87 protein-coding genes, 2 tRNA genes and 1 pseudogene (1 of these 90 cut by a window edge) are annotated in these 109,239 nt (G+C 62.5%); 51 read left to right on the plus strand and 39 right to left on the minus strand.

The window, feature by feature from the left end:
• The 4 genes from purM to HMPREF2630_RS04080 form a co-directional block, all read right to left on the minus strand.
• Nucleotides 1-479, minus strand: partial view of a phosphoribosylformylglycinamidine cyclo-ligase gene (purM, locus tag HMPREF2630_RS04065; RefSeq protein WP_070483521.1) — the beginning only. 667 nt of this gene lie to the left of the window's left edge; 479 of the gene's 1,146 nt are visible here — the first part of the coding sequence; its start codon is at nt 477-479; its stop codon lies off the left edge, out of view.
• A complete protein-coding gene (gene purF, locus HMPREF2630_RS04070) occupies nt 479-2,230 on the minus strand; it encodes an amidophosphoribosyltransferase (RefSeq protein WP_070483522.1) in 1,752 nt (583 codons plus the stop codon). The genes purM and purF overlap by 1 nt, the downstream gene beginning before the upstream one ends.
• Before the next feature lie 235 nt (nt 2,231-2,465).
• Nucleotides 2,466-2,891, minus strand: a complete 426-nt coding sequence (locus tag HMPREF2630_RS04075; protein WP_143131591.1) for a sterol carrier family protein — start codon at nt 2,889-2,891, stop codon at nt 2,466-2,468.
• A gap of 2 nt (nt 2,892-2,893) precedes the next feature.
• On the minus strand, nt 2,894-4,003 hold the full coding sequence (locus tag HMPREF2630_RS04080) for an asparaginase (RefSeq protein WP_070483524.1): 1,110 nt from the start codon (nt 4,001-4,003) through the stop codon (nt 2,894-2,896).
• A 581-nt stretch (nt 4,004-4,584) separates the two neighbouring features.
• Between HMPREF2630_RS04080 and HMPREF2630_RS09310 the strand changes: the two genes are divergently transcribed.
• From HMPREF2630_RS09310 to HMPREF2630_RS04095, 3 genes are all read left to right on the plus strand, one after another.
• Nucleotides 4,585-4,920: a hypothetical protein gene (locus tag HMPREF2630_RS09310; protein WP_070483526.1), complete on the plus strand. Its 336-nt coding sequence runs from the start codon at nt 4,585-4,587 to the stop codon at nt 4,918-4,920.
• Between the two features lie 125 nt (nt 4,921-5,045).
• Nucleotides 5,046-6,329 (plus strand): phosphoribosylamine--glycine ligase, encoded by a 1,284-nt coding sequence (purD, locus tag HMPREF2630_RS04090; protein WP_070483528.1) that lies wholly within the window; start codon nt 5,046-5,048, stop codon nt 6,327-6,329.
• A 267-nt stretch (nt 6,330-6,596) separates the two neighbouring features.
• Nucleotides 6,597-7,523, plus strand: a complete 927-nt coding sequence (locus HMPREF2630_RS04095; RefSeq protein WP_070483529.1) for a phosphoribosylaminoimidazolesuccinocarboxamide synthase — start codon at nt 6,597-6,599, stop codon at nt 7,521-7,523.
• Nucleotides 7,524-7,642: 119 nt separating this feature from the next.
• Here the strand turns inward: HMPREF2630_RS04095 and HMPREF2630_RS04100 are convergent, their stop codons facing one another.
• Both HMPREF2630_RS04100 and HMPREF2630_RS04105 read right to left on the minus strand, forming a co-directional pair.
• The gene (locus tag HMPREF2630_RS04100; RefSeq protein WP_049343180.1) at nt 7,643-8,545 is read right to left on the minus strand and encodes a FadR/GntR family transcriptional regulator; all 903 of its coding nucleotides are present in this window, start codon (nt 8,543-8,545) and stop codon (nt 7,643-7,645) included.
• 209 nt (nt 8,546-8,754) lie between these two features.
• On the minus strand, nt 8,755-10,428 hold the full coding sequence (locus tag HMPREF2630_RS04105) for an L-lactate permease (RefSeq protein ID WP_049343181.1): 1,674 nt from the start codon (nt 10,426-10,428) through the stop codon (nt 8,755-8,757).
• Nucleotides 10,429-11,234: 806 nt separating this feature from the next.
• On the opposite strand from HMPREF2630_RS04105, the gene HMPREF2630_RS04110 reads away from it, so the two are divergent.
• From HMPREF2630_RS04110 to HMPREF2630_RS04120, 3 genes are read left to right on the plus strand one after another with little or no spacing between them, the layout of a single operon-like run.
• Nucleotides 11,235-12,029 (plus strand): (Fe-S)-binding protein, encoded by a 795-nt coding sequence (locus tag HMPREF2630_RS04110; RefSeq protein ID WP_049343182.1) that lies wholly within the window; start codon nt 11,235-11,237, stop codon nt 12,027-12,029.
• Nucleotides 12,030-12,045: 16 nt separating this feature from the next.
• A complete protein-coding gene (locus HMPREF2630_RS04115; protein WP_070483531.1) occupies nt 12,046-13,674 on the plus strand; it encodes a LutB/LldF family L-lactate oxidation iron-sulfur protein in 1,629 nt (542 codons plus the stop codon).
• Nucleotides 13,674-14,321 (plus strand): LutC/YkgG family protein, encoded by a 648-nt coding sequence (locus HMPREF2630_RS04120; protein ID WP_049331623.1) that lies wholly within the window; start codon nt 13,674-13,676, stop codon nt 14,319-14,321. Before HMPREF2630_RS04115 ends, HMPREF2630_RS04120 begins: the two co-directional genes overlap by 1 nt.
• A 417-nt stretch (nt 14,322-14,738) precedes the next feature.
• On the opposite strand, the gene HMPREF2630_RS04125 is transcribed toward HMPREF2630_RS04120, so the two are convergent.
• Together HMPREF2630_RS04125 and HMPREF2630_RS04130 are read right to left on the minus strand one after the other, a co-directional pair.
• A complete protein-coding gene (locus tag HMPREF2630_RS04125; RefSeq protein ID WP_049347398.1) occupies nt 14,739-16,298 on the minus strand; it encodes a molybdopterin-dependent oxidoreductase in 1,560 nt (519 codons plus the stop codon).
• A gap of 589 nt (nt 16,299-16,887) precedes the next feature.
• Complete coding sequence (locus HMPREF2630_RS04130; RefSeq protein WP_049343186.1) at nt 16,888-18,390, minus strand: cation:proton antiporter; 1,503 nt, start codon at nt 18,388-18,390, stop codon at nt 16,888-16,890.
• Between the two features lie 302 nt (nt 18,391-18,692).
• On the opposite strand from HMPREF2630_RS04130, the gene HMPREF2630_RS04135 reads away from it, so the two are divergent.
• Nucleotides 18,693-19,826 (plus strand): hypothetical protein, encoded by a 1,134-nt coding sequence (locus HMPREF2630_RS04135; RefSeq protein ID WP_049347401.1) that lies wholly within the window; start codon nt 18,693-18,695, stop codon nt 19,824-19,826.
• 136 nt (nt 19,827-19,962) lie between these two features.
• On the opposite strand, the gene HMPREF2630_RS04140 is transcribed toward HMPREF2630_RS04135, so the two are convergent.
• The 5 genes from HMPREF2630_RS04140 to HMPREF2630_RS04160 form a co-directional block, all read right to left on the minus strand.
• A tRNA-Pro gene (locus tag HMPREF2630_RS04140) sits at nt 19,963-20,036 on the minus strand.
• A gap of 128 nt (nt 20,037-20,164) precedes the next feature.
• Complete coding sequence (locus tag HMPREF2630_RS04145; protein WP_049343188.1) at nt 20,165-22,027, minus strand: ABC transporter ATP-binding protein; 1,863 nt, start codon at nt 22,025-22,027, stop codon at nt 20,165-20,167.
• A complete protein-coding gene (locus tag HMPREF2630_RS04150) occupies nt 22,027-24,075 on the minus strand; it encodes an ABC transporter ATP-binding protein (protein ID WP_049343189.1) in 2,049 nt (682 codons plus the stop codon). The genes HMPREF2630_RS04145 and HMPREF2630_RS04150 overlap by 1 nt, the downstream gene beginning before the upstream one ends.
• Nucleotides 24,075-25,088: a metallophosphoesterase gene (locus tag HMPREF2630_RS04155; protein WP_049343243.1), complete on the minus strand. Its 1,014-nt coding sequence runs from the start codon at nt 25,086-25,088 to the stop codon at nt 24,075-24,077. Before HMPREF2630_RS04155 ends, HMPREF2630_RS04150 begins: the two co-directional genes overlap by 1 nt.
• A 26-nt stretch (nt 25,089-25,114) precedes the next feature.
• Entirely contained in the window at nt 25,115-27,271 is a 2,157-nt protein-coding gene (locus HMPREF2630_RS04160; protein ID WP_049343190.1) for a transglycosylase domain-containing protein, read from the minus strand.
• 188 nt (nt 27,272-27,459) lie between these two features.
• Between HMPREF2630_RS04160 and HMPREF2630_RS04165 the strand changes: the two genes are divergently transcribed.
• The 3 genes from HMPREF2630_RS04165 (at nt 27,460) to HMPREF2630_RS04175 (ending at nt 29,552) form a co-directional block, all read left to right on the plus strand.
• A complete protein-coding gene (locus tag HMPREF2630_RS04165; RefSeq protein WP_049331637.1) occupies nt 27,460-27,663 on the plus strand; it encodes a hypothetical protein in 204 nt (67 codons plus the stop codon).
• Nucleotides 27,664-27,880: 217 nt separating this feature from the next.
• Nucleotides 27,881-28,363 carry a RidA family protein gene (locus HMPREF2630_RS04170; protein WP_049343191.1) on the plus strand — a complete coding sequence of 161 codons (483 nt, stop codon included), beginning with the start codon at nt 27,881-27,883 and terminating at the stop codon, nt 28,361-28,363.
• Entirely contained in the window at nt 28,356-29,552 is a 1,197-nt protein-coding gene (locus tag HMPREF2630_RS04175; protein WP_070483534.1) for an NUDIX hydrolase, read from the plus strand. The genes HMPREF2630_RS04170 and HMPREF2630_RS04175 overlap by 8 nt, the downstream gene beginning before the upstream one ends.
• Before the next feature lie 233 nt (nt 29,553-29,785).
• On the opposite strand, the gene HMPREF2630_RS04180 is transcribed toward HMPREF2630_RS04175, so the two are convergent.
• A complete protein-coding gene (locus HMPREF2630_RS04180; RefSeq protein ID WP_005504653.1) occupies nt 29,786-30,463 on the minus strand; it encodes a Crp/Fnr family transcriptional regulator in 678 nt (225 codons plus the stop codon).
• A gap of 327 nt (nt 30,464-30,790) precedes the next feature.
• Here HMPREF2630_RS04180 and HMPREF2630_RS04185 point away from each other — a divergent pair, with 327 nt between their 5' ends.
• A complete protein-coding gene (locus tag HMPREF2630_RS04185; protein WP_070483536.1) occupies nt 30,791-31,966 on the plus strand; it encodes a MarP family serine protease in 1,176 nt (391 codons plus the stop codon).
• A 146-nt stretch (nt 31,967-32,112) separates the two neighbouring features.
• On the opposite strand, the gene aroQ is transcribed toward HMPREF2630_RS04185, so the two are convergent.
• A complete protein-coding gene (gene aroQ, locus HMPREF2630_RS04190) occupies nt 32,113-32,553 on the minus strand; it encodes a type II 3-dehydroquinate dehydratase (RefSeq protein WP_049343193.1) in 441 nt (146 codons plus the stop codon).
• A 140-nt stretch (nt 32,554-32,693) separates the two neighbouring features.
• On the opposite strand from aroQ, the gene nth reads away from it, so the two are divergent.
• Nucleotides 32,694-33,620 (plus strand): endonuclease III, encoded by a 927-nt coding sequence (gene nth, locus HMPREF2630_RS04195; protein ID WP_070483538.1) that lies wholly within the window; start codon nt 32,694-32,696, stop codon nt 33,618-33,620.
• A 110-nt stretch (nt 33,621-33,730) separates the two neighbouring features.
• The gene (locus HMPREF2630_RS04200) at nt 33,731-34,486 is read left to right on the plus strand and encodes an NUDIX hydrolase (RefSeq protein WP_070483540.1); all 756 of its coding nucleotides are present in this window, start codon (nt 33,731-33,733) and stop codon (nt 34,484-34,486) included.
• An 85-nt stretch (nt 34,487-34,571) separates the two neighbouring features.
• Here the strand turns inward: HMPREF2630_RS04200 and HMPREF2630_RS04205 are convergent, their stop codons facing one another.
• Nucleotides 34,572-36,602 (minus strand): bifunctional 3'-5' exonuclease/DNA polymerase, encoded by a 2,031-nt coding sequence (locus HMPREF2630_RS04205; protein ID WP_070483542.1) that lies wholly within the window; start codon nt 36,600-36,602, stop codon nt 34,572-34,574.
• Nucleotides 36,603-37,640: 1,038 nt separating this feature from the next.
• Between HMPREF2630_RS04205 and HMPREF2630_RS04210 the strand changes: the two genes are divergently transcribed.
• From HMPREF2630_RS04210 to HMPREF2630_RS04230, 5 genes are all read left to right on the plus strand, one after another.
• Complete coding sequence (locus HMPREF2630_RS04210; protein ID WP_246822753.1) at nt 37,641-38,624, plus strand: TadA family conjugal transfer-associated ATPase; 984 nt, start codon at nt 37,641-37,643, stop codon at nt 38,622-38,624.
• Nucleotides 38,621-39,829 carry a type II secretion system F family protein gene (locus tag HMPREF2630_RS08910; RefSeq protein WP_083298879.1) on the plus strand — a complete coding sequence of 403 codons (1,209 nt, stop codon included), beginning with the start codon at nt 38,621-38,623 and terminating at the stop codon, nt 39,827-39,829. Before HMPREF2630_RS04210 ends, HMPREF2630_RS08910 begins: the two co-directional genes overlap by 4 nt.
• An 87-nt stretch (nt 39,830-39,916) precedes the next feature.
• Nucleotides 39,917-40,606, plus strand: coding sequence for a DUF4244 domain-containing protein (locus HMPREF2630_RS08915; RefSeq protein ID WP_083298880.1), 690 nt, complete (start codon nt 39,917-39,919; stop codon nt 40,604-40,606).
• Between the two features lie 79 nt (nt 40,607-40,685).
• The gene (locus tag HMPREF2630_RS04225) at nt 40,686-41,153 is read left to right on the plus strand and encodes a TadE family type IV pilus minor pilin (protein ID WP_070483546.1); all 468 of its coding nucleotides are present in this window, start codon (nt 40,686-40,688) and stop codon (nt 41,151-41,153) included.
• A complete protein-coding gene (locus HMPREF2630_RS04230; RefSeq protein ID WP_080975281.1) occupies nt 41,101-41,613 on the plus strand; it encodes an Rv3654c family TadE-like protein in 513 nt (170 codons plus the stop codon). The genes HMPREF2630_RS04225 and HMPREF2630_RS04230 overlap by 53 nt, the downstream gene beginning before the upstream one ends.
• A 29-nt stretch (nt 41,614-41,642) precedes the next feature.
• Here the strand turns inward: HMPREF2630_RS04230 and HMPREF2630_RS04235 are convergent, their stop codons facing one another.
• Nucleotides 41,643-44,390, minus strand: coding sequence for a DEAD/DEAH box helicase (locus HMPREF2630_RS04235; RefSeq protein ID WP_083298881.1), 2,748 nt, complete (start codon nt 44,388-44,390; stop codon nt 41,643-41,645).
• A 167-nt stretch (nt 44,391-44,557) separates the two neighbouring features.
• On the opposite strand from HMPREF2630_RS04235, the gene HMPREF2630_RS04240 reads away from it, so the two are divergent.
• From HMPREF2630_RS04240 to HMPREF2630_RS09460, 7 genes and pseudogenes are all read left to right on the plus strand, one after another.
• Complete coding sequence (locus tag HMPREF2630_RS04240) at nt 44,558-45,469, plus strand: oxygen-dependent tRNA uridine(34) hydroxylase TrhO (RefSeq protein ID WP_070483548.1); 912 nt, start codon at nt 44,558-44,560, stop codon at nt 45,467-45,469.
• Nucleotides 45,469-45,966, plus strand: coding sequence for a GyrI-like domain-containing protein (locus HMPREF2630_RS04245; protein ID WP_070483550.1), 498 nt, complete (start codon nt 45,469-45,471; stop codon nt 45,964-45,966). Before HMPREF2630_RS04240 ends, HMPREF2630_RS04245 begins: the two co-directional genes overlap by 1 nt.
• 336 nt (nt 45,967-46,302) lie before the next feature.
• Nucleotides 46,303-47,406, plus strand: a complete 1,104-nt coding sequence (locus HMPREF2630_RS04250) for an LLM class flavin-dependent oxidoreductase (protein ID WP_083298882.1) — start codon at nt 46,303-46,305, stop codon at nt 47,404-47,406.
• Between the two features lie 870 nt (nt 47,407-48,276).
• Nucleotides 48,277-49,230 carry a hypothetical protein gene (locus tag HMPREF2630_RS04255; protein WP_049343202.1) on the plus strand — a complete coding sequence of 318 codons (954 nt, stop codon included), beginning with the start codon at nt 48,277-48,279 and terminating at the stop codon, nt 49,228-49,230.
• 795 nt (nt 49,231-50,025) lie between these two features.
• Entirely contained in the window at nt 50,026-50,385 is a 360-nt protein-coding gene (locus tag HMPREF2630_RS04260; protein WP_049331677.1) for a Cd(II)/Pb(II)-sensing metalloregulatory transcriptional regulator CmtR, read from the plus strand.
• A complete protein-coding gene (locus tag HMPREF2630_RS04265; RefSeq protein ID WP_049343203.1) occupies nt 50,382-51,026 on the plus strand; it encodes a cation diffusion facilitator family transporter in 645 nt (214 codons plus the stop codon). The genes HMPREF2630_RS04260 and HMPREF2630_RS04265 overlap by 4 nt, the downstream gene beginning before the upstream one ends.
• Before the next feature lie 39 nt (nt 51,027-51,065).
• Nucleotides 51,066-51,152: pseudogene (locus HMPREF2630_RS09460) on the plus strand (luciferase); the annotation flags it as partial.
• A gap of 261 nt (nt 51,153-51,413) precedes the next feature.
• Here HMPREF2630_RS09460 and HMPREF2630_RS04275 read toward each other — a convergent pair.
• A complete protein-coding gene (locus HMPREF2630_RS04275) occupies nt 51,414-51,962 on the minus strand; it encodes a pyrimidine dimer DNA glycosylase/endonuclease V (protein WP_070483554.1) in 549 nt (182 codons plus the stop codon).
• A 2-nt stretch (nt 51,963-51,964) separates the two neighbouring features.
• Nucleotides 51,965-53,725: a DUF7059 domain-containing protein gene (locus HMPREF2630_RS04280; RefSeq protein WP_070483556.1), complete on the minus strand. Its 1,761-nt coding sequence runs from the start codon at nt 53,723-53,725 to the stop codon at nt 51,965-51,967.
• 99 nt (nt 53,726-53,824) lie between these two features.
• Between HMPREF2630_RS04280 and HMPREF2630_RS04285 the strand changes: the two genes are divergently transcribed.
• The 5 genes from HMPREF2630_RS04285 (at nt 53,825) to HMPREF2630_RS04305 (ending at nt 61,247) form a co-directional block, all read left to right on the plus strand.
• On the plus strand, nt 53,825-54,271 hold the full coding sequence (locus tag HMPREF2630_RS04285) for a pyridoxamine 5'-phosphate oxidase family protein (RefSeq protein WP_070483558.1): 447 nt from the start codon (nt 53,825-53,827) through the stop codon (nt 54,269-54,271).
• A gap of 303 nt (nt 54,272-54,574) precedes the next feature.
• Nucleotides 54,575-57,391 (plus strand): type I DNA topoisomerase, encoded by a 2,817-nt coding sequence (gene topA, locus HMPREF2630_RS04290; RefSeq protein ID WP_070483560.1) that lies wholly within the window; start codon nt 54,575-54,577, stop codon nt 57,389-57,391.
• Between the two features lie 254 nt (nt 57,392-57,645).
• Nucleotides 57,646-58,617, plus strand: coding sequence for a Ppx/GppA phosphatase family protein (locus tag HMPREF2630_RS04295; protein WP_070483562.1), 972 nt, complete (start codon nt 57,646-57,648; stop codon nt 58,615-58,617).
• A gap of 105 nt (nt 58,618-58,722) precedes the next feature.
• Nucleotides 58,723-60,342: a hypothetical protein gene (locus tag HMPREF2630_RS09100; protein ID WP_143131594.1), complete on the plus strand. Its 1,620-nt coding sequence runs from the start codon at nt 58,723-58,725 to the stop codon at nt 60,340-60,342.
• Nucleotides 60,343-60,698: 356 nt separating this feature from the next.
• Nucleotides 60,699-61,247 (plus strand): DUF6609 family protein, encoded by a 549-nt coding sequence (locus HMPREF2630_RS04305; protein ID WP_070483566.1) that lies wholly within the window; start codon nt 60,699-60,701, stop codon nt 61,245-61,247.
• Between the two features lie 77 nt (nt 61,248-61,324).
• Here HMPREF2630_RS04305 and HMPREF2630_RS04310 read toward each other — a convergent pair whose 3' ends face one another.
• On the minus strand, nt 61,325-62,734 hold the full coding sequence (locus HMPREF2630_RS04310; protein WP_070483568.1) for a chloride channel protein: 1,410 nt from the start codon (nt 62,732-62,734) through the stop codon (nt 61,325-61,327).
• Nucleotides 62,735-63,110: 376 nt separating this feature from the next.
• Between HMPREF2630_RS04310 and proC the strand changes: the two genes are divergently transcribed.
• The gene (gene proC, locus HMPREF2630_RS04315) at nt 63,111-63,956 is read left to right on the plus strand and encodes a pyrroline-5-carboxylate reductase (protein WP_070483570.1); all 846 of its coding nucleotides are present in this window, start codon (nt 63,111-63,113) and stop codon (nt 63,954-63,956) included.
• 137 nt (nt 63,957-64,093) lie between these two features.
• Here proC and HMPREF2630_RS04320 read toward each other — a convergent pair whose 3' ends face one another.
• Nucleotides 64,094-64,756, minus strand: a complete 663-nt coding sequence (locus HMPREF2630_RS04320) for a potassium channel family protein (RefSeq protein WP_049331713.1) — start codon at nt 64,754-64,756, stop codon at nt 64,094-64,096.
• Nucleotides 64,749-66,398, minus strand: a complete 1,650-nt coding sequence (locus HMPREF2630_RS04325) for a TrkH family potassium uptake protein (RefSeq protein ID WP_070483571.1) — start codon at nt 66,396-66,398, stop codon at nt 64,749-64,751. Before HMPREF2630_RS04325 ends, HMPREF2630_RS04320 begins: the two co-directional genes overlap by 8 nt.
• A 504-nt stretch (nt 66,399-66,902) precedes the next feature.
• On the opposite strand from HMPREF2630_RS04325, the gene HMPREF2630_RS04330 reads away from it, so the two are divergent.
• From HMPREF2630_RS04330 to HMPREF2630_RS04340, 4 genes are all read left to right on the plus strand, one after another.
• Nucleotides 66,903-68,150 carry an ArsR/SmtB family transcription factor gene (locus tag HMPREF2630_RS04330; RefSeq protein ID WP_070483573.1) on the plus strand — a complete coding sequence of 416 codons (1,248 nt, stop codon included), beginning with the start codon at nt 66,903-66,905 and terminating at the stop codon, nt 68,148-68,150.
• Between the two features lie 85 nt (nt 68,151-68,235).
• Nucleotides 68,236-70,350 (plus strand): FCD domain-containing protein, encoded by a 2,115-nt coding sequence (locus HMPREF2630_RS04335; protein WP_070483576.1) that lies wholly within the window; start codon nt 68,236-68,238, stop codon nt 70,348-70,350.
• A gap of 251 nt (nt 70,351-70,601) precedes the next feature.
• Nucleotides 70,602-70,700 carry a 30S ribosomal protein bS22 gene (locus tag HMPREF2630_RS08920; RefSeq protein ID WP_005504750.1) on the plus strand — a complete coding sequence of 33 codons (99 nt, stop codon included), beginning with the start codon at nt 70,602-70,604 and terminating at the stop codon, nt 70,698-70,700.
• A 95-nt stretch (nt 70,701-70,795) separates the two neighbouring features.
• Nucleotides 70,796-71,485: a histidine phosphatase family protein gene (locus HMPREF2630_RS04340; RefSeq protein ID WP_070483578.1), complete on the plus strand. Its 690-nt coding sequence runs from the start codon at nt 70,796-70,798 to the stop codon at nt 71,483-71,485.
• Between the two features lie 98 nt (nt 71,486-71,583).
• Here the strand turns inward: HMPREF2630_RS04340 and HMPREF2630_RS04345 are convergent, their stop codons facing one another.
• The 6 genes from HMPREF2630_RS04345 to gluQRS all read right to left on the minus strand — a co-directional run bounded on the left by HMPREF2630_RS04345 (nt 71,584) and on the right by gluQRS (nt 78,720).
• The gene (locus HMPREF2630_RS04345) at nt 71,584-72,036 is read right to left on the minus strand and encodes a PLD nuclease N-terminal domain-containing protein (RefSeq protein ID WP_083298883.1); all 453 of its coding nucleotides are present in this window, start codon (nt 72,034-72,036) and stop codon (nt 71,584-71,586) included.
• 111 nt (nt 72,037-72,147) lie between these two features.
• On the minus strand, nt 72,148-73,062 hold the full coding sequence (locus HMPREF2630_RS04350) for a 1,4-dihydroxy-2-naphthoate polyprenyltransferase (RefSeq protein ID WP_070483580.1): 915 nt from the start codon (nt 73,060-73,062) through the stop codon (nt 72,148-72,150).
• 91 nt (nt 73,063-73,153) lie between these two features.
• Nucleotides 73,154-74,494, minus strand: a complete 1,341-nt coding sequence (locus HMPREF2630_RS04355; protein ID WP_070483582.1) for an AMP-binding protein — start codon at nt 74,492-74,494, stop codon at nt 73,154-73,156.
• A gap of 153 nt (nt 74,495-74,647) precedes the next feature.
• Nucleotides 74,648-75,601: a 1,4-dihydroxy-2-naphthoyl-CoA synthase gene (locus HMPREF2630_RS04360; protein WP_070483584.1), complete on the minus strand. Its 954-nt coding sequence runs from the start codon at nt 75,599-75,601 to the stop codon at nt 74,648-74,650.
• Nucleotides 75,602-75,809: 208 nt separating this feature from the next.
• The gene (putP, locus tag HMPREF2630_RS04365) at nt 75,810-77,297 is read right to left on the minus strand and encodes a sodium/proline symporter PutP (protein WP_070483586.1); all 1,488 of its coding nucleotides are present in this window, start codon (nt 77,295-77,297) and stop codon (nt 75,810-75,812) included.
• A 418-nt stretch (nt 77,298-77,715) separates the two neighbouring features.
• Nucleotides 77,716-78,720: a tRNA glutamyl-Q(34) synthetase GluQRS gene (gene gluQRS / locus HMPREF2630_RS04370; RefSeq protein ID WP_070483588.1), complete on the minus strand. Its 1,005-nt coding sequence runs from the start codon at nt 78,718-78,720 to the stop codon at nt 77,716-77,718.
• A gap of 177 nt (nt 78,721-78,897) precedes the next feature.
• Between gluQRS and HMPREF2630_RS04375 the strand changes: the two genes are divergently transcribed.
• On the plus strand, nt 78,898-79,806 hold the full coding sequence (locus HMPREF2630_RS04375) for an MBL fold metallo-hydrolase (protein WP_070483589.1): 909 nt from the start codon (nt 78,898-78,900) through the stop codon (nt 79,804-79,806).
• A gap of 163 nt (nt 79,807-79,969) precedes the next feature.
• On the opposite strand, the gene HMPREF2630_RS04380 is transcribed toward HMPREF2630_RS04375, so the two are convergent.
• The 3 genes from HMPREF2630_RS04380 to HMPREF2630_RS04390 all read right to left on the minus strand — a co-directional run bounded on the left by HMPREF2630_RS04380 (nt 79,970) and on the right by HMPREF2630_RS04390 (nt 84,272).
• Nucleotides 79,970-80,989, minus strand: a complete 1,020-nt coding sequence (locus tag HMPREF2630_RS04380; protein ID WP_070483591.1) for a glycosyltransferase — start codon at nt 80,987-80,989, stop codon at nt 79,970-79,972.
• Nucleotides 80,990-81,213: 224 nt separating this feature from the next.
• On the minus strand, nt 81,214-83,106 hold the full coding sequence (menD, locus tag HMPREF2630_RS04385; protein ID WP_070483593.1) for a 2-succinyl-5-enolpyruvyl-6-hydroxy-3-cyclohexene-1-carboxylic-acid synthase: 1,893 nt from the start codon (nt 83,104-83,106) through the stop codon (nt 81,214-81,216).
• A 128-nt stretch (nt 83,107-83,234) separates the two neighbouring features.
• Complete coding sequence (locus HMPREF2630_RS04390) at nt 83,235-84,272, minus strand: o-succinylbenzoate synthase (protein WP_070484040.1); 1,038 nt, start codon at nt 84,270-84,272, stop codon at nt 83,235-83,237.
• Nucleotides 84,273-84,672: 400 nt separating this feature from the next.
• Here HMPREF2630_RS04390 and HMPREF2630_RS04395 point away from each other — a divergent pair, with 400 nt between their 5' ends.
• The 3 genes from HMPREF2630_RS04395 (at nt 84,673) to HMPREF2630_RS04405 (ending at nt 87,720) form a co-directional block, all read left to right on the plus strand.
• A complete protein-coding gene (locus HMPREF2630_RS04395; RefSeq protein WP_070483595.1) occupies nt 84,673-86,097 on the plus strand; it encodes a phosphatase PAP2 family protein in 1,425 nt (474 codons plus the stop codon).
• Nucleotides 86,098-86,284: 187 nt separating this feature from the next.
• A complete protein-coding gene (locus tag HMPREF2630_RS04400; protein WP_049331751.1) occupies nt 86,285-86,662 on the plus strand; it encodes a cupin domain-containing protein in 378 nt (125 codons plus the stop codon).
• A 224-nt stretch (nt 86,663-86,886) separates the two neighbouring features.
• Nucleotides 86,887-87,720: an oxidoreductase gene (locus HMPREF2630_RS04405; RefSeq protein ID WP_070483597.1), complete on the plus strand. Its 834-nt coding sequence runs from the start codon at nt 86,887-86,889 to the stop codon at nt 87,718-87,720.
• A 100-nt stretch (nt 87,721-87,820) separates the two neighbouring features.
• Here the strand turns inward: HMPREF2630_RS04405 and HMPREF2630_RS04410 are convergent, their stop codons facing one another.
• The 3 genes from HMPREF2630_RS04410 to HMPREF2630_RS04420 all read right to left on the minus strand — a co-directional run bounded on the left by HMPREF2630_RS04410 (nt 87,821) and on the right by HMPREF2630_RS04420 (nt 90,405).
• Entirely contained in the window at nt 87,821-88,600 is a 780-nt protein-coding gene (locus HMPREF2630_RS04410; RefSeq protein ID WP_049343223.1) for an amino acid ABC transporter ATP-binding protein, read from the minus strand.
• A 34-nt stretch (nt 88,601-88,634) separates the two neighbouring features.
• Nucleotides 88,635-89,438 carry an amino acid ABC transporter permease gene (locus tag HMPREF2630_RS04415; RefSeq protein ID WP_049331760.1) on the minus strand — a complete coding sequence of 268 codons (804 nt, stop codon included), beginning with the start codon at nt 89,436-89,438 and terminating at the stop codon, nt 88,635-88,637.
• Nucleotides 89,439-89,565: 127 nt separating this feature from the next.
• Nucleotides 89,566-90,405, minus strand: coding sequence for an ABC transporter substrate-binding protein (locus HMPREF2630_RS04420; protein ID WP_070483599.1), 840 nt, complete (start codon nt 90,403-90,405; stop codon nt 89,566-89,568).
• A 254-nt stretch (nt 90,406-90,659) separates the two neighbouring features.
• Here HMPREF2630_RS04420 and HMPREF2630_RS04425 point away from each other — a divergent pair, with 254 nt between their 5' ends.
• The 4 genes from HMPREF2630_RS04425 to HMPREF2630_RS08925 all read left to right on the plus strand — a co-directional run bounded on the left by HMPREF2630_RS04425 (nt 90,660) and on the right by HMPREF2630_RS08925 (nt 94,649).
• Nucleotides 90,660-91,391: a demethylmenaquinone methyltransferase gene (locus tag HMPREF2630_RS04425; protein ID WP_049343226.1), complete on the plus strand. Its 732-nt coding sequence runs from the start codon at nt 90,660-90,662 to the stop codon at nt 91,389-91,391.
• Nucleotides 91,392-91,495: 104 nt separating this feature from the next.
• On the plus strand, nt 91,496-92,557 hold the full coding sequence (locus HMPREF2630_RS04430) for a polyprenyl synthetase family protein (RefSeq protein WP_070483601.1): 1,062 nt from the start codon (nt 91,496-91,498) through the stop codon (nt 92,555-92,557).
• 356 nt (nt 92,558-92,913) lie between these two features.
• Nucleotides 92,914-94,497 carry a sodium-dependent transporter gene (locus tag HMPREF2630_RS04435; RefSeq protein WP_049331769.1) on the plus strand — a complete coding sequence of 528 codons (1,584 nt, stop codon included), beginning with the start codon at nt 92,914-92,916 and terminating at the stop codon, nt 94,495-94,497.
• Between the two features lie 8 nt (nt 94,498-94,505).
• Nucleotides 94,506-94,649: a methionine/alanine import family NSS transporter small subunit gene (locus tag HMPREF2630_RS08925; protein WP_080974908.1), complete on the plus strand. Its 144-nt coding sequence runs from the start codon at nt 94,506-94,508 to the stop codon at nt 94,647-94,649.
• A 108-nt stretch (nt 94,650-94,757) separates the two neighbouring features.
• Here HMPREF2630_RS08925 and rarD read toward each other — a convergent pair whose 3' ends face one another.
• Entirely contained in the window at nt 94,758-95,783 is a 1,026-nt protein-coding gene (rarD, locus tag HMPREF2630_RS04440) for an EamA family transporter RarD (RefSeq protein ID WP_070483603.1), read from the minus strand.
• A gap of 184 nt (nt 95,784-95,967) precedes the next feature.
• Nucleotides 95,968-97,281 (minus strand): DUF6882 domain-containing protein, encoded by a 1,314-nt coding sequence (locus HMPREF2630_RS04445; protein WP_070483606.1) that lies wholly within the window; start codon nt 97,279-97,281, stop codon nt 95,968-95,970.
• 347 nt (nt 97,282-97,628) lie between these two features.
• On the opposite strand from HMPREF2630_RS04445, the gene HMPREF2630_RS04450 reads away from it, so the two are divergent.
• Entirely contained in the window at nt 97,629-98,963 is a 1,335-nt protein-coding gene (locus tag HMPREF2630_RS04450; protein ID WP_049331777.1) for an SseB family protein, read from the plus strand.
• Nucleotides 98,964-99,096: 133 nt separating this feature from the next.
• Here HMPREF2630_RS04450 and HMPREF2630_RS04455 read toward each other — a convergent pair whose 3' ends face one another.
• Nucleotides 99,097-99,693, minus strand: a complete 597-nt coding sequence (locus HMPREF2630_RS04455) for a Fur family transcriptional regulator (protein ID WP_193389467.1) — start codon at nt 99,691-99,693, stop codon at nt 99,097-99,099.
• Nucleotides 99,694-99,931: 238 nt separating this feature from the next.
• On the opposite strand from HMPREF2630_RS04455, the gene HMPREF2630_RS04460 reads away from it, so the two are divergent.
• Nucleotides 99,932-100,195 carry a hypothetical protein gene (locus HMPREF2630_RS04460; RefSeq protein WP_049346852.1) on the plus strand — a complete coding sequence of 88 codons (264 nt, stop codon included), beginning with the start codon at nt 99,932-99,934 and terminating at the stop codon, nt 100,193-100,195.
• A gap of 147 nt (nt 100,196-100,342) precedes the next feature.
• Nucleotides 100,343-101,227 carry a zinc metalloprotease HtpX gene (gene htpX, locus HMPREF2630_RS04465; protein ID WP_049346850.1) on the plus strand — a complete coding sequence of 295 codons (885 nt, stop codon included), beginning with the start codon at nt 100,343-100,345 and terminating at the stop codon, nt 101,225-101,227.
• Between the two features lie 207 nt (nt 101,228-101,434).
• On the opposite strand, the gene HMPREF2630_RS04470 is transcribed toward htpX, so the two are convergent.
• Entirely contained in the window at nt 101,435-101,926 is a 492-nt protein-coding gene (locus tag HMPREF2630_RS04470) for a YajQ family cyclic di-GMP-binding protein (RefSeq protein ID WP_049343233.1), read from the minus strand.
• Between the two features lie 140 nt (nt 101,927-102,066).
• Between HMPREF2630_RS04470 and HMPREF2630_RS04475 the strand changes: the two genes are divergently transcribed.
• The 3 genes from HMPREF2630_RS04475 to HMPREF2630_RS04485 all read left to right on the plus strand — a co-directional run bounded on the left by HMPREF2630_RS04475 (nt 102,067) and on the right by HMPREF2630_RS04485 (nt 103,397).
• A complete protein-coding gene (locus HMPREF2630_RS04475; protein ID WP_049346848.1) occupies nt 102,067-102,456 on the plus strand; it encodes a hypothetical protein in 390 nt (129 codons plus the stop codon).
• A 177-nt stretch (nt 102,457-102,633) separates the two neighbouring features.
• Nucleotides 102,634-102,715 (plus strand) — tRNA-Tyr (locus HMPREF2630_RS04480).
• Between the two features lie 304 nt (nt 102,716-103,019).
• Nucleotides 103,020-103,397 carry a thioredoxin family protein gene (locus HMPREF2630_RS04485; RefSeq protein ID WP_049346847.1) on the plus strand — a complete coding sequence of 126 codons (378 nt, stop codon included), beginning with the start codon at nt 103,020-103,022 and terminating at the stop codon, nt 103,395-103,397.
• An 87-nt stretch (nt 103,398-103,484) separates the two neighbouring features.
• On the opposite strand, the gene HMPREF2630_RS04490 is transcribed toward HMPREF2630_RS04485, so the two are convergent.
• Nucleotides 103,485-104,723, minus strand: a complete 1,239-nt coding sequence (locus HMPREF2630_RS04490) for a DNA-3-methyladenine glycosylase family protein (RefSeq protein WP_070483608.1) — start codon at nt 104,721-104,723, stop codon at nt 103,485-103,487.
• A gap of 169 nt (nt 104,724-104,892) precedes the next feature.
• On the opposite strand from HMPREF2630_RS04490, the gene HMPREF2630_RS04495 reads away from it, so the two are divergent.
• Nucleotides 104,893-106,680, plus strand: coding sequence for a DUF2079 domain-containing protein (locus tag HMPREF2630_RS04495; RefSeq protein ID WP_049346844.1), 1,788 nt, complete (start codon nt 104,893-104,895; stop codon nt 106,678-106,680).
• Nucleotides 106,681-107,324: 644 nt separating this feature from the next.
• Nucleotides 107,325-109,239 (plus strand): DEAD/DEAH box helicase (locus HMPREF2630_RS04500; RefSeq protein ID WP_083298884.1); only part of this gene is annotated, 1,915 nt, incomplete at its 3' end.

Raw genomic sequence — 109,239 nt, forward strand, 5'->3', positions numbered from 1 at the left:
GCGACATCGTACTCGTCCTCGGCCAGCAGGCCGGGGTGCTCGGCGGTCTCGCCGCCGACCAGGGCGGTACCGGCCTGTGCACATGCGCCAGCGATACCGCGCACGATATCGGCGATGCGCTCGGGAACGACCTTGCCGGTGGCAATGTAGTCGGTCATGAACAGGGGCTTGGCGCCACAGACCACGATATCGTCTACAACCATGCCAACCAGGTCGTAACCGATGGTGTCGTGAATATCCAGGGCCTGAGCAATGGCAACCTTGGTGCCCACGCCGTCGGTGGAGGTGGCCAGGTAGGGCTTGCGGTACTTGACGAGCTCGGAGACGTCGTACAGGCCCGCGAAGCCGCCCACGCCGCCAACAACGGAGGAGTTGTGGGTTGCCTTGATGGCGTCCTTCATCAGCTCGACGGCGCGATCGCCGGCCTCAACGTCAACACCTGCGCTCGCGTAGGTTACGGTGGTGGTGTTCTCGCTCATTAGGATTCCTTCGGGGTAGCGGTAGCGGAGGAGTTGGCGGGAGTGCGGTCCGCCTCGGTCAGCAGGCCCTCGAGATCGGCGTCGGGGCCGGGGTTGCACATGCCCATGCCGGGGTCGTCATCGGAGACCTTTACGGTGGAGGGGTCGAACTTCGTCTCGAGGGTTTCGGTGCCTTCGCGGGTGTCAATCGAAACGGCCTCGGCGTGTTCGGGCTTGGCCGGGACTGCGCGCTCGACGGTCACCTCGGCGGCCTTACCGGCCAGCGGGCCACCCTTGCCCTTCTCCTCGGAATCGAAGAGGGACTTGCCTCGGCGCTCTTCGCTGGGCAACTCGATGGGGTACTTGCCGGTGAAGCAGGCGGTACACATGTTCTCGGCGGGCTGCTCGGTGGCGGCCATCATGCCTTCCTCGGAAATGAAACCGAGCGAGTCGGCACCGAGGGAGGAGGCAATCTCATCCACCGACAGGCCGTTCGCAATCAGCTCGGCGCGGGAGGCGAAGTCGATGCCGTAGAAGCAGGGCCACTTTACGGGCGGTGAGGAGATGCGCACGTGCACTTCCTTCGCGCCGGCCTCACGGAGCATACGCACGAGGGCGCGCTGAGTGTTACCGCGAACGATGGAATCATCGATAACGATAAGGCGCTTGCCCGCCACGACGGACTTGAGCGGGTTGAGCTTCAGGCGGATGCCGAGCTGACGGATGGTCTGCGAGGGCTGGATGAAGGTTCGGCCCACATACGCGTTCTTGACCAGGCCGTTGCCGTAGGGAATGCCGGATTCTTCGGCGTAACCAATTGCGGCGGGAACACCGGATTCGGGGGTGGGCATGACCAGGTCGGCCTCAACCGCGTGCTCGCGGGCCAGCTGACGGCCCATCTCAACGCGGGATTCGTAGACGCTGCGGCCGGCGATGGAGGTGTCAGGGCGGGCCAGGTAAACGTACTCGAAGACGCAGCCGGCGGGCTTGGCCTCCGCGAAACGCTGGGAGCGCAGGCCGTTTTCGTCAATGGTGATGAACTCGCCGGGCTCAACCTCGCGAACGAAGGAGGCACCAACGATGTCGAGGGCCGCGGTCTCGGAGGCAACAACCCAGCCGCGCTCCAGGCGACCGAGCACGAGCGGACGAACGCCCTGGGGGTCGCGTGCGGCGTAGAGGGTGTGCTCATCCATGAAGGTGAGGCAGAAAGCGCCGCGCAGGGTCGGCAGCAGGTCGAGGGCTGCCTCTTCGAGGGAACCGAAGTCGTGCTCCGCCAGCAGCGCGGTAATCAGCGCGGTGTCGGTGGTGTTACCCTGCGCCAGCTCGCCGTGCTTGGGCGGCTTGCCGCCGTTCTTCTCGAGCACACGCTCGTAGAGGTCTGCAGAGTTGGTGAGGTTGCCGTTGTGGGCCAGGCAGAGCGTGCCGTGCGGGGTGGTGCCGAGGGTCGGCTGCGCGTTAGCCCAGTGGGACGCGCCGGTGGTGGAGTATCGGGCGTGGCCGATAGCGTGGTCACCGGGCATAGAGCTGAGCGTTGCTTCGTCAAAGACCTGGGAGACGAGGCCCATGTCCTTGTACACGTGGATGCGCTTGCCGTTACTGGTTGCGATACCTGCGGATTCCTGGCCGCGGTGCTGAAGCGCGTACAGGCCGTAGTAGGTTAGCTTTGCCACGTCCTCGCCGGGGGCCCAGACGCCGAAGACGCCGCAGGCGTCCTTGGGTCCGTGGTCAATCGGATCGAGGTCGTGAGTGAGTTTTCCGTCGGGGCGAATCAAGTCACTTCTTTTCGACGTTGGGACTGCGGATGCGTCTGCGCGGGTGCGAGACGGATGTGTGTTTCTGCGCTCGTACCTGCCTGTATGTGCGATGGCATACACCAGACCCTTAAAAGTGTACCGGGTTTCGGCGTGGATGTGGTGAAGGATACGCTAAATACCCCGGTATGGACATCTCAACGCAGGCCACGGAAGCCGGGTAAAACCGTGCGGATTAGCGGGAACGAACGCGAGCCTAGAAGAGCGGTAGCAGACCGGAGAGGTTGCTGCGTTCGCCGGAGGCATCGAGCGCACCGGCTGCCACGGCGCGATCCCACGGGCAGGCGCCCAGCACGAGCGCCGCCCAGACAGTCGGTGAGGTCTCTACGACCGAGGGCGGGGTACCTCGCGTATGGCGGGGGCCGGCCACGCACTGGGTGACTCCCAGCGGGGGCACGCGCACCTCCACGCTATTGCCGGGGGCTAGGGTGGCCAGTTCTTCGAGGGTAAAGCGCACGAAGGTTGCGCGCACGGAGCGGGGGAGTGCCGCGAACGCCTGTTCTATTTCGACGGGTACGAGTGCGGTCTCGGAAGGCTCAGAATCAAAGGAAGCGAAGAGTGCGCGCACCTCGCGGACCGCCGCCATGCCCGCCTCCTCGCTCGTCTTGCGTCGAATGGTCACGGCTACTTTCCCTCCGGAGCTTCAGCAAAAAGCTCCTCGTGCACGCGCAGCTCGCCCACCTCAACCGGCTTGCCGTCCACGTAGCCGCCGGTCACCGGGGGAACCACCAGCGCGAGTAGGCGCTCGCATTCTTCAGTGCTCAGGTATCCGCCAGCGACCAGGGCGCGCAAGGCCACGGCGTACATGGCGCGGTGCGAACCGTCGCTCATCTTTACCACCACGGACGCACCCGAACGCAGACCGATGCAGAGCACGCCCTCCGCGCCGCCCTTGACGATCGCGTCCAGTTCTTCGCTGAGCACGGTGTCGGGGGAGCCGGGTGCCTGAATCAGCTCGGGGTAGTCCACCATGGCGGTCGCGACCGTGGAGGCGCGCGCATCCGCCCCGAGGTTGCGGATTGCCGCACCGAGGGTCGAGTAGGCGCGTGCGGCACCGGCTAGGGAGACGGCGTGCACGGGCGCACCGCAGCCGTCAACGCCGATTGCGGCTACGGGCTCGCCGGTGAACGCCTCAATTTCTTCGGTGATGACCTGCTGTAGCGGGTGGGCGGGGTCGAGGTAGTTGTGCAGGGTCCAGTTCTGCGAGCCCTCTTCGAGGTCGCCACGCTCGAGCTTGGCGGTGCACGCCCACAGGAACGCGGCGTGCTTACCGGAGCAGGGGTGCGCCAGGGCAGTAGCGGCAAGGTTCGCCTGAACCATTGCCTGGCGTGCCTGCTTGTCGGAGGGGTAGGAGGGCTTGAGCGCCAGGTTCGCCGGGGTGAGCGGGTTGGTTTCGGTGCTGCCCTGGGTGAGTACGTCCTGCACGGCGCGCATCTGCTCGAAGGTGCCGCGGTGCGAGCCGCAGGCGATAGCGACCTGGGAGCCGCGCAGGGGCGCGCCCGCCTTCATGGATCCGATGGCCTGCAGCGGCTTGGCGGCGGAGCGCAGGTAGAAGGGCTCGTGAATGTCGCCGAGGGCGAGCTGCACATCACCGTCGGGGCCCAGTAGGATGAGGCGGCCGCGGTGGCGTGCCTCAATGAAGTTGTTGCGGGTGAGCTGCGCGAGTTCTACGTCGAAGGCGCTGCTGTGGTTGGTGGTGTGAGTGGTGGCCTGTGAGGTGGTGCTGTTGGTCATTCTTCTAGTTTAAACGGGGTGTGCGGCTTGCCCCTATTTGTGTCTGGTGGCGCGGAGCTAGGATGGGCTGGCGCGGTCAAGGGAGAGCCGTGTGAAGAGATTCACGTTTACTGGGAGTTGAAGTTATGAGTAACTCATTTTTATAATTGAAGGGTGCTCAAGCGCAACGGGTAAGACTAAGGCAAGTGAGCGAGGCACAGCCCGCACGAACCGAAAAACCCAGCACCGCATAGGACCGACCACGATCGACGCCCGACAAACCATTCTGGCACCTCGACGTACCGCCTCATGAATACGGCGATGACCAAGGCAGCGGCAGATGAGTAAAACCCCACCCCGTCAATCGATGAGCTATGAGTGTACCTACTCAAAATCTCATTATCTCCGCCGCGCCCCACTATGCGATCTGAGAACGGGCGTAAAGTATCCAGTAGGAAATTGATGCAGTCCTTAGGGGTCGACCCCGGACCTAGGAATAAATCGCTAGGTGCGACCCGGTACGAGTATGCATCCTTACCGCCCCTCACCCCTCTGAACTCACTCTCGAGCGGTGAGCGGCAACCATGTAAAGGAGTACATCCATGGCAGAGCAGAACAGCACCTCTACCTCCGCACAGAACTCTTCCCCCAAGGGCGGCGTGAGCGCAGAATCTGAATTCCACGCAAAGTTCTTCCCCATCCTGGCCCGTGTTGCTTCTGTGACCGCAGTGCTCATGTACGTGTTCTACTTCCCGCAGATTATCGGTAACCTGAGCGGTCACAAGGGTGACTGGATTCAGCCTCTGGTTGCGGCTATCAACTGCACCCTGTGGGTTCTGTACGGTCTGTGGCGCCCCAAGAAGGACGTCCCGATCATCATTGCGAACGCTCCCGGTATTGTCTTCGGTGGCCTGGCTGCTATTACCGCCCTCATCTAATTTCATCGCGTAGCGACTTCTACGGCCCTTTTCATGTGCCCTTCGGGGCGTCGAGGCATGAGAAGGGCCGTTTTTTAGTGCCCTCGGCTCCCCTTTTTGAGAGGGTACCGGGTACCCTAAATACTATGAAGGTTTTGGTACTGGGCCCCGGTGGCCGTGAACACGCTATTATCCGTGCGCTTCTGCGCGATCCTGAGGTGACTGAGGTGCACAGCGCCCCCGGCAACGCCGGTATTGCTCAGGATGTTCCCGTCCACGCAATTGATGCGAATGACCCCGCCCAGGCAACCGCCCTGGCACGCGAACTGAACGCCGACCTGGTCGTTATCGGCCCGGAGGCGCCCCTGGTCGCAGGTGTCTCCGATGCGCTGCGTGAGGCGGGTTTTGACGTTTTCGGCCCCTCCGCGGCTGCCGCTCAGCTGGAGGGTTCCAAGGCCTTCGCGAAGAAGGTCATGGAAGAGGCCTCCGTACCGACCGCGCGTGCCCACGAGGCACGCACCCTCCCCGAGGCTGAGGCCGCCCTGGACGAGTTCGGCTCCCCCTACGTGGTCAAGGATGACGGCCTGGCTGCCGGTAAGGGCGTTGTGGTGACCGAGGACCGCGCCGTAGCGGTTGAGCACGCGCGCGCCTGCTTCGAGGCCGGCGGCTCCGTAGTCATCGAGGAATACCTGGATGGCCCCGAGGTGTCCCTCTTCGTCATCTCCGACGGTAAGAACGTTCTGCCGCTCTCTCCCGCCCAGGACTTCAAGCGCATCTTCGACAACGACGAGGGCCCGAACACCGGAGGTATGGGTGCCTACACCCCGCTTCCCTGGCTGCCCGAGGGCTTCGTGCAGGAGGTCGTGGAGAAGGTGGCCCGCCCGACCGTGGCCCGCATGGCTGAGCGCGGCACCCCGTTCGTGGGTGTGCTCTTCTGCGGCCTGGCTGTGACCAACCGCGGCGTGCGCGTCATCGAGTTTAACGCCCGCTTTGGCGACCCCGAAACCCAGGCAGTTCTGGCGCGCCTGCGCACCCCGCTGGGTCAGCTGCTGCGTGCGGCTGCTCGCGGCGAGATTTCTGAGGGTACCGAGCTGGACTGGGATCCCCGCACCGCGGTGGACGTGGTCATGGCCGCCGAGAACTACCCGGGCACTCCCCGCAAGGGTGACGTCATCTCCGGCCTGGATAAGGCGAACGCCCTGGAGGGCGTGCACGTGATTCACGCGGGCACCGTGGTTTCCGGCGAGGAAATCCACACCGCCGGCGGCCGCGTGCTGGCCGTCGTGGCGCTCGGTGAGAACCTGGGCGCCGCCCGCGACGCCGCCTACGAGGGCGTCCGCGCCATCTCTTGGGCTGGCGCGCAGTACCGCACCGACATCGCGCTGAAGGCTGTGGAGAATCGCATCCACATTCCCGCCCCGCGCGACTAAAACCTAAGGTGACCGGCTTCCCCGCTTGAGGGTGGGGGAGCCGGTCGCTTCTTTGCCACTCGCTTCTTTATTCCTCGCCGCCTCAGCTTTTCCCGGGTTCATTTCCTCGGCTCGGGGTGCTGGCGGCGGCGACCGGGGTGGGTTGGGCTCTCAAGATTGTGCCGTATTGATGACTGATGGCACTATCGGGAGCCGTGCCTGTCGCGGTATTGTAATTACACAGACTTTTTGCATCCACATCACACCACCTCATCAGGAGAAATTCTCATGACTTCTCGTTCTAACCCCGTGGAAATCCCGGGCTGGACTCACATTTATTCCGGTAAGGTCCGCGACCTGTACGTTCCGAATGAGGAACGTTTTGATGCTACCGGCTTGACCGTCAATGATGACGCTGAGCTGCGTGCCGGTTCGGTCATGGTTGTTGCCTCGGACCGTATTAGCGCTTTTGACCGTATTCTGCCCACCGAGATCCCGGATAAGGGCAAGATTCTGACTCAGATGTCCCTGTGGTGGTTTGAGCAGCTTAAGCAGGTTCCGAACCACGTGCTGTCCACTGACGTTCCGGATGTTGTGGCTGGTCGAGCAATGATTTGCCGTTCGCTGAACATGTTCCCGGTGGAGTGCATTGTGCGCGGTTACCTGACCGGTTCGGGTCTGGCTGTGTACAACGAGACCGGTGAGATTGCTGGTGTGAAGCTGCCTGCGGGCTTGGTGGATGGTTCCCGCCTGGAGACCCCGATTTTCACTCCGACCGGTAAGGCCGAGGTGGGTGAGCATGATGAGCTGGTGACCCGTGAGGAGCTGTACGCTGAGGTGGGTCAGCCGGTGGGCGAGCGCCTGGAGGAGCTGAGCCTGAGCCTGTACACCACTGCGGAGAAGATTGCTCGTGAGCAGGGCATTATTCTGGCGGATACCAAGATGGAGTTCGGTACTGATTCGTACCGTGGCGAGATCACTCTGGGTGATGAGGTTCTGACCCCGGATTCTTCGCGTTTCTGGGATGCTCAGCAGTACGAGCCGGGTCACGCGCAGCCGAGCTTCGATAAGCAGTATGTGCGTGACTGGTTGCGTTCGCCGGAGTCGGGTTGGGACGGTTCGGATAACGTGCCGCACCTGCCTGAGGAGGTTGTGGAGAAGACTCGTGCCCGTTACGTTGAGGCGTATGAGCGTCTGACCGGCACGAAGTTCTAAACTCAATATTTCGGGCTGAAGTAAGTCTTTGAGATAGCTAAAGGGCGGTGCCCCGGAAGGTCATTCTTCCGGGGCACCGCCCTTTAGCTATATGGGTTTATGCGGTTGAGGGGCAAAGCCTAGCCGGCGTGAACGTCTTCGTCGTGTACATTCTCGTGGCACAAATCCTCGTGCAGAATATCCCGCGCCGGATGCTGCCGCGCCCGCTCCTCCGCAGCACGGTCAGACAGCGAATAAAACCACGTAATGTGCTCGCACACCCGCTCATAGGCGGCCTGCTCATCGTGAGAGGTAATCGCCTCAATAATGCCGTAATGCTGCTCCTGCAACGTGCGCTTGACCGCCTCCCAATCCTTCAGGAAAGGAACCGCCTCCTGTACATAACTCATCGTTGCCATGTGCAGAGAGTCAATGACCGTATCAAGCACAATATTGCCGCCGAGCTTCGACAGTTCATAGTGAAAACGCGTATCGCAGAAATGGAAACGCTCATCACTAATCTGCTCATCCATCTCCGTAAGGTGCACGCGCGCCCGCTCCAACGCCGCCTCACGCTCCGGGGAATCCGGTGCAGCCGCCGCCGCACGGGCGGCAGGGCCCTCCAACAGCAGGCGGGTTGAGACGACGTCCTTCACCGGCAGGCTACGGGTCGCAATGTGCATGCGTAGCGCCCAGCTGAGCGCATCCGACGGCTCCGAAATGATGATTGCACCCGACTTCGGGCCCGAACCCGTGCTCGAGCGAATCAGACCCAGCGCATTTAGAACCCGCAGCCCCTCACGCACCGAGGGGCGGGAAATGCCGTACCGCGCCGCCAGCTCACGCTCGGAGGGGAGCTTATCGCCCACGCGTAGCTCACCAAGACGCAGGCGACGCTCAAAAGTCTCCAGAACGATGCTGTAGCTGCGGTCCTTCAGTATTGGTTCATGAGCGTGGAGCCGCGCAGGCTGAACCGGCTTGGACGCTGTCGCATCGGATGGGGAGGCACCGGGCCGAAGGTCATCCTGAGAAGTCTGCGGCATGAAATCTCCTAATAACGAGGGGGAGTATGGAAGAGCGGAAGCTCCGAGCGGCTGAAGCGAAGTGAAGGGAAGCCGAGGGACAAAGAAAGCGGGGCGGCAGAACCGAGAAGGTTCGCCGCCCCGCCGTGGCCACCGGAAAATACCGGGGCGAATGTCCTACGGCCCTTGAGGTTTTCACCTCAGGAACTCTCTAAGGGGTGAGCCTCAGATTAGGGAACCAGGAAGGACAGAACGTTGGTCTGCAGGAAGACCAGGACGCAGACGAACAGGAGCATAGCGAAGGACCAGGGGAGGACAGCCTTGAGGATGTCGGATTCCTTGCCTTCCATGTCCACGGAGGTAGCAGCAATAGCCAGCGACTGCGGGGAGATCATCTTACCGACCACACCACCGGTGGTGTTAGCAGCCAGCATGAGCTCGGGGGTTGCGCCGTGGATACCTGCGTGCTGCAGGTTCTCAGCAGCAGACACCTGCAGCTTGGAGAACAGTGCGTTCGCACTGGTGTCCGAACCGGTCACAGCGGTACCGATCCAGCCCAGAGCCGGTGCGAGGAACGCGTAGACGGTGCCCAGGCCTGCCAGGAAGGTACCCATAGCAATGGTCTGACCGGAGAAGTTCATGACGTATGCCAGTGCCAGAACCGAAGCAATGGTCAGGATGGACCAACGCATGCGGTAGACAACGGAACCGAACTCGGTGAAGATTGCCGGGAACTTGAAGGCGTAGCGGCCCTTCTCGTTGAAGAAGAAGTAGACCACAGCAACAACCAGACCGGAGATGATCAGCAGGGTGCCGGGGTTGGACATCCACGCGAAGTTGTAGACTGCATCCTTGACGGGCTTGCCGTCAGCGGTGACGAGGCGGGAGCTCAGAGCCTGGATGTCGATCTTGAGGACGAAGCTCTTCAGCCATGCCTTCAGGCCAGCGTGCAGGTTAGCAACACCGAAGATTGCAACGACGATGACGTAGGGCAGCAGTGCCATCCAGACGCGAACGGCGGGCAGAGCTTCCTTCTCTTCAGCCTGTGCGGGCAGGCCGTAGCGTTCACGAACGCCCTCGACGCCGCGCGGCTTCCAGAACTGCAGGAAGATAACGGCAACGCCCATGGAGACGATGCAAGCAACAACGTCGGTCAGGTTGAACGCGGGGGTAGCAGCGGTGACCCACTGGGTAATTGCGAAGGAAACACCGATGATCAGTGCGGGCAGCCAAGCGTCCTTCAGGCCCTTCATACCGTCGAGGATGACGAGCAGGATGAGCGGAACGAGCATTGCCAGGAACGGAGCCTGGTGACCAACGATGGTTGCGATAACGTGTGCGTCCTTGCCGCCGACGTCAGCTGCGGTGGTAATCGGGACAGCAACTGCGCCGAATGCCACGGGTGCGGTGTTAGCGAGCAGAACGGTAATAGCAGCCTTGAGGGGCTTAACGCCCAGGGCGAGAATCATGGTTGCGGTAATTGCAACGGGAGCGCCGAAGCCAGCCAGTGCCTCGAGCAGACCGCCGAAGCAGAATGCGATGAGGATAGCCTGGATGCGCAGGTCGCCGCCGCCGAGGCGGTCAAACACGCGGCGCAGGTCTTCGAATCGACCGGAGAGAACGGTGATCTGGTAGAACCAGATGGCTCCCAGAATCACCCAGCAGATGACCAGGCCGTAGATGGCGCCGCGGACGGCGCTCAGACCGGCGAGGTCAGCGGGCATGTGGAAGCCCAGCGCTGCTACGAGGATGGATGCTGCCAGTGCCACGAGTGCGGACCAGTGAGCGCGTGCCTTAACGCCCAGTAGCATGACAAAGAAGGTGAGGAGGGGGATCGTTGCGACGAGCGCGCTTAGCCCGAGGCTACCTCCAACTGCGTTGGTTACAGCGGTGTAAGTTTCCACTGGAACTCCTTTGGTTCAGGGTGTGTCTTGTGTATGGTCTGACCATTTGATGATGCGTGAGCGAACGGATCTTTGTTCTCTCGCGGGGGATGTGGTCAGACCATTCATCGCATGTATAGAACCATACCCGACGTATTGCGGTTTCGCCAAAAGCACACAGCTTCGTTACGGGCCGTCGAGCGGGTCGGGCTCGAAATTTTTCTGTGAATTTGCCGCTATATTGCGGCGCTGATAGTTAATTCCAGGTTCTGACACACAACTCGCGAGACCGACCTAAGGGTACCCATTTCTGTACGTCAGGGAATCGAATGTGACGCGGGAAAAATGCACACCGATTGTTGGTTTCGTGAAAAATAATGCCCCTAAAAACATTGAAAGAAAGGGGGTTTGTGCCTATTTTCCGCGAATTCTCACATTGCATATCTGCGTTTGATGAGCGTTCAAATACGCTCCGGCGAGATGCTCTGATTCGCGATTCAAGAAGAGATGGGGTCACATATACCGGAAGGTAAGAAAGTGTACCTTAGAGTCAGGATGACCTAACCCTTTATTTAACAAGGAAAGTATGCCCTATTCCGAGTAGAGAAAAGAAACGTAACAGTGTTAAATAGCAAGGACTAGATAAGACATCACCACGGTTTCTGATCCCACCGCATCCCACCTCCACTTGGGGCGTGCACCGCCTGTTCGTGCTTATGGGCATCCCGCCAACGGCCCGGCAAAGTACGCAGAACAACGCTCCGCCTGCCCCAGACGCAGGCGGTGAGACCGAGAAACTCTGAATACAGAGGAAAGGACGGCAAGTCATGCGTATTGCACTCTTCTCCACGTGCATTGTTGACGGCATGTACCCCCGCGTAGCTCGCGCCACCGTCGAAATTCTTGAGCGCCTGGGCCACGAGGTTGTCTTCCCCCCGAACCAGACCTGCTGCTCCCAGATGCACGTCAACTCGGGTTACTTCGATGACGGCTACGAAATCGTTAAGAACCACGTCGAGGCCTTCGACTCCTGGGACTGGGATGTGGCCGTTGCCCCCTCGGGTTCCTGCGTTGCCTCCCTGCGCGACCAGCAGGCTATGGTAGCCCGCAGCCGCGGCGACGAGGCCCTGGCCCTGAAGGCCGAGCAGATTGCCTCTCGTACCTTCGAGCTCTCCCAGCTGCTGATCGACGTCCTCGGCATCACCAACGCAGCCGAGCAGCTCGGCTCCTACTTCCCCGAGCACGTCACCTACCACAGCTCCTGCCACGGTATGCGTCTGCTCCGCCTGGGCACCCGCCAGCAGGACCTGGTCCGCACCGTTGAGGGCATCAAGTACACCCAGATTGAGGGCATGGACCAGTGCTGCGGCTTCGGCGGTACCTTCTCCTTCAAGAACCCCGATGTTTCCGGCGCCATGGTCAACGACAAGGCCGACAACGTCGAGGCAACCGGCGCATCCATCTGCACCGGTGGTGACTGCTCCTGCCTCATGAACATCGGTGGTGCGCTCTCGCGCCGTGGCTCCGACGTGAAGACCATTCACTTCGCTGAGATCCTCGCCTCCACCAAGGAAAACCCGCTCAAGATTGACTCGAAGAACATCGAGCTCTCGATCGCCTAAGGAAAGACAAGACCTCATGACCGCTATTCAGCTTGGTATGCCCAAGGTCGTTCATTACGGCGAGGGCAACATTTTCGAAGAAATCCCCTTCCCCAAGTACGCCAAGGAAGAGCTCAAGAACGAGCAGCTGCGCTCCAACCTGCGCTTCGTGACCCACGCGATTCGTAACAAGCGCGCCCGCGTCACCGCAGAGCTGCCCGACTGGCAGGAGCTGCGCAACACCGGTGAGAGCGTCAAGAACTACGTTCTGGCAAACCTCCCCGAGCTGCTCGAGCAGTTCGAGCGCAACTTCACCGCTGCCGGTGGCCACGTGCACTGGGCCCGCAACGCCTCCGAGGCAAACCAGATCGCTCTGGACCTGATCCGCGAGCAGGGCGTGGACGAAATCATCAAGATCAAGTCCATGGCAACCGCAGAGACCGGTCTGAACGAGTTCCTTGAGGAAAACGGCATTAACGCCATCGAGACCGACCTCGCCGAGGAAATCGTGCAGCTGGGCCACGACCGCCCCTCCCACATTCTGGTGCCCGCAATTCACCGCAACCGCCGCGAGATTCGCGACATCTTCCTGCGCGAGATTGAGGGTATCAACCCGGACATCACCGATGAGCCGGCAGAACTGGCAGAGGCATCCCGTAACCGCCTGCGCAACAAGTTCCTGAACACCACCGTGGCAGTCTCCGGCACTAACTTCGGCATCGCCGAGACCGGTACTCTGACCATCGTGGAGTCCGAGGGTAACGGCCGTATGTGCCTCACCCTGCCCGACACCCTGATTACCTTCATGGGTATCGAGAAGATTCTGCCCACCTTCCAGGACTACGAGGCCTTCCTGCAGCTGCTGCCCCGTTCCTCCACCGGTGAGCGCATGAACCCCTACACCTCCATGTGGACCGGCGTCACCCCCGGTGACGGCCCGCAGAACATGCACGTCATCCTCATCGACAACGGTCGTACCGCCGTTCTGGCCGACGAGGTTGGCCGCCAGGCTCTGCGTTGCATCCGTTGCTCCGCCTGCATGAACGTGTGCCCCGTGTACGAGCGCGCAGGTGGTCACGCCTACGGCTCCACCTACCCGGGCCCCATCGGCGCGATTCTGTCCCCGCAGCTCTCCGGTATCGAGGCTGCAGAGAACAGCTCCCTGCCGTACGCATCCTCCCTCTGTGGCGCGTGCTTCGAGGTTTGCCCCGTGAAGATTAACTTCCCCGAGGTTCTCGTGCACCTGCGCGCCAAGGATGTCGAGTCCAAGCACGCCGTTCGCGAGTTCGAGGGTAACAAGAAGGCTCCCTTCTCGCAGATGGACGCCATGATGCTCGGCGCGAAGAAGCTCTTCACCTCCGGCAAGATGATGTCGGTCGCGGAGCGCGGTCTGCCCATGTCCCGCCTCATCGCCGGTCGCAAGCACAAGATCACCGCTGTTCCCGGTATCGTCGGCGGTTGGACCGAGTACCGCGACATCCCCGAGCCTCCCAAGGAATCCTTCCGCAACTGGTGGAAGAAGGAGAAGGGTAAGACCGCGGCACGCGATAACGCACCGCGCGTTGACATTCAGGCACTCATCGAGGCCAACAAGGGTAAGGCAGCTGAAGCGGCTGCAAACGCTAAGGCTGCTCAGGAAGCCCGCGAAGCTAAGGAGAACAACTAATGTCCTCTGCTAAGGAAGATATCCTCGCACGCATCCGCTCCTCTCTCGAGGGCGTAGGCCCCGCACCGGAGCCGGTTCGTAACTACCGTCGCGTCAGCGAGCTGACCGAGGAGCAGACCATCGACATGCTCGTCGGCCGTCTGATTGACTACAAGGCTAACGTCTTCTTCGCCACCCCGGAGAACATCTCCGAGGTTATCGCGGAGCGCCTGGGTGAGAAGTCCACCTACGTGGTGCCCGAGGGCCTGGATAAGAAGTGGCTGCCCGCCGATACCGCCGAGCGTAAGCACGTCACCGACTCCGGTAGCACCCTCAAGCCCGGTTGCCTGAGCCTGAAGGAACTGGACGCCGTGGACGCCGTGGTGACCGGTTCGACCGTCTCTTGCGCAGAGACCGGTACCATCTTCTTGAACACCAACCCGGAGGAAGGCCGCCGCGCCATCACCCTGGTGCCCGACCACCACATCTGCGTGGTCCCGCGTTCTACCGTGGTGGAGCTGGTGCCCGAGGCGATTGAGCGTATCACCTACACCCGCCCGGTGACCATGATCTCCGGCCCCTCCGCAACCAGCGATATCGAGCTGATTCGCGTGGAGGGTGTGCACGGCCCCCGTACCCTGGACGTCATCATCTACGACGCCAAGTAAGCGGAACCTTTAGATAAAGAACCGCCTAGCAGGCTTTCAAAGCCCGCTAGGCGGTTCCTTACGTTATGCCTATTTTTTCCTATCGCACGATATATCTCAGGCCGTCAGCGGAGAATCTATAGCGTTTTAGGAGTGCTCGAGTCAGCGCTGCGGCGCTCCGGCCGAGGCTCCTGCTGAGAGAATACCTCCTGTACAGGCGCTCCTGCATAGACGCTTCTGCGCGAAATATCCGGTGCGGGAACGGCCGCCGAGTTGTTCGCGGGTTCCCCGGGGATCGACAGCTGGGCTATGCGCGGCGCAGGGACGCAAAACAAGGGCGGGGGAAGATTGCTCTTCCCCCGCCCAGGGTGTGTGCTCCTCAGAGCCGGGTCCGCCAGATACACACGGACCGAATGGTCTGAGAGGATGCGCTACGAATTAGGCACGTGCGTCGAAGTGCTGCAGACCGGAGTCCTCACGGCTACCGCCCTGGCCATCGCCAACGTCGCGGTAATCGTTAATCCACTCGATCTTCTTGACCCACTTCACCATCTTGTAGCCGTGCATGGAGTCAGCACGCAGACGGAGCGGGCCACCGTAAACGTCGGGCAGCGGCTTGTCGTTCATGCCCCATGCCAGGATGGTTTCGTCTTCCATTGCCATGGAGACGTCCAGGCACTCGTAGTAGGGTTCGGTCGGGCGGCCGTCGTAGGTGTGGCCCACGTGGCCGAAGGAGGTGACCATGACGTAGCGAGCTTCGTCGGTCTTCTCTACCAGTGCGAGGACATCGCGCAGGCGCACGCCCTCCCACTTAGCAATACCGGTCCAACCCTGCATACAGGTGTGCATGGTGATGTTGACTTCCTTGCCGAGCTTCTTCAGGTCGTCGATGCTCAGGGACTTCGGCTCCTTGACCAGGCCGCCAATCTCGAGGCGGTAGTCAACGAACTCCTGCTCCTTCAAGCGGTTCCACTCGGTGCTCTCACGCTCTGTCGGGGGACGAGTGTTGACCCAGTGGAAGGGGGAGATGTCAGCATCGGTGAAGGTCTTCTTCTGAACCTGACGCGAGGAGATGCGATCCAGCAGGACGTTACGAATCGGCTGGGTCAGACCCCAAATGAAGGTCTGGGTGAATCGCAGGTCGCGCAGGGACCAGTAGGAAGCCAGGAGCCACAGGGCCACAGCGAAGACGATGCCGCCAATCAGCATGGTCACTGCCTGTGCGAACTGAGCAGCGTCAATCTCGTTGTAGGGCTTGTTCAGCATCATGTGGGCGATGTTGTACTGCGGGTGAACAACGAACACCAGAGCCACGTGGATGACGGTGAACACGCAGTAGAAGGCCATACCCAGGAAGTGGATGGAACGGGCGGTCTGGCGGTTACGGAACAGGCGCACGTAGCCGGGGAAGCGACCGCAGAAGGCCGGGCTCATAATGGGGCCGGTTGCAATCATCAGCGGTGCGACGATGAACACCACGGTGAAGTACATAATCTGCTGTAGAGCATCGTAGGGCTGGAAGTGCTCAATCGAAGGGATATGCAGGCCAGCGTAAATCTGGATGGACTCCCAAGCCTGGGGAATGATGTCCCAGCTGGTGGGGACGATGCGGCGCCACTGACCGGTCAGGAACAGCAGGCCCACGTAAATCAGGCCGTTAGCAATCCAGATGAAGGTGACCAGTGCGTGCCATGCGCGGCCCAGACCAATCTGGCCCTTGCCGGGCAGAGAGATGAGCGGCGACAGGGAACGCTGATCGTCACGGGCAGTAAATGCGCCGGGGGTGGTAGGGACCTTGTCCTTGGTGAACTTAATCCACTCGGAACCCGGGGTGCAGTGGTTGTTCCAGTACAGACGGGGGTGAGAGGCGAGAACTTCCCAACCTGAACGAATCAGGAAGCCCATCATAATGAAGTTAATAAAGTGGGTAATTCGGAGCCAGGCCGGGAAGTCCAGCTCCACGCCACCGGTACTCGCGGTAAGGAGTAGATGGTGCATGATGTTTCCTTCGGAAGTGACTGTGTGTGCAGACAATCGTTAGGATTCAGTGCGAGGCCTAGAGGTGCTATCTAAGGAGAGTAAACTCTCTCGCTCATATATTCCTCCTCATCATTGAGAGCCTTCGGGGGTATAACGGGTGCTATATCTCCGGCAAGAGCACACCCCGTGTGAGAGGGTGCGCACCAGCTCCTGCCAAGGCAGAAGCGGCTCTGCGTATGTAGTTGTTTTATGTGTGTTTAGGGACCGAGCCCTGTGTACTTTCAATTTTATAGGACAGGGTGTCACCCGCAAAAGCTAAGACACGTCATGTCTCGTAATATTTGCGTGAAAAATCCGAATTTAATGAAAAAAGGCCCCGAGGGCAGGAATAAACAGGGTTTTCAGGGGTGGCCGTCCACTAAAGAGCGTCCTGAAAAGTTTACGTCAATGCCTGGAGTGCAAAAACTTGAGGGAGTGGAGATGTGATACAAGGAATAGCGAGCGTTTGGGTTTTATAGACAAAAACCACATAGAGTGGATGTAACCTTATACTCGGCGCGATGGGCGCAGAGTAGGAATACAACCACTCTATGCGGTCGGTAGTAGCCTAGTCCGAGAGATCGTGTGAAGAATCTCGAGAAGAGGAGCGCGTAACCGCACGCTTCTTCGCGGTAGCGCGGGTGGGGGCACCCTCCTCATCGCGGCTCTGCGCCTTGCCCTCAGCGCGAACCGTCGGGATGAGTCCGGTTGCCAGCTTCACCTGCGCGTTACGCTGAGCCTTCTTCGCGTTCATCTGCTCCTTACGGCTCGGCGGTTCCGGGGTGGAATCTGAACCACCCAAAGCGCGACGGATGGACAGCGCAAGCAGAGGGAAGAGCAGAACCGTCAGGGCGCCACCTGCCACCAGCAGCGAGGACGTGGACTCCTCCAGAAGACCCGAGCTGGTCGCAACTTCCGTCACCGCCACGATAATGGGCAGACCGGCCGCAGAATAGAGAGCCATCTGGGCCTTCTGACTCTTCGAGGTCAGGCCCGAACGGGTATCCACCAGCATATCGGCCAGGAACACCGGTACGCCGCGGCAGAGCAGAATACCCAGAACCACCGCGACCAGGCCCAGCGGATTCGAAGCCACCGCGGAAACACTGATGCCCATGCCACTCACCACGAAGAAGAGCGGAATAGTGAAGGCAAAACCCACCGTCTCCAGACGGCGCGTAATCAGGTGCAGAGCCGCGGGAGGAGTCAGCGAACGCAGGATGATGCCCGCCGCAAAGGCGCCCAGCACCGCATCCAAATCGAAGAGGGCGGTGCACATGATAAGGGTCGCGAGCAGGAACATTGCAAGACGCAGAATCGTCTGGCCGGTCGTATTGGCTTCGGCCGCAATAATCTGGCGCAGACCCGGCAGGTGCGTAAACAGACGATGCGGGATCAGAGCCGTCACCAGAGCCACGACCATGAATGCCAGTAGCACCACAAACGCCATGCCCGGCGATCGCGAAGAAAGCAGCAGAGAAATAGCAAAAACCGGCAGAAGCTCACCCACTGCTCCGTGCACCAGCACCGCATTGCCAACCGCCGTGCCGGCCGCACCGTGCGACTTCAGCATCGGCAAGAGAGTGCCGAGCGCCGTGGAGCTCAGCGCCACGCCCACCGCGACATAGGTATTCACCTCGTGAGAGAAACCGGTGATCAGCGCCGCGCCCAACATGCCCAAGCCAAAACACACACCCCAGGTCACCAGCGCGGTAGAGCCCTGGCGGCTACGCAGGGAGGAAACGTTAATCTCAAAGCCCGCAATGAGGAAAAGCATACCCAGGCCCAGCTCCTTCAGCAGGGGGATGCCGCCCTCGGTACCGGCCAAATGTAGCACGTTCGGGCCGATGAGCATGCCAAAAATGAGCAGGAACACCACATCGGGGATGCGCTTGCCCGTCAGCCGCGAAAGTATTGGAGAAATCAACGCGACCAGCGTAATCCAAAAAATGGAAATGAACTGGGCGTTACTCTCAGCGGATGCCGCGTCGCTCAGGGTTGTGCCCGAAGCGAGCACAGTACCGGAAACCTCCGGGGCCACCATTAAAAGGGATGGCAGAGTGGGAAACATAGAACCTCATATGCAGACTAAAGAATATAGTGGGCGGTGTCCGGGAACGCCATTAAAGAACCTACCTATACTACATACTTCACACCGTCGTTCCTATTCGAGAGCCTATCACCTCGTCACTCCGTGGGATATCGGCAGACCGACACGCAAGTCGATGCACAAGAAGCATCGGGCAACGTGACGAGGGCTCCACCGGTCGCGCCCCGGCTCGCACAGCAATCGACGCTACACTTAACACCTGTGCCGGAGGCATCGCCACCCGGTGCGCACTCACCACACCGAACCACCCGAAAGAGCGACACATGGCAGCACGAACCACAGCGCCCACCACCTCCGGCGGCTCCACCCTGCGTGCCGCCTCCCTCGGCGGAACGCGACGCGACCTCGGACTCGACCTGGCCCGCGCCTACGCCGTGCTCACCCTGCTCATCGCCTTCGGGTACTGGCTGCAACTTATCCCCGTCTCGTGGAGGTTCTGGGTGCCGCAACTGGTCACCCCCGCCGAGCCGCTCTTCGCCGCCATCCTTGGAGCCGCGGCCTGGCACTACGCGCGTACCGCAAGCTTCCCGCAGCTCTTCGCCGGGACCATCGTGCGTTTCCTCGCCCTGCTCGTGCTGGGCGTCGCCGTCGTGCAGGGCGCGGCCTACGTTCCGCTACCGGGCGTGACCACGCCCGCCCAGGGCTTCGCATACTCGCTGCCCTTCGATATGCTCATTCACCTGGCAATCCTGACCCTGCTGACCCTGGCCGTCGTGTACCTGCCGCTCTGGGTCCTCGCCGTGCTGACCATTGCCGCGAGCCCGTACCTCTCCTGGACCCACGACATTCTCCTCGAAGCCGCAGTGCGGGCCGATGCGTGGAGCGCCGGTGCCTTTCCCTTCCTCAAAGCCAACGGTCTGAACCTTACCGCCAGCGCCCAGCTGCTCTGGGTCATGTGCCTGGGTATTCTACTGGTGCGCCTCTACACGAGCCTGGGGGCCAAGATCGCGGTGCCCGTCGTGCTCGCAGTGCTGGCGCTCTCCGTCTACCGCGTCTTCAACCCCTACACCGGGCTCGGCGTGCTGGATGCGCCCCACGTGCAGCTGACCCTCAGTCTGGCCGCCACGCTCTACTTCTGGGCCGAATGTGCGCGACTACTTTCCGCACAGGCGGGTGCCCTCACCCCCGTTGCCCGCCTCGGGCAGATGTCGCTGAGCGCCTCCATCGTGCTGAGCGCGCTCATTATCTACGCCGGCCCCACCATCAAGGCCTTTACCGTGGGTGAGCACTACATCGCCACGGGAGGTTGGGGCACCGCCGTGTACTGGACCGCCTTCCTGATTCTGGGCATCATCATCGCGGTGGGATTCTGCGCACTCTGGGCCCGCATGGCGCGCTCCCTGGCCGGCCGCGGCCCCCTGGAGGCAATCCTCGCCCTTATCTCCGGGCGCGGCTAGAAACATAGCGTGAACGACGACCCCCTATCTGCGTACCGCGGGTAGGGGGTCGTCTGTATATGCCCAGAATCTGCGCGGGAAGAATACCGCAGATACGACAAAGCCCCGGTCATGAAACCATGACCGGGGCTATCTGTCGGGATGACAGGATTTGAACCTGCGACCTCGTCGTCCCGAACGACGCGCGCTACCAAGCTGCGCCACATCCCGAGGTTAACCTATCGGCGAATACCGTAGGCAACTCACCTAGGATAACCCAAAAAAATACGGAACGCAAACAGAGCAACCAAAAAATCGCTCGACCCGTGCTAGAGGCTGAAGCAAGCCTCGGAGCCGGGTTATTCGCCTTCCTCCGGCGCCCGGTTCAGCTCATCCCAGGAGGCGTACATCGCCGCGAAGCGACCACCGGCGGCAATCAGCTGCTGCGGGGAGCCATCCTCCACCACGGCGCCATCCCGAATCACCAGCACGCGGTCGGCGCTGAGCACCGTTGAGAGGCGATGGGCAATCACCAGGGCCGTGCGCCCCCTCAACAGTGTGTGCAGGGCCTTCTGCACGGCGCGTTCGCTCGGAATATCCAGCGAGGCGGTCGCCTCGTCAAGAATCAGCAGGCGCGGATCGGCAAGGAAAACGCGGGCAAAGGACACCAGTTGACGCTGGCCCGCGGACAGGGAGATACCGCCGCGGCCCAAAAGCGAGTCGTAGCCATCGCGTAGCCGCTCAATGAACGCATCGGCGCCCACCGCCTTCGCGGCCGCCTTCACCTGCTCATCGCTCGCCTGCGGGTTACCCATGCGGATGTTCTCCAGGATGCTTGTGGAGAACAGGAACACCTCCTGCGTCAGCATAAGCACCTCACGGCGTAGCTGCGCATCGGTCAGGTCGCGCACATCCATGCCGTCGATGCGCACAGCACCCGAGGACACGTCGTAGAATCGCGCCACGAGCTTGGCAATCGTCGACTTGCCGGCACCTGTCGGACCCACCAGGGCCACCGTCGTACCCGGTTCGATGCGCAGGCTCGTCTTTTGCAGGGCGTGGCGTTCACTCGTGTAGCCGAAGACCGCATTATCCAACTCCACCAGGGCGCCGCGTGCCGAGTCTTCAGGCGAAGAAACCGCAGGACCGGTCTTCTCGAGAACGGGAGAAACGGGATTCTCGGGATCGGCAACCTCGGGCTTCTCCGCGAGGAAGGCAGACAGCTTCTCCAATGCCGACATCGCGGACTGGAACATGTTGTAAAACTCCGAAAGCTGCATGACCGGCTCAAACACGCGCCGCGCGTAAATCACCAGCGCCAGCAGGGTACCGACCTGCATATCGCCGCCGAGCACCACGTAACCGCCCAGCACCAGGGCCGCCGCGATAAACACATCACCCAGAAGGATCAGCACGGGGGAGTAGATGCCGAAGACCTTAACCGAGTCCATGACCCGCACACGGTAGCTTTCGGCCGTCTGCGCATACTCTGAACGGAGCTTCGCCTCCGCGCCAAAAGCCTTGACCGCGCGGATACCGGCAAAAGTCTCGACAAAACGGCTCGTCAGGCGCGCCGAATCGGTGCGCATACGGCGGTACACCGGGGTAGCCCGGCGCTGGAACCAGCGCGTCAGATAGTAAATCGGCACACCCATGAACATCATCAGCAGGCCGATTCGCCAGTCCAGCGCAAAAATAGCCACCGCAGAAATAACCATCGACAGCAGGGTGATGGCCAGCTGGCTGATGCCGCTGTCCAAGAAGCTGCGCACCGTATCAATATCGTTGGTCAGGCGCGAAATAACCTTACCCGAGGTGTATTTCTCGTGGAAAGAAACGCTCAGCGACTGGGCGTGCGCAAAGACTCGCTTGCGCAGGTACACCACCACGCCCAGCGAAACCCGCACCGTGCAGGCCACGTTAAGCCAGCTGCAGAGAGCGCCCACCGCAACCGTCACCGCGAAGAGCACCACGAGAACCGTCAGCGGCCCCGAATCCCCCTGACGCAGGGGCGCGATGGCGCTGTCCAGCACGCGGGCAATCAGCAACGGCTGAACCGCCGAGGCAATCGTGACCACAAAAACCGACAGAATTGACACGATGAGCGCCACGCGATGCGGACGCAGGGAGTGGCTCAGCAGGGCGAGGGAGCGCCTCCTCGTCTCGGCTCGTTCCTCGGGGCTGGCTTCCCGCCCGGAAGGCACCGGGAAATGGGCTGGCATTAGCCCTCCTCCATGGTCATCAGCCGGCGGTACTGCTCCGAAGATTCCATCAGCTCGGCGTGGGTACCCTCTGCCGTGATCGTGCCGTCAACCATCAGCAGCACGCGGTCCGCCAAGGCCACCGTCGAGGGGCGGTGCGCCGTCAGCAGGGTCGTGGCGCCGCCCAGGCCCTCCAGGCCCTCGCGCAGACCGTTAATGATGCGCTCCTCGGTGTCAACATCCAGCGCAGAGAACGGGTCATCCAGCAGCAGCACGGAGGGACGCTTCGCCAGGGCACGCGCCAGGGACAGGCGCTGACGCTGGCCACCCGAAAGGCTCAGACCCTCCTCACCGATAATCGTGTCCAGCCCCTGCGGCAGCTCGTAGGCGAACTCGCAGGCAGCCAGCTTCAGCGCGGTGTTCAGAGTTGCCTCCAGCTCGTCGCTGCCGGGGTAATCCTCGTCGGAGGTGCCGCCCTCGTACTGGTCGGCCACGCCCATCAGCACGTTCTCGCGCACCGAACCGGAGAAGAGGACCGCCTCCTCAAAAACGAACGCGGTCTGCGCTCGCACCTGCTCCACCGAAAGATCCGCCATATCGTGCGAGCCCAGGCGGAGCGAGCCGGAGGTCGGCTCGTAGAAGCGAGGCACCAGCGAGAGCACCGTGGACTTGCCGCTACCGGTAGCGCCCACCAGAGCTAGAATCTCGCCCGGGAATGCCTTGAACGTCACGTCGTGTAGCACGTCAGCCCGCGGAAGCTGTACACCCAGCGAAGAATCAGCCGCCGGATTGGGCGCGGGGGCGGACTCCTCGTAGCTGAAGGAAACCTGGTTAAAGGCCACCGATACGGCGCCACCGCTGGGGTACTGCATGCTTTCCTTTCCGGAGCGTGCCGCTCCAGAGGCGTCAGAAGGATGAGAAGAAAGAGAAGAGCGCTGCGCGGAATCCTGAGCGTTCGCGGGGTTCGGGGAGTACTCGTCGGCCTTCGCCGGGTCTATCAGCCGCACCACCTCAAAGCCGGGCTCGTCCATGACCTCGTTATGACGTTCAAGAGCCACCTTATAGCTCAGGTACGCGGACATGAGCGAGGTCGAACGAATCACGTGGCTCAGCACGGTCGTCTGCACCGCAAAATAGGCGGTCATCGCGCCCAGGCTCAGCGCGCCGTTGGCGACCTGCGAAGCGCCAAGAGCCAGCGCGACTGCCGTGGAGATACCCACAATCAGGGTCTGGTTCAGCGCCACGCGGGCCACGAGCATCGATCTGCCGTACTCGCGCTCCTGCAGAGCATCCACGGCCTGGGCGTAGCCGCGAATCTGCTCGGGGGAGCGTCCCAGCGCCTTAATCACGCGGATGCCGCGCACCGACTCTTCGATGCGGGTCGAAAGGTCACCGGTCAGCTGCTGAATCTCATGGGAGACCCGGTAGTACTTGCGCGTGAAGTTCACCAGCGACAGCACCAGCACCGGCACCGTCACCACGAAGACCAGCGCCAGCAGGGGCGATGACTGCAGCATGTAGAAGGCGCCGCCCAGGAACATGACGATCACCGTCAGCAGCTGTACGATGCCGAAAGAAAGCCAGCGGCGTATCGTGCCCAAATCGCTCATCGAACGCGTCAGCAGCTGGCCGGAAGGCCAACGGTCCAGCAGCGCAATTGGCGCGCTGAGCAGCCGATCGAAGAAGTTCATGCGCATGGACATCTCAATGGTGGAGGTCGGATCCACCAGCAGCCAGCGTCGCCAGTACGCGAAGGATGCATGCGCAATGGCTAGGACCAGCACCAGGCCGCCCGCCGCCCAGATGGCGCTCTCAGTGGCGCTGTGCGAGAGGTGATCCACAATCATCTGGAGCACCTGCGGAATCGAAATTTCCAGCACGCCGGCCCCGAAGGCCACCAGCAGGCCCACGCTCCAGCGCAGGCGAATCGGGCGCGCGTAGGCGGCCAGGGTGCGCGGGGCATGCTGACCGTGCGCGTAGTCGATGGGGGCGGGAATCGGTTCGGGCGCCGTCTCGAGGAATGGGTTGCGGCGTTGCTTTCCTGTGTGCGTTGTTGAAGCCTCGGACATTAGCGGCGACCACCCGCCGTGCCGGCGGGCTCACCGGCGTCGCGTGCCGTCAGGGTCACGAGCACTGCCTCGGGCGGGCAGAATAGGCGCACCGGCGCAAAGCGGGAGGTGCCCAGGCCTGCGGAAACCTGCACCGGGATGCCGGACTGCTCGCTCACGCCCTTGGCGCGCGAGGCAGGCAAATCGCAATTGCTGACAAGCGCCCGACCGCCCGGCAGACAGACCTGACCGCCATGTGTATGACCGGCAAAAATAGCCTGTGCGCCGTCCTGCACGAAGCGGTGCAGAGTGCGCATGTAGGGGGCGTGAGCCACGCCGATGCGCACGCTCGGCTCAGTGCTCTCGTCGAAGGCACCGGGGGCGAAACCTGGATGCTTATCGTAGCGCAGGTGCGGGTCATCCACGCCCGAGAACTCCAGGCGCAGACCGTTTAGCTTCAGCGTATCGTAGCGGTTGACCAGGCCGGTCCACCCGCGCGATTCGAACGCCTCGTGCATCTGCTCTATGGGCAGGGCCACGCGCGAACCCTCCTCAATCGTCTGAGGGGTGCGCGGCTGCCACAGGTAGCGTGCCGGATTCTTGAAAATGGGCGCGAAATAGCAATTCGAGCCGGGCACAAACACGCCGGGGAAATCCATCAGCGGGTCGAGCGCCTCCAACAGCGGCTCCATACCGCCCACGTGAGAGAGATTGTCGCCCGTGTTCATGACCAGATCCGGCTCGAGTGCGGCCAGCGAGTGCATAAACTCGGTCTTCTTCCGCTGCCCCGGAATCATGTGCATGTCCGAGATGTGCAGAATCCTGAAGTCGGGGCTACCGGCGGGCAGCACCGGCAGGGACTCGGTGCGGAGCTGAAAATTGTTCAGCTCAACAAAGTGCCCGTATGCCGCCGTGGCGGCCCCCAAGGCTGCAGTGGCGGCTACCGCCCCCGCAACCTTCTTCAGGAGCGGGGAGGAGCCGCGTGCGCCGGGGACCGCCACGGGGACGCGGGCGTTGACTGCGTTTTCACACATCATCAATCGCCTTTCAAACCTCAGCCTTAGCTGGGGTTGGAGTTATAAGACAGAACCTTATCGCTGGGGATGGTGAAGTCCTTCGTATCGTACTTCGGGGCGATGGCCTTCATAAAGGTCTGCCACTGGGCACCAGCGTAGGTTGCACCATCCACGTAGTTCAGCACGCGACCGTTAATGCCCACACCGTTCAGAGAGCGGAAACCGAGGTTGTTCGAACCAACCCACGATGCGGTGGCCAGGCCGCGGGTGTAACCCACCTGCCAGGTCTGCGAGGAGTTATCGTTCGTACCGGTCTTTGCAGCCGAACCGTTCGGCAGGCCGATGCCGCGCTGAGAAGCAGAACCGCCAGGCTGGATAACGCCCTTCAGAACCCAGCTGACACCGTTTGCGATATCCGGGTCCAGAACCTGCTCGCACTGATTCTGGTATTCCTTCATGGTGTCGCCGTTGTTCTTTAGGATCTTATCAACGGGGCGCGGGGTGCAGTACTTACCCTCAGAAGCGAAGATAGCGTACATCGAAGCGCTGGTCAGCGGGGAGATACCGTACTTGGTACCACCAATGTTGGTACCCAGGTCGGGGATGCTGTGCAGCGGCTCGCCGGTACCGTCCAGCGCGTGCATCTTGATGGACAGGTCGTGCACATCGCACAGGTCCAGCTGGGAGAGCATGCCGTACAGGTACGAGTTCAGCGACTGGCGGATACCGTACGCCGCGGTGTTGTAGCCTAGGCCACCGTTGAACGCGTTCTTGTAGGACCAGCCGTTTGCCTGGCCGGTGTAGTAGTACTTGCCGCCGTCGTAGCAACGGGCGTTCCAGCCGAAGCTGGTGGGCCAGAACAGCTGGGTACCGTTCACGGTACCGTTAGCACCGCGGCCGGAAATCAGCCACTGAGCCAGAATAATCGGCTTGAAGGTCGAACCGGGCTGGAAGCCGCTGGTACCGCCGTAGGCCGCGTCAACGTTGTAGTTGTACTCGGTCTTGGAGTGGTCGTTCGCGTCGGCGGGGGTACCGAGCTCGGTGTTCTGAGCCATGGCAATCACGCGACCGGTACCCGGCTCGACACTGGTCAGCGCGGAGTTCACGTCGTTCCAGTTGGTGGCGGCCGGCTGGGTGGAGTCCACAGCCTGCTTGGCCACGGTCTGAGCCTCGGGGTTCAGGGTGGTCACAATCTTCAGACCGCCGCGCTTAATCGCGGTGTTGCGCAGCTCGGCGGTAGCGCCCAAGCTTTCGTCCTGCAGCAGGTAGTTCACCACGTAGCGGCAGAAGAAGGCCTTATCGCCGCTCAGGGAGCAACCCTGCGACTTGGGGTGGACGTCGAGCTTAATATCGCTGGCGATAGCCTCGCTGTATTCCTTATCGGAAATCTTGCCGTCGCGCAGCATGGTGCCAAGCACCACGTCGCGGCGCTCGCGGGCCAGCTCGGGGTTCACGGTTGGGTCGTACACGTTCGGTGCCTGCACCAGGCCCGCGATCAGAGCGGACTGGGCCACGTTCAGGTCCTTAGCGGAGATGCCCCAGTAGTACTGTGCGGCAGCTTCGACACCGTAGTTGGAACCACCCAGGTTCACGATGTTCAGGTAGCCCTCAAGGATTTCATCCTTGGACTTGTTCTGCTCCATCGAAATCGCAAGCTTCATCTCGCGAATCTTTGCAGCGTACGTCTTGTTACCGTTGAGGGTCGCGGTAGCGTCCTCACCGCGGGACACCGCGGCGTCCACGATCAGGTTGTTGACGTACTGCTGGGTCAGGGTGGAAGCACCCTGGCGGCGGCCGCTATTGGAGTTAACGATGTTGTTGAGGAACGCACGGCCAATACCGATCGCGGAGACCGCACCGTGCTTGTAGAAGTCGCGGTCCTCAACCGAAACGATGGCGTCCTTCATGTGCTGAGAAATCTGGTCCAGCTTGACCGGGTCGCGGTTCTCGTCGAAGAAGGTCGCGATTTCGGTGGTGCCGTCCGCAGCGTAAATCGTCGAGGGACGCGAGAAGGGACCTTCCGCAATATCTTCGGGGAGGTCCTGGAACCATGACATCGATGCGTTCGCGACCATGCCGGCACTCACGGCCGGAGGCACGACAATGATTGCCGCGAGGAAACCGGCAATCACGCTGAACGCGAGGAACTGCAAAAAATCTCCCGGGCGGCGACGCGCACGGGTTTTCTTAGATGAAGCCATTCATTCAGTTTAACCCATGAAGCTGTGAGAGGAAGCCCTCTCTGGAGAGAACCTCGGTTGAGGCGCTCACTCGGGTTTTCCGACCGCTAGATAGCCGCCGGAGACGCGGAAAGGGAGGCGCAGCACGTGAAAAACACAATGTGACAATCCCTTTTACAAGTAGGGCCCCGAAAGCTAGGCTAGAGGGTATGAAGAAATGGGAATACGCAACTGTACCGCTGATGATCCACACGACCAAGGCAATCCTCGATAACTGGGGCGAGGACGGCTGGGAGCTCGTCACCGTGCTCCCCGGTGCCTCCGCACCCGCCGGCGCAGCCCCCGCATCGAACATGGTCGCGCCCACTCAGGGTAACCCCATCGCCTACTTTAAGCGCGAGAAGGCCGACTAAACGTCGCCCCTCCGGCGGCTCCCCCAGCTATCTTCGCTCCGCGCCGAAAACGTGGCTGCAATTGGGAATAGCTGAGGCGGGCCGCCGGTTAGCCGTTTAACCCTTCGAAAAGTGAAGGGTACACCGCGGACCCGTGGAAAGAACTGTATAACGGCACGCAACGCACACATCTCATCACCGTCCGGGTGTGAACACCCGCAATCCTTCTGGAGTAATCATGACTGAATCTCGCATCGAAGCCCGCATCCGCGAACTCGGCTACGAGCTGCCCGTCGCACCCGCCCCCGTCGCCGCCTACGTTCCCGCGGTGACCTCCGGCTCCTACGTGTACACCTCCGGCCAACTGCCCTTCGTCGACGGCGTTCTGCCCGCCACCGGTAAGGTCTCCGGCTCCGGTGAAGAGGGCTTCGTGAACCCTGAGGATGCGAAGAAGTACGCGGGCATCAGCGTGCTGAACGCCCTGGCCACCGTTAAGTCCGTGATTGGTGACCTGGACCGCGTTCAGCGCGTCGTAAAGGTTGTGGGCTTCGTGGCCTCCGAGGTGAACTTCACCGCTCAGCCGGCCGTAATCAACGGTGCCTCCGAGCTGCTCGGCGAGATTTTCGGCGAGGCTGGCCAGCACGCCCGTTCCGCCGTGGGCGTGCCCGTGCTGCCCCTGGATTCGCCCGTCGAGGTCGAGATTATTGTTGAATATGTCTAATCAGCTGTACACCGGCGCGCTGCCGCTGTCGGCTATCCGCGCGGCCCAGGCGCAGCGCGCCTCCCAGGAAGGTCGCCAGGTTGAGACTCCCGGCGGCGCCCACGACGTGAAGACGCTGCCCCTGCCCGTGCAGGAGCGCCGATTCGGCACCGCGGAGGTATCTGCCGAGCCCGAACATCCCCGCATGTTCACGGGCCGCAACTCCTCGCCCGCACCCCGCACCGAGGCCATTCAGCGCCTCTACGTAATCCCGGAGTTCATGCGAGCCGCCGCGGAAAGCTGGTGCGAAGAGGGTAACGAGGGAACCCCCGGTTGCACGATGCGCCAGGCGGCCTCCGTCATCTTCGTGCGCGACGGCGACAACGGTTTGGAGACCATCTTGACCTACCGCCCGGGCACTTCGCCGCTGGGCGTGGTGGCCTTCCCCGGCGGTACCGCGCTCCCCGGTGACGACGAATCCGCCTCCTGGGTGGGCCCCGGCGCCGAATACTGGCAGAAGCAATTTCACTACTCCGACGTGACGAAAGCGCGCCGCAGCGTCATGGCCGCCGTGCGCGAATCCTTCGAGGAGACGGGTATTCTGCTGGCCGGCGAGGATGAACAGGACGTCGTGGAACGCTCCAGCACCCCCGAGCTGATGACCTGGCGCGAGGCAGTGGCCGATCAGGACAAGAGCTTCGCACACTTCCTGTCTTCGAGCGGGCTCAGTATTCGCGCTGACCTGCTGCGCCCCGTGGCGCGTTGGCAGTCCCCGGACTTCTTCCTCAAACGCTACGACATCGCCTACTTCACCACCGCCCTGCCGGTGGGGCAGGACCCGAAGCTGCTGCTCGGCAAGGGCGTGTGGGGTGATTGGCTGAACGTGCGTGAGCTTCTGGAAGCGCGCGACACGAGCGAGCTGGGCGACCGCATCGGCCAGCCCAATACTGTGGGTCGCCGCCTGGAAGAGCTCGTGACCCCCGGCGTCATGTGCATGCTGGAATCCCTCGCGAGGGCCCAAACCTCGGTGGCGTGGCTGTCGAAGCGCCGCCGCATCGAGGTGCGCAAGGCCGTGCTCGTGAGCCATAACGGCGCTTGCATGCTCTCCTTCACCGAGGTGGAGCCTCCCGCTCCGACCGGGCCGGTCTTCACCGGAGGCCTGGGCGCGGTGCCCCAGACCGGAAGCGAGCTGGACGGACGCGTCGCATAGCCTCGGGCCTGCGCACGCTGGGCATGCACACTCTCAGACCGACCGTTACCGAGGCCCAGGTCGCCTCGGCCGCACCGCTCGACGCATAAATTAACGGCAGGAGCCGCCTCCCCATGCAAAGGAGGCGGCTCCTGCCGTACGTAAAGCGTAACGTTGCGGCACTCATCCTGCCTGGCAGAGCCGGGACGAAAGACCGCAAGGTCGGAGAATGATAGCGGTTATGCCGCTACCGCCTAGCGGGAACGCTGGCGCAGGCGGGGCAGGTCGAGGATGACCACGGCGCGTGCTTCCAGACGAATCCAGCCGCGGGAAACAAACTCGGCCAGAGCCTTGTTCACGGTCTCGCGGGATGCGCCAACCAGCTGTGCCAGCTCTTCCTGGGTCAGCTCGTGTGCAACGAGCACACCGTCGGTTGCGGGGCGGCCGAAGCGGTCGGCCAAATCCAGCAGAGCCTTGGCCAGGCGGCCGGGAACATCGGAGAAGACCAGATCAGCCAGGGCCTCGTTAGCGTGGCGCAGGCGACGAGCCAGGGTCTTGATAACCTGGTCGGAAATCGAGGGGTCGAGCTGCTGGGCACGTTTGAAGGACTCGTGCTTAATAGCTGCCAGGCGGGTCTCGGAAACAGCCACCGCGTTGGTCGAACGGGGCGAAGGATCGAAGAGAGCCATCTCGCCGAACACATCGCCGGGGCCCATGATGGCGACCATGTTCTCGCGGCCATCGGCGGCGGTGCGACCCAGCTTCACCTTGCCGGAGAGCACGGCAAAGAGCTGATCGTCCTGGTCACCCTCGTAGAAGAGGACGGCGTTACGGGAGAGGTCAATCTCCTGAATGTCATCGGTCAGCAGGGCAAATGCTGCGTCGTCAAGGTTCGCAAAAAGAGGGGTGCGACGGAGGATCTCGAGATCCATGAAGTTCTCCTAGATATGAGGTGAAGAGCCGAAGCCCGTGATGTTCAGTGAGTGAGCCTGAACCTATGTAAAGTATCTCACAACTGGAGTGTGAGACGGCTCAAGCGGGTGTGACATATTCAACTGATAAGAGCGTACCCTAAAATTTTGGTTTAAGCACTCAGAATCCGGAGCTTTACAACAAAAGTTTTTCATTCCCGGTAAATTCTAAGGTTTAGCACAGCTTATGGGTCTACTATCGGTCCATTGGGTGTGCCCACCGACGGGCCGCATATCGTGGGTGCATCCCTGATCATTTCTACCCACCCCCAAGGAGGCCCCGTCAAAATGGCTGACATTAACCCCCTTGATATCGTCATCCCCATTCTTCTACTGCTCTACTTCCTCGCCGGAATCCGTAGCGGCTTCTTCACGACCCTCGGCACCTTCCTCGGCCTCGGCCTGGGCGTTTGCGCCGCTGCCTGGCTCGTGCCCCTGGCCGTCGCCTCCGTCGGGACCCAGTGGAGCCTCATCACCGCGGTTGGCGTGCTTATCCTCTGCCTGACCATCGGGCAGTGGCTGGGCATCGTCGCCGGACGTACCATCCGGAAGGTCACCGACGTTACCCCGCTGAAGGGCATCGAACGATTCTTCGGTGGCGTGCTCAACCTCGCCGCCTGCGCCCTCGTGCTGGTCGTGCTGACCATCTCGATGCGCACCGTGCCCATCCCGCAGCTGAACACTGCGCTCAGCCAGTCCAAGACCCTGACCTGGATGGTCGCCAGCACCCCCGACGCCCTTAAGGACCAGATTGACTCGGTCCGTAACAACGTGCTCGCCTCCACCTCCATTCCCGAGGTCAGCGAGCTCATCGCCCCCGAAGCATCCGCCCCGACCGAGAGCGTTGAGTCCGATGCGCTTGACGCCGCCAGCGCCTCCGTCGTGGAGATCCTGGGAGCCGCAGAGCAGTGCGGCTACACCTCCACCGGATCCGGCTTCGTGGCCGACACCGGCCTGGTCGTCACCAACGCCCACGTGGTCGCCGGCGTGAGCTCCCCGGTCGTGCAGGACTCCCGCGGACGCACCTGGCCCGGCACCGTGGTCTACATGGACACCGAACAGGACCTCGCGTTCATCAGCGTGCCGAAGCTTCCCCTGAAGCCGCTTACCATCGGTAAGAACGCCTCCGCGGGTAGCCTCGTGACCTTCATGGGCTACCCCAAGGGCGGCCCGTTCAAGGCGCTGCCCGCCACCGTGCAGGGCATCGGCAACACCCAGACCATCGACGCCGACACCGGCCGAGCCAACGCCATGCGCCAGGTCTATCAGCTGGCAGCCGACGTTCAGCACGGCAACTCCGGTGGTCCCGTCCTCGACGAGAACGGCAACGTGGTTGGCGTGATTTTCGGTAAGGCAACCACCGGCCAGACCGGCTACGCCATCACCGCGACCACCCTCAAGCAGGCCCTGGCCGAGGGCGGTAACAACACCGCCGCCGTCTCCACTGGATCCTGCCGTAAGTAGCTAGTATCGAGCCGCGGAACAGCGGCACAACAGATCAGGCTCCCGCCCTCGCACGAGGAACGGGAGCCTGAACTATTTAACGAAAGGGGGAGGGCAAGTTACTCAGCGAGATGCTGCGCTGCTATTCCGCCAGATGCTGCACTGGGCTATTCCGCCAAATGCTGCGCCAGGAAATCTACCGCCATGACGTAACCGTAAGCGCCGGCACCGGCAATCACCGCGGTGGCCTGCGGGGATACGAAGGAACGGTGACGGAACTCCTCACGGCGGTGAACGTTCGACAGGTGCACCTCAACCACCGGAAGCTCCGCCGCCTCCAGAGCGTCGTGAAGCGCCACGGAGGTATGCGTGTACGCCGCCGGATTGATAATGATGGCGGCCCCGCGCGTGCGGGCACGCTGAATCTCGTCCACCAGAACACCCTCGTGGTTGGACTGCATGAATTCAACGTCGAAACCGTGGGCGGCGGCACGCTCACGCACTGAACGCTCAATATCGTGCAGGGTCGTGTAGCCGTACACCTCGGGGCGGCGCTGCCCGAGCAGGTTCAAGTTCGGGCCGTTAAGCACAAAAATCGTATCTGACATAGAACCAGTGTGGCACAGCAGGCACCCGCACAGTACGAGCCAACGCGAACTGCCCAGAAAATGACGCGGTATAGAAGACGGAGGCCAACTACGGTGAACCTCGCTACCGTCCGCACCCCAAAGCCCGGTACCCTCACGCTATGACCGAGAACGCCACCCACCCCGCAACGGCCGCACAGAACACCTCGGCCCAAGACACTGCGGCAGACAACACCGAATCACTCCTGCAGATTCGCGTCGTCCCAGAGTTCAAAGCCGCCGCGGCCGCACGCCGGCTCAAGGCCCGCGCACCCGAAAGCCACCTCTCCACGGTGCGCCGCGCCCGCAAAATCAACCGTATCCTGGGCGAAACCTACCCCTACGCGGTCGCCGAACTCGACTTCGACACCCCCTTCGAGCTACTCATCGCCACCGTGCTCTCGGCGCAGACCACCGACGTGCGCGTCAACTCCGTGACCGGTGCGCTCTTCGCCCGCTACCCGGATGCCACCGCGCTCGCCTCCGCACGCTACGAGGAGGTCGAGCCCTACATCCAGTCCCTCGGCTTCTACCGCGCCAAGGCACGCTCCATCGTGAACCTCTCGCGCCAGCTCGTCGAGGAGCACGGCGGGCAGGTGCCCTCCACCCTCGAGGAGCTCGTCAAGCTCGCCGGAGTCGGCCGCAAAACCGCAAATGTGGTGCTCGGCAACGCCTTCGGCGTGCCCGGACTGACCGTCGACACGCACTTTGGCCGCCTGGCCCGCCGCATGGGATTCACCACCGCCGAGGCCCCCGAAGCGGTCGAAAAAGACGTTGCAGAGCTCATCGAACGCAAGGACTGGACCATCTTCTCGCACCGCATGGTCTACCACGGCCGCCGCATCTGCCACGCCAAGAAGCCCGCCTGCGGCGTATGCCCGGTTGCAGATCTCTGCCCCTCTTACGGCATCGGCGAGACCAACGAGCAGAAGGCCCGCAAGCTCATGAAATACGAAATGGCCCCCGGCCGCGAGGACCTGCACCTTCGCTTTCTGCAGGGCGCAACCCGCCGCCAGCTACAGGCCGAGGGGTACCCGCTCAGCGCCTAGCCGGCCCCTGCCGTACACTGGTGAAATCGCCGTAGACGGCCCGCCCGGATAGCGCGAGCCATGGACGAGCACAACCCCACGCCTGCATACGATGCGGAGAGCAACCAACTATGACCGTGACCAGCGGAACCGAGCACCCTGCCCGTGACCTTCTCGAGGCCCTCGCCAGCGGCGGGGTCGAATTTGACGTGGACGCCCTGCTACGCAGCGCCCCCGCCAGCCCCCTGAGCAAGGAGGCCGCCGTGCTGATTCTCTTCGGCGTTCTCGATGACTCGCCCTCCACCGGCGAATTCGAAGGATGCCCCGAGAACGTGGGTGCCGACCTGGACGTGCTTCTGCTCGTGCGCGCCGCAACACTTCGCGCGCACGCCGGTCAGCCCGCCTTCCCCGGCGGGAAAATCGACCCCGAAGACTACACGCTCGCCGAGTCCACGGGCGAACCGGTCGCACACATCGCCGCACTGCGCGAGGCCGTGGAGGAGACCGGCCTGGACCCCGCCGGCGTGCAGGTCCTCGGCCAGCTACGCACCCTGCCGCTTCCCATCAGCGACTTCATGGTCACCCCCGTCATCGGTTGGTGGAACAGCCCCGTGCCCGTCAGCGTGGTCGACCGCAACGAGTCCGCGCTCATCGCCCGCGTGCCCGTGCGCGACCTGCTGAACCCCGCCAACCGGCACACCGCCTACATCAAACGCGGCCGCACCTCGCACCGCACCCCCGCCTTCGATGTGCGCATGCCCGGCGGTGAGGAGTTCACGGTGTGGGGATTCACCGCGATTTTGCTGGACCGCATCTTCGACTCGCTTGGCTGGACCGTGCCCTGGAACCGCAACGATCTACGTCCAGCACCCGGGTACGAGCCCTAGAACCCGCCGGTCGTATGGCGTGCCGGCCAGCCGGTGGAAACGAACGCGGCCCCACCCCACGGCGGCCCGCACAGCCCGCCGCGGGTTATTTACCTTCGGAGTAATCGTGTACGTGGTGCACCGAGACGGGAAAATCCACCGGGACCCTGCCGAAAAGCAGACGCGCTGCCTCCGCCGCACACTCGCGCACGATGCGAGCCACGCGCTCGGCCTCCAGCTCCGGACCGCACAGCAGCAGCTCATCGTGCAGAAAATAGACGATGCGGGTGCGCATGGGCATGCCGAAAATCGTCTCCGTCAGCAGGCGGGTGCGCACCGAACCCATCCAGCACAGCGCCCACTCCGCGGCGGTTCCCTGAACAATAAAGTTGCGGGTCATGCGGCCGTGAGCACGCGCGGTCGACACCGCACGCGATTCGGCCGCCGGTGAGGAACGATCCGCCACAATCTCGCGAAAACGATCGCTCACCGGCGGTGAAGTGCGCCCCAGAAAAGTCGTCACCTGACCGCCCGCCTCACCGATGCGCGCCGCCCGCTCCGTGAACTCCATGGCCTGCGGGAAGAGGGCCGCAACGTGCGGAAGAAGCGCCCCAATCTCGCCGCTGCGTCCGCCGTACATGATGGCGAGCATGCCCACCTTGGCGTGGGCGCGCTCCGTCAGACCCACGCCCTTGAGACGCGCCAACTCGGCGATGCCGGCGTACAGGTCAGCGCCTCGTCCGGCCGCTGCGAGCGCCTCATCCCGGCTGAGGGCCGCCAGGATGCGCGGCTCAATCTGCGAGCCGTCCGTCACCGTCAGAATCTGCCCCTCGGGGGCCTGAATTGCCTGCCGAATCTCGGCGGGAAGCTGCAGGGCGCCGCCGCCCGAAGCGCCCCAGCGCCCGGTCGCGGCCCCGCCCACCTCAAGGTGCGGGCGGAAAGCGCCCTCAGAAACCCAGGTGTCGGACCACGCCCAGCCGTTGGCGGTCCAGATACGGTACAGCTTCTTGTAGCGCAGAATCGGTTCAATGAGGGCCTGCCGCTTCTGCCGCTGCGAGGGCACGGCCTTCGCCCAGCTCTTGAGCTCCCAGGACCGGGTCGACGTCACCGAGGCACCCGCCGACTGCAGGGCGTGTAGAAGCTCCTGCGGTGAGTCGGGGTTAAGCGTGGGCATGAACAGCATGCGCTGGATCTCTTTGACCAGCTCCTGCATCTTTTGTGGGCGTTGGCCGGGCTCGGGCCGGGGGCCCAGTAGTTCCTGCAGGTGTTCGTGGTGAGCCCTCACGTTAAAGGGGATGCCGTAGTACCCGATTTCGGCAGCGACGAGGGCGCCCGCCGATTCGGCCGCCGCCAGCAATCGCAGACGTTCGGGATGCTTCGAGGAGCTGATGGCCCGCGCCTGGGCCAGCCATTCGCCCATGAGGGCGCGCACGACGGGGTGTTCCGGCAAAAGACGGACGGGCCCGGCCGAAAGCTGTGCCTCGAAAGGCTCGTGAGGCGCCGGCTCAAGAAGATCGTGGGTCCCCGAGGCCTGCGCGGGATTCTTTGCGGAAGCACCGGCTGAACCGGCGTTCTTCTGAGCGGCACCGCTCAGGAAATCCGCGCCGAATAGTTCCTCCTGCCCCTGAATTTGGCGGGCCACTGGCAGGTATCCCTGGGGCTCTAGAGCCTCGGCGAGTTCCGAGAGGTCCAGCTCGGTTTCGTAGCTGACAAAGCGGCTGGGATGCGTGGCTGCGGTCCGCAGAATACGCTGCACGAGCCGCAGATCGTAGCACTGGTGCACGCGCACCCCGCGCCGCAATAGCAGGGGTGCGATGTGGCGGGTATCGGCCCAGATCCAGCGCGGGGGTCGGCGGTCCGAGGACCGCTCGGCCCTCCGCTCAACCTCGCGCACGTAGGCCGCCAGGTTCGCGGCGCTGACCCGGTCTGCGCGCAGAATCTGCGGAATGAAGGAAGGGTCGGCCAGCTGCTCGGCGGTGGGGTCTTCGTAGTGGAAAGCTCCCCATGACGTCACCGGGCTCTCCGCCCGTCCGCGCGCGGGCACGCCCGCCGCAATGCGGGCGGTGACGGGCTGATTCGCGGTGCCGGTGCGGGCCGTGATGTCCGCACCGGTGGCGGGGCTGAGGAGGATGTACATAGTTCCATTATCGGTGACGACCGGGTGCGGGCCGTGACGGGGCGTCGAGCCTGTGGATAGTAGGAGCGGCTGAGCGGCTGAAGGGGTTGTGCGAGGCTGGGGGCGCTGTGCGAGGCCGGGATGCCGTGTGAGACAGGGGTGCTGTGCGAAGCGGGGGCGGGTCTTGAAGCGGGTGAGTTTTGGAGTAAGCGAGTTTTGGGGCGGACGACTTTGGGGCTGTGCGGTTTTCGCGTTTCGTCATAAAGCCGTCGGAACGGAGGCTGAGCGGCCAAAACGAGGCGAAAACGCCCTGTGGATAACGGATTTTTCGGGGTTTAAGCCGGAATTATCCACAGAACGATTGTTCTATATTTGGGGGTTTTCCTCACGTGGTGTGATGAACCCATGAAGAATACCGACCAGCTACAGAACCCGCAGCGCACCCTACTCGCTGACTCGCCGCGCGTGAGGGCGCAGATTCCTCCGCGGGAGTCGGAACAGGGCCTTGCCCCCACACCGCCAGCTGGGGCGCCTCACGGGGTGCCTATGCCTAGCGGGGTGTCTGCCGGGGCGAGTGTTTCCGCGCTGATGGTGCCCGAAGACTACCGGGCCCGCGCCGTGGCCGTACAGGCGAGGGAGCGCATCCTGCGTTCCCCGGAATTCAGCTCCCTCGCGCTCGACGGAGCCGCGGCCTTTAACGGGCCCTCATCAGCACAGCCCTTCTTCGAGTCGCCGTTGCGTCCTCTCCTCGAGGGGGTCGTGGAGGAGGTTATCGCCGAGATAGACGGAGCCCCGCCGCCCGGTACGCTCCCGGGGTCGCCCCGGGTAGCCCCCGGGCTCCTGTCTCGCTTTATGCCCCGGGTCCTCTCGGGTACCCTATCCCTACGGAGAAAGCCGGGGAAGCTACCGGGCGTTTTTACTGCACATCTCGCAGGTCCGCGCGCTGCCGGACGGGGGACCGCCCCGTGGAGCTACCCCAGCGTCGAACACGTACCCGTCGACCGAGAACTGGCTCTGCGCTACCTGGGGTCTGAGCTCTACGGGTTTGGCGCGCTCGATTTGCTCCTCGAAGCGGGGGAAAAACTCGGCGCCGCCATCACCGATATCTACGTGAACTCACCCTGCGATATTTGGGCGGGCATCGGTGGTGAGGTTCGCCCCGTCGCCCTGAGCCTCGGCAACGAGCAGCGAGTGCGTGCCCTGGCCGAGCGCCTTATTCGCCGCCGCGGTGGGCAACTGGATACCGCGCACCCGGCTGCCGACGTCAGCGATGAGGTGGGTCGACGCATCCACGCCGTCATTCCGCCCCTGAGCGAGCGCACCCGCCTGTCCATCCGATTGCCGGCAAGGGAACGCCCTGGCCTAAACCGCCTCGTCAGCGTCGGATTGTGCGATGCCGCAACCGCCGACTACCTGCGTCGCATGGTGGCCGAGCGCCGTGGATTCGTCATTAGCGGCGGTACGGGAACCGGTAAGACGACGCTCCTCAACGCCCTGCTGGGGCTGTGTGAACCGGCCGAGCGCATCGTCATTCTGGAGGACACCCCGGAGCTCGCCCCCGAACACGAGCAGGTCGTTGCCCTTAGAACCCGAGCCGCGAATTCAGAGGGGGCGGGCGCTATCGGCCTGGGCGAACTCATCGTGCAAGCCCTGCGCATGGGCCCGGACCGCCTGGTTGTGGGGGAGTGCCGCGGGGCGGAGGTGGTGCACCTGCTGACCGCCATGAACACCGGTCACCGCGGTGCCGGGACCACGTTGCACGCCAATAGCGCCGAGGCGGTGCCTCGCCGACTGATTGCCCTGGGCGCGCTCGCGGGCCTGGATTATAGAACGGTTGCTCTGCATACGGTGACGGCTTTTGAGCGCATTATTCACCTCGAGCAGCAGGGCGGCCGCCGCCGCATTGAGGGCGTGTATAGCCTGCACGTTGAGGGGCCCGAAGAGCGGTTGCGGGTGCGGAGGATTCCCATTAATCCGGAGCCCGGTCGAGGGGTAGCCCCGTCGGAGTCAGCCGGAGGCGTCCGGGAAAGGGGGAGAACATGAGAGCCGCACGAACCGCATCGCTGAACCTGCGGGAGCGCTGGAAGAATCGCCGCCCCGGCGTAGCGGATGCCGAAGAGATGCGCGTGTGGCCACTCGTGTTGCGTTCCCTGGCCCTCAACCTGCGGTCGGGGATGAGTCTGCACGAGGCGGTGCAATCCCTCTCGTACCCCGAAGAGCACCCACGGATCGGTGAAGATATTCGCCGGTTTATCCGGGCTCTGGAGACTGCCGCGGCCTGGGGGCTATCGCCGCATCTGGCTTGCGAACAGGTTCTTGACGAGGATGAACGCAGCCTGAGACCTCACAGCCGAGAACGCCTGCGCGACCTGTCCCTCAGCCTGCGCATGAGCGAAAACGCCGGAGCGCCCCTGGCCACCAGTCTGGAGCGAGCCGCCGAGCACGCCGAGGAACGTATCGACGCACTCCTGGGACGGCAGAGCGCGCTGGCGGCGCCTCGAGCTACCGGTCGAATCCTCTCGTGGCTACCGCTCATCGGGCTGGGACTGGGAATGTTGATGGGCAGCGACCCGCTGGGTGTGCTCACCGGCTCGGTGGCTGGTGCCCTCGCGGGCTTGCTCGGACTCGCGCTGGCCCTGATAGGGCGAGGGTGGACGGCCCGGCTGGTGCACCGGGCCGAGGAGGAAAGCGAGGGGAGAGGCTCTTCTACCGCTCAGCCCGTCCGACTCGGTGGGCATCTCGCGAGGGAACCGACCGGTCGTGAGGGCCGACGCTTCGGCTCTTTGGGGCACGCGTCTTTGGGGCACACGGAAGCCTGCGCTTCACCCGGAGCGGACACGGCTCTCATGTTGGAGCTGCTCGGCGCGCAGCTGAGGGCCGGGCTCTCGCCACTTTCGGCCCTGACGGCTCTCGCCGAGGCCCTGAACAGCGGGCAACTGCGAGCGATATGCCGCCGACTGCAGATGGGAGCCACCTGGGAGGCGGCCTGGGCCGGAACCGCCACGGGAAGCTGGGGTCCGCTGAGGGACGCACTCGCCCCGGCCTACACCGCCGGTAGCCCGAGCGCGCCCCTGCTCAGGGCCCTCGCCGACGCGCAACGCCTGAGTGAGCGTCGCGCCGCGGAGCGGGCCGCCGGAAAACTTTCGGTTGCCCTGGTCGTGCCCCTCGGACTCTGCTCCCTACCGGCATTCATCTGCCTGGGCATCGTGCCCATCCTCATTTCGCTCCTGCCGACCCTCACCGGGTAGGCCCCGCGGGAACGATCCCACATTCTCGCGCCGAGTTGAACGAACCGCTCGGTGCGCAATCCCAAATACCTTGAGAAAGGAAGACCAATGACGAACATTCTGACCCCCACCTACCCCGAACGACGTGGAGAGAACGAAGCCGACCGCTACGAGGCGGAGGCTGCCCAGACTATCCTCGGGCCCGTGCCGCTCTCGGTTGCTATCGCCACGACCCTCAAACAATTACGCGAGGAATGTGCGGACCTCTTCGATGGGGATGAATTGCCCGATACGAAGGCCACCAAGATTACCCTGCCCGGCGCCTCGAGCGAGGCCCCGATGGGGCTCCCGCAGGAGCTGGCTCAGAGCGAAGAACGCGTTCTGAATATTGCCCGTGCCCTGGCCGAGGGATGCACCCTAGACTCTTGTGGCCCCACCTGCTGCGCGCTGGGTTGCGCACTTGACGAAGGCGAAGAACGTAGCTCGCGCGCTGCGGGAGATGGGACTGAGCCCGCTGAACCGACCGGGCGTTACGGGACTTCATGCGGGGACGAACCGCTCGAGCTCTCCACCGCTCTCGGCGCCGCGGAGCGTGAAACGCACGAAGCCGAACGTTACGCCCCCGCCGGTGACGTGGAGGAGGGCGCATCCACCGCGGAGTACGGAATCGTCATGCTTGCGGCGGTCGGTTTCGCGGGGCTGCTGGTGGTCATCCTCAAATCGGACGAGGTGCGTTCAATGCTCCTGGACATCGTGCGTAACGCCCTCTCGATTGCGGGAAACACGGGCCTGCTATAGGGCTATAAGATATTGGGCCAGGCCTAATTATGACCGGTAGAAACACCTGAAATATCAGCACAGGAAGGAGGAATAAAGAATGACCGTTCGTGTCATTTTAGGTCGTATTGTGGGTAGGTCTCGGAGGCGCAACCCTCGGCCCGAGGAACTGGGCGCCGTAACCGCCGAGTTCGCGGTGGCCCTGCCCGCCGTGACCGCGGTGCTCGCCCTCTGCCTGGGGGCAGCCTCCACCGGCGTGGCCCAGGTAAAGCTGGAAGAATCGGCCCGGGCGGCGGCCCGTGCAGCCGCCCGGGGCGACTCGGAAGCCGAGATTCGTGCGGTCGTCGAACGCATCGACCCGGCGCAGAGCGTGCAGGTGAGCGCGGCGAACTGGGAGCCTGGTGAGGCCTCGCAGGTGCAGGTCGTGGTGACCCGTCCCGCTCCCGGCGTTATCGGCTCCGCGACGGGATGGACCCTGCGAGCCGAGGCCCATGCCCGACAGGAAGGAGGCATCGATGAACCGGAAGAACCGGGAGGGCACAGCGCCGACTCTGGCGACCCCGGCTAGGGCGGGCGACCCGGTATCCGCGGGGTCCCGGGAGGAGGGCAGCGGCACAGTTCTCGCGTTGGGCATCGTGGCCGTTCTGCTGATTATGACGGTGACTGTGGCCGGACTCATCGGGGCGGTTTCCGCCAACCGACGGGCCTCCTCCGCAGCCGATCTCAGCGCCCTGGCCGCGGCGGACGCCTACAGGGGTCTTGCCTCCGGAGACCCCTGCGAGGTGGCCAAGGAATGGGCCGTCAAGAACGGCGCCCGGCTGGAGGCGTGCATCTTCCCGGACCGACCCGAAACCGTGGAGGTGACGGTCGCAGTGCCGGTCAGCGGCCCGATGAGCGTGCTGGGCCCGGCGAGAGCGCGAGCCCGGGCGGGAGCCGCGCACCCGCTGGGGGAGCACGCCCCGGAAGTCCCCGAGGTTGAGGACCCTCCCGAGGAGATGCCCGCGGAGGAAGCGCCACCGACGGACTGAGCTTCGGGAGTCTAGCCCTCGACGGCTTTCTAATCCCTGGCGACTATCCCGGGAGTCGCCCCCTCTTCCGTATCGGTGCTTCCGTCGATGCTCTTCAGCATGGCCCTCAGCAGGGCCATCGCGCCGGCCTTGCTGAGGGGCTCGTTGCGGTTACCGCACTTGGGCGAGTGTACGCAGGAGGGGCACCCCTGCTCGCATCCGCAGCTTTCGATGGCCTCGAGGGTGGCGCTCAGCCACCGCCGAACCGCGTTGAAGCCGCGCTCGCTGATGCCCGCACCGCCCGGCGCGGCATCGTAAACGAAGATCGTGGGCTGGCCGGTATCGACGTGGTAGAGCGTGGAGAGCCCTCCCAGATCCCAGCGATCGCTGGTGGCGATGAGGGGCAGCAGGCCGATGGCGGCGTGCTCGGCGGCATGCAGGGTGCCCGGGCCGTCCTCTTCGGTCACTCCGGCCCCGAAGAGGTAGCTGGGCTCGAACGTGAACCAGACGGCTTCGGTGATGAGCACCTCCGGGGGCATGGGCATGGGCTCGTTACCCAGGTGCTCACCGCCGTAGACCGAGAAACGTTTGTAGCCGGTCACCTGGTTGGTGACCTGAACCTGGCCGCGGTGCATCGTGAGGACGGTGTCGGAACTTTCGCCGGGGCCTACGCTGCGGGCCTCCTCGAAGCGTACGCGCGCCCGCTCGGCGAGCACTCGCACCTCGGTGGTTTCGATAGCTCGCGTGTAGAAGTCCGGGTTGGCGCGGCTGAGCAGAATCACGCGCTCGTCCTCGCTGAGGGATTCGACCACGTAGAGAACGTTCTGGTGAATATATACCGCTCCTGGGTGCCCCTGACTCATGGCGTGTGCGGCGTCCATGGTGCCGACGAGCGTACCCTCCTGCCCGTCGATGAGCTGGTAGGGGCCACCACCGGTTCCGCGGATGTCGACCAGGTCGGCGGCAGACTCGGCGTGCGTCCAGTACCAGCCGTCGGCGCGGCGGCGCAGGTACCCCTGCTGCACCAGGCGATCCAGGAGCGCCTCGGTGTGCGGGCCGAAAAGGTTCAGCTCCTCAACGCGGATGGGGGCCTCCTGGGCGGCCGCACAGAGCTGAGGGGAGAGCACATAGGGGTTGGTTGGGTCGAAAACGGTGGCTTCAACGTCCTGCCCAAAAATCGCCTCCGGGTGGTGCACCAGGTAGGTATCGAGCGGGTTGTCGTCGGCGATGAGAACGGCGAGCGCGTCCTGGCCGCCTCGTCCGGCTCTGCCGATGCGCTGGGTAAAGGATGCGCGGGTGCCGGGCCAGCCGGCCACGATGACCGCGTCCAGCCCGGAAATGTCGATACCCAGCTCCAGCGCGGAGGTGCTGGCCAGGCCCAGCAGCTCGCCGTTGCGGAGCCTGCGTTCGAGTTCGCGGCGCTCTTCGGGGGTGTATCCTGCCCGGTACGCGGCGACACGGTGGGCGAGGCCGGGCTCAACTTCGTCGAGGTAGCGTTGGGTCTTCTGCGAGAGGACCTCCACGCTACGACGGGAGCCCGCAAAGACCAGCGAGCGGGTGCGCGATAGCACCAGGTCGGTGAGCATCTGCGCACCCTGCTCGATGGGGGAGAGGCGGCGCGGGGCGTTCTGTTCGGCTTCGGATTTGAGGGCCTCCTGCTGGGTGCTGCGGGCACCGGCGGCCAGGCGGTCGGTTGCTGCGGGCGGGAGTAGCTCGGGTTCCCAGAGCACCACGGCAGTCTCGCCGCGGGCGGCCGTGGATTCGGTGATGGCGGTGACCGCCCGCTGCGGCACGCCAATGAGCTTGGCGAAGGACTCGACCGGGTTGGAGCTGGTGGCCGAGGCGCCGTAGAACACGGGCACGCTGCGGTAAAGGGCGCAGACGCGCCGCAGGCGGCGCATCAGATTGGCGATGTGCGCGCCGAAGACCCCTCGATAGCTGTGGGCCTCGTCGAGCACCACGTAGCGCAGCCCGCGCAGGAAGGAGGCCCACTGCCGGTGGTTGCTCAGAATCGAGTAGTTGAGCATGTCCGGGGTGGTGAGGATGAAGTTGGCGTGCTCGCGAATCCAGCGGCGTTCGCCGGTGGGGGTGTCCCCGTCGTAGCTGGCCGGGTAAAGCCCGGGAAGATTGTAGGAGGTGAGGGCGGTGAGTTGGTCTGCGGAGAGTGCCTTCGCCGGAGAAATATAAAGAATATTCGCTCTATTATTGAGGTTCTCAGTCCCGGAATACGCGGAAGTTGAGCTCACCGGTTCGCCGCACGAAGCTCGGTAAACGGCGTCCAGCGTGGGCATCAGGTAGCTCAGGGTCTTGCCCGATGCCGTGCCCGTGGCAACGATAACGTGCCCGCCGCTACCCGGTCCCTCCGCGTGCGCGCGACCCGGCGCGGACATCTGGTCGCCGGGCGAAGCTGTGGGGTGCCCGCTCCGCCAGCCGTAGCGGGCGGCGCTCGCCTCCAGGGCGGCGTCAAGACCGGCGTGGGCCGCCTGCGCGGCGGCGACCTGGTGAGCGTATGGCTCCGAAATGCCGAGAGATTCGAAGGCCTCCACCACGCGCGGATGCATCCACTGCGGCCAGGGGGCGTGCTCCGCCTCGCGGGCCGGGATGGTGTGCACGTGGGTGATCTGCTCGGGCAGGGTGGAGGCGGGCGACAGCTCGGGGAGGAGGGCGCTCAGAGCCTGCTGAGTGGCGTTTGGAAGGTCGCCGAGGCGGCGGGGCACGCCGGGTACCGCCGGTGGGCCCGAACGGTCTACGGTCGCGGATTGGGGGTCTGCGGGGTGATGAGCTGCGTGCTGGGGCATGGCTTCAATTGTAGGTCTCGGCTCGCGCGCGAACTCCCTCGTTCGTTACGGGCCCATCCGTCTTCAGTCGGGGGCGTTCCGGGGTATCGGGCGTATTTTTGTGCCGAGGGTTCGCACGCATCAAGGATTCTGTATGTATTGGGGGTATCGCACGTTAAAATAGTTTCGTGGCTCAAAATAAGATTATTCTGTATTACCAGTTCGCCCCCATCGCCGACCCGCAGGCGGTCATGCTCTGGCAGCGTGCCCTCTGCGAGAAGCTCGGCCTGCGCGGGCGCATCCTGATTTCCAAGCACGGCATTAACGGCACCCTCGGCGGCGAGATTAACGCGGTCAAGGCGTACACCAAGGAAACCCGCAAGTACCCCGGCTTCAAGAACATGGAGTTCAAGTGGTCCGAGGGTGGTGCGGAGGATTTCCCCCGCCTGTCCGTGAAGGCTCGCGACGAGATTGTGGCTTTCGGCGCTCCCGACGAGCTGCAGGTGGACGAGAACGGCGTCGTTGGCGGCGGCGTGCACCTGAAGCCCGAAGAGGTCAACAAGCTCGTTGAAGAGCGCGGCGACGAGGTGGTCTTCTTCGACGGCCGTAATGCCTTCGAAGCGAAGATCGGCAAGTTCAAGAACGCCATTGTCCCCGACGTGCGCACCACCCACGACTTCATCCGCGAGATTGAGTCCGGCAAGTACGACGACCTCAAGGACAAGCCGGTCGTCACCTACTGCACCGGCGGGATCCGCTGCGAGATTCTCTCCGCGCTCATGAAGAACCGCGGCTTCAAGGAAATCTACCAGATCGACGGCGGCATCGTGCGTTACGGCGAGAAGTACGGCGACAAGGAACTGTGGGAAGGCTCGCTCTACGTCTTCGACAAGCGCATGCACATGGAGTTCACCCCGGACACCGTCACCATCGGCAAGTGCGAACAGTGCGGCGCCCCCTCGAACAAGTTCGAGAACTGCTCCAACGATTCCTGCCGTGAGCTGGTTCTGCTCTGCCCCGAGTGCGCAGCTGATGATGCGAAGCGCCACTGCGTGCCCGAGTGCTCGGTGGACCGCGAAGCCGCCGAGGTGAGGGCCTAATGGCCTCCGCCAAGGAGAACGCGGTTCAGATTTCAGAGCCCCGCGTTGAGGAACACCCGGCGATGGTCGTTGCCGGCGTTTCGCGGGTGTTTTCCCTGGATGAGGACTTCTCCCCGCTGTGGGATGAGCTGAATCAGAAGGCCTCCCCGGCAATGCTGGACGTTCTGAATGTGACCCAGTACCTGGGCGTGTGCACTCAGCCGAACCCGAAGGGTCAGGTCCGCTACACGGCGGGCTTCCTGGTGTCGGAGCCGGCGAGCGCGGTGAAGCTCGGCCTGGGCGTGCTGGAGCTGCCTGCGAGCACCTATGCGGTGGTCGAGGTGACCGGCTCGATTTCGGAGTCCATTCCGGCTGGCTTTGCGAGCTTTGAGGAGGCGTTCTTCGCGAAGAACCCGCAGTACCGCCCGGTTGGTGGCCTGGAGGTTTACGGCCGCGGCGATATGCAGGCGGCTGATTACCGTATGGAACTGTGGGTTCCGCTGGCGAAGCGTTCCTAATGTAGTTTGTCTCGGCAGTTTGTTTCTGTCGTTTTAGTTGCAGTTTTAGCTGTTGAATAGAAAGGCCCGGTGGTGCGATGCGTTCGTGCCGCCGGGCTTTTTTGTGCCCTTTTCGACTATATTTTGTGCCAGCATTTTGTGGCGGTATGTGTGCGCCGTATGGGTGGGGCGTGCGGGTGATGCGTGCGGCGAAAGCGGGGGAGGGAGTTCCTCTTGCCCGACCCGAATTTCCCCGCTCATAATAAAATACTTGACATGTAAAGTATCTGGGGGTAGATTTAAAATACCAGCCCGGCACTACAAGAGAATCGGGCACAACCCGCAAAGGAAAAAACAATGAGCACCCCCACCAACCCCGGCACCCCGCAGTTCGATCCGCAGCTCGACGAGTCCATCCGCATCAGCCACCTCGAACCCAAGGCTGGCACCGAAAAGAAGCTCAGCTTCCTCTCCTTCGGCCACTGGGCTGAGGTTCCCGGCTCCCGTGTACCCTCGGCCGCAGAATCCCTGCTCCAGGCAATTGACCTCGCGGTAGGCGCCGAAGATATCGGACTGGATGGCGCGTTCTTCCGCGTGCACCACTTTGACCAGCAGCAGGCGACCCCCTACCCGCTGCTCTCCGCAATCGCCGCCAAGACCGAACGCATCGAGCTGGGCACCGGCGTGATTGACATGCGCTACGAAAACCCGCTCTACATGGCGGAACTCGCCGCCATGGCTGACCTCATCGCGGCGGGCCGACTGCAGCTCGGTGTCTCCCGCGGTTCGCCCGAATCCGTGATTCGCGGTTTTGAGAGCTTCGGCTACTACCCGGCAGAGGGTGAAAACGAGAGCGACATGGCGCGCCGTCACCTCGACATCTTCCTCAAGGCAATCGAGGGTGAGGGTATGGCACCCAGCGCTCGCGTTCCCGGCAAGTACGCCCCCGTCCAGCCGCAGTCGCCGGGCCTGCGTGACCGCATCTGGTGGGGCGCGGGCACCGATAGCACCGCCGTGTGGACCGCGCAGAAGGGCCTGAACCTTATGTCTTCGACTCTGATGCTTGAAGATAAGGGTATTCCCTTCGACCAGCAGCAGGCGCAGCAGATTCGCCTCTTCCGCTCCGAGTGGGTGAAGGCGGGTAACTCGGGTGTTCCGCGTGTTTCGGTCTCCCGCTCGGTGCTGCCGGTGGTTGATGAGACCTCGGCGCGCTACTTCGGTCGCCGCGCCGCGGAGGATTCACAGGATTACACCGGCATTATCGACAACAGCTTCTCTCGCTTTGGCCGTAGCTACATTGGTGACCCGGCGGAGATTGCCGAGGAGCTCGCTCGTGACGAGGCGGTTCAGGCAGCGGACACCGTGCTGCTGACCGTACCGAACCAGCTGGGCGTGGACTTCAATCTGAAGATGCTGGATGCCATTGTCAAGGAGATTAAGCCCGCGCTGACCACCAAGTAAATATCATAAAATTATTGAATTTATTGGTTATTTTAGAAATATTTATTGGTAAATAAATAGGGTGCAGAACGGTGTAAAAACAGCATGCTGTCTGGGTGTATCGTCCACGTGTAAGTTTGCACTTTATTCCCTAAACTAATTTTCATTATGAAGATCGCCCCCGGAGCTATGATTCCGGGGCGATCTGTGTGCTATCGGGCTATTTGAATCCGCATGTGAGGGTTGAGAATATGTGGGGTCGGGGCACATCCTATCGAGGCACATCCTAGGTGGAAGGTCTGTTGCCTTGCGTCCTGAACCTTTCAAGGGAGGGGGAGTGGGTTTTTCCCTGCGTTTCATAAAGTCGTCCAATTTGTTGATTTGACGGTGCAGGGCGGCACTTTCGAGTAATATTTGTGTTGGGTAGGCAAAGGTGATATACGTCACGATAATAGCGGCGAGTCTCTTCTTCTGCCTGAAGGTAAGTGTTGGCTTCGGGGGTGAAGAGTGTGGTTTTTTGTGGCTTTCTATAAGAATGAATACCCGGAAAAAGGGGCATTGCCTGTTGCGGGCTATATTAAAGCCACATATTTCTCCGCACTGAAAATAAATAATTCAAAGCGTATAAAAGCAATTTATTTAAAAATTTTATTTAATGCATCTCAATGCATTTTTATTATCTTTTGAATATGCCTAGTCTTAACACGCCACCCAGGATTTTCCAACGACGATGAACCGTCGTGAAAAGGGTAGATTGAGTGCTCATCCGGAGAGCCCGGAGATAAGAGCGTTCTTCCAGGTGGATACTTCTTCCTGTACCGACCCTTTCAGAGCATCTTCGGTAGTGCATCGTGAATTATCACTCAACATACGAGATAAGGACTAGTCCTCATGACTTCTGAAAAATCCTCCATCGAGGCTCAGCAGCCCGGTTTGAGCCGCCGCCAGTTGGCAGCCGGTGCAGCCTGGGCAACCCCCGTTATCGCCGCATCCGCTGTCGTTCCGGCATATGCTGCCAGCACCGGTGATACTGCCGGTAGCGAATACGGTCTCTTCGTGACCACCGCTTATAACGGTGGTTTTGTCGGTTATACCCACAGTGATGACGCTGGTTTTAATGGCCCCACCAGCCCCCAGGCATACTGGGCTAACGGTGGCACCTATACCCCGACCATGAATGTTACTTCTGAAGGCTGCTTCACCGATGGTATGGCAAAGGTTGGCGCGGGTAGCTACACTCCTGTGACCAACTCTGGTAGCGGTTCTAACGGTGGTTATGTTAGCTCGACCGGCTTCTGGTTCTCTGTACCCACCACTGCGGTGAAGACCGGTACCGGTTACGTCTCTGGTTCTAAGGCAGTTCTGAAGGCGGGTGCGCGTTTCAGCACCCTGGTGACCGTGGTCGTCCCGACTACCTCCAACTGGAAGTGGACTCTCAACAATATTGCCCTTCAGCGATCCGCTCAGAAGTGGACTAAGACTCTCACCGGCCGCATGGGCGATTTGAATGCTACCGCTCCGTACCTGGGTACCGCGAACGTGGCTGGTACGTGGACTGCTTCTGTGCCGACCATCAAGGATAACGGCGACGGCACCGCAACCTTTACCGGTACGATTACCTACACCACTAGCAGCAACTACACTCTGACTCAGACCGGTTCTAAGTACTACGGTCAGGTTGTTATTCTGCCCGGTGTGATTGAAGTTTACCCGGCATACGGTTTTAAGAGCTTCTCCCTGACCTCGCAGGTGGAATCGGCTACCATCACCTACTCGGGTGCTGAGGTGCCGAACGTTCAGCTGAATAACGAGCTGCAGACCACCGCTACTATTCGTAGCTGCTAATCCCAGGGATAAGTCTTCTACATTAGGCAGTTGAGAGGAAGAAAACAGGGAATATATTGGCGCCGATGTTCGGCGCAGATGGTACATCAAGCGCTACGCGGACGACGGTATATGCACCGCTCCTGTAGAAGTTGCACCCTGTGGATGAGAGTGACCGCACGGAGCATATCAGAGCAGGCAGACGGTGTTTGGTGCCCCGAATGTTGACACCCTGAATGAAATGGAAAAATGGGGGTGCGGAAGCTAGAGGAAGAATAAACCTCGCTCCGGGCTCATCACGCACCTTCAGAATCTGTCAGATCATGCGCAAACGTAATGGTTTTCAAGCCCTGTCACCTTCACACTCAGCCGATAGGGACCGGGGTAAAAACCTGTGTCATACGTGACGTACCACGGCGCTACCCGGTAGATACCCGGTGTAGAAGACAGCCCTCAGTCACATCGGTAAAGCCTCGCCCCCCCCATAGCTTGGGAGCGGGGCTTTACCGCGCTTTAAAAGCTCTCGCAAGTGTTTTCAGATGCAGAAGTTCTAGAATCCCTCTGCCTAGAAATCCCTCTGTCTAAAAGTCCTTCGTCTTTTCCCAAGGCTCAATAGCGCCCGGAACCACCTCAAAGAGCGGATGCGCACACGCCGCCAGCTCGCCGCGTGCCGCCAGCGTGCCGCCGTCGCTTCCGTGATGGGCGATGGTCGCTGATGAGCGCGAACTCTGCCGCCTCCCGAGGGCAAGGGCGCGGAGCACGTGCAGCAGCCCGCACAAGTGGACAATTGGTCAGTTATCACTGTATAGTCATCGTATGCTGACTATTGCTTCACACCTCGACGTCATGAACCGGCTCGGCCGCGCCATGGCCGACCCGACACGTTCCCGGATTCTGATGACCCTCCTCGGCGGCCCGAGCTATCCAGCCGTGCTCTCGCGCGAGCTGGAGCTGACCCGCTCGAACGTGTCCAACCACCTGACCTGCCTGCGCGATTGCGGAATCGTCGTCGCCGAGCCCGAGGGCCGCCAGACGCGCTACGAGATCGCCGACCCGCACCTCGCCGCGGCACTGACGTCCCTGATCGACGTCACGCTCGCGGTGGACGAGGCCGCGCCGTGCATCGACCCGGCATGCTCGGTGTCGGGCTGCTGTGGAACGGCGGCGGGAGCATGAGCGAGATCCTGACCACCGCGCGCCGCGCGATGCTGCACCGGCGCGTCCGCTTCATCGTCGGCTTCACGATCACGTACAACGTAATCGAGGCAATCGTCGCAGTCTGGGCAGGCGTCCTCGCCTCGTCCGCGGCGCTCATTGGCTTCGGGCTCGACTCGGTTGTCGAGGTACTCTCGGCCGCGGCCGTCACCTGGCAGTTCACCCGCAAGGACCCTGAGCGGTGGGAAACGGTCACCGTCAAGGCCATCGGCATCGCGTTCTTCGCGCTGGCGGCCTACGTCTCGATCGACGCGGTGCTGGCCCTGGTCGGCCAGGAGGGCCCCGACCGCAGCCCGCTGGGTCTCGGTATCACCGCGCTGAGCCTGGTCGTCATGCCTCTGCTGGCGTGGATTGAGGTCCGCACCGGGCGGGAGCTGGGCTCCAAGAGCGTGATGGCCGACGCCAAGCAGCTCATCCTGTGCATCTACCTCTCCGGTGCAGTGTTCATCGGCCTCGTCCTCGACAGCCTGTTCGGCTGGTGGTGGGCTGACTCGGTCGCGGCGCTGGTCGTGGCGGTGCTCGCGGTGCGCGAAGGCCTGGAGGCCTGGCGCGGCGACGTCGAGTCGCCGTTCGAAGTGCTAGAGGACCTCGAAGACGACTGACCCGTCACCCGACGTTGAAGAGCCAGTGCTTGCAACCCAGACATGCGCTACGAAAACCCGCTCTACATGGCTGAACTTGCCGCCATGGCCGATCTCATTGCGGCGGGTCGACTGCAGCTGGGCGTGGACTTCAACCTGAAGATGCTTGAGACAATCGTGAAGGAAATTAAGCCCGCGCTGACCACCAAGTAAAGGCCCTGAGGTGAAGGTCCTGGGGTAAAGGTCCTGGGGTAAAGACCCCGTGCCAAGCTGTTTCCAGCGCTCTGTAACGCGCTGAGATGTTTGTTCCCATACAGCTTGAGCCACACATACAGCGATGCCCCGGCAGGCACCCGCAAGGGTTCTGCCGGGGCATTACTATGCTCACGTTCTTAGAAATCCTTCTGTCTAAAAGTCTTTCGTCTTTTCCCAAGGCTCAATAGCGCCCGGAACCACCTCAAAGAGCGGATGCGCACACGCCGCCAGCTCGCCGCGTGCCGCCAGTCGCTCGCTCAACCGATGCTCCCACTCGGGGTCACGCCCGGCCACCTTGTGCTGCAGAAAGGCGAGCTCGTACTCCAGCTGACCCAAAGGAACGGGAATATGCGCGACCGAAGGATACGGGTTTCCTGCCTTGTCGGCGCAGTTTTTACCTGTGCCGTTTTTACCTGTGCTATTTTCGTTTGTGCTATTTTTGCCCGCATCGTGTTCGCCCGCACCAATCAGTGCACGGTTGAACGAGTAGCCGCGGGCATCCGCCTCATCCGCCAACCCGCGCAGGTAGGCGGCAACCGCCTCCAGCGGCTGCGGATGCGCGCGAAAACGAATCAGCTGCGGATGGTTCGTGTACCCGCGAGTCAGACCCCGCAGAACCTTCTGCGCCAGCAGAGTTTCACGCCAGCAAGCGACCAGGGCACGGCGGTCAAGCAAGGAGGGGTGCAGGGACCAAATGCGCACGCCTAGCCCTGTGCTTCTGCCGCATATACCTCAGCGGCATTTTCACCAGCCGATGCTGCGCCCGTGTGCTCGTCGCTAAAGTGCAGGAAGCTCTTGAGCACCAGCTCGCGCACCGCGTGCAGCAGGGTATCGCGCGGATGCTGTTCCTGCGTACCGCGCGAGGCGGCGGCCGCCTCGTCGTATTCGGGCCAGGAGAGCAGCATCGCCAGGGCCGCCACAATCTGGCCCACGGCCAGCTCGCCATCGCTCGCGGAAGTGAAACCCGCCGTCTCGGTGGAGAGCAGCTGGGTGCGGCACAGACCCGATCCGGCACGCAGCAGAATAACGCTCGGGTGCTCGGCGCCGGGTCGGCCGTGGCGTTCCTCGGTGACGTCCTCGGCGACCTCCAGGTGCGCGGCGAGGAGCGCCTCGTCGTCCATGGCGGCGAGGCGGTCGTAACGGCGCACGGACTCGGTGAGGGCACGGGCGATGGGTTGCTGAATCGGGTAGGTGATTTCCTCGAAACGCTGTAGGGGATCGGTCACCCCTGCCGCGGTTGCCTCGGTCGGGCGGCGCAGCCAAATCATACCGAAGCCAATAGAATGAACGTTCCGGGATTCGAAGTCGTTTAGATACGCCAGGTAGGTCTGCTCGTAGTGCTTGCGGTCGCGGTTCTCGCTCGCATCCTTCAGCCAGGTCTCGGCGTAGGACTCGGGGCTCAGCGTCTCGCGCTGAATAATCCAGGCCTCGGCGTCGGCATCTTCAACCCAGGCGCGTGGGCGCTCATCCCACGGGCGGGGTGCTTCCGGGTCCTCAGAGTCGCGAATAATCTCCCAGTTGCCCAGCATCTGCGCGCGGCCACCGGGCACCAGCACCGAGGGCAGGCGGCGCACCATCGTGCTCACAATTTCGTCACCGGGCAGGCCGCCGTCGCGGTAGGTGAACTGCTCCTCGGCGCTCTCACCGGCAACGCGCGGGGTAATCACGAACGGCGGATTCGACACCACCAGGTCGAAAAGCTCACCGGCGACCGGCTCCAGCAGGGAACCCATGCGCAGGCTCACGCGCGCCTGCGGGTTCTGCGGGTCAATATTGAGTGCCTGCGCGTTCAGCAACAGGTTAAAGCGGGTGAACGCCAGGGCACGCTCCGAAATATCGGTGGCGGTCACGTGCTCAGCGTGGGCGAGCAGGTGGAAGGTCTGAATACCGCAGCCGGTACCCACATCCAGGGCACGCTCGACGGGGGTGCGCTCGGTAATCTGCGCCAGGGTCAGGGACGCGTGACCGATGCCGAGCACGTGATCCTTGCGGAGCACACCGGGGCGCTGATGCGCGCCCAGGTCCGCGGCCACATAAATCTCGGTGCCGTCGTCGGCGGCGTGCGGGCGCAGGTCGACGCTCGCGGTCCAGCAACCTGCCGCGTCGCGCTCAATCAGGGATGCCTCCGCGAAGTCCTGCAGGGTCTCGCCGAAGACCTCTGCGGCCTCCGCCTCGGTCAGCGGGCGGGCCAGCAGGAAAAACGCCAGCAGGCGCGCCAGGTTCTTCTGTTCCGCACTGTACTCGCCGCGCAGAATCTGCTCGACACGCCAAATTCCGGGGACCACCTGGTCGCGGGCCATCGCATCCGCGGCGTTCGCGCCCAGAAGCTCCTGCACGGCGTCGTACGTGTAGTTCAGGGCAGTGAGGCGCTCGCGCAGGCGCACGAGGCGGGCGTAGTCGTCGCTGCGGGGCGCATCCGCAACAGCGGCGTACCCGGGGGCGAAGTCGGGGGCAGAAATACTCATGCACACCATTCTACGCACCGGGCCCACACCACCTTCCCGTTATCCACAGCGACCCGCCGCTGCCCTGACGCGGGCCCAACATCGCATACACTGTAGAGCATGAGCAATCTCTACCCCGATGAAAGCATCAGCGCCGAGAAATGCTGGGAGCGCCTGCACGCGAACACCCTCGGCCGACTCGTCATGACCGACGGGCAGCACGTCGACGTGCTCCCCGTGCTCTACGCCGTGGCCAACCAGGAAATTTACATCCGCACCACCCGCGGCAATAAGTTCTCCTCCGTGGTGGTCAGCCGCCGCGTCGCCTTCGAAATCGACGAAACCCTCGAGGACGGCATCCGCTCGGTCATCGTGGTCGGCGTCGCCCACTGGCTCCCGCCCGAGATGACCCCGCAGATCGTGCGCACCTTCGACCTGCCGGACTCCGACACGCACGAAATGCAGTGGGTGCGCATCGTACCCCGAAACGTGTACGGCCGCGAGTACCCGCTACTGCCCGCATACCTGGACGGCACCCAGCCGGACTCCGACACCCTTACGAGGTAGCGGTTAGCGTCCACACCCCGGAAAACGCGGCCCCGCAGGATCCCCGGTGAGCACGTCAACGGGTGCCCCGTGCACCAATCAGTCCACCGGTACCGTATGATGGAGCGAGTACCCTGCGACCACCGCGTCTCAGCGCACAGACGGTGCGGGGCGCAACCTCGACCCCCGCTCCGGGAGTCCAACACACTAATCGCTCAACGAAACACCTCACCCATCGTATTGAACCGCCCCGACCGCCCGGACCGGGCGTTCGTGTGGGTTATGGTTGAATACGTAGCGACAACACATAGATAGAGGAGTGCCGTGCCCGCTCAGGCCAAGAATGGAAAAGCCCTGCTAATCGTGGAGTCCCCCTCCAAGGTCAAGACCATTAGCGGCTACCTCGGCGAGGACTACCTGGTCGACTCGTCCATGGGTCATATCCGTGACCTTCCGCAGCCCTCTGAGCTGCCTGAAAACCTCAAGAAGGGCCCCTACGGCAAGTTCGCGGTCGACGTTGAAGACGGCTTCGAACCCTACTATGTGGTCAACCCCGACAAAAAGAAGAAGGTTACCGAGCTCAAGCGCAAGCTCAAAGAGGTCGACGCGCTCTACCTGGCAACCGATGGTGACCGCGAGGGTGAGGCCATCGCGTGGCACCTGAAGGAAGTCCTCAAGCCCAAGGTGCCCGTCTACCGCATGACCTTCCCCGAAATCACCCGGGAAGCCATTCAGCGTGCCTTCGGCGAACTGCGCGACATCGACCTGCACCTGGTCGATGCGCAGGAGACCCGCCGCATCCTCGACCGTATCTACGGTTACGAAATTTCCCCTGTGCTCTGGCGCAAGGTCGGTCGCGGCCTCTCTGCAGGCCGCGTGCAGTCCGTCGCGACCCGCCTCGTGGTTGAGCGCGAACGCGAACGCATGGCCTTCGTCGCCGCCAACTACTGGGACCTGTCCGGCCGCTTCCTGAACGCGGCCTCCGAGGGCTTCGACGCCAAGCTCGTCGCCGTGGATGGCAACCGCATCGCCACCGGCAAGGACTTCGCTGACGACGGCACCCTCAGCTCCTCCAAGGTCACCCACCTGAACGAGGAGGCGGCCCGCGCGCTCGCCGCCGCCCTGCAGTCAGCGGCGTTCTCGGTGCGTTCGGTCGAGACCAAGCCGTACAAGCGCCGCCCGGCAGCGCCGTTCACGACCTCCACCCTGCAGCAGGAAGCCGCGCGTAAGCTGCGCTTCTCCTCCCGCGTGACCATGCAGGTTGCGCAGCGCCTGTACGAGAACGGTTACATCACCTACATGCGTACCGACTCGGTTGCGCTGAGCGATCAGGCCGTCAAGGCCGCTCGCCGCCAGGCCTCCGAGCTGTACGGCGCCGAGTTCGTGCCCTCCGCACCGCGCGTGTACACCTCCAAGAGCAAGAACGCGCAGGAAGCCCACGAGGCAATCCGTCCCGCGGGTGACACCTTCCGCACCCCGGACGCCGTGCGCGGCTCCCTGTCCAACGACGAGTTCCGCCTCTACGAGCTGATCTGGAAGCGTACCGTCGCCTCCCAGATGGCCGACGCGACCGGCTCCACCGCCTCCGTGCGTCTGGGCGCCGTGGCCTCCAACGGTCAGGACGCCGAGTTCGCCGCATCCGGCACCGTCATCACCTTCCGCGGCTTCCTCGCCGCCTACGAGGAGGGCGTTGACGCATCCCGCGTGGCCGAGCGTGAGGCGAAGGATGCCGAGAAGCGCCTGCCGAACCTGACCGCCGGCGAGGCTCTGACCGCAGAGGCGATTGAGCCCGCCGGTCACGAGACCCTGCCGCCCCCGCGCTACACCGAAGCCTCCCTCGTGAAGACCCTGGACGAGCTGGGCATTGGCCGTCCGTCCACCTACGCGGCGGTTATTTCGACCATCATGGACCGCGGATACGTGAACGTTCGTTCTGGTTCGCTGATTCCCTCCTGGACCGCGTTCTCCGTGGTGCGCCTGCTCGAATCCAGCTTCGGCCCCTACGTGAACTACGAGTTCACCGCCCAGATGGAGGAAGACCTCGACCGCATCGCGCGCGGTGAGGAGTCCCGCGTCGAGTGGTTGGACGAGTTCTACTTCGGCGGCGACTCCAAGCGCGGCCTAAAGCCCATCGTTGACAACCTCGGCGAGATTGACGCCCGCAGCATCAACTCCATCCCGATCGCGGACGGCATTGTGCTGCGCGTGGGCAAGTTCGGTCCCTACCTGGAGGCCGAAGGCACCCTCGACACCGAGACTGGCGAGCTGACCGAACCGGTCCGCGCGAATGTACCTGCCGACCTGGCACCGGACGAACTGACCGAAGCGAAGGCACGCGAACTGCTCGAACAGGGCAAGTCCGACGGCCGCGTGCTCGGCGTGGACCCGGTCTCCGGCAACCAGATTGTGGCTCGCGACGGCCGCTACGGCCCCTACGTCACCGAGGTGATCGAGGAGATGACCGAGGAGCAGATCCAGGCGTACCTGGACGCGCAGCCGACCGAATACTACAAGAACGGTAAGCCCAAGCCGAAGAAGAAGCCGAAGCCCGCCAAGCCTCGTACCGCGTCCCTGTTCAAGTCCATGGACCTGGCGACCGTGACCCTGGAGCAGGCACTGCAGCTGATGAGCCTGCCGCGCGTGCTCGGTACCGACGCTGAGGGCGTGGAAATCACCGTGCAGAACGGCCGCTTTGGCCCGTACCTGAAGAAGGGCACGGACTCCCGCTCGATTGGCAGCGAAGACGAAATCTTCACGATTACGCTGGAGCAGGCGCTGGAGATTTACTCCCAGCCGAAGCAGCGCGGTCGTGCGGCTGCTAAGCCCCCGCTGGCTGAGCTGGGCGTGGACCCGGTCAGCGAGAAGAAGATCGTGGTGAAGGACGGCCGCTTTGGCCCGTACATCACCGACGGTATTACGAACATTACGGTTCCGCGTGCGGAGTCGGTCGAGTCGCTGACCCACGAGCGTGCGGTGCAGCTGCTGGCTGACAAGCGCGCGAAGGGCCCGGTCAAGCGTAAGACCGCCGCGAAGAAGACCACCACGGCTAAGAAGACGACTGCTAAGAAGACGACCACAAAGTCTACTACCGCGAAGAAGACGACCACTCGTAAGACCGCGGCGAAGAAGACCGCCGAGTAATCTGCCGCGTTGCCAGCCGAGTAGCGTTTCTACTTGAAGGCGCAGGATGCGTCCCGAACCCCTTAGTGGGGTGGGGCGCCTCCTGCGCCTTTTGCGTGCTCGGCGCGTTTTTATGCCCGCGCTGTGCTGATGCTGGGCATCCGCCCGGATTGTTTGCGGAGTGAGCCGCGCCTCTGACAGACTGGAAGAGGCGCCGCACCTGCGGTACCGCACACAGATAGTATCCCGCCGCGGGCGGGGGAGGGGAGCGCATCGTGCGCCTGGGAGTTCTGGATGTCGGGTCGAATACGGTCCACCTGCTACTGATTGACGGCAGCCCTGGAGCGCGCCCCGAACCGTACGCGTCCCATAAGATTCCGCTGCAGCTCGTGCAGTACCTCGACGCTGAGGGCAACATCTCGCAGGAGGGCGCGGACGCACTGACCCGCTTCGTAACCAGCGCCCGCGACTTCGCGATAGAGAATGAGGCGGAGGATCTGCTGGCGTTCTCCACGAGCGCTATCCGTGAGGCGGGTAATGGTGCGGCGGTGCTACAGCAGGTGCGTGAGCAGACCGGCGTGAGCCTGAACGGTATTTCGGGCGACCAGGAGGCGGCGATTACGTACTTTGCGGTGCGCCGCTGGCAGGGCTGGGGCGCGGGCCGCATCCTTGATTTTGATATTGGTGGCGGTTCTTTCGAGTTTTCGATTGGTACGAACGCCATGCCCGATGCGGCGATGAGCGTGCCGCTGGGCGCGGGCCGCCTGACCCGTGAGTTTTTTGATGTACAGCCGCCGAAACCGAAGCAGGTGAAGCGTCTGCGTAAGTATGTGCGTGAGCAGATCGCCCCGGTCGCGGAGAACCTGTTGCAGTATGGCACGCCGGACATGACGGTGGGTACCTCGAAGACGTTCCGTTCGTTGGCGCGTATTTGCGGTGCGGCGCCGTATTCGGCGGGCCCGCACGTGAAGCGTGAGATGCATCTGCAGGATTTGCGCCTGTGGACTCGTCGCATGGAGGCGATGACCGTCTCTGAGCGCGCTGACCTGCCGGGTGTTTCGAAGACTCGTGCGGAGCAGATGCTGGCGGGCGCTATTGCGGCGGAGGCGGCAATGGAGGCGTTCGGTATTGAGACGATGCGCGTGTGCCCGTGGGCGCTGCGTGAGGGCCTGATCTTGAAGCGTATTGAGCACCTGGCGGAGGGTACGGGTACTCCGGTCAACCCGAAGACCCTCCTGGTCGCTTAACCCCATGATGATGAACCCCGCAGGCTGGTGTGCACCGGCCTGCGGGGTCACCGCTTTTCTTGTATATAACCCGCCGACAACGATGTAGGAAAGGAACAATCACCGATGAAAATCCAAGAAGTTATTGACGAAGTCAATGAAGCCTGGGGTGAAGAGCACGAAGAAAAAAGTAGAAAAATATTTTGGGATAATATTATCCGAAAGCCAGCAATAATTTTTATTGCAGTAACGTTTCTGTATCTTTTTATGCCAATTTTTTATTATTTGGAATCAATTCCTTTTCGAGACCTTAAATTGGGAGATCACTCGGGATTCGTTAGTGCAATTTTTAATTTTCCTTATCGTTTTCTGGATTTGCGGACTGGGATTATTACGTCAATTGCAAGTATTCTGCTGAGTTTGTATGTAAGTGTCGGAAAATATGCAGAGTCCCTAGAAGGAGTTGTGGGAGATGCACGCCGCGCTGCCTATAGGAAATTTGCTAGGCGGGTTGGTGGCTTCGTGTTTATTATATTTATCGTTAATTTTTGGCATGGGTTGCTTTCGGGCTGGTTGCAACGAGCGCATGTTGGTATTTATTATCATGTAGTCCCTATGGACATGGATCTGTCTAGATACGGTGATATGCCCTTATGGTCCTTGCTGTTCTTTGGGTGGTTTACTGCCGCGTCTTCTAATATGCTGACTCATAATGAAAAAGATACTCTAATTTTAAATGTTCAAACACTAAAAAAAGTTAATAATCTAAATTTATCTAATAACCCCTGGACTCGAATTTCTTATTGTGTAGCGAGTAAAGAATTGGAGTTTGGAGGAAAAATTCCTGCTCTTTTGAAAAAGCCCAAGAAGAATTTATCGGGATATTCTGGGTTATTTGTAAGTAATTATAGTTATTCTAGGTTTAGATTTGTTTATTCTACCTGGTGGAGATGGGTGCTATATGGAATAGCATTTCTGGCAGTTTGTGCTGTTTTGTCGGTAATGGATGATTGGTATCTTGGATACATCGCTTTCGGTGGTGTTATGATCCTTCTTGAAGTTGCCGCATTTCTTATGTCAGAAAATTATCTATATGCAAGTATATGTAAATTGAATATGGAGTATGAACGTGGAATTGGGAAAATCTCTGAATTTTTCGGTTTCTTCTCTGGGAGAATATTTGTGGAAATAGTTCGACTAAGTCTTGCTTTGGCCATGGTTGGTGCAGTCTATGTTCTCCGCATCCAGCATTTTCTGGTAATCATAGGGGTGTTTCTGATTTTTTATATTGGGCGTTGGCGAGTTGCCCAATGTATTAGGAAGGGGTTTTATAGCTCCCTTGAATTTGAAACTAATACGAGCCTCCTGAAATCCTCGAAGGATCTCCTTGAATCTGAGATAAATATGCTTAAAGAGGCAGAAAGCGATAGTAATTCTGTGGATAAGGAATCAGATGGGGAGTCACGTAAAAACAAAGAGGAGCATTTCTTAAAGAGTAAGACTATTTCGCTGATTGAAGTGATTAGAGATTTACTGTTTCTTGGGAGGGGGAACTCAGGAAATAGTGTTGATTATTTATTGCTTGCGTATATCTATTGTTTAATGCTGGAGGTGAATAAATACTATACAGATTATAAAAATGAGTTGGAGCGTACTGACTTGTCGTCGAACCAGTCCGAATTAATTCGATACAGGTATTCCAGGTCGACTATCCATAAGGCTCCGAAAGCTCTCCGTCGTAAGTAGCCTACGCATCCGCAAGGGTAAACATTGAGAAGCCACATGTGTTTTGAACAGCCACATCATAAGTGGCTTCTGGAAACACATGTGGCTTCTCGCTATTGGGGTATCTGTAACCCATGACCGAATCTCCACCCGGCCCGAGTAGCCCAAACGAAGCGGGGTAGCCCCGGACGCACACACGCATCCGGGGATGACTCTTCGTTTCTTAGGGGGATTCTATTGTCATTTTGATCTAATTGCAGAGGATATAATTAGCAGAAAGAAGGGGTGGAGTATACTAATACATGGCAGATTTTTCACAATAAAATTTAGTGGCACGATAAGAGAAAAAATTTTACGAGAGACTATTGGAGGTATCAATGGCTTTTCTAGGCTATAACAAAGACGAAAAGTTAGAATTTAACTATAAGAGGGCCTGCGGGTTGTGGCTAATTGTGGTGGCGGCAGTTATAGCAATAGCCACCTTGGCTGGAGGAAAGCAAATAATAAACATGCAAGTATTCAGCATTGGGTACGTCGTCAGCTTTTTCTCAATCAACATGAATAAAAAGGTACTGAATAGACTATCCGATGGCCCTTCGAGTGAATTTCAAAAGAAAGTATCTTCACGTGCCGTTATTCTATTATTTGTCTTAATGGTTTTGCTAGGTGGCCCATTCTTCGCAACTGAAAATTGGAGACTGATTTGGCTGGGAGCACTGATGGCAACCGCGCTGCACTTCTTCCCGTACTATTTTGTGCATGGAAAGTCAATGGTATACCTGGGTCTTGCCTGTGTCATTAATGTTTTTGCGGGATATATTTTTACCAACATTCCGTTAGAGGTAATTGCATATATTGACGCGGCAATTAAGCTCGTATTCGGAATTTATCTACTATTCCTTTCAAAGCCATCAAAGCAAATGTAAGGCAATTCTTCGGCACAGTAAAACACGGCGGCCCCGGACGCACACGCATCCGGGGCCGCCCCTCTTACTTCTGAAAGCTACTTCTTAGCGCCGAACACTCGCGTCCACGCCCAGCGGGTCAGCACCGCCGTACCCACCGCAACCGCCATCGGCAGCCACGCACTCGCACCCTGACCCGTAAAACCAACCAACAACGTCAACGCAGACAGCGGCGCATTCATCGAAATACCCAAAAACGCCGCCGTACCCGTCAACGCCGCCGCATACAACACCATCGACGCACCACCAGGCACCCCGCCCAAAGCCGGGAACGCCCACAGCACCAGTGCCGCCACACAAAACGCAGCCGCCGCACCCAACGCCAGACCCGGCGTTAGCGTGCCGCCATACGAACCCGAACGCAGACTCAACAGCACCACAGCAGCCTTCGCCACGCACAACGCCAACACATACCAGGCCGCCGCCGCAGACAAGCCGCCCGCTGCCGCATCCAGCGACACATTAAACGTGTGCTGAGTCAGCAGACGACCATTACCCAGAATCTCCGGAAGCCACAGCGAAACCACCGCGACCAGCACAAACGCCACCGGAATACGCCACAACAGAGAACGATCCTTCGCCTTAATCTTCTCCGCACGCTGCGACAACGCCCTAAAACCCAGAGCCAGCGGAGCCAACACCACACCCGTTAACGCCGCCACCGTCAGCGTCGTCGCATCCAACGGAAGCTGCGGCACCGGGTACGTCGGCGCATTCGAAATCACCAGATTCGCCATTGCCGTCGCCGTCCACACCGTCACCGCACCCACATACAGCGACCACAGGGTCAAACCCGCGGCCATCGCCTCGATAAGGTACACCAGGCCACCAATCGGCACCTGATACACAGCCGCCAGGCCGGACGCCGCACCCGCCGCCACCAGCAGGCGACGCTCGCGATCACCCAGCAGCGGCGAACCATCCGCACGGGTGCCACCAATGCGCTCCAGCAGGCGCGCGCACCGACCCGCAGCCAGGGCGCCCAGCTCACGCGGCGCGACCTCCTTACCCACCGGGGAGCCCGCACCCACCGCAACAATCTGAATCACCGAATGCGAAATCTGCCGCCACAGCGAAGGCCTGCGATCCTCCTCGGTAGCACCGGCAATCTGCGACTTCACGCCAACCACGCGCCGACCGCCCGACTGCAGGTAATACCAAACCAGCGCCACGAACGGGCCCAACGCCGCGAGCACCAGCGCACGACGCGCCGGGTCGGCACCGTCAGTCACCATCGGGTGATGCCCCTCAGAATGACCGAACGCCAACTCCTGCATGAAGTCCAGAACATAGTGCAGGGCAATCGCGCCCAAACCGCTGAACACGCCCGTGACCAGCGCGGCGAGAGTCAAACCCAGCAAGAGGCGAAACGAAAAAGAACGGAAACCCGCAGGCTTCTGCGGGCTATTCGGGGAAGAATTCGGGGAAGAACCAGTATGAGAAGACATAGAAAAAGGAGTTTTGTGTGTTGCGTGCTGTGTGTTGGGTTGAGGCTTCACAACCCGCGCGAACCGCGGCGAAAGCCGTGGCGCAAACCGGATGGAAACCGCAGCGAAATCGGGGGAGACAAAGCCGATTTAATTTTACGCCCGCGCTTTTTGCGCCTCAGCAACGGGGGGGCAACGCGAAAACCCGGTTTCGGATGGCAACACGAGCCTCGCCCACGGGGCCGGCGCATCAACTCTCGGCTTTCACGCGTTGGTTCGGTGTGCCCCAAACCACCCGCACCCGCTATGCTGGAAGGGTACGCCTCCACACGCCCGCCGCGCACAGCACACCGCGCGCTCCCGCAGGGCGCAGGCACCCCATTAGGAAGGATCAACGATGACCGCAACTATTGCTTTTCTCGGCACCGGCTCCATGAACGGCTCCATCGCCGCAGGTCTGCTCGCTGCAGGCCACGACCCCGCCCACATCCGCGCCACCGTGCGTAGCGAAGAATCTCGCGCCGCCCTCGCCCAGCGCCTCGGCGACAAGGTCGAAATCATCACCACCGGCGGCGAAGCCGACGGCAACCGCAAGGCAGTCGCCCACGCAGACGTCGTGCTGCTCGGCGTGAAGCCCTACGGCATCGTGGAGCTTGCCCGCGATATTGCGCCCGCCCTAGCACCGAATGCTGTCGTGGTGTCCGTTGCCGCTGGCGTGACCCTCGAAACCCTCGCCGCGTGCCTTCCTGCAGGTCAGCCCATTGTTCGCTGCATGCCGAACACCCCCTCCTCCGGGGGCAAGGGCGTGCTCGCCATCTCCACCACCGACTCCGTGAAGGATGAGCAGAAGAAACTCGTCGAAGAGGTCCTGGGCACCGTCGGTCTGGTTGTTGAGGTCCGCGAGGACCAGATGGATGCGGTCACCGCCGTCTCCGGTTCCGGCCCGGCATACGCGTTCCTGCTTGCGGAGGCGATGGCAGCCGCCGGCGAGAAGCTCGGCCTGGACGCAGACACCGCCCTCAAGCTGGCCAGCGCAACCGTTGCCGGCGCGGGCTACCTGCTCGACGCCAACCCGGATGCGCCCGCCCTGCGCCGCGCCGTGACCAGCCCGAACGGCACCACCGAGCGTGCACTGAACACCTTCGTGGACGGTGGCCTCTTCCAGCTGACCGAACAGGCGATGCGCGCCTGCGCGGAACGTTCGGCAGAAATGAGCCAGCTGTACACCGCTGACGAGGACTAATACCGTTCGGTAGCGCCACCCGCACTGGGTAAAACTACTGGGCAAAACTATGAAAACAGCCTCTTCCCGGAACTTCGGGAAGAGGCTGTTTTCTATGTATATTCGCGGGCTCCTCAAAGTAGCGAGGAAAAGTGCTTTTAGGGCCGCGCCGCGAAGCGCTCAATCAGGTCCACCTGGCCCGAGACGATCAGAATGTCACGTGAATGAATGCGGGTGGTTGCGTCCGCGTAGGTGAAATCCTCACCGGGGGACTTGATGCCGACCACGGACACGCCGTACTTTGCGCGAATATCCGACTCCGCCAGCGTGAAGCCGTGGGTCTCCTTCGGCGGGCGCATCTTCGCAATCGCGAAGTCGTCGTCGAACTCGATATAGTCCAGCAGACGGCCCGAGACCAGGTGCGCGGCGCGGCGGCCGGCGTCAGCCTCCGGGTAGACCACGTGGTGCGCGCCGATGCGCTCCAGAATCTTGCCGTGCGCGGGGGTGATGGCCTTCGCCCAGATGCGTTCCACGCCCAGGTCCACGAGGTTTGCGGTAATGAGCACGGACGCCTCAATCGAGGTGCCCACACCCACCACGGCGGACCCGAAATCATCTGCACCCAACTGGTGCAGGGTGTCGATATCGGTCGCGTCTGCAGAGACCACGTGGGTCAGCACGCCCGACCACTTCTGCACCAGCTCGGGGTCCTTCTCAATCGCGAGGACCTCCTTGTTCTGCACGCGCAGCTGGGCGGCCACCGCGGAACCGAAGCGGCCCAGGCCAATCACGAGGACGGGATCGTTATGTGCACTAGCCAATGGTGGGCCTTTCTTCGGGGAACTTGTAGAGGCGGCGGCGTGAACGTAGCGCCAGGCCGGTCGCGGCGGTTGTTGTACCCACACGGCCGATGAGCATCAGCACGCTGAGAACGTAGATGCCCGCCGGCGGCAGGTTGGAGGAGAGGCCGTCTGAGAGGCCGCAGGTCGCGAAGGCAGAGATGACCTCGAAGATTACTTCCTTGAGGTCCGCGCCGCTAATAATCAGAATTGCCGCTGAGCCAACACCCACCACGGTAGCACCCATAACAATCACGGAGATGGCAATGCGCAGGGAGGACTCGGGGATGGTGCGGTTGAACGCGACGACCTTCTGATCGCCTCGCGCTTCGGCAAGAATCGACAGGGCAATGACCGCGATGGTGGTGACCTTCACGCCGCCCGCGGTGGAGCCGGAGCCGCCGCCAATGAACATGAGCATATCCGTCAGGAGCGTGGAGACGGGGGCGATACTGCTCATATCGACCAGGTTAAAACCGCCCGAACGCATCATCACGGAGGCGAATATCGCGTTGAGAACCTTCTCTCCGGGGGAGTAGCCGCCGATGGTGGCGGGGTTATTCCATTCAAAAAGACCCCAGAAGAACGCGCCGAAGACGAAAAAGAACAGGGTCGTGACGACGGTCAGCTTAGCCGTGAGCGACCAGTGCCGGGGGCGGAAAGGATTGCGCTGAATCGCAATGAAAACGGGGAAACCGAGCGACCCCAGGAACACGGCAATACAGATGGGTACGAGTAGGAAAAGATCGTGGCCGTAGGGCACAATGCCGTCGGAGTGCGGGGTGAAACCGGCATTGTTGAAGGCCGAGACAGAGTAGAAAATGCTGTGCCAGATGGCTTGAAAGGGGCCTTCACCCAGGGTCAGGAAACGCGGAATCAGCACGAGCGCAATGATCGCCTCAATGGAGAAGGAAGCATAGGAAACGCTCTTGACGATGCCGCCGACCTCGCCGAGACGGCTGATGTTCAGGTCTTCCTGCGCGATGAGCTTGGTGCGCAGGCCCATCTTGCGGCCGATGGCTAGTGCCAGCAGAGAGGTGATGGTCAGAGTACCCAGACCGCCCACCTGGCAGGCCACCAAAATCATGGCCTGTCCGAAGGTTGACCACTGCTCGGCGGTGGAGACGGTGGTTAGACCCGTAACGGTCACCGCGCTGGTAGAGGTAAAGAAGGCGTGGTGGAAGGGGGCCGGCTGCCCGTCGTTGGAAGAGATGGGCAGTAGCAGGGCAAGCGTGAAGAAGATGATGACCAGAAGGAACGCGCCGATTGCGGTACGCGAGGGCGAGGATAGAACGGTTGCGTCAATGAAATCGCGGAAGCGTTCGAGAGTGTACCGGTTGAACCCGAGAGGGCCCTTCGGCTGACGGCGGGTACCGGAGTGCTCGTGACGGTCGCGTAACGCGGGCAACCTGTCCAGTTTGAGACCCGGGACGCTCGCGAGGACGCTCAGGCCTTCAAGCTCTTCGATGCGCTCGCGGTAGCTCTCGTGATGCTCGCCGGGGCGGTACTTATGCTGAATACCGCTGAGGGAGCTCCAACGGGGGTTGAGAAGATTCTGCGAGCCGTTGCGGCTGCGATAGCGGCGTCGAGGACGGCGCCGGGGGTGACGGAATATGTTTCCCATGCGCCTCCTTCATGAGCTCGTGGACGGGGTGTGCGATGCGGGTGCGAGGATAGAGAAAAGCACAAAATGGTGCCTTCCTAGTGTATCGCGCCGGGCGTTCAGAACCGAGGCGATGGACAGGAGTGAAGGCACACGACGCGGGAGTCTTCGCGCGGGGCCGATGGTTCTTCTGCGGGCTTGCCTTCGCGCTTTTGGGAATTCGAAGGCTATTGAGCCTCGGAACCTCCAGAAATCCACGGGAAACACTATATTCTCTTATAAGAATATTCTGTCTAAAAATTGCCGTGATAACCGTGTATGCCCAATTTCTAATGCTCTGAAACGTTTGGTGGCTATCAAAAGAGCATGTGCCGTGGATTTGGTCGAGATTTCTAGAGAAGACGAGCCAAAACGAACGTGCGAGAGGTTCTTATGGGGTGCAGAGCATAAAAAAATTTAAGGGGATTCTCCGCATCACCCTCATTCTTAGCTTGAGGTGCCCCTATTATATGTCATAATCGCTATATGCATTCTGATGTTTTTTCTGTCATTGCGGACCCTACCCGTCGTCGAATCGTGCGTATCCTCGCCGAGCAAACCCATACGGTGGGTGCTGTTGTTGAAAAGCTGAGCATGAGCCAGCCGACCATCTCAAAGCACCTTAAAGTCCTCCGCGATGCAGACGTCGTCTCCGTGACGGTGGAAGGGCAGCGTCGCCTCTACTCGCTGAACCCCGAGGTGTTCGCAACCGTCACCGATTGGATTAACGAGACGGTTCAGATTGCACGCCGCGCCAGCGAAGCGCCGGTGGCCCTGCCCGGCGGTGCCACCCTGTCTAGCGAACACGCCCCCACAGAAAAGGCCGAAGCCGTCGCCACCGAGCCGGCAGCCGAGAAGGTCGCCGAGCCCAAGGCTGTTGAAGCTCATGAGGTAAAGCCCGCGGCACAGTCCGCAGAGCAGCCTGCAGCCGAGGCCCAGCCCACCGCGGAGGAACTGGAGCAGGAGCGAATCCGTCGTGCCCGCGCCCAGTACATTACCCCCAACACGCGCATCATCGCCCGCCCGGCGCACCCGGCACCCGCCGAAGCATCGCCCGCCGCCGCAAGCGAAACCACTCGAGACTCTGAATCTCAGGCCATCCCCGAGCATGAGGAAGCGGTAGACAGCACCCCGATGCGTCCCTTCACCCCCGCCTCCTATGGCTACGATGCGGGCCGCACCGCCCGCCCCGAGGTGCAGGTTGCTCCCACTGCCACCGCAGAACCCGTCGAGGAACCCGCAAAGAGCGAAAAGCCCGTCGAGAAGACGGAGAGCCCTGCGGTTTCCGTGTCCTCCGGTTACGGCTTCAACTCGGCCTCTTCCTACGGCATCGATCCCGCTGCCGTGGTGGGCGGATCGGTTCAGCCTATCGTCGAGGAAAGCGCAGCTGAGGAAGGCACCGCTGAGGCAAGCGCCGCCGTGGAAGACTCCTCAGAGCGCTCCGAAGAAGCTACCGTAGCGGCTCCTGCAATTGAGCCCGCAGAAGATTCCGCAGCTGCTCCCGCAGAGGATTCTGCGACGGCAGAAGAGGCGTCGGAACAGGCCGAGGGCTCTGAAGAAGCCTCCGAGGAAACCCCCGAGGAACCCGAATCCGCACCTGCCGAGCCCCCGCAGAGCGAACCCGAATACCAGACGATGCCCGCCTACAACTCGGCGTACGTCCCCGCCCAGGAGTCCAAGGAGAAGGAACACCGCGGTGGCCTCTTCGGCTTCCTGCGTGGCCGCCGCCGTTAGCCTACGCATCCTGCGCCCTGCGCGCTACCCCCTGTCCTCAAACACCCACTCTCACTCACCTCTTTAAGCGAAAGACAGCATACACGTGGCTATTCATCGTAAAATTCTGCGCTGGCTCGAGAACGAATTGTTCGAAGGTAATATTCAGCTGGGCCAGGACCTGCCCACGGACAGCGAGATTGCGCGCGCGATTGGCGTGGGACGATCTCGCACCCGCGACGCCCTGCGAACCCTTGAAGACATGGACCTGGTGCAGCTCTACACCGGTCGTGGCAAGGAGATGCTGGTTCACCTGAGTGATGAGCCTGCCGCCGCCGCAAGTGCCGCCCTGCGCCTGCACATGTCGAGCTCGCGCTACCCCACGCGTGACCTGGTGCAGACACGAATTCTGCTGGAGAGCTGGGCGATTGCGCGTATTGATCCGAAGACCGTGTCCTTTGCCGAGATGGACGACGTCCTCGCCCAGATGGAAGACTTCGACCTGTCCATCCGCGATTTCCTGGAGCTTCTGCTGAGCTTCCACCACCAGGTGATGCGTTGCGCCGGCAACGAGCTACTGGTCGGTCTTCTGGCGTCCGTGCGTCAGCCGAGCTTCGAATCGATGCTCTCCCTGGTTGGCCGCATGCCGCTGTGGAGTAGCGCCGTGGAGCGTCTGCGCGCCGAGAGCCGTGCCATTGCCGAGGCCCTGAAGGCCGGCGATGCTGCGACGGCGCGCGCACTGGTGATTGGCCAGCTACGCGGCATGTATTCCGAGGCGGGCATTGACCTGGAGGAAGAAGCGACCTCCGCGAACGGGCTACCCGGTGAGCCGGCGGCGGCCTCCTTCGCCCCGGTTGAGCTGGAGGATTTTGAGGCCGACGACCTGGTTGAAGATTTCGACGAGGCCATTGCCGATGACCCCTCATTCTCGGATGCAGATTTTGCGGTTGCCGGCGTTGAGGTTTCCGGCGATGCACAGCCCGTTTCGGATGGTCCCGCGGAGGAACCCCGGAGTGAGACCGTTGCGCCCGTGATTTCGGCCCCCGCACCTGCCGAGGTGAAGGCTCCCGAGCCCGTACAGTCGGTTCAGGCGCAGCCCGCCCGCTCGAAGACCGAGCCCCAGAAGGCCGAGTCTCCGCGCGCCGAGGCCCCCGCCCGCCCGGCGCGCTCCGTGAGCGCGGATGTGCCGCTGAGCTTCGGCACCCCGCACCCCCGCACGGCGACCCGTGCTCCCCAGGCTCAGGTAGCCCAGCCCGCGCAGAGTGCCGGCGCCCCGTGGCAGGGCGGCTCCGCGCAGAACCTTTCCGCGCAGAACACCCCCGAGCCGGCTCGGGCCGATGCCCGTGACGCTCAGCGGACCCTGCAGTCCGCTCCCGCCGAGGAGCCGGCGGAACCCGCAAAGGTTCTGCGTGCGGCATCCGGTACGTCCCGTCGCCGTAGCGGCCAGATTATTTCCCCGGTGCGCGCCACCATCATCAAGCCCGTGGATCGTAGCCACACCCTGGTTGCCCCGAGCGTGCTTGCGTCCCGTGCCGCCGAGCCCGCCGCTTCCTCCGGCGACCGCGTGCTGCGCGCTCCCTCGCGCGAAAGCGTGGAGGCACCCGCTCAGAAGACCGCCGCCCCCGAGTTCGCCCAGCCGGCCGCTCAGCAGGCGCATGAGGAGCCCTCGGCCGAGCCCTCGAACCGTCTAGAGGCGGCCGCGACGCTTCAAGATACCTACGCGATGCTCCCGCACGAGCAGGATCAGGAGCCGGAGCGCCGCGGTCTGCTGTCCAAGATGAAGCGATTCTTCGGCGTGGACGTGTACGAGCCCGCCTCGCGCGGTGACGAGGAGCAGGCCCCCGAACCGGCTGAAGAAAAGGACGCCGAGGAGAAGGTAACCGCACCGGACGCCGAGGCCCTGGCTCGTGCCGAGGCCGAGCGCGCCGAGCGTCTCAAGGCTTTCCACGCCGCCGCATCCGAGGACTCCGCCGATGAGGAGCCCGAGCCCACTACCGCTGACTCTGGCGCCCTCGAGGAACCCGCGGTGGAGGGCTCCGAGGCGGAGCCGGTCGAATCCGTCGAGCCCGGCGAAACCTCCGAGTCCGAGGAAACTACTGAGCCCGGCGAAACCTCCGCACCCGAAAAAGCCGATGCCGCTTCTTCGGTTCACACCTCTGGCTCCGCCCTGTCGAAGGGCCGTTCCAAGGGCTCGAAGAAGTCCAAGAAGAAGCGTCGCTAGGCTTTCGGAGACACCGTTTTAGCCCGGCTTAGCCCCGGGAAGATCCGGAAAAACGGGGAAAAACTCCTCAAAACCGGCTCTCGAATGGTGAAAATGGGTACAAACCTAGTACTCTAGGTAGGTAGCGCTCCGAAACGCAGGGTATTTCTGTGCCTAAAATGCGTTCCGGATCGGTTATACCGGTATACATATTCCCGGGTAGCTACCGAGTCGAATGGCTCGGCCGGGTACGAGTAAAGTGAGGAAATCCTATGGGTTCCGTTATCAAGAAGCGCCGCAAGCGTATGTCCAAGAAGAAGCACCGCAAGCTGCTTCGTAAGACCCGCCACCAGCGCCGCAACAAGAAGTAAATAGACTTCTTTCGCCCCGCCCTCTTGCACGAGGAGCGGGGCTTTCGCGTTCTCGCTGTTTGGGGGTGGGGGCCGCTATCTGAGAGACTGGACCCATGACTGAAACTCACACCGTTAAAGTTCATCTCATGCGCCACGGTGAGGTGCACAACCCCGAACGCATCGTGTACGGCCGCCTTCCCGGTTACCGCCTGTCCGAGAAGGGCCGGCAGATGGTGCGTCTGAGCGCCGAGGAGTTCGCGGCACGCGCTGAAGACGGCGCCCGCTTCGTGCACCTGGTCTGCTCACCCCTGCAGCGCACCCGCGAGTCGGCCGCACCCGTTGAGGAGCTGCTGGGGCTGACCGCTCAGCCTGACGAACGCGTCATCGAGGCCGATAACTACTTTGAGGGCCTGCACGTGAATGCGCAGGAGCTTCTGCGCAACCCGCGTCACTGGACGAAGCTCTACAACCCGGCCCGTCCCTCCTGGGGCGAGTCCTACCTGGAGCAGGTACGCCGCATGGCCGCGGCCGTTCAGGACGCCGCCCGTCGCACCTACGAAATCGGCGGCGAGGGTGCGGAGGCAATCATCGTCTCGCACCAGCTGCCGATCTGGATTACCCGCCTGGGTGTGGAGGGTCGCCTGCTGCAGCACGACCCGCGTTCCCGCGAGTGCAACCTCGCCTCGGTTACGACCCTCGCGTTCAGCACCGTGGACTTCGAGCACGAGATGCCGCGCTTCGTGGGCTACTCCGAGCCCGCCGCACCGCTGTACGGTGGCGTTATCCAGCTTCCCGGAAGCTAAGTCACGCGCGTTATTCGCGGGTATAGCTAAGGCTGCGGGGCGCATCCATTGAGGGATGCGCCCCGCAGCCTGCGTTAAGAATGGGGAATCGTACCGGGCTATCGGCTCGGGTCGTCCTCGGGACGTTCGCCTTCGGTCCCTTCATTTTCGGACCGTTTATGTTCGGGGTTAGAATCCTCGTGCCCGTCGGTGCCGGCCTCTCGAGATGCGCGCTCCGCCTCGCGGCTGGCGCGTTCGCGCTCGGCCTTCGCCTTGAGCCAGCGCAGGTAGGCCTCATCGTCGTCGGGGGAAGCCATCGAGGGGGCGTTGCCTCGCTGAGCCGCGCCGGGCAGAGAGATAGAGTCGTGGGTGCCGCGCTCCCGCTTGGGGCGGCCCAGCAGCAACCATAGCACGGGACCCACCACAGGGAAGAACAGGGTGACGAGAACCCACAGCCACTTGGGCAGGGTACGCTCCTCGCGCGCGGGGGTGCGCACGGCATCCAGAAGGGCGTAGATGGTCAGGCCCACCACGAGGGCGCCCGCACCAATAATCAGCATGGCTCGAAACATAGAACCACTATGACATATCGCGGGTCGTCGCCAAAAGCGAGTCAGCTCAGGACTGATCCACCGCCGCCGTGCGGTATCGAAGGAGCAAAACTTTGGGAGGGCTCCGGCGGCTTAGTAGCCGGTGAACACCTGAATTTCGTGGCTGATGATATCCAGCGAACCCAGCCACACGGCCAGCGCCAGGAGCACCGAGTACACGAGCGCCACGATGCCAGCCTGCTTCAGCACGGGAATCAGCTCGCGGCCACCACGCATCCACACAGTCATACAGGAGTGAACGGTCGGGCCCACGAGCACGAAGACCAGCATGAACCAGGGGTTCTGATCGAGCAGCAGGACGGTCAGGAGCAGCGCGAGGGCCATCTCCGCGATGTAGGCGACGCGCGACCAGCGCTCGCCCAGGCGCACCGCAAGGGTCAGCTTGCCGGCCTCGATATCGGTGGGGATGTCACGCACGTTATTCGCCATGAGCAGTGCGCAGGAAATCAGGCCAATACCGATAGCCCCCACCCAGCCCAGCAGGGTCAGCGTGTGGGCCTGCGTGTAGAGGGTGCCCAGGGTGGCGACCAGACCAAAGTAGACGAAGACGAACACGTCACCCAGGCCCATGTAGCCGTAGGGATGCTTACCGCCGGTGTAGCCCCACGCCGCGAAGACGCTCGAGGCGCCAATCGCCAGGAACCACCACTGGTTTGCCAGGGCCACCAACACCAGGCCCGCCAGCATTGCCGCACCGAAGCACGCGAATGCGGCGTACTTGACCGAACGGGGGCTGGCCACGCCCGAACCGACCAGACGCAGGGGCCCCACGCGGTCTTCGTCGGTACCCTTAATGCCGTCGGAGTAGTCGTTGGCGTAGTTCACGCCCACCTGCAGGAAAAACGCGACCAGGAAGGCCAGGAAGGCGTACAGCGGCTTGAACTCGCCAATCTCGTAGGCAGCGGCCGAACCGGCAATAATGGGAGCGACGGCAAGCGGCAGGGTGCGCAGGCGCGCGCCTTCAATCCATTGAGCGGCAGTGGCCACGGGGGTTCCTTCCAGGGGTTGATGCGTTTGCGGTGAGGAGGGCTACGGGAGGTACGGGACGGCGCCGTGAGGCAGAACCGCGGCGCGAATACTATCCGCGCGAGGCCTCCCGATAGTCCCTGTCCAGGATACTGTATATTTCGCGGCGGTCCGGTTTGCCGGTGCTGGTAAGCGGGAAGTCGGGCAGGATGCTCAACAGCTTGGGTGCCGCCGCCACACCCAGGCGTTCGATGCAGAGGCTCCGCAGGGCCTCGCGTAGCTCCGCGTTCTCGGCGAGGGCCGTAGCCGCGCCCTCGGCCGGGGACACGAGCGTGAGGGCGGCCGTCACGGCGGAGCCCCAGCGTGCATCCGGCAGACCGCACACGAGGGCTTCGCGCACGGCGGGGTGGCTCTCAAGAGCCTCAGCTACCGCGCGGGCCGAAATTTTGACGCCGCCGGTGATGATGATGTCGTCGCTACGCCCCAGCACGCGTAGGATGCACGGCTCACCGTGGGCGTGAGTGCTCAGCAGGCCGTAGTCGTCGGTGCGGTACCAGCGGGTGCCGTCGGCAGCGGCGAAGAAATGCTCTGCGGTACGACCGGGGTCGCCCAGGTAGCCCTGCGCCAGATGCGCGCCGCTGATCCAGATGCGACCAACCTGCGGCGGATCCTCATGCGCCGGGTCCTCATTCGTTAGCTCCGTACCCGCGGAGGGCACGCTCGGCATGCCCTCTTCCGGGATGAGCTCCACCCGCACGCCGGGCAGCGCCCGGCCGGAGTAGATGCACCCGCCGGCGGTCTCGGCGCTACCGTAGGTGGTCACGACGTTGAGCCCCAGCTCTTGGGCGGCTGCGAGCAGGTCAGCGCTGGCGGGGGCACCTCCGAGCAGAATCCCGGTAAAGGAGCGGAGCGCGGCGTGAATCTCTTCGCCCGTGCGCGGCTGGTTCCGGGCCGTCTCGAGAAGCTTGTGCAGCTGGGTGGGCACGAGCGAAACAAAGCGACGGGTGGAGCTCAGCTGCTCGACCGCCCGCAGGAAGACATCGGGGCTAAAGTGCACCGGCTCGGTCACGGAGCGTGCGATGACTGGCTCGGTTCCGGCCAGCACCGAGCGGGCCAGAACCTGGGCGCCCGCAACATAGTGCGCGGGTAAGGCTAGAAGCCACTGGGAGGCCTCGCTTCCCGCGCTCTTGAAGAAGCCCTCGGTTGCCTCCGCGCTCGCCCGCAGGGCTCGGGCGCTCAGCGCGGTGTGCTTGGGGATTCCGGTGGAACCGGAGGTACCCACGAGCAGGGCGACGGAATCCTGATCGTTCCCCGCGAAGATTCGCCCGAAAGAATCCAGAAGGGCCCGCGGATCGGCGGGTCGATCGGCCCGCAAGCGTACCGCGTGAGGGTGCAGGGCATCCTCCCCGGGGGCGAGTAGGGGCTCGAGCCCGGGTACGGGGGTGGTAATCATAGAAAGTCCTTAGCGGCTGTTCGTAGCGGCTGTGCTCTAGTGGCGTGTCATGCGCCGGGGCTGCAATAACGCGCCCAACAACGCGCCGGAGCCGGATTCTTAGCTGAGGGTCTCAGGGGTGAATCCGGCTCCGAGCCTATTCATTTGAAGCTACTAGAAGTAGTAGGGGTAGTTGGACCAGTCCGGGTCACGCTTCTGCAGGAACGCATCGCGGCCCTCCACGGCCTCGTCGGTCATGTAGGCCATGCGGGTGGCCTCACCGGCGAAGACCTGCTGGCCGAGCATACCGTCGTCGGGCAGGTTGAAGGCGTACTTGAGCATGCGGATTGCCTGCGGGGACTGGCGGGCGATGTGCGCCGCGTATTCCAGGCCCTTGTTCTCCAGCTCGGTGTGGGGAACCACGTCGTTGACCGCGCCCATTTCGTACATGCGCTGGGCGTCGTATTCCTTGGCGAGGAAGAAGATTTCGCGGGCGAACTTCTGGCCCACCTGGCGGGCGAGCAGCGCCGAACCGTAGCCTGCGTCGAAGGAGCCGACGGTCGCGTCGGTCTGCTTGAACTTGCCGTATTCTTCGGAGGCGATGGTCAGGTCGGCCACCACGTGCAGGGAGTGACCGCCACCGGCTGCCCAGCCGGAGACCAGGGCGATAACGACCTTGGGCATGGTACGGATGAGGCGCTGCACCTCCAGGATGTGCAGGCGGCCCGCGCGTGCCGGGTCGATGCTTTCTGCGGTCTCGCCGCTGGCGTAGTGGTAGCCGTCGCGGCCGCGGATGCGCTGGTCGCCGCCGGAGCAGAAGGCCCAGCCGCCGTCCTTGGGGGAGGGGCCGTTGCCGGTGAGCAGTACGGTGCCCACGTTAGAGGTCATGCGGGCGTGGTCGAGGGCACGGTAGAGCTCGTCCACGGTGTGCGGGCGGAATGCGTTGCGCACCTCGGGGCGGTCGAAGGCGATGCGCACGGTAGGCAGATCGCGCAGAATCTCGCCGTTTTCGTCGCGCTCAACCTGGCGGTGGTAGGTGATGTCGGTGAAGTCCTCGAAGCCCTCAACGACGCGCCAGTCGGCGGGGTTGAAGATGTCCGAGACCTTTTCGGGAAGTTGTGCAGTCATAGACCCTATTTTACGGTGCCCGCGGTGCGGCTCGTCGAGGCCGGGGGGAGAGGGCACGCCCGACATAATATTCCGATAGTAGAATATGATGCGCGGGGAACGATTTCTGCTCTTGTGCTCACGCCTGTATCTTGGCCGGTTAAGACCCTATAAACAGACCAAGGCCCGGACCGCGTGTGTGCGGCCCGAGCCTTGGGGAAGAGACTCTTTACTTGACCTTGGCGAGCTCAACCGCGCGGTCGAACTCTTCGTCAATGGCGTCGTTCTTCTTGTAGGTCATGAGCGAAACCACGATGGCGACAAGCAGCGCCGAAGCGAAGCCGGGAACCATTTCGTAGAGCACGGACTTCATGGGGCTCTGGCCCCATGCGAATGCCACAACGGCACCGGTAATCATGGAGGCCAGTGCACCCTGGGTGGTCAGCTTACGCCAGTAGAGGGAGAGCAGAACGGTCGGGCCGAAGGCCGAACCGAAGCCAGCCCAAGCGAATGCGACCAGTTGCAGAATGGAGCTGTTGGGGTTCCATGCCAGGGCACCGGCGACCAGCGCCACGATTGCCACGCCTGCACGGCCGAGCCACAGGGACTTGCCGGCGCTGAGCTTCTTCGAGGAGAAGATGCCGTAGAGGTCCTCCACCAGAGCGGAGGAGCACACGATCAGCTGCGAGGAGAGGGTGGACATAATTGCCGCCAGAACCGCAGCCAAGATGAGACCTGCAATAAAGGGGTGGAAGAGGATCTGCGAGAGGTCCAGGAATACGGACTCTGCGGTTTCGGGGTTGGTGAGGGAGGCTTCGGGGTGGCGTGCAAAGTACGCGATACCCATGAATGCGCCGCTGAGTGCACCGAACACGGTCAGAACCATCCAGCTGATGCCAATGCGGCGGCCGGACTTTGCGTCGGCGGGGGTGCGCATTGCCATGAAGCGCACGATGATGTGCGGCTGGCCGAAGTATCCCAGACCCCAGGCGAGGGATGAAATAATACCGGCGAAGGTGGTGCCCGCGAAGATGCTGAGGGCGTCGGGGCGAACCTGGCTGATGGATTCAACTACCGGGCCTACACCGCCAAGATCGATGATGGTGATGACCGGCACGGCGATGAGTGCTGCAAGCATGAGCAGACCCTGAACCATGTCGGTGTAGGAGGCGCCCATGAAGCCGCCGAAGAGGGTGTAGAACACGGTGATGCCCGCCAGCAGGAGCATGCCGGTGTGGTATTCCTGGCCGAAGGAGGACTTGAAGAACAGGCCGCCGGACACCATACCGGAGGAGACGTAGAAGGTGAAGAACACTAGAATCACGACGCCGGAGACGATGCGCAGCACGCGCTTGGTGTCATGGAGGCGGTTGCTCAGGAAGACGGGGACGGTCACGGCGTCGCCGGCAACTTCGGTGTAGCTACGCAGTCGCGGTGCCACGAACTTCCAGTTGCACCATGCGCCGATGGTCAGACCGACGGCGAGCCATGCCTGGGAGAGGCCGCTGAGGTAGACGGCGCCGGGCAGACCCATGAGGAGCCAACCGGACATGTCGGATGCGCCAGCCGAGAGTGCGGCGACGGTGGGGGAGAGCTGTCGTCCACCCAGCACGTAGTCGTCGAGGCTGTTGTTCTTGCTATTGGCCCACAGGCCGATCGCAATCATGGCGACAAAATATATCGCCAGCGCGATGATTTGGTATGTACTCGCGGCCATTGTTTTCCTTCTCTCCTGGTGATAGTGAGCGTCTGTGTGTATTTATACGCTACTCCATAACTTTATAAGTGGTCTGGGATACATTCTAGATTCTTCAGAACGGAAAATAAAACCGTCGTTCCGAAATTTAGTTATGTGGTAAACAAATAAATATGCATAAATAGAATATTGCGGGTAACCGTATGTGTGGGAGACAGTGGGATTCTGTGCGAAAAAATGCCCGAAAACCCGGGGTGATAGGGCTTTCGGGCATTATGTCACGGGCTTAGCTATGCAAAGGCAACACAAACGCGCATCGGTATATTCAATGCAAACGAAGAAAACGAAAAGTTTAAAAACCTTGACGGGGTGTCGTCTAATGTGTCGCCCATAGAAGGGGTACGGGGCAGGAAGAGCCCGCGTTACGTGGTGTGAAGGTCTAAAGATTACGCACGACCCAGGGCTCACGCGACATGAGGGCCGGGTCAAAACGCTCCAGAATCACCGAAGCATCCGGCGCCGGAACCCGAGCCTCATGCGGGCGGCCCGAATCGTCCAGCACCGGAATGGAGGCAGCAATCCAGCCGAGCACCTCGGGGATGGTCACCCCCGCCTCCTGAAGCTGAGGCAGAGTGACCGCGCCGTCACGCTTGGCCAGGCGCTTACCCTCTTCGTTCAGCGCCAGGGGAACGTGCGCGTAGCGCGGCTGCGGCAGACCCAGCAGGCCCGCCAGATACGCCTGGCGAGGCGCGGAGGGTAGCAGATCATCGCCGCGCACAATCTGCTCAACCCCCACGAAAGCGTCGTCCACCACGGAGGTCAGGTTGTACGCGTAGGTGCCGTCGTTGCGTACCAACACGAAATCGTCCACCAGCCCGGTGTAGGGGCCGTAAAAATCATCATGCACCGTGTAGCTCGTGCGCTCGGCGCGAAGGCGCAGAGCCGGCGGACGCTGGGCGCGGCGTTCCTCGCGCTGCGCCTCGCTCAGTCCGCGACAGGTGCCCGGGTAGGCGCCCGGGGCACCGTGCGGTGCGCTCGAGGCCTCCTGAATCTCGCGGCGGGTGCAGTAGCACTCGTACACGAGGCCCGCCTCGCGCAGGCGCTGAACCGCACGCTCGTAGGCGGCAAGGCGCGTGCTCTGGTAGAGGACGCCGGCCTCCTTACTCTCGGTACTCTCTGCCGCGCTGCCCGGGCTGACATCCCAGTCCAGGCCCATGGCTCGCAGATCGGCCAGCTGGCGTTCCGCGGCACCGGGACGCACACGATCCAGATCCTCAACGCGCATGTAGAAAGACTTACCACCGCGGCGAGCCATCGCCCACGCCAGAATCGCGGTGCGCAAATTACCCAGGTGCAGGTCGCCGGAGGGGGAGGGGGCGTAGCGTCCCGTGCCGCTGGGGAAAACCGCACCGGAAACATCGTTCGAAGAATCTGGAGAAATCATGGTTCCATCCTACGCGGAAAGCACTGCAACCAAGGCGGATCCGGGCCGGGCGGCCGGGGCTCCGGAATCCGAAAACCTCTCGGAGTGTGCCCAATTTCCTTTTCCAAAAAGGGAAATCTTGCTCTCTGAGAGTGCAATGGCGCAACATCGCTCAAAAATTCCAGTAGGGTTGTATCTATGGCTCGCACAATTGAACTTGCCGACGGCGTGTATCGCATCGCGACGGATAACTACCGACTCAATACCGGACTGGTTCTCGGACTGGAACGGGCACTGGTCGTAGACACCGGCGCCGGTCCCCGTCAGGCCACCGAAATTTATGATGAGGTTCGCCGCCTCACCCGACTTCCGATTACCGTAGTGAACACCCACGGCCACTACGAACGTTTCTTTGGTAACGACGTCTTCGCGGCTATGGGGGTCGAGGAGTTCTGGGCGCACCCCCGCGCCGCTCGCGCCATCCGCAAGTACGGCGCGGCGCAGCGATCCTACGTTGAGACCCTCGAGCCCGAGATGGCGCACCACCAGGGTGCCGCCACCGATATCGTCGTGCCCAACCACCTGGTCGCTAACAACGGCGACGGCATCACCTTCACCCCAATCGACCTGGGCGAACGTAGCGCAACCCTCATGTACATGGGTCCCGGCCACACGGACGGCGACATCATGGTCGGCGTTGAGGACGTGCTCTTCATGGGTGGCCTCATTGAGGAAGGCACCGACCCGTACTTCGAGGATTCCTTCCCCGATCGTTGGATTGACACCCTGGGTGCCGTGCTGGAGTTCGACCGCTACCGCGTGTTCGTGCCCGGTAACGGCGAGCCCGTGGACCGCACCTTCGTGGAGCGCGAACGCAACACTATGATTAGCGCGATCAAGTCAATTCGTGCCTCGACCCTGGACCGCGAGGATGAGGCGACCACCGCCGCAATGTACCAGCTGCCCTATGCGCCGGGCGCGACCCGCTTCCTGCTGGACCGTTTGGCCCAGCTCGAGAAAGCCCCCGACTCTGAGAGCTTCGACGCGGAGCAGCCGGACACGAGCGGCTTTACGGGCCCGATTACGTTGGGTAAGGCTGCCTACTAGGCCCTGTATTCCACGGCGCGCGGGGTCGTAGAGCGCCCCGCCGCCTCACCGGAACCTCAGCATATTCGATATAGCCAATATGGCATAAATGCAGGTGCGGGCCGGTTTCTTCTCAGAAACCGGCCCGCACCTGCGTTATATATAGCCGTGCGTCGGGGAAGATTTATTCTGCGGCGTACTCCGCGCGCATGGCCTCGCAGTCGGTCTTCAGCGCAGCGGGAACTTCGCCCATTGCGCCGCAGAGCTCCACGAAGCGGTGGCGCCAGTCCAGGTGCTGCAGGGCGCGACGAATCTGACGCTCGCCCTGCTCGGGGGTCCAGCGCGAGGCGGCCTCGGCAACCTGGGCGAGGCCCGCGCGAGCATCAGCGTGATCGATATCGACGGTCGCACCGTCCCAGAGAATCTCGCGTACGGTGCTCGTGTCCGGAACCTGACCCACCACGGTGACGCCGGAGGCCAGAGCATCGGTCCAGCGGCCGGTGATGTACTCCTTCGTGGGGTGGGTGTAGGGGGCGGGGCTCACCGAGGTGGAAAAGGCCAGCAGGAACTTCGCGCGGTTCAGCGAATCCTGCAGGTGCTGCGCCGACTCGCGGTCGTTCGCGCCAAAGGGCGGGCGGCCCTCGAAGCTCAAACCCAGCTCCTTGGCCAGGCGAGCGGTTGCTTCGTCGTCCTCATATGCGGCGGGCTGTCGGCCCACGCGCAGCAGATCGGTGGTCTTGGACTCCAGTGCCGCTAGACGGTCGGAGAAAGCGCTCCACACATCCGCTCCCCAGGGCAACACGCCCGGGGTCTTCACGCCGGCCGCGGTCCACGGCTGGACGTCGTCGGCGTCGGCGACGAAGATACGGTCGTAGACCGAGGACTTCGCAACGGCGGGAATACGGTCGTCCCAGAAGCTGTCAATGACCCAACCGTAGATGGCACCGTAGCGGCGGAATGCGAAGGAACGCTGCGCGACGGCGTAGAGCTGGCCGGGGTCGGAGGCGATGACCACGCAGCGGCGGGAACCGCCCTTGAGTCGCGGCAGGCGAGCCAGAAGCTTCGTTTCCTTGGACAGAGAAGCCCCCACGTTGACGGTGTGGACGGTGCTGCCGGTGTAGTGGGCCAGGAGGTCCGCCATGGCGTGCACCGGAACCCAACCGGCGCCGGAGGGAACGGCAACAATAATATCGAGTGAGCTCATGAGATTCCTTGAGAGGGATCCGCCGGGGAAAATGCGCGCAATGCTCATCACAATTGGCGGGACGAGCGGCACGCTCCCGGAGCGGACGGACGATAGATATCTAAGCGGGAAAATCCCTTGCGGCGGCCCCGGTACCGGGTATTTGCCGGGTAAACCCGCGGTGGGGCGCATACAGTCTTCAGTATATCCGTAGCCCGTGGTTCTCCGGGGTTCAGCCTCGCCCGCTAGGGTGTGTGAATACGCACCTCGATACCCGATTCGGTGCCGAACCCTGCGGCCATGCGCGCCAGGTTGGTGTTCGGGGCGGCCGCGACCGTGAAGAAGCGGCTCACCGCGGCGGCGAATTGCTCGTCGCGGGCCAGCTCTCCGTGTTCCAGGGTCGTGAAGATGCCGCCGCCGGCATCGTCGAAGACCTCGATGCGCAGGTCGGGTAGCAGCTCGGTGCTCGGCAGATTGAGCGACGCAATGTCGTGCTGGAAGGTCAGGTCGCCGCAGAGCAGGGTCACCGGCAGGGCGGAGCCGCCAACGACGGGGCGGCCCTCGGAATCCGTCCCGGCGGGGTAGTAGCCCGAGAGGGAAACGCCGATGGCGGTTGCCGTGGTGCCGTCGATACCGGCCAGACCGCGGTTGGCGAAGACGCGCGCGGGGGCGGGCTCGCCCAGGGCGGGGGCCGCCGCCTCCAGATCACGCACAAGGTTGGAGGAGCCCAGCACGAGGAGCCGCTTCTGCTCCACGGCTTCCCGCCAAACGCGGCGGGCGTAGGAGCGTCCGGCGGTGCGATTGCGGTAGTCGAGGTAGCGTTCCTCATCCTCTGGGCTATTGCCCGAGGCACCGTCCGCGCGGTGCTCGTAGGTCTCAATTTCGCGCAGCGCGGCCTGCTGCAATTGCTTGCCGGCACGCATCCACTGCTGGACCCAGGCCTCGGCGGTTTCACCGGTTTCTTCTTCCGCGGGGTCGGTGCCCTCGGCCGGGGCGTCCTTGACACCGCGCGCGAACTCGGCGAGCCGCTGCGGGGTGGAGATTTCGATGAAGGAACGCGCTCCGGGCTCGTACCAGCTGGCGCGGCGCGGCGCGTAGTAGGCGCAGGGCACGCTCTCGTCAGCCAGTAGAGCGGTCACGGGGCGTGAAAGGGTCGGGTGACCGAAGAGCACCACGCGCTCAATACGCGCGGCAGGCTCGAATCCCTCTGAGGAGAGCAGCTGCGGGTAGTGCGGAATGGCGGTCGCGCCGTGGCGTGCCTCGGAGGAGGGCTCGGCCAGCAGCGGCAGGTTCAGCACGCGCGCGAACTCGGCGGCAAATTCCCCAGCCCCGTCGGCGGCCACCACGACGGTTCGCGCGGTGGTGGAGGGCGCGGGCGCATCCGCCTCAATGGTTTGGGCCCCGGTGCTGAGGGAGCTCAGAAGCCACTCCCTTTCTAGCGCGGAAAGCCCCGACCCCTCGGCACGGGCGGCGCGCAGGCGAGCCTCCTCCTGCGGGTCGTAGTCCTCGAGCAGGCTCTGGGCCCACTGCGGCAGGGCGTGCGCGAACTGCCCGGTAGGGGTGAGCGGCGTATCGAAGCAGAGGTTCAGGTGAACCGGGCCGATGGGCTCAGCCGAGGGGCGGGCCCAGTTTTCTGCGGCGCGGCCGGTCAAAGCGTTGAGGCAGGCAGCGAAGGCAAAGGTCTGCTCGCCTTCCTCCTGCTCGGGATAAGCGGTCAGGTCGGCCTCGGCGCGCACAAAGGGAGAGAAGAACCCGGCCTGGTGGGTGGTCTGGTTGACGCCGCTTCCACGCAGACGCTCGGGGCGGTCTGCGCTCATGATCGCGAGGGGTATGCCGGCATGGTAGGCCTCCATGACGGCCGGCATGTACTCGCCCAGGGCGGTACCGGAGGTGCACACAAGGCCCACCGGGCGGCCCGAGGCTTTGGCGATGCCGAGAGCCGTGAAGGCGGCGGTTCGCTCGTCCACCCGCACGTGAGCGATGAGTGCTCCGGCTTCGGCGGCCGCCGCGATGGCGTAGGCCAAGGGTGCGCTGCGGGAGCCCGGGGACACGACAATATGCCGCATTCCGGCGCGAATCAGTGAGTCGAGCACGGAAATTGCGGTCAGCATGGCGGGGATGGAGCGATGTTTAGTCACCGTACCATTCTAATGCCGCGCCCATATCGGGCCGGTATGGGTTACCTTCGCGCGCTGGTTCATGACGCACGGGTTCGTGACGACGCGCGGTTCTTGAGAGGCTCAAGCCCCCATGCTCTAGCGGCGGTCTAGCCGCGGTGGATGCGTTCCAGCACGCGGTAGCAGCGGCTCACCCGCTCAGCCCACCACCGGCGGGTCGGCTCGTCGGCGGCCAGGCGCTCGAGGCGCTGCGGGTCGGGCTCGACGGCTCGCACCCGCATGAGCCCGTCGTGGGCGATCATGGGATCCTCGGCGACGTCCTCGGCCATGAGCGAGACGGTTCCCAGGCCGCACCCGTACTTCAGGGTCGGCAGGGAGGCCGCCAGGGCGGCGCCGGTTGCGATGCCCACCGAAGTTTCCAGGGCCGAAGAGACGACGGCCGGAAGCTGGGCCTGCTCAACGATGGCCAGGGCACGGCGAACACCGCCCAGGGGAGCGGCCTTGATGACGATGAGGTCTGCGGCATTGGCGCGGGCCACGCGCAACGGATCTTCGGCCTTGCGAATCGACTCGTCGGCGGCGATGCGGACCGGCAGTCCCTCCTTGGCCACGGCGTAACGGAGCGCCGCCATGTCCTCGATGGTGGCGACCGGCTGCTCGGCGTAGATGAGGCCGTACTCGCAGAGTTTGCGGAGCGCCTCGAGAGCGCCGGAGGGGGTGTAGCCCATATTCGCATCGATCTTGAGGCGAGCCTCGGGGAGCGCCTCGCGCGCGGCGGCTACGCGGGCCACGTCGTCGGCGAGGCTCTGACCCTTCTCCGCGACCTTGATTTTGAGCTCTCGGATGGTGCCGTCGTAGCGGGCGAGTACCTCGGGCACGCGTTCGGCGGGGACGGCGGGCAGGGTTGCGTTGAGCGGAATACTTTCGCGCACCGGCTCGGGGGCGGGGAGCCAGGCCGCTTCGAGGGCGCAGGCGAGCCAGGCGGCCGCCTCTTCGTCGCCGTATTCGAGGAATGGCGCGAACTCGCCCCAGCCTCGGGGGCCGCGAACGAGCGCGCTCTGGCGACGGTTCACACCGCGGAAGGTGACGTTCATGGGGATATCGACGACGGCTAGGCGCTCGAGCACCTCGTCCAGCGGGGGTAGCGGAAGCCCCGCGAGGCGGAAACCGTAGCCCAGGGGCGGCACGCCGCCCGGGGTGGACTCTGCGGGTGATGATTTGTGATGCACGCTCACTGTTGTCCTTTCCCCGCTAAAAATTTTTTTAGCGGTTCAAGCCCCTCGATATGGGGCACGTCCCAACTCGAACCGGGCGCTCGGCACGCCGCTGACCAGGGCTTTTAATGGGGGGTTTGGGGAACTTTCGATACCTCTCGCGTTAAGCCTGCGTATTTTGCGGAAACTCTCAGCTTAGCGACCCAAAAACTTTACCTTTTCATAGCTTAACCTGAGATAGTGAGGTAGTTACTCTATCAGCGCGGTGACCGCATTCGACTCGCGCGAAGGCTTGGGGGTCTTCGCCGCCGGGTGGACCGCCGCGAGGTAACGCCATGAGGGAGAAGGTACGAAACGAAGTGTGGAGGGGCTTATGAGCTATCGATGGAACGCGCATGAAACCGTCGCGAGCGGCGCGGTGAGCGATTCTGAGGCAACCCGCCCGCTCCAGACCGGCGATAACGCCCCTACCCTGCCCTTCTCCGCCGAGGCCGTCGCGGACCGCGCGGCCGAGCTCTCCGATACTCAGCCTATCTCTGCGACCCAGCCGATTTCGGCTACCCGTTCTTCTTCCGCGTGCGCGTACGCGCACGATGCACAGGACCCCACCGAGGTGCTCCCCGCCCGAAGCCCCGACACCCGCTTGCTGTCGAACACTGACGGCTCCACCCGCCTCATGCAGGCCACCCAGACGCTTGAGGAACCGACCATTCAGGCTTCTCGCTCGCCCTATGCGGCCCCCAGGGTTGAGCCCGCGACTCCGGCTGCACCCGCCGCGCCGGTGCCGCCTCGCGCGGCGAACCCCAACGTTTCCTACGGGGGAGCCTCGTATTCCGGCGTTCCCTACCCCAACGAGGCCTTCCCTCCCGCTTCTCAAACGGGCAACGTCTATTCCCAGGTTGGAGTGACCTCGATGAGCCCCATGGGCAACCCGATCCGCCCGGGTGAGGGCGACCCGAAGAGCTTCCCGAGTACCGGCCTTCTGATGCGGCATCTCTTTGCCCTGCTCTTCTTGGGGGCCTCGCTTTTCGGGGCCTTCCGTTTCTTCATCTACACGCACGTTGGCCAGCAGGTGGATGAGCAAGCCTACGCCGAGTACACGAACCAGTTCCTCAACTATCGCGGTCCGACCCTGACCGCGCTGGACTCGTTGCCGACGATTGTCGGTGTGGTGGCGGTGCTCGGCCTGATTGCGGTGCTGGTATGGAAGCACCGGTTCCTCCCGGCACTGGTGGGGGTGCTCTGCGGCGTGGGAGCCTGCGTCACGACCTACGCGCTGAAGAACTACATCATCGTGAAGCCCGACTGGGGTATTCAGGAGGCGGTGAGCAATTCGGCGCCCAGCGGCCACACGACGTTTGCGGCGGCGGCCGGTGCGGCCCTCTTCCTGGCGGCTCCCCGGCTGATGCGTCCGACCGTGGCCCTGCTGGCGGCCGTCGCGACCTGCCTGACGGGTGCCTCCACGATTATTAACGGCTGGCACCGCCCGGTGGATGTCGTGACCGCGATTCTCGTGACCGCCATGTGGACGGTGCTGGGCATGACCGTGCTGCGCTACGTGCGCCGCGGCGACTTCACGATTGCCGCGCGCGGCGGCCTGGTGCTGGTGCCGCTGTTGACGATTGCGACGCTTTTCCTTTCCTTCTGTTCCGTGATTCTGTACCTGATTGCGATTTTCTCGCCCATCCCGGGAGGCGCGTTTACCGCAGCGACCTGCATGATCGTGGCGGTGAGCTTCGGTACGACGGCGCTGACAGTGAATCTGCTGCGCGCGCGCAATAACAAGCGCCAGATGTGACCCTAACGCGTGCCTCGCCCTCATGCGGCGGGGCACGCGTTTTTATTGGCTTTGTGTGTGGGCGTTGCCTCGCGGGGGAGCGCAGAATACAATGGAAATAATTGGTATTTTTAATACCAAATAACAGTATTGGCGACTAGCCGCCGGGCCGCATACTCCGCCCGGCTCGAGTAGAAAGGTGCGTACCATGGCAGGTACCCATGAAGGCCGCGTCATCATTTTCCCCCAGCTCACCGAGGAGCTAAAGCCCTTCGAAGATAAGCCCCAGGCCCGCAAGATCGTGGACGCCGACGGCGGCAACCTGACCCTCATGGAGCTGGCGGCCGGCCAGTCCTGGCACGAGCACCACAGCGTGCACCCCATCTTCGTGCAGGTTCTCAAGGGCGAGGTGATCTTCCATGTGAAGGACCGCGATATTACCCTGGTCCCGGGCAAGCCGATTCACGTGACTGCCAAACTTCTGCACTCCCTGCGCGCCGTGAAGGACTCCACCCTGCTGGTGACCATGCTGACCGGTGAATCGCACCCCGAGCCCAAGCTCACCGTTGAGGTGGAAGAGGTTTAAACCCCGGCCTCTAAACCCCTGACCCCAAAACCTTAGCTCGCCGCCGCATCTGCACAGGATGCCGCGGCGAGCTTTTTCTCTGTCCTCCTGCCCTCATATATGTCGGCGAGAATACCCTCACGCTACGCCCTGAGCTTTCTGCATGCTCGTACGCCCCCGCGCGGGCGTACCCTGAGAAGTACACTCCCGCTAACCTCACAGGGAGCAACCCGAAAGGATACGCAATGCCCAAGTCACTGCAACGCCCCGTCGTTCTTCTCACCGGCGCCAGCTCCGGTATCGGCTACGACGTAGCGCCGCTGCTGGTGCGCTACGGCTACACCGTCTACGGTGCCGCCCGCCGCGTTGAGAAGATTGAAGAGCTCGCCTCCGAGGGCGTGAAATCGCTCAGCCTGGACGTTACCGATGAAGCATCCATGGAAGCCGCCGTACAGCAGATTATTGAGGCAGAAGGTCGCATTGACGTGCTCATTAACAATGCAGGCTACGGATCCTACGGCGCCATTGAAGACGTCCCCATCGACGAGGCACGCCGCCAGTTCGAGGTGAACCTCTTCGGCCTGGCGCGCCTCACCCAGCTGGTGCTGCCGCATATGCGCGCACGGGGTAGCGGGCGCATCCTGAACATCTCCTCGATGGCGGGGCGTATTACCTCGCCCCTGGGTGCCTGGTACCACGCCACCAAGTACGCCCTTGAGGCGTTCAGTGATGCACTGCGCATGGAGGTTGAAGAGTTCGGTATTGACGTGGTCATTATCGAGCCCGGCGGCATCAAAACCCCCTGGGGACTCATCGCGGCAGACCACCTCGAGGAATCCTCCCGAAACGGTGTCTACGCGGCTCAGGCGCAGCGCGTTGCGGCAAATATGCGCAAGCTCTACTCGCCCTCCTCCAACCTCTCAGAGCCCAAGGTTATCTCTAACGCTATTCTGCGAGCCCTGGAGGCGCGCCGCCCCAAGACCCGCTACCTGGTAGGTTTCGGTGCTAAGCCCTCCGTGTTCCTGCATACCGTGCTACCGGACCGTCTCTTTGACAAGGTGGCGCGCCGTATCTTCTAGAACCGAAATAGCGGCGAACTAGAGCATGGAAAAGCGGGCGGTGCTGCGCGAAACAGAATGTTTCGTACAGCACCGCCCGCTATATTTTCAAGAGCTAGTACTAGTTTACAACCGCGTGGGTCGGATCGAGCACTCGAGCCAAGAAAGCCCGGGTACGTTCGTGCTTGGGGGCGCCAATCACCTGGTCGGCAGGGCCTTCCTCCACGACCACGCCGTCGGCCATGAAGACGACCTTGTCGGCTACCTCGCGGGCGAACGCCATCTCGTGGGTCACCACGATCATGGTCATGCCCTCGTCGGCCAGGTTACGCATAATACTCAGAACCTCGCCGACCATCTCCGGGTCCAGCGCGCTGGTGGGCTCGTCAAAAAGCATCAGGTCGGGGTGCATGGAGAGCGCACGGGCGATGGCCACACGCTGCTGCTGGCCGCCGGAAAGCTGAGCGGGGAAGCGGTCTTCCTTGCCGGCCAGGCCTACCTTAGCGAGCTGCTCGAGGGCCACAGCCTCCGCCTCCTCCTTGGAACGGCCCAGCACCTTAATCTGGGCAATCGTGCAGTTATCCAGGATGTTCAGGTGACCGAAGAGGTTGAACTGCTGGAACACCATGCCCATGTGGGTGCGCACGCGGTTAATGTCCACGTCCGGGTCGGTGACCTCGGTATCGCCCACCATGATGGTGCCGTCGTTCGGCTCCTCCAGCAGGTTCACGCAGCGCAGCAGGGTGGACTTGCCCGAACCGGAGGGGCCGATGAGGCACACGACCTCGCCGGGGGCAACCTCCATGTCGATGCCCTTGAGCACCTGGACCTTGCCGTAGGACTTGTGCAGGTTAGAAATGCGCACCGAGGAGGCGGCCATGGATGAAGTTGAAGCAGTCATAGTATCCGTAATCCGTTCTGTCTCGTCGTTGCGCTTACTTGCGGCCGGTCAGCTGGGTGCGGCGCTCAAAGTATGCGGAGAGCTGGCCCAGCGGGACGGTGATGATGAGGTAGCACAGGCCGGCGACCACCAGGGGAGTCAGGCCTGCGTTAGCGGCGGTCAGGCCCTCACGGCCGAACTTTGCCAGCTCGTACTGCGATACGGTCACGCCCAGCAGGTACACGAGGGAGGAGTCCTTGGTCAGCAGGATAACCTCGTTGGTCAGCGGGGGAAGCACCACGCGGAAGGCCTGCGGGATGATGATCGAGATCATCGCGCGGGTGTGGGACATACCCAGGGAGCGTGCCGCCTCCATCTGGCCCTTCGGAATGGCCTGCAGGCCCGCGCGCAGCACCTCGCTGATGTAGGCAGCCGAAACCATGCCCAGAGACAGGGTCACCGGAATTAGGTTATCCACGAAGCGAATCTTGAAGGCCAGCGGAATACCGTAACCGAAGGCGAAGAAGACCAGCAGTGCCGGGATACCGCGGAAGAGCTCAACATACAGGGTGGCAATCCAGCGGTACGGGGCAATGGAGGAAATACGCATGAGCGCCAGCAGTAGACCGCCGGAGAGGCCCACAACAAAGCCCAGCGCGGTGTAGAGCAGGGTGTTCTTCAGTGCCACGGTGATGACGTCGGGGAACTGCTTGGCCGCCACATCAAGGTTGAAGACCTGCTGGCTGAGGGTCTTCCAGTCAGCCAGAAGAATGGCAGCCAGAGCAATAACGGCCAGGATGGCGTACTGTGCGTAGCGGAAGAGCTTCTGCTTCTGGCGGGGGGAAAGTTTAGAGGACATGCGCTTTCTTATCCAGTGCTGTTTGGTCAAGAGCGTACTAAACGCTCGCGGAAAAAGGCTGGGACCTCCCCAACCCAAAAGTATTAGGGTACTCCTGAATTGGGGGAGGAACTAACCGATGAGGGAGTTAGGATGCGGAAGAGGAGGCGCTCGCGGAGGCCGAGGAGGTGGTGCCCACCCACTTGGCCTTCATCTTGTCGAGCTCGCCGTTCTTCTTGAGCTTGTCAATGGTGGCGTTGGCCTTGGCCAGCAGTGCCTTGTTGTTGGAGGAGACGGCTGCCGCGATTTCCTCGGTGTTCTCGGAATCCTGGTAGGCAATCTTGAAGGAGTCCGGGTCGTTGGTCAGCGCCTCGGACACCACGGAGAGGTTGGCTGCGACGGCCTTGACCTGACCGGTCTTCAGAGCGGAGAACATGAGGGAGGTGTCTTCGTACTGGATGACCTCTGCGCCGTTTTCCTTGGCGTAGGTCTCACCGCTGGTAGCCTGCTGGGCACCGACGGCCACGCCCTTCAGGTCGGCTGCGGAGGTGATGGAGGAGCCCTTGGGAACCAGGATGGCCAGGTTGTCGTCGAAGTAGACGGTGGTGAACTCCATCTTGCTCTTACGTTCGTCGGTCACGCCGATGCCCGCCAGCGCGATGTCGCACTGGCCGGCGGACAGACCGGTGCCGGAGTCTAGGCCCTCGAAGCTGATGGAGGTCAGCTGTGCCTTCACGCCCAGGTCGGAGGCGATGGCGTTGGCGATGTCTGCGTCCAGGCCCACGATGGTGCCGTTCTCTTCGTATTCGAAGGGCTTGTAGGGGGTGTTGGTGCAGACGCTGAGCACGCCGGACTTGACGAGGCTGACCTCGCCGTTGGCGTCGGAGTTCTCGTTGGCGGTGGAGACGCAGCCGGTCAGTGCCAGGGGCAGTACCGCCAGCAGGGCCAGCGGCTTGAGGGATGCCTTCTTGAGGATTGCGGTGTTCATTGGGGTTCTCCTATGTGCGGTGTGTTCTATGAAATCTACGGTCTATTGTGCGCCTCCATGTTAAAAAATGCAAGTATATACATAAATATTCATAATATTTTGCTGAATACGCATAAATTTACCCTCGAAGAATGAATAAAACCCCGACTATGCGGCCCAAAAACCATCCGAGCGAGCCAGCGAACCCCTCACATGACGTAACTACGGTTCACCCAACTATCGAATCCCCCAACCTCCATGCCACAATTGAGAGCGTGAACGCAGAGAAGAATACCCGCGCCACCCGCGCCACCCTGGATAAGAAGACCAGCGACATCGCCGCAATGTTCGATACCGTCGCCGAACGATACGACCTGATGAACGGCATCCTTTCCCTCGGCCAGCACATCTACTGGCGCAAGCAGGCCGTCGCCGCCGTCGACGCGCACCCCGGTCAGAAGGTCCTGGACGTAGCAGCAGGCACCGGCGTCTCCTCCGAACCCTTCGCGGACGCAGGTGTAGACGTCATCGCCGCCGACCTCTCCGAGGGCATGCTGGACGTTGGTCGTCGTCGCCGTCCCGACATGACCTTCGTGCAGGCCGACGTCACCGCCCTGCCCTTTGAAGACGGCACCTTCGACGCGGTCACCATGTCCTACGGCCTGCGCAACGTCGCAGACTACCCCAAGGCGCTGAGCGAAATCTACCGCGTGCTCAAGCCCGGCGGCCGCATCGTCATTCTCGAGTTCTCGACCCCGACCTTTGCCCCCTTCGGCGCGGTGTACAAGAACTACATCATGAAGGCGATTCCGCCGATTGCGCGCGCAATTTCCTCCAACCCCGAGTCCTACGAATACCTCGCCGAGTCCATCATCGCCTGGCCCAACCAGCAGGCGCTGGCCGAAAAGTTCAAGGAGGCGGGATTCACCTCGGTGCAGTACCGCAACCTGACCGGCGGTATCGTTGCCATTCACCGCGGCTTCAAGCCTGCGGAATCCAACGCATAACGTTCACACCACCCCGACATACCCACCGCACCGTTTTCACGCCGCCCCGATAGGACATTCCGAGGGACGGACCACTAGAAAACACCAAGAAGATAGAAGACACCGTGACCAACGCAGAGCAGCCCATCGCCGCCACCGACCTGCTGGGAGACCTCGATCTGAAGCTTCCCGCGGGATTCGAACTGATCGCCGCAGACCCCAAGTTGGGTCCGCAGATCCTCTCGTCCCTCGCCCGTATTGAGGAGCGCCTGGGCGAGGCCATCGCGCAGACCGACCACCTGGCCGACGTCGCCTCCCGCCACCTGCTTCTGGCCGGAGGCAAGCGCGTGCGCCCGCTGCTGGCCCTGCTCTCGGCAGCCGTGGACGGCGAAATTAACGACGAGGTGATTGAGGCCGCCGTGGTGGTGGAGCTGACCCACCTGGCAACCCTCTACCACGACGACGTCATGGACGACGCCCCCAAGCGCCGCGGCGTGGACAGCGCCCAGATGATTTGGGGTAACTCCGTCGCAATTCTGACCGGCGACCTGATCTTCTCCCGCGCCTCCCTGCTGGTGTCCGAGCTGGGTACCCGCCCCATGAAGATCCAGTCCCAGACCTTCGAGCGTCTGGTGCTCGGCCAGCTCTTCGAGACCACCGGCCCGCGCGAGGGCCAGGACCTGCTCGACCACTACATCGCCGTCATCGAGGGCAAGACCGGTTCCCTGATTGCCGCCGCCGGCGAGTACGGCTCCCTGCTGTCGGGTGCCTCCGAGGAGGTCATCTCGATGGTCAAGACCTACGGCGAGCTGGTGGGTGTGGCCTTCCAGCTGGCGGACGACGTGATCGACATTGTCAGCGACGGCAAGACCAGCGGTAAGACCCGCGGCACCGACCTGCGCGAGGGCGTGCCGACCCTGCCGACCATCCTGCTGGACCGCGCGGTAGCCGCCGGCGACGAGTCCGCTGTTGCGGTTCGCGCCCTGCTGGATGCAGACCTGAGCTCCGACGAGGCCCTGGAGACGGCCGTTGAGGCCCTCTCGGCCCACCTGGTCACCCAGGAAGCCTGGCAGATTGCCTACGACTGGGCCGATCGCGCGATTGAGGCGATCGCTCCGCTACCCGATTCCACCGCGAAGGCTGCGCTGGAGTCCTTCGCCCACGCCGTGGTTCACCGCGAGGGCTAGTCTCAGCTAAAGGGTCGCCTTCTGATTCTTAACCGTGAGGCCCCGCCCGTCCACCAGGACGAGCGGGGCCTCACGGCGTATCTGCGGGCAGAATTTTGTGTCGTGTCTCGTTTGAACGGGGCTCCGATATTTCGCATGGTGGGGTTGTGTGGGAATTTCTTGACCGGTTCTCGCTCTTTAAGGTAAACCTGAGAGTCATGTCTAAAACGTGCCACCACGTTCTGGACCCCCGACGGCTCCCTCGCCCACCCCGCGTTGGACGGGCCGTCGCTTCTCTTGGACGCGAGCAAGTCCCGCCAACCCGCGGTTCCCCTCGCACCAACCATCCGCGTCCCCACATCTAGAGGTTTACAACAATGGGAGCATCTACCCCTAAGGCGCCCGCGAAGCGCGAAGGCTTCTCGAGCCGCCGCGTCTTTATCTTTGCCGCCATCGGTTCTGCTGTTGGTCTGGGCAATATTTGGCGTTTCCCCTACATCGCATTCGACAACGGCGGCGGCGCCTTCATGATCCCCTACATTGTCGCCCTGCTGACCGCCGGCCTGACTTTCCTGTTCTTTGACTACGCCATTGGTCACCGTGCGCGTGCTTCGTCGCCGCTGGCCTTCCGCCGCCTGAACCGCAAGACCGAGTTCATCGGCTGGTGGCACATGGGTATTAACTTCGTGATCGCTATCTACTACGCCGCTATTGTGGCGTGGTCGTTGCGTTACATGGTTTTCTCCTTCACCAATGCGTGGGGCGATAACCCGAAGGCGTTCTTCCAGGGTGAGTTCTTGAAGGTTGCGGACACCCCCGGTGTCTCCCTGGACTTCAACATGAACATCCTGATTCCCATGGTTCTCGTCTGGGGTGTGCTGCTGGCTGTGATGGCTCTGGGCGTGCAGAAGGGTGTTGGCGCGGCCAACATCGTCTTTATCCCGCTGCTGCTGGTCATGTTCGTGGGCCTGGTGATTTACTCCCTGACCCTGCCCGGCGCAGTTGACGGTCTGAACGCGCTGTTCACCCCCAGCTGGGATTCGCTGGCTAACCCGGATGTGTGGGTTGCCGCCTACGGCCAGATTTTCTTCTCGCTGTCCATCGGCTTCGGCATTATGATCACCTACTCCTCCTACCTGAAGCCCAAGGCTGACCTGACCGGTTCGGGTGCCGTGGTTGGCTTTGCAAACTCCGGTTTCGAGCTGCTTGCGGGTATTGGTGTGTTCTCGGCTCTGGGCTTCATGGCTCAGGCTGCGGGCACCCAGGTGAGCGATGTCGCGACCAGCGGTATTGGTCTGGCGTTCATCGCGTTCCCGACCATTATTTCTCAGGCTCCCGGCGGTGTGCTGATCGGTATTCTCTTCTTCGGCTCCCTGCTCTTCGCGGGCTTCACCTCCCTCATCTCGATTCTTGAGGTGATTATTGCGGGTGTTCAGGACAAGTTCGCCACCTCGCGTCTTGCTTCCACCGCCCTGGTGATTATTCCGGTCGCCGTGATTTCGCTGTTGCTGATGCCGACCACTACCGGCCTGTACGTGCTCGATATTCTCGATAACTTCGTGAACCTCTTCGGTATTCTGGCCGCCGGCCTGTGCGCCATCATCGTCGTGGCGTACGTGGTGCGTGCGCTGCCCGCCCTGGCCGAGCACCTGAACCGTTACTCCTCCATCAAGGTTGGTAAGATTTGGATGGTTCTGCTGGCCGTCGTGACCCCGCTGGTTCTTGGCTACTCCCTGATTCAGAGCGTCATCAAGCTGATTCAGACTCCGTACGAGGGTTACCCGACAGATATGCTGGCAATCTTCGGCTGGGGTATGAGCGCGCTCCTGCTGGTCGGCGCGATCGTTGTTTCTCTCTTGCCCTGGTCGAAGAAGTCTCGTGCCGCTGAGAAGCCTCCGGCACCTCCGGTGATTGCCGGTCAGGTGGAGCACGACCACGTCGATACGACCATTACCCGTTAGGAGCCCTCATGTCTATCTCTGCAATTGTGATGCTGATTGTGGCCATCCTGATTATCTGGGGTGGCCTGGGCCTGGCGATGCTGAACCTGCACCGCCATCCGGACCTGGATGCCCTGGACGAAGCGGCTGAGGCTCAGGGCTCCGAGCTCTAGAGCGTAAACGCGACATACAGTGATGCCCCGCCGGCTTATAGTTGGCGGGGCATCGCTGTATTTTATGCGGGTGTTGAGCGTGCCGAAGGGACAGAACGGGGGAGGGAACTATTTGTTCTCGGAGCGCTGGGTTTGCTCCTGCTCTTCCAGAAGAATCTGCGCATCCTCAGCCTGTACGTTTTCCGCCTGAACCAGCGGAATCATGCCGGTCTCCGGATCCGACAGCGCGGAGGCGCGGTAGGAGCGGGAGGCGCGTAGCGCATCCACCGTGAAGATGATGAGCGCAACCCAGATGAGGCCCAGGCCCAGCACCTTATCGGGGCTCATGCGCTCGTGCAGCACGGTGATGGCCAGAACGAACTGGATGGTCGGGCCCAGGTACTGCACCATGCCGATGACCGAGAGCGGCAGGGCCTTGGTCGCCGCCGCAAAGAGCATGAGCGGCACAACGGTGACCACGCCGGTGGAAGCCAGGAGCCAGAAGTGCCCGGTGCCCTCGCTGAAGAGGGTCATCTGACCCTGTGCGTTGAGGACGAAGAGCGCAATAACGCCGAAGGGAGCCAAGATTAGCGTCTCGAGGGACAGCGAGACGATGGGGCTCACCTCATGGGCGATACGGGCCTTGAGCAGGCCGTAGATGCCGAAAGTAAAGGCCACGCCCAGGCCGGTCCACGGCACCTGCCCGTAGATGAGGCTCATCATCAGCACAGCGATACAGGAAATCGCCACCGAGACCCACTGCGCGGCGCGCAGCCGCTCCTGCAGGAAAATTACGCCCAGCACCACCGAAACCAGCGGATTGATGAAATATCCCAGCGACACATCAATCGTGTGGCCGGTCGTCGTCGCCACCACGTAGATGAGCCAGTTTGCGCAGATGAGAATGGAGGCGGCCGTCAGCACCAGCATGATGCGGCGGTTCCGCAGGGTTCGGCGAAAGTCGGCGGTTGCCCGAACAAGAGGTAGCAGCAGGGCGCAGAAGATGAGGGAGAAGACCACTCGGGCCACGACGATTTCAATCGGCCCGGCCGGCGCCATGACCACAAAGTAGAGGGGGAGCAGACCCCAGATGAGGTAGGTACCGATAATGGTGATAAACCCGTTACGGGTGGCGTGTTTCTGCGTCTCTGACATGGTTTCTTCTTGAGCTACTTTCTTCTGTGCGTGTTCTTTGAGCGTTATTCGTCGGGTTGGGGCCGCACACAATCAATCCCGCGCACTGCAGACATCCTCGTGGGGACCGGATAGAGGTGCTCCGGACGCCGACAGGCGCGGTACCACGAGGATACCGCGCCTGACGGGGTGTTGTGTATTCGGTTTAGAGGCCGAAGAAGCGGGAGAAGAAGCCCTTCTTCTTGGGCTCGGGCTTCTGCTGCTCTTCCTCGCGGCGCTCCTCGAAGTGCTGACGCTCGTACTCTTCGTGAGCGGCTTCTTCGTGCTCGGCGGGCAGGTCGGGGGCGTCGCCGGCGTTGTGAATCGGCTCCACGTACTCGGCGATTTCCTCTTCGGTGTACTCGCCCTGTGCCTCGTAAGCTTCGGGCTCCTCGGCGTGCTGCTCTGCCGGTGCCTGCTCGGCGGGAGCCTCGTGAGTTTCAACGTGCTGCTCGTCCTCGGCACCAATCGAGGCGTCGGTGTAGACGCGGGCCTGCTCGGGCTCGTGCTCCTCGACGGGCTGTTCCGCCGGGGCGGGCTGAGCCTCGGCGACGGGTGCCTCGTACTCCTCGTGAGCTTCGGCGGCGGGTGCCTCGTAGGTGTCAGCAACCGGTGCGTGCTCCGCAATCTCGACGGCGCGCTCGGCCTCGGCACGGGCGGCGGCGCGCTCGGCGGCCTCCTGCTCGCGCTGGGCGCTCTGAGCGGCGGCCTCGGCTGCGGCGATGCGCTCAATCTCGGTACGGGCGGCTGCGAGCGACTCGCGACGCTGGGCCGCGGCGGCGGCGCACTGCTCCAGAACCTCGGGGCCGACCTGCGGCTCGGCCTCCTCAATACCGCTGATGCGACCGTCGTCGAACCACAGGCGCAGTGCACCGTCGGTTGCGGTCAGCACGGCGGTTGCCTCGGTATCCCAGGCAATGTGGAAGCCGCGCTGCTGGGCGTAGGAATCCACCGCCAGAACCTGGTTGTGAATCTCTTCGCTCTGCAGGGTCTTGGCGATAACACGGCCGATGCCCTTGTAGGTGGGGGCCTCGAGGGCCAGCTCGTGACCCTCCAGCAGAGTCCACGCGCGCACACCGGCACCGGCGGGCAGCGGGTAGTGGGCGTAGAGACCGCTCAGGGTCTTGGCCGCCAGGGTGAGCCGGCGGGCCAGGGACTCCGAGAGGGGAAGCTCATCGGTGGTCAGTTCGACCAGGCCGTCGCGCTCGCCGGCTTCGCGGGCCTGAATGGCCGCGGAAACCACGGAGTCGGGGAAGTAGCCCAGCTGCTGCCAGGACCAAATCCAGGTGCCGCGGTTTTCGGATTCGGTGCCCAGCAGGTGCGGCTTGAGCGAGAGCGGGGGAACGGTCTCAAAGTCCAGGGACTGAGAAGTGAAGTCCACGTTCCACTCGGAGGTACCCACGAGCTCGGCGAGTCGAGCCTGGTACTCGGTGGAGATAAAAATCGATGCGTCGATAAGATCCTGCAGAGAATTCGTCATGATTTAAGATTATCAACCTTTTGAGGGTGTATCTGCCCTGTATCCCCCGTTTCGGGCGCTCTTTCGACGGATGCGTGGCGGGCAGGGCTCGACGGGGGAGGCCGCGGACCTCGGTTCAGCCTCTTGCTGAGGTTGAGGGCGGGGGTCTGACTCGGGGTTTTAGGGAGCGTTGAGGAGAGGGCGAACATGCATCTTTCGGCGTAAACTATCACCGTGAAGCTGACACGTTCGTTAGAATCGAAGTGAGCGGCTTTTTCCGGCACCACTGCAAGCCCATAGATCTTTCACCTGCAATCACGGATGCACTCTGCCGCGCCGTAATTCAACACTCAAGGATGTATGAACACATGACTGAACCCCGCCTCACCGAGACGAGTAGCCGCGCTGCGCGCATCCAGGACGCGCTCAATAACATTGGTAGCTGGCTGCTCGACGTTGTGAACGCCGACCCCGGCTGGAGCGAAATGGTACTCGACGTGAAGCCTCTCGCGGGGCAGATTTTTGTGCGGGTGCGCGAATTCCGTGACGGCGAGGAGTACATCGGTACGGTTGGTCCCCTCAAGGAGGGTTCGCCCATTATCGCTGAGGTGCGCAAGCTGCAGCGCGCAGCCTACGATGGTAACCGCGGCACCTGGTTCACCGCATCTATCGTGGTGGCGGCTACCGGCTGGCCCAACCCGCAGTTCAGCGTCGGCGCATCGTACAACCGCGACGACGAGCCGGATAACTGGAAGAACGAAGGCACCCTGACCGCCACGGACGTGCGCGAGCACCTGGCTGAGTTCCCGCGTGATGCTTCCCGCGTGCCCGAGTGGGCCCGCGAACGTATGGAGGGCCGTGCCCGACACTCGGCCGCAGCGGCTCTGGGTTCGAGCGAGCACGAGATTCCGAATCCCTACCTGGTGGCTGCTCTGCAGACCTTCCGCAACGATGTGCAGGAGCGCACCCTCATTAACGTGGTGCGCACGATGCTCGGCGGCGATGTTCTGCTGGACGCGACCGGTTCGCTGCTGATTCCCTCGGAGACCGACCCGATGGGCCCCGAATCCGTGCTGACCCACCAGGTGATTCGCATGCCTGAGACCGGCATGCAGGCCCTGTGCGTCTTCTCATCCTCGGAGCACGTGGGTAAGAGCTACGTGCGCCAGGAATCCGAGGGTGAAGAGCTGATTCTGCGTGAGCCCGCGATGAAGGTCTTCATGGATTTCCTCGCGAACGAGGCGCTCGACTTGATTGTGGTCGATCCCGGAACCGACCACGAGTGCTACATTGAGCGCGCTCAGGTGCAGTGGATTGTGACCTCTCCCCGCAACGATGGCGCGAAGATGGCGCTGACCCAGGACAACATGCAGATGCTGCTGGGTTCGCTCGTGTCTCCTGCCTCGGTGCTGCTGGTGGGCGTGGACCCGAACGACCCCTCGGGTTCCTCGTTCGTGTTTGATCCCGACGAGAACGGCAACCCGCAGAGTCTGCTGGTCTTCACCTCGCCGATTGAGATTGCGGCGCTGGACCCGCATATTGAGGTGCGTTCGGCGAACGCCCTGGAGATTCTGCGCTATGCGCTGGAGATTGGCGCCCCGAGCGTGAAGGTAAACGCGATTAACCCCTCGACCGTGCTGAGCGCCCAGCAGATTCGTGAGCTGCTGGAGATCGTGGACTCGCAGCCCCGTCCCGGCATGTAGCTTCAACATACTTAAAACAGCTGACCGCTAGCGGCGACCCGATGGTCGTCTCTAGCGGTCAATCTTTTAGCAGGCGGATGCGCTCCGGGATCCAGCCGACGCGTAGGATGCGGGGCGCCGCCGCGCTTAACGGTTAGTTACCCAGCAGCTGGGCCGCCGCCTCACGCTGGGCGCGGGCGAGCTTGGCCTCTTCCTCGGTCTGGCAGTCGGTGCAGACGCCCTGGTAGAGCACATCGGCGCTGAAGAGCGCCATTCCGTGAAAATCGCTGGGGGTCAGGCAGGGGGCTGAACCCACGGCGCAGTCGACGTCTTCAACCTTGCCGCAGCGCACGCAGAAGGCGTGGTGGTGGTTGTCGCCGGTACGGGTTTCGTACAGGGCGGGGGTTCCGGGCGGTTCGAACTTGCGGAGCAGGTCGATATCGGTCAGGTCCGCGAGAATGACGTAGACGGACTGGACCGTGATGGCGGGGATGCGCTCGCGCACGGCCTGCACGATGGTGTCCGCGGTGGAGTGCGGGTGGTCCTGCACGGCGTGGAGCACTGCGAGTCGCTGCTTGGTGACGCGGCGTCCGTGGGTGCGCAGGCCGGTGGTCCAGGCTTCCTCGAGCTGCTCGTCGCTCATGGGGGAGAGGACGGGTAGCCCGGTGAGGTGTGCGCATCCGGGTCCGGCTAGTTGTTGTTCTGGGATGGGGGTTGTCTTCAGGTCTGTGGTGTTGTGTACGTCTGTCATGGTCCCATTTTACACGTTATTATGAGGTATTCATCATAATATTATGATGAATTCATAATAAATCTCCGAGGGGTCTCAGCGGCAACTCACCGTTTTTCGGCCCCCCCTTCCAGTTCTCGAGGAATCGGCGGCGACTCCCGTTCCCGTACCGAGCGATGCCGTACAATCGGGAGCGAAGGGCCGCGCAACGAAGGCGCGACCGATAAGTCGTCGAGGAGCCACCGGGGAGGGTACGAGCGTGGTCTACAACTTCACGAACCCCATCTACATCCTGCTGATGGTTCTGCTCTTTGGCACGCCCCTCATAACTCCCGTTCTCTACGCCCACTACCGTAGCGTCAGGTCCGGTTTCGACCTGGAGGGGCAAATTATGCTGGGCCTGCTCTTCACTATCTTTCTGGGTGCCTACGGTACCATCCTCCTGCTGGGTATCTTCCCCACCGCGACCGCGCAGGTCCTGGAGCAGGTGCCGCTCGTGACCATCCCCGGGGCCATTCCTTAGCCGCTCGAACTTCCGGTTGCGTTCTAACGCTCTGGGTGAATCTGTCGCTTCCGGGGATGCGCGCGGCGGACCGCTTCCGTATCCTGAAGAGTCAAGCGCGGTCTACCCGCGCTGTCCACCCGCACTTTGGAGCTCAGGAGGTTCCTCATGCATCGTCACCACAACGGCCTTAAAACCACCCTTCTTATGGGGTCCATGGTGGGCCTTATGCTGCTCATTGGCGGCCTGCTGTCGGCAGCCTTTAAATCCTCATCCTTCATCTGGATTATGGGCCTGCTGAGCCTGGGCGGCGTCGCGTACACCTACTGGAACTCCGATAAGCTGGCTCTGCGTTCGATGAACGCCTACCCGGTCACCCGCGATGAGGTGCCGGTGCTCTATGACATCGTGGAGGAGCTCTCGCGCACCGCCGGCCAGCCGATGCCCCGCCTCTACGTGGCCCCCACGATGACCCCGAACGCGTTCGCGACCGGCCGTAATCCGCAGAACGCGGCCGTGTGCTGCACTGAGGGCATCCTGCAGTTGCTGGACGAGCGTGAGATGCGCGGCGTGCTCGGCCACGAGCTCATGCACGTGTACAACCGCGATATTCTGACCTCCTCCGTGGCGGCGGGTATCGCCTCCATTATCGGCATGATCGCCCAGGTGCTTTCTTTTGGTGCGATGTTCGGCGGCTCGAACCGCGACGATAACCGGGCCAACCCCCTTGCGGCGTTCGTGATTGCTCTGCTGGCCCCTATTGCTACGCAGGTGATTCAGATGGCCATTAGCCGTACCCGCGAGTATGACGCGGACGAGGATGGCGCACGTCTGACCCGTGACCCCATCGCCCTGGCCTCCGCCCTGAATAAGCTTGAGCACGGCGTCTCTCTGTACCCGATGGACCCGAACAACCGCAGCACTCAGGCGGCAAGCGCCATGATGATTGCGAACCCCTTCGGCTCCCTGCAGAACGTGATGTCCACCCACCCGCCGATGAATCAGCGCATCGCACGCCTGCAGCAGATGGCCCGCGAAATGGGTCAGTACTAGGCTGAGCAAGCCCGCATAGTTTTTTCGTCAAACCCGCCGAGTCGGAAGATGACCCGGCGTGACGATTGTGACCCGCGATGACGGGGCTACAGACAAAAATCCTCGGGGTGGCTACTGTGGAAGTAGTCGTCCCGAGGATTTTTTGCGCTCGATGGTGCGCGTCGGATGCGACGGGTGCATCCGCCGGCTCCATTGGACCCCGAGCGCTTAGCGGTAGTTGACGAACTGGAGGTCGACGTCGAGGTCGGCGGACTTGAGCATGGCGATAACGTCCTGCAGATCGTCGCGAGACTTGGAAGAAACGCGCAGCTCGTCGCCCTGGATGGTCGCCTTCACGCCCTTGGGGCCCTCCTCGCGGATCATCTTGGAGATTTTCTTTGCCTGGTCCTGCGCGATGCCTTCCTTGATGGAGCACTCGATGCGGGTTTCCTTGCCGGAGGCGTAGGGCTTGCCCGCGTCCAGGGACTTCAGGGAGATGCCGCGCTTGACCAGCTTCGACTGGAACACATCCAGTACGGCCAGGGCGCGCTCTTCGGCGTTTGCCTTAATGAGGATCTTGTCGCCGGAGTAGTCGATTTCGGCGCCGACGCCGCGGAAGTCGTAGCGCTGGGAGATTTCCTTCTGGGCCTGGTGCAGGGCGTTGGATACTTCCTGCTTGTCGACCTTGGAGACGATATCGAACGAAGATTCGCTAGCCATGGATATTCCTTTCGTGAACGGGGTGCCGGGGCACCGGTTAGTACTAGCCTACCGGGTCTACGGAGTTGTTCACAGCTAACTAACAGAAATGCCGACCTGTTTTACAGGTCACTCTAACCTTTGAAGAGGATAATAGAAGTATGACCACTTATGACCTGTCCGTGACGGACGTGCAAGCGAGCGAAGAAGCTCGAGACCTGCAGACCCTTCTCTTTATGGACTTGCATAATTCTCTGAGTCCTGAACCCGAGGATATTCCCGAGGCCGAGCGCCTCGCCCCCGAACCTTCCCTGGAAAGCCTTCAGCTCGAGCTCCCCGACGAGGATTCTGAGCCCTCTCCCTTCGACGGTATTGGCATCACCCTGACGGAGCCTTCGCTCGTAGCTCGATTCTGCGGCGTTCGTCGCGACCTGGAGCGCGAAATTTCCGGCGGCATGTGCACGGTTGAGCAGGCGCGCCGCTACCTGGAGCACCTTGAGATTGTGCTGTTGCTTGAGCAAGACGGCGATATACCCTCCCGTTCCTTCTAGGCTGGGTGCCTCCCAGACTGATAGTCGTGAGGTTTGCCGTTCTTACGGGGCTCCGGACCAAGAGCCATCATCGAGTATAACCTTCGTCACAAATCTAGCTCTGAAGTGTACACGGCTCGCAATCTGCTGTAGAGTAGTCTCTGTTCGCGTGAGCGAGCAACTAGCACCTAGCTAGGCGGCAGGTTACCCGAGCGGCCAAAGGGGGCTGACTGTAAATCAGCTGGCACTGCCTACGGGGGTTCGAATCCCTCACCTGCCACAAATAGCCCGGTTACGAAAGTAACCGGGCTTTTGTGCATCTAAAACCAAAAGCTTAGCGGTGAGGCGCATCTGCGCGATGATGCTCCTCAGCGAAGTCCCGGTACGGTTTGTGCCTGCCGGGTAGCGCGCCTCCACAATCGGCCACAGGAACCTTCACTGGAGTTCCCGCGGCACGCCTAAAACTCGGCGGAAACTACCGCGTAAAGAGCTAACTATGACGGCTGCTTGTCATATCTTTCACAATGTTTGAATCCCAGGGCGAACAATTAGCGATTGGGGTGTAGAAGGTGTAGCGTTATCACATGGCTACTATTGAAATTACTCAGCAGAACCTGACTTCTACCGTTGAGGGCAACGACATCGTCTTCCTGGACTTCTGGGCAGATTGGTGCGGTCCCTGCAAGCAGTTCTCCCCCGTCTACGAGGCGGCTTCGGAGAAGCACAGCGACATCGTTTTCGGCAAGGTTGACACCGAGGCCCAGGGCCAGCTCGCCCAGGCCGCAGGCATTACCTCCATCCCCACCATCATGGGCTTCCGTGGCGGTATCCTGGTGTACCAGCAGGCTGGTGCACTGCGCGCGGACCAGCTCGAGACCGTGATTAGCTCGATCCGCGAGCTCGACATGGACAAGGTCCGTGCAGAGATTGCAGCGGCTGAAGGTTCCGCAGAGAAGAAGTAAGCTCAACCACGCATCAGAGCTTGAACGGGGCGTACCCACCGGATTAGCCGGAGGGTGCGCCCCGTTGCTTGTGCTCTCACCGGGCACTCAGCGCTCGCGGTGATCCTCAATGCTCATGCGCGCGCCGAAGCGCTGCTTCCAGAAGCCCGAGGCGTACATGTAGCGCACCACGCGCTGCCGGTGCGGGCTGTAGGGGGCGAGCAAGGCGAGCATGCCCGCATCATCGGTGCGGCGGCCCCCGAGCAGTTCGCCAACCGAGTGGGCCAGATGGTAATCGCCGACGCTGATAGCGTCCGGATGCCCGCAGACGCGCTGGAGGGTTTCGGCAATGCTCCACGGGCCTACTCCGCGTAGCGTGTTGAGCGCCCGGGCCAGGGCGGTGACATCGCCGGTGCCGGCAACCCGAGCGATGGCGGGGGCGGAGCGGGCGTAGGCGCGCACCGCATCGTAGCGGCTCTTATCCACGCCCGCCCGGTGCCAATCCCAGGTGGGGATGGCCGCCAGGGTGCGGGCCGTGGGGTAGACGCGCATGCCCTCGGGCTGAGCGGGGAGGCCGCTTGCCGGGGCAGGTTCGCCGTGCCGGTACAGAATCCACCGCAACGTCCTGAAGGCTTCGGTCTGCGTGATGCGCTGTTCCACAATGGCGTTGAGTACGTGCCGGTCCAGCTGGCCCGAGGCGCTTAGCCGTAGCCCGGGGTTGGCCCGCCACGCGGTACGGACGCGCTCGGGGAGCTCCCCGAACGAGGGAAGGGACGCGAAATCCTCGGGACGGTCGTGCAGACCCAGCCAGTAGGTCATCTCATCGGCCAGCGCTCGTACGTCGTGGCGTGCCGCCAGCTGCCGCTCGGCGGAGTCGTAGGAAGCCCAGATGCGAACGCGGACGGGGCGCATCAGCAGCCGGTGCAGGGCCGGAAGGGCGGCCGCCGCGGAATCGGGAGAGCCCGTCGCGGAATCGGGAAGGCGCTCTGCGAAGAGCACCGCGGGAAAGCTATGTTCCGGCGTGCGGGCCGTAATCCAGATGCGTTCGGCTCCGGCCTCTCGGCTGAGCGCGCGGTAGGCCGGATCGCTCGCGCCTCGGCTCAGCGCGCCCAGCGTCTGCGCCAGGTGCACGGGAACCTGCGGCTCGACGATAACCTCGCAGGACTCGGGCGCGAGGGTGCCCGGCAGGGAGCGCGTACCCGCAGGGGAGAGCGAGCGAATCGTCACGCGCGGTTCGGCGCTCAACGGTCCCGGGGCATAGGGCAGGCGCGCCGCGGCCAGCGGGTGCGGGTTAGCGCCCGGCGCCGGGGGCAGCGTCCGGGGGATTGAGGAGGGTTGCGTGCTCACAGCACCAGTCTACGCGGCCGGGTTCTGGGCTTCGAGCCGACGGAGCCCGGCGATGGAGCGTCCCGGACTCATACGCTACCCTAGAGTGATAAGGAATGTGTACAGTGCATCACAGGCCTGGCGGTGAAACCCAGGCTTCGACGGATGCGCCCCCGAGGGAAGGACGCCCATGGCATCGGAAGAGACTGAAGTAGCCGCCCAGAGTGCGGCTCCGACGAAGCCTCGAATCACCGGTGGCTCAGCTTCCCGTTCGGGCGTCGCCGGGGGCCTCCGCGAGCGCCTCAAGCGCATCCGTCTGCTTGACCTGCTCCCCGGGCTGGTGCTGGGCGTGGCCGTTATGGCGCTGTACACCTACTACTCGCTGCAGCAGGTTAAGCACTGGGTGACCCCCTCGTGGGACCTGGCAATCTTCACGCAGATGGCCCAGGCGTACTCGCACTTCTCCGCACCAATCGTGCCGGTTAAGGGGCCCGGTTTTAACCTCTGGGGCGATCACTTCCACCCCATTCTGATGCTGCTGGGGCCGATTTACGGGATGTTTCCCTCGCCCACGACCCTGCTCGTTGTGCAGAACGCCCTAATTGCGGCCGCAACGAGTGCCATCGTCTTCTTCACCCAGCGTGCCTTTACCCTGGCTCGAGCCTCCCGAACCGGTGAGGAAGCTGAGCCGTCCCGGTTCCAGCGGTTCGTGCCGACGCTGACCGGTCTTCTGCTCGGTGCGGGCTTCGCCCTGAGCTTTGGCGTGCAGCAGGCCGTCGCCGCACAGTTCCACGAAGTGGCCTTTGCCGTGCCCCTGCTGACCGTGAGCCTGGGCTATCTGGTGCTCGCCTCGCGCGTGAGCGGCGACGAACGAAACCGATACCTTGCCCGCGCCTGCTGGTGGGCGCTGCCCATCGCCTTCGTCAAGGAGGATATGGGCGTAACCGTGGCCGTCATCGGCGTTGTGGCCCTGATTCGTAGCGGCTGGTTGGGTGTCGCGTACGATATTCTGTTGCCCCGCCTCTCTGAGGGAGAACCGGCTTCGTTCCGCGTTCGCCTGCGTTCCCTATACCACTCCTGGGCCCGCACTCGCGCGGTTGCCGAGTCGAGCATGGTAATTGCGTGGGGCATCTTCTGGTCGGTGGTCTCAATCGCCGTGATTCTGCCCTACTTCAACAGCGGCGGAACCTTTGACTACGCCGACAAGGTGAATGTTGCCGCTGCCGTTGGGGATCCCTTCGGCTCCCTGATTCAGATGATGAATAACAACACGAAGATGGCGACCCTGGGCCTGCTACTCATCACGGGTGCGGTGCTGTGGGTTGGCTCGCCCCTTGCGCTGGTGGCTCTGCCGACCATCGCGTGGCGTCTGCTCTCCACGATGGAGTCCTACTGGGCCAGCACCTGGCACTACTCTCTGGTGCTGATGCCGGTCGTCTTCTGCGCCCTGCTGGATACCGTGCTACGGATGCGCTACGGTGCGATTCCGGCCCGCAAACTCGCGGAGCCCGCCGAGGTTCCCGACGCCCCCAAGGAGCCTTCCGGTCGCAGCCGCATCCGGGTTCGCAACCTGCCGGTGTGGATTCTTCCTGCCGTAGCGCTTTTCTTGGCCGCTTCCCCGATTTTCGTGCCGGGCTCGACGCAGCCTCTCGCAGCCCTGGCGAACTCGCAGTTTACCGACTCTGCTTTGACCTCCAGCGATCAGATGAAGCTCAAGGCCGTGCAGCAGGTGCCCGAGGGCGTTACCGTGGCCTCGGATTTGTCCATTCTGACGCAGCTGATTCCTGGTCGCACCGTCTACTGGATTGGTCATACCGGCGAGCCGGCCCCCGAGTACGTGGTGATTGACCGCAACAATAACTCCTGGGGTGGTAATCCTCCGGCGAATGTGGCCCAGTACGCCGCTGACCGCTACGGCCACTCCTACGCTAAGCACGCGACCGTCGGCACGATCGATATCGTGCGCCGCGTGGACTAGCCCCTCGGTTAAGCCTCTAGATGAGCGCCCACCCTCCAAGAGTGAGGGTGGGCGCTCGTGCCTAAGAGATGAGGTTTTAAGCACCTTTTTATAGCCGAGGAAGGGACCCTGCGGTACACTGTATAAACACGGGAACCCCCGATGAAGGTCTTGTGCGCGCCGAGCACCCCAGGTGGTGTCATTTCGGAAAGTGCGCCGTACTCACCATCACCGATTGATACGCCCCGAAAGTTGCGGCTCCGCCGCACTCGGGCTTCTCTGAACGATCTCTGGTCAAAGCCTCCTGACGCGTCTGCTGTTACAGACTGATACACCATACGGGTGAGGCCCCACGCCAGGAATACGTGACGCCTTATGTGAGCACAATTGACCGTACCTCTCTCCGCCCCGCGCGCCCGGTGCGCGTTCTCGGCGCGATGACGTACGAGTCTCCAATTGTGTAGCGAGAAATTCAAGACCGCTCCCAGCAGTAACCCTCACACCCTCACTGTGCCCTCTGCGCCCCGCGCGAGGGGATAACCGGGTGTGTGCGGTGAAACCGTCGGCTGAACAATACGCCGGACGCATGTGGCTGGGCCGTGAAGGGGACACCCGGTAAGCGCCGAAGAGCGTGCGCTATCCACCCCTACCGTATAGAGGAAAAATTGACTGAGAATACCGCTACCCCGGCCGAACTGAACGCCGAGGCAGAGACCGTTGTGACCGCTGAGAACAACGTTGAGACCCCCGCCGCAGAAGAAACCGCGACGGAGACTACCGCAGAAACCACCGCAGACGCCCCCGCTGAAAAGGCTGAGGAAGCGGGCGTGCGCTTTACCGACCTGGGCCTGGACGCCCGCGTCCTGGCCGCTCTGGAAGAGGTCGGCTACGAGAAGCCGTCCCCCATTCAGGAACAGACCATCCCGCTGCTGCTCGAGGGCCGCGACGTGGTCGGTCTGGCGCAGACCGGTACCGGTAAGACCGCAGCCTTCGCGCTGCCGGCCCTCTCCCGCATGGCTGAGCTCGCCGACATCAACGGCGTCTCCCGCGACACCCAGGTGCTGGTCCTGGCCCCCACCCGCGAGCTGGCCCTGCAGGTTGCTGAGGCTTTCTCCTCCTACGCAACCCACATGGAGGACTTCACCGTGCTGCCGATTTACGGCGGCTCCCCCTACGGCCCGCAGCTGGCCGGCCTGCGCCGCGGTGCGCAGGTCGTCGTCGGTACCCCCGGCCGCGTGATTGACCACCTGGAAAAGGGCTCCCTGGACCTGTCCAACCTGCAGTACCTGGTTCTGGACGAGGCCGACGAAATGCTTCGCATGGGCTTCGCCGAAGACGTGGAGAAGATCCTCGAAGGCACCCCCGACAGCAAGCAGGTGGCCCTGTTCTCCGCCACCATGCCCAACTCGATCCGCAAGATCGCTCAGCAGTACCTGACCGATCCGGTCGAGATTCGCGTGAAGGCTAAGACCACCACTAGCGCCAACATCTCCCAGCGCTACATGCAGATCATGCACTCCCACAAGCTGGACGCCATGACCCGAGTGCTCGAGGTTGAAAACTACGACGGCATTATCGTCTTCGTGCGCACCAAGAAGGAGACCGAGGAGGTCGCCGACAAGCTGAAGGCCCGCGGCTTTGCGGCGGCTGCCATCAACGGTGACATTCCCCAGCAGCTGCGTGAGCGCACCGTGGATGCCCTGCGCGACGGCCGCATCGACATCCTCGTGGCAACCGACGTGGCGGCACGCGGCCTGGATGTGGAGCGCATCTCCCTGGTCGTCAACTACGACATCCCCCACGACACCGAGTCCTACGTGCACCGCATTGGCCGTACCGGCCGTGCGGGCCGAGAGGGTGCCGCCATTCTGTTCGTGACCCCGCGCGAGAAGTACATGCTGCGCCAGATCGAGAAGGCTACCCGCCAGAAGGTCGAGCCCATGCACATGCCGACCGCGGAGGCCGTGAACGAGACCCGTAAGCAGCGTTTCGCCCAGCAGATTACCGAGACCATCGAGTCCGAGGACCTGAGCTTCTTCCGCCAGATTATTGAGGACTACGAGAACGAGCACGACACCACCGCCGAGGATATCGCGGCCGCGCTGGCCGTTATCGCTCAGCAGGGTCGCCCGTTCTTCCTGGACGAGTCTGAGGATATCGCTCGCAACTCCCGCCCCTTCTCCGACGATGATTCGGACCGCGGCGGCCGCAAGGGCAAGCGCGTGCACAACGACGAGGGCATGGTCAACTACAAGCTGAACGTTGGCCGTTCCTCCCGCGTGACCGCGGGCGCCATCGTGGGTGCGCTGGCTAACGAGGGCGGCATCAAGGGCTCGCAGATTGGCTCGATTGATATCCGTCAGCACTTCACCATTGTGGGCCTGCCCCAGGACCTGCCGCGCGACTTCTTCGATCGCCTGCGCGACACCAAGATTGCCGGTGAGTTCATCAACATCCGTAAGGACAACGGCCCCAAGGGTGGCGGACGCGGCTTCGGCGGCGGCCGTCGCGAGGGCGGCTACCGCGACTTCGACCGCCGTGAGGGTGGCCGTAATAACCGTCGTGACGATAACCGTCGCG

It is taken from the genome of Rothia sp. HMSC072B03 (assembly GCF_001809565.1).
Taxonomy (GTDB): Bacteria; Actinomycetota; Actinomycetes; order Actinomycetales; family Micrococcaceae; genus Rothia; species Rothia mucilaginosa_A.

Coding starts and splice junctions, on each gene's coding strand:
- HMPREF2630_RS04080 (WP_070483524.1), bottom strand. CDS start 4,003: ATGACCAACAGCACCACCTCACAGGCCACCACTCACACCACCAACCAC.
- HMPREF2630_RS09310 (WP_070483526.1), top strand. CDS start 4,585: ATGGCAGAGCAGAACAGCACCTCTACCTCCGCACAGAACTCTTCCCCC.
- purD (WP_070483528.1), top strand. CDS start 5,046: ATGAAGGTTTTGGTACTGGGCCCCGGTGGCCGTGAACACGCTATTATC.
- HMPREF2630_RS04095 (WP_070483529.1), top strand. CDS start 6,597: ATGACTTCTCGTTCTAACCCCGTGGAAATCCCGGGCTGGACTCACATT.
- HMPREF2630_RS04100 (WP_049343180.1), bottom strand. CDS start 8,545: ATGCCGCAGACTTCTCAGGATGACCTTCGGCCCGGTGCCTCCCCATCC.
- HMPREF2630_RS04110 (WP_049343182.1), top strand. CDS start 11,235: ATGCGTATTGCACTCTTCTCCACGTGCATTGTTGACGGCATGTACCCC.
- HMPREF2630_RS04115 (WP_070483531.1), top strand. CDS start 12,046: ATGACCGCTATTCAGCTTGGTATGCCCAAGGTCGTTCATTACGGCGAG.
- HMPREF2630_RS04120 (WP_049331623.1), top strand. CDS start 13,674: ATGTCCTCTGCTAAGGAAGATATCCTCGCACGCATCCGCTCCTCTCTC.
- HMPREF2630_RS04125 (WP_049347398.1), bottom strand. CDS start 16,298: ATGCACCATCTACTCCTTACCGCGAGTACCGGTGGCGTGGAGCTGGAC.
- HMPREF2630_RS04130 (WP_049343186.1), bottom strand. CDS start 18,390: ATGTTTCCCACTCTGCCATCCCTTTTAATGGTGGCCCCGGAGGTTTCC.
- HMPREF2630_RS04135 (WP_049347401.1), top strand. CDS start 18,693: ATGGCAGCACGAACCACAGCGCCCACCACCTCCGGCGGCTCCACCCTG.
- HMPREF2630_RS04145 (WP_049343188.1), bottom strand. CDS start 22,027: ATGCCAGCCCATTTCCCGGTGCCTTCCGGGCGGGAAGCCAGCCCCGAG.
- HMPREF2630_RS04150 (WP_049343189.1), bottom strand. CDS start 24,075: ATGTCCGAGGCTTCAACAACGCACACAGGAAAGCAACGCCGCAACCCA.
- HMPREF2630_RS04155 (WP_049343243.1), bottom strand. CDS start 25,088: ATGTGTGAAAACGCAGTCAACGCCCGCGTCCCCGTGGCGGTCCCCGGC.
- HMPREF2630_RS04160 (WP_049343190.1), bottom strand. CDS start 27,271: ATGGCTTCATCTAAGAAAACCCGTGCGCGTCGCCGCCCGGGAGATTTT.
- HMPREF2630_RS04165 (WP_049331637.1), top strand. CDS start 27,460: ATGAAGAAATGGGAATACGCAACTGTACCGCTGATGATCCACACGACC.
- HMPREF2630_RS04170 (WP_049343191.1), top strand. CDS start 27,881: ATGACTGAATCTCGCATCGAAGCCCGCATCCGCGAACTCGGCTACGAG.
- HMPREF2630_RS04175 (WP_070483534.1), top strand. CDS start 28,356: ATGTCTAATCAGCTGTACACCGGCGCGCTGCCGCTGTCGGCTATCCGC.
- HMPREF2630_RS04180 (WP_005504653.1), bottom strand. CDS start 30,463: ATGGATCTCGAGATCCTCCGTCGCACCCCTCTTTTTGCGAACCTTGAC.
- HMPREF2630_RS04185 (WP_070483536.1), top strand. CDS start 30,791: ATGGCTGACATTAACCCCCTTGATATCGTCATCCCCATTCTTCTACTG.
- aroQ (WP_049343193.1), bottom strand. CDS start 32,553: ATGTCAGATACGATTTTTGTGCTTAACGGCCCGAACTTGAACCTGCTC.
- nth (WP_070483538.1), top strand. CDS start 32,694: ATGACCGAGAACGCCACCCACCCCGCAACGGCCGCACAGAACACCTCG.
- HMPREF2630_RS04200 (WP_070483540.1), top strand. CDS start 33,731: ATGACCGTGACCAGCGGAACCGAGCACCCTGCCCGTGACCTTCTCGAG.
- HMPREF2630_RS04205 (WP_070483542.1), bottom strand. CDS start 36,602: ATGTACATCCTCCTCAGCCCCGCCACCGGTGCGGACATCACGGCCCGC.
- HMPREF2630_RS08910 (WP_083298879.1), top strand. CDS start 38,621: ATGAGAGCCGCACGAACCGCATCGCTGAACCTGCGGGAGCGCTGGAAG.
- HMPREF2630_RS08915 (WP_083298880.1), top strand. CDS start 39,917: ATGACGAACATTCTGACCCCCACCTACCCCGAACGACGTGGAGAGAAC.
- HMPREF2630_RS04225 (WP_070483546.1), top strand. CDS start 40,686: ATGACCGTTCGTGTCATTTTAGGTCGTATTGTGGGTAGGTCTCGGAGG.
- HMPREF2630_RS04230 (WP_080975281.1), top strand. CDS start 41,101: ATGAACCGGAAGAACCGGGAGGGCACAGCGCCGACTCTGGCGACCCCG.
- HMPREF2630_RS04235 (WP_083298881.1), bottom strand. CDS start 44,390: ATGCCCCAGCACGCAGCTCATCACCCCGCAGACCCCCAATCCGCGACC.
- HMPREF2630_RS04245 (WP_070483550.1), top strand. CDS start 45,469: ATGGCCTCCGCCAAGGAGAACGCGGTTCAGATTTCAGAGCCCCGCGTT.
- HMPREF2630_RS04250 (WP_083298882.1), top strand. CDS start 46,303: ATGAGCACCCCCACCAACCCCGGCACCCCGCAGTTCGATCCGCAGCTC.
- HMPREF2630_RS04255 (WP_049343202.1), top strand. CDS start 48,277: ATGACTTCTGAAAAATCCTCCATCGAGGCTCAGCAGCCCGGTTTGAGC.
- HMPREF2630_RS04260 (WP_049331677.1), top strand. CDS start 50,026: ATGCTGACTATTGCTTCACACCTCGACGTCATGAACCGGCTCGGCCGC.
- HMPREF2630_RS04265 (WP_049343203.1), top strand. CDS start 50,382: ATGAGCGAGATCCTGACCACCGCGCGCCGCGCGATGCTGCACCGGCGC.
- HMPREF2630_RS04280 (WP_070483556.1), bottom strand. CDS start 53,725: ATGAGTATTTCTGCCCCCGACTTCGCCCCCGGGTACGCCGCTGTTGCG.
- HMPREF2630_RS04285 (WP_070483558.1), top strand. CDS start 53,825: ATGAGCAATCTCTACCCCGATGAAAGCATCAGCGCCGAGAAATGCTGG.
- HMPREF2630_RS09100 (WP_143131594.1), top strand. CDS start 58,723: ATGAAAATCCAAGAAGTTATTGACGAAGTCAATGAAGCCTGGGGTGAA.
- HMPREF2630_RS04305 (WP_070483566.1), top strand. CDS start 60,699: ATGGCTTTTCTAGGCTATAACAAAGACGAAAAGTTAGAATTTAACTAT.
- HMPREF2630_RS04310 (WP_070483568.1), bottom strand. CDS start 62,734: ATGTCTTCTCATACTGGTTCTTCCCCGAATTCTTCCCCGAATAGCCCG.
- proC (WP_070483570.1), top strand. CDS start 63,111: ATGACCGCAACTATTGCTTTTCTCGGCACCGGCTCCATGAACGGCTCC.
- HMPREF2630_RS04325 (WP_070483571.1), bottom strand. CDS start 66,398: ATGGGAAACATATTCCGTCACCCCCGGCGCCGTCCTCGACGCCGCTAT.
- HMPREF2630_RS04330 (WP_070483573.1), top strand. CDS start 66,903: ATGCATTCTGATGTTTTTTCTGTCATTGCGGACCCTACCCGTCGTCGA.
- HMPREF2630_RS08920 (WP_005504750.1), top strand. CDS start 70,602: ATGGGTTCCGTTATCAAGAAGCGCCGCAAGCGTATGTCCAAGAAGAAG.
- HMPREF2630_RS04340 (WP_070483578.1), top strand. CDS start 70,796: ATGACTGAAACTCACACCGTTAAAGTTCATCTCATGCGCCACGGTGAG.
- HMPREF2630_RS04345 (WP_083298883.1), bottom strand. CDS start 72,036: ATGTTTCGAGCCATGCTGATTATTGGTGCGGGCGCCCTCGTGGTGGGC.
- HMPREF2630_RS04355 (WP_070483582.1), bottom strand. CDS start 74,494: ATGATTACCACCCCCGTACCCGGGCTCGAGCCCCTACTCGCCCCCGGG.
- HMPREF2630_RS04360 (WP_070483584.1), bottom strand. CDS start 75,601: ATGACTGCACAACTTCCCGAAAAGGTCTCGGACATCTTCAACCCCGCC.
- putP (WP_070483586.1), bottom strand. CDS start 77,297: ATGGCCGCGAGTACATACCAAATCATCGCGCTGGCGATATATTTTGTC.
- gluQRS (WP_070483588.1), bottom strand. CDS start 78,720: ATGATTTCTCCAGATTCTTCGAACGATGTTTCCGGTGCGGTTTTCCCC.
- HMPREF2630_RS04375 (WP_070483589.1), top strand. CDS start 78,898: ATGGCTCGCACAATTGAACTTGCCGACGGCGTGTATCGCATCGCGACG.
- HMPREF2630_RS04380 (WP_070483591.1), bottom strand. CDS start 80,989: ATGAGCTCACTCGATATTATTGTTGCCGTTCCCTCCGGCGCCGGTTGG.
- HMPREF2630_RS04395 (WP_070483595.1), top strand. CDS start 84,673: ATGAGCTATCGATGGAACGCGCATGAAACCGTCGCGAGCGGCGCGGTG.
- HMPREF2630_RS04400 (WP_049331751.1), top strand. CDS start 86,285: ATGGCAGGTACCCATGAAGGCCGCGTCATCATTTTCCCCCAGCTCACC.
- HMPREF2630_RS04405 (WP_070483597.1), top strand. CDS start 86,887: ATGCCCAAGTCACTGCAACGCCCCGTCGTTCTTCTCACCGGCGCCAGC.
- HMPREF2630_RS04410 (WP_049343223.1), bottom strand. CDS start 88,600: ATGACTGCTTCAACTTCATCCATGGCCGCCTCCTCGGTGCGCATTTCT.
- HMPREF2630_RS04415 (WP_049331760.1), bottom strand. CDS start 89,438: ATGTCCTCTAAACTTTCCCCCCGCCAGAAGCAGAAGCTCTTCCGCTAC.
- HMPREF2630_RS04420 (WP_070483599.1), bottom strand. CDS start 90,405: ATGAACACCGCAATCCTCAAGAAGGCATCCCTCAAGCCGCTGGCCCTG.
- HMPREF2630_RS04435 (WP_049331769.1), top strand. CDS start 92,914: ATGGGAGCATCTACCCCTAAGGCGCCCGCGAAGCGCGAAGGCTTCTCG.
- HMPREF2630_RS08925 (WP_080974908.1), top strand. CDS start 94,506: ATGTCTATCTCTGCAATTGTGATGCTGATTGTGGCCATCCTGATTATC.
- rarD (WP_070483603.1), bottom strand. CDS start 95,783: ATGTCAGAGACGCAGAAACACGCCACCCGTAACGGGTTTATCACCATT.
- HMPREF2630_RS04445 (WP_070483606.1), bottom strand. CDS start 97,281: ATGACGAATTCTCTGCAGGATCTTATCGACGCATCGATTTTTATCTCC.
- HMPREF2630_RS04450 (WP_049331777.1), top strand. CDS start 97,629: ATGACTGAACCCCGCCTCACCGAGACGAGTAGCCGCGCTGCGCGCATC.
- HMPREF2630_RS04455 (WP_193389467.1), bottom strand. CDS start 99,693: ATGACAGACGTACACAACACCACAGACCTGAAGACAACCCCCATCCCA.
- htpX (WP_049346850.1), top strand. CDS start 100,343: ATGCATCGTCACCACAACGGCCTTAAAACCACCCTTCTTATGGGGTCC.
- HMPREF2630_RS04470 (WP_049343233.1), bottom strand. CDS start 101,926: ATGGCTAGCGAATCTTCGTTCGATATCGTCTCCAAGGTCGACAAGCAG.
- HMPREF2630_RS04475 (WP_049346848.1), top strand. CDS start 102,067: ATGACCACTTATGACCTGTCCGTGACGGACGTGCAAGCGAGCGAAGAA.
- HMPREF2630_RS04485 (WP_049346847.1), top strand. CDS start 103,020: ATGGCTACTATTGAAATTACTCAGCAGAACCTGACTTCTACCGTTGAG.
- HMPREF2630_RS04495 (WP_049346844.1), top strand. CDS start 104,893: ATGGCATCGGAAGAGACTGAAGTAGCCGCCCAGAGTGCGGCTCCGACG.